A 114,175-nucleotide genomic window follows, 5' to 3' on the forward strand; every position below is an offset into this window, starting at 1 on the left:
AGTGCTGCTTGTTAACTCCGTTCGACTTGCATGTGTTAGGCACGCCGCCAGCGTTCGTTCTGAGCCAGGATCAAACTCTCATTTGATACTGGTTTCTCTTAAACTCATTTTTCAACGTGACCTGCTCTATAGTTTTCAAAGAACAATGCGCCCGGAATACCTGTTTTTGATTTAAAGGTACTCTGGACACCTGCAGAAGCCATGTCAATATAACATGGCTTAACTGACGAACCCTGATTATAAATATTTCGAATCAACTTTGCAAGCAAAATATCGCCATTCTCAAAAAAATAATAAAAGACATTGAAAAATAAGAAAAATAGCCATAAGGCAATCATGATGATCGCCTTGTTTTGACTATAATTTTTGACTATAATTCATGAACAAAGAAGTTCTGCTGCCATTCATCCTCAACCGTTGTCCAGTTCCCGTGACCCGGCAATAATTTTGTTTTCGGCGGCAGGGAAAGCACCTTTTTAAAAGATATTTTCAATGCCTCAATGCTGCCGCCGTAGAAGTCAGTCCGTCCTATCGAGCCGGCAAATACCGTATCGCCGGTAAACACTATCCCGTCTGTCTCAAGACATATTCCGCCGGGGCTATGACCCGGGGTATGCATTACCTGAAGCTTGACTTCCCCTGCCACTATTTCCTCTCCATCCCGCAAAAAGAGGTCAGGATGGGGAGGCTGGACAACATGAAATCCCCAGATAGCTCCCTGGGATTCAACTCTCGAATAGATCTCAAGGTCATCTACATGCAGCATGACTTTTGCCCCGGTCTTTTCCCTCAGGACGGCTATGCCGCCTGTGTGATCAAAATGGGCATGCGTACAGATAATATATGAGACGTTCAGGTTCCTGCTCTTGATGAATTTCAGTATCTTGTCAGGCTCATCGCCTGCATCGATAACAAGAGCATCGAGGCTCTTCTCATCATAAACAACATAGCAATTGACCTGAAGCGGTCCGACAACAATGGTCTCTATTTTCATGGTCACCCCCTGCCCAATTTTTTCATGATCACTCCACGAACATAATGCATCTCGTCGTTTTTCATGATTGCCGTCGCAGCAACGTAGATAATTGCACAGAGGATCATCGTCCCTGAGAGATAAACGGCCTTTGCCGCGGTAGAGCCGCTTTTTGTCCAGAGTTCTCCGCGCAGCAAAAACCAGCCCGCTATTCCCATAATAAACGAAGAGAGGAGAACCTGGGAAAAGGACTTTGCAATCTTTCCCGCGTCAATATAATGGAGTTTCTTTTTCAGGAAATAGATCAGGATAAGAAAATTGATCCCCGAAGCAAGCGAATTCGCAAGGGCCAGACCGGAATGCCTTAGCGGTCCCATGAGAACAAGGCTGAGCAGAAGATTTGACGCAACACCGACAGCCGCGATCTTTACCGGGGTTTTCGTATCCTGCATGGAGTAAAAGGTTGCGGTTATGACCCTGACGCCGACAATAGACCAGATACCGATAGAATAGAAGAATAATGCCTCTGCGGTTCCCCGGGTCGCAGCGTAATCGAATTGCCCCCTCTGAAAGAGAAGATTAACGATCGGTTCCCTGAGCGCAATAAGTCCTGCCATGGAGGGCACTGCGATAAAAAAGAGCAGTCGAAGTGCAAAGGAAAAATCCTCGCGAAGCCGTTCGAAATCGCCCTTTACCGCATGTTCTGACAAGGCAGGAAGAACTGCCATGCCCATGGCAACACCGAATATGCCGACAGGAAACTGTATAAGCCGCATGGAATAGTAGAGATAGGTAATACTTCCTTCCTGCAGATAAGACGCAAGGATATTGCTCACGATAATATTTATCTGGTTTACAGCAAGGGCCATTGTTGCCGGCAGGATAAGGATTGCCATCTTTTTCAGTCCCGGATGGCGAAAGCCTGGATCAAGGCCGAGCGAATAGCCGTTTCTAAAAAAAGCGGGCAGCTGAAAAGCGAACTGCACAAACCCTCCTAAAGCGATCCCGACAGCAACAACGAGGATCGGCTGTTTTGCCATGGGAGCAAAGGCGATCACCACAGCGATCGTCGTGATATTCAGCATTGCAGGAGCAAGCGCAGGGACAAAAAAGACCTTCTTCGTATTGAGTGCTCCCATGACCAGTGATGCAAGGCTGATGAACAGAAGAAAGGGAAACATGATCCTCGTGAGAAGAACGGTCATTGAGAACTTTTCCGGAGAGCTGAGAAATCCCGGAGCAATCGCCGCCACAATGGCCGGAGAAAAAACAATGCCGGCAACACAGATGAGGCCAACCACAATAATAAGAAAGGTGAATGTTATGCGCACAAGGCGGGAAGCCTCTTCGTCTCCCAGCTTCTGTCTCTGCTCAGTCAGGACCGGTATGAAGGCAGAGGACATGGAACCTTCAGCAAAAAGCTCCCTCAAAAGGTTCGGTATCCTGAACGCTGCAAAGAAGGTGTCAGAAAGGCCGGTAGCGCCAAAATAGACAGCAAGGATCATGTCCTTTACATAGCCCAGGACCCGACTGATAAACGTCGCAACAGACATGAGGCCTGCTGCCCTTGCTATTTTTCCCCTGCCGTCCATATCAGGGCTCATTATAGCAAATGAGCCCATCTTTCAGTCCTGATATATTGCTAAAACGGGCCAAATCCCTTTAAAATTTGAGATGTCTATTTTAAATAAGATCGTAACTCGGAAAAAAGACCGGCTTTCTCATGCAAAGGCAAAAACCTCAATTACCCAGCTCAAGTCTGCCATTAAAGATATTCCTTTGACCTTTGACTTTGAACAGGCACTGACAAGGCAGGAAGGACAGATACGCCTTATTGCTGAAATCAAGAAAGCGTCTCCGTCAAAGGGGCTTATACGTCAGGACTTTAACCATAAGACTATTGCAGCTGTCTATCGAGAGAACAACGTGAATGCAATATCCGTTCTTACGGAAGAGGACTTTTTTCAGGGCCGGCTCGAGTTTCTTGCAGACGTTAAGGCTGCTTCCCTGCTTCCTGTTCTCAGAAAAGACTTTATCTTCGACGAATACCAGATCTATGAGGCAAGAGCAAACCAGGCAGATGCGATCCTTCTCATCGCAGCGATCCTTGAGGAAAAACAGGCAGAGGAATATCTTCATATCACCAAAGAACTGGGCATGGCCGTTCTCTTTGAGGTTCACGATCACAAGGAGCTTGAAATGGCGCTCAGGATCAATGCCCCTGTTATCGGCATCAACAACCGCAATCTTAAGACACTCCAGATAGACATGAATACCACCCTTGAGCTGCAGAAGGAGATCCCCTCCGACAAAATTATCGTAAGCGAAAGCGGCATAAGAACACGGGATGATGTTCTGAGGCTCGAACAGGCAGGTATTGACGCGATGCTGATAGGGACATCCCTCATGGAGGCAGCCGACATCGGCAGGAAGATAGAAGAACTGAGAGGCACGTAAGAAGAAGAGCCCTTGTGCTAAAATAGGCGCTACCAAGGCGTTATTACAAGCTTTAATAAACGGAGGTAACATATGCAGGAGACAAAAGTAGTGCTCCCGGACAGGGAGATCCCAAGGCAGTGGTACAATATTATGGCCGATATGCCGAATCTTCCGAAGCCGCCGTTACACCCCGGCACCAGGCAGCCGGTGGGGCCTCAGGATCTTAGTGCGATCTTCCCCATGTCTCTTATCGAACAGGAAGTGTCAACCCAGCGGTGGATCGACATCCCCGAGGAAGTCCTGAACCTCTATGCCCTTTGGAGACCTTCTCCCCTTTACAGGGCGCACAGGCTTGAGGCAGCACTTGGCACCCCTGCAAAGATCTACTACAAATATGAGGGTGTGAGTCCGGCAGGCAGCCACAAACCTAATACCGCCATCCCTCAGGCATATTACAACAAACAGGCAGGTATCAGAAGGATCGCCACAGAAACAGGTGCTGGCCAGTGGGGCTCATCCATGGCGCTTGCAGGCACCATGTTCGGGCTTGACGTGACGGTCTATATGGTCAAGGTGAGCTATAACCAGAAGCCCTACAGAAGAATTGCTATGGAGACCTGGGGAGCAACCGTGCATCCCAGCCCGTCAACATTAACCAATTCCGGCAGAAAGATACTTGAGATAGACCCAAACAGCGAGGGAAGCCTCGGCATTGCCATATCAGAGGCAGTTGAAGATGCGGCAACGCACGATGACACGAACTATGCGCTCGGCTCAGTGCTTAACCATGTTGTGCTGCACCAGACCGTGATCGGGCTTGAGGCAAAAAAACAGTTCGAGATGGTTGGCGACTATCCTGACGTGATTATCGGCTGCTGCGGCGGAGGAAGCAACCTCGGCGGCGTTGCATTTCCTTTTCTCCAGGACAAGATAGGCGGCAAACAGCTGCGCGTCATCGCTGTCGAGCCTTCATCCTGCCCAACGCTCACCAAGGGAGAGTTCAGGTATGATTTTGGCGACACTGCCGGTCTGACACCGCTCATGATGATGTATACCCTCGGCCATGACTTCATGCCTCCGGGAATTCATGCAGGCGGCCTGAGATACCATGCAGACTCTCCTCTTGTCTGCCAGCTTTACCACGACAAGCTGATCGAAGCAGTTGCCTACGGTCAGACAGCATGCTTTGAGGCTGCGATCAAATTTTCAAAAGCAGAGGGCATCATCCCTGCACCCGAGAGCTCTCATGCGATTAAAGGGGCAATTGATGAGGCACTGAAGGCAAAGGAAGAGGGAAAACAGAAGACGATCTTCTTCAATCTGAGCGGGCATGGATACCTCGACCTTACCGCTTATCAGGATTATCTGGCAGGAAAACTGCAGGACTATGAATATCCTGAGGCAATGATCAAGGAAGCGCTCAAAAAGCTGCCGATTATCTAAACAGGGCAAAGGGCAAGGCGGATGGCAGAAGGTGCAGGACCTGAGGCCATCTGCCCTGAGCCTTCAGCCGAATGAGGTTGCTATGGTAAAGGTCAAGATCTGCGGGATAACAAATATCGAAGATGCGGAGGCTGCGATCGATTTTGGTGCAGATGCTTTGGGTTTTGTCTTCTTTAAGGGAAGTCCCCGCTGCGTTACTGTGGGGCAGGCAAAATCGATCATCTGCAGGCTCCCTGCATTCGTCACCACCGTGGGAGTGTTTGTTGATGAAACCCCGGAAGTAATTCAGTCAACAATTATGGATGCAGGCATAGACGTTATTCAGCTCCATGGGGAAGAGAAACCTGAGGCCTGCCAATTCTCCCGGAGAAGCATTAAGGCGATCAGGGTTAAATCGATCGACAGCCTTGAGCCCCTGAAAACATTCAAAAGCCTTGTCTCGTCCTTCCTCCTCGATGCGTATGCCGCAGATGCCCTCGGCGGCACAGGTCAGAAATTTAATTGGGACATTGCGGTGGAGGCAAAACAGTTCGGCAGGATCATCCTTGCCGGAGGACTGACACCGGACAATATCCGTGATGCCATTGCCCATGTAAGACCCTACGGAGTTGATGTGAGCAGCGGAGTTGAGCGGGAAAAGGGCAAAAAAGATCATCAGAAGATGAAGCTCTTTATCGAACGGGCTAAAGAAGCGCTGGCTGCTGGCTGATAGCGATAGGAAAAATGCAGCGGTCCGGCTATTTATGCCTGAACGGCTTTAGCCTTAAGCCCTTTACGCTTAGCCGACCCCTTGTCTTCTGAACTGACTTTGATCACGGTTTTGACATTGCCACGCGGATTAAAATCACCGACAACCTCAAGAAATCTCGGCTTCAGCTTTTTTTCGAGTTCGCCAAAGACCTTATTGGTGATCTCCTCGTGGGATATGTGCATATTTCTGAAAGAGTTGAGATAAAGTTTCAGAGATTTTAGTTCTACAATTTTCCTGTCCGGCACGTAGGTTACGGTGATCATGGCAAAGTCAGGATATCCTGACCTCGGGCAGAGGCAGGTGAATTCCGGATAATTGATAGTGATCTCGTAATCGCGTTCCGGGTTCGGATTGTCCCAGATCTCAAGCTTCGCCTTTTGTATTGATATTTCTCCGTATTTCATAGTGAAATCTATCATGTGCAGTAAGGAATTGTAAAGTGCTCTCTTGACAAAGATAAATCGGTTTTTGTAAGTTACTACAGTATCTCTGCAAGCAAAAAAACAACCCCGCGTGATAGGCATAACCTTCCGCGAATAAAAAACCTGACGTTAAAACCCGGATGAGGAGTAATTTATGGGAAACATCTCAATTTCTGAACTCAAGGACAAAACCATTGATGAGCTTACTACTGTTGCCAAGGAACTGAAGGTCGAAGGCGCTTCAGGCCTCAGAAAACAGGACCTGATCTTCGCTATTCTCCAGGCACAGACAGAAAAGACCGGCAATGTCTTTTCCGCCGGAGTCCTTGAAATACTCCCTGACGGATTCGGATTCCTCAGATCACCTGACTACAGCTACCTTCCAGGACCTGATGATATCTATGTTTCTCCTTCCCAGATCCGCAGATTCAACCTCAGGACCGGAGACCTGATCTCAGGGCAGATAAGGCCACCGAAGGAGTCTGAGAGATATTTTGCTCTTCTCAAAGTTGAGGCGATCAACCACGAATCTCCTGAGGAAAATGTAAATCGCCCTCTTTTTGACAACCTCATCCCCTACTATCCGACCGAAAGAATACGCCTTGAATATGATTCTACGGACTACTCAACGCGTGTAATGGACCTGGTTACGCCTATCGGCATGGGCCAGAGAGGCATGATCGTCGCTGCTCCCAGGACAGGCAAGACCGTTCTGCTTCAGTCCATTGCAAAGGCTATCAAGAAGAACCACAGGGATATTCATCTCATCATCCTGCTTATTGATGAGCGGCCAGAAGAAGTGACCGACTGGAAGCGGCAGGTCTCTACCGCAGAGATTATCAGCTCGACCTTTGACGAGCCGCCCCAGAGACATGTCCAGGTTTCGGAGATGGTCATTGAGCGGGCAAAACGCCTTGTCGAAAGCAAGAGAAATGTCGTGATCCTTCTTGACAGTATTACCAGACTTGCGAGGGCTTACAATGCAATCATGCCGACAAGCGGCAAAGTCCTTTCAGGCGGACTTGATTCTAATGCGCTCCAGAGGCCGAAACGGTTTTTCGGCGCTGCAAGAAATATCGAGACCGGCGGCAGCCTCACGATCCTTGCAACCGCGCTTATTGATACCGGCAGCAGAATGGATGATGTCATCTTTGAAGAGTTTAAGGGAACAGGCAACATGGAGCTGCATCTTGACCGGAAACTCGTTGAAAAGAGAATCTTCCCGACCATTGACATCAATGCCTCCGGAACAAGAAAAGAAGAACTGCTGGTAGAAAAAGATCTGCTAAACAGGATCTGGATCGTCAGAAAGGTGCTGAACTCCCTCAGCACGGTAGAGAGCATGGAGTTTCTCTTAGGCAAGCTGTCCGGCACAAAGGCCAATAAAGACTTCTTCGATATGATGAATAAATAACTGCCATGAAAAGCCGGAAGAGCGCTTAGGTGCTCCTTCCGGCATTTTCAATCACCCGCAGTGAAGGGAAGCAAAAGAACCAACATTACACGTACCGCTTGTATTTACATCTACTGCAAATGTCAATAAACAAGTCTGACCCCATAGCCTCAACGTGGACGTATTCGTGTCGGCGGATACCAGACAGTGTGTTGCTGCTGCGCAATCCGGTTTAAAGGTTATTCAGGCATAACCCACACTGGATCTGCTTAATAGGATCTGGATCGTCAGAAAGGTGCTGAACTCCTTCAGCACGGTGGAGAGCATGGAGTTTCTGCTTGGCAAGCTGTCTAAACTACTATTGCTGCTTCCAGTCGTCTCCAGGCATAATTCGATGCATGAACTCGTCGAACATAGGCACCGTGAATGCCGTATCCCCATGATGAGGACTCCAGACCATGCCTTTGGAGATTAACTGATTCCTAGTCGGACCGAGAGAGGTTACTCCACGCCCTAACTGTTCAGCAATGTCTCCTGAACGATGCGGACCAGGACCTAATTCGGCCATCGCGCGGAGATATCTTTTCTCGGAAGGGGTCAGACGATCAAACCTTACACGAAAGAAACTTTCATCGAGCGCTGCTATAGCAGCGATTGATGCATTTTTAACGTCTTCTTGTGTAATCGGCGATGCTACTGCCGAGTCCCACGAATGTTTCCCCCACTCCTGCACGAAATAAGGGTAACCGCGAGTCTCTTTCACTATGCGATCAAGTGCTTCAGGAGTTACTTCGACCCCCTGTTTTTCCGCCGGCTTGACGATGGCAAATTTTGTTGATTCTGGAGAAAGGGGGCCGATTTCAGGAAAGTCGAACAAACGCTCTGCATAGGATTTAGCCCGGCCCATTCGACCCCTCAACTGAGGCAGCCCGGCACCTACCAACACTACTGGAAGACTCCGCTGGGCGGTGCGGTGCAATGAGGTGATGAGTGCTGCGAGTTCGTCCTCTTTTACATACTGCAGCTCATCAGCAAAAATCGCCAAAGCTGTGCCTGCTTCTTTCGCGGCTGCACCGACCGTCTCCAGCAAAGCTTGCAGATCATGCTCCAGATCACCGTTGTCCGCCAAGCCAGGCTCAGGATCAAAGTCAAATCCCACCTCGATGTCTTCATACTTCACTTTCAGCGACTTGGCGAATCCGGCAAGCGCCCGGAGAGCTCTTTGAGCAAGGTTCTTCGCTTTCTCATTCCGTGAAAGCCTCAGCAAAGCTTGACGCAACTGGGGAGCCAGTATTGCGGGCAATGAACGGTTTTCAGGTGCTTCTACTCGCAATGTCTGGATACCAACTCCCTCTGCATCGTCCCTCATTCTATCCAGCAGTACCGTCTTGCCTACCCCACGAAGGCCTACCATCAGAATGCTTTTCGTAGGCAGACCTCGGCGCACGCGTTCAATGGCCACGCGTACCGTTTCCCGCAATTCATCTCGGCCTGCGAGTTCCGGGGGCGGCGTTCCAGCACCGGGGGCAAAAGGGTTCGTGATTGGATCCATAGATTAATTATACTGAATTTAGCGAATTTATCAAGAAAAGATAAACTGACTAATTTCATTCAAACTGTCCAACGGCCATTGGTAAGAATCATCATTTATAGGGGGATAAATGGGTTCCGAAGTCATTGCTTATTGTAAGTGTGGCTTGAAGGCCAATATTCTCATCGGTGGCGGCAGGGTTAATTTCTTGACAACCTGCTACTTCCCTTGTCTTTGCGTGCGTTGCAGCAATGTAGTCCAGGCAAACCTTCTCACAAAAACCTTGCGATGTCCAAAATGTCGAAGCACAAAACTGACGCCTTATGATAACACTGACCTCGCAGGGTCGCCGGGGCAGGATGAAGTAGCAGAATGGAACGTTGAAGACAAACTCGGCCGAACGCTTAAGCTGACTAATGGCACTTACAAATGCCCAAAGTGTGAGAAGTTTACACTACGGTTCAAAGACAGTGGCCTGCGATCGGATTAAATCGGTTAGCCCTGAGCCTCTTCTATCTCATAGTTCACATTCACCTGCAGATCTTTTCTGAGCGAGTGATATACAGAACAGTATTTTTCCTGTGAAAGTGAGATAGCCCTGTCGAGTTTCTTCGGCGTGATATGCTCACCTGCTATATGGAGCACCATATCGATCTTTGTGTAGTATTGCGGAGGAGTCGGGTTCCTTTCTCCGGCAATATCGATCCTGAATTTCGTGATCTTCGCCTTCATCTTTGTCACAAAAGAGACAACGTCAATCGCAAGGCAGCCTGCAACACTCAGAAGAAGGCTCTCGGTAGGAATACATCCCCACTGAGCCTCAGCATCAAAATCAAGCTCAAAGCCGCGGGGCGTCCGGCCGAGAAAGATGAGGTCCTTGTCCCATGTGAGTGATGCCGTGTTGACCGGTCTGATCTTGCTCTTATATCCATCCAGATTTTCTTCAAGTTCAATTTTTTCTTCTGAGCTCATCTATCGTCCTCCAATATCAAATTATAAACAGGGGAATTATAGCAAACCTGCGACAGGAGCATCAAAAGTTGAAGAAGAGGCGCGTCAAGGCAACCATTCAGTTATGAGGGGGCGTGGTCAAGAATCCCCTCCTTACCAAGGAGGGGTATGGGCCAAAAGTAGGTGCTTTAAGCAGAGGTTTTGGTAATATTATCTATACCCCACCATACCTCCCCTTGTAAAGGGGAGGATTTTTGTGCCCGAATCTGAAAGGCGTCTTCTCCATCTGTCTTTTCAGTTGCCCTGAAAAGGCTTATAGGTCTATACTGTAAGTCAAATCCTGCATTTTTTGCGCAAATTCCAGGGAGCTTCGTATGCCTTTTTTCGGTGAGGTTTTTTCGAGCGAGATTATCAAAAAGACAGTCCTTGACCCTAAGGGAGAGGACCTCGGACGGGTACGCGATCTTGTTGTCATAAAAGGCGATCCTCTTCCCAAGGTATCTGCGCTTATCATTGAGAGAAAAAAGAAGTCTTTTTATCTGCCCTGGCATGACCTTAATATCTTTAACAAAAAGATAATATCCTCAAGGGTCTATGCAGAAAGCCTGAAGTCATACGAAATGATGGCAGATGATCTCCTTATTCTCAGGGATATCCTTGACAAGCAGATCGTTGACGCCAACGGAGCCAAGGTGGTCCGGGTGAACGACATCAAGCTCGAAGGATATCACAACGAGGCAGTGCTCATTGCTGTTGATGTAGGCATGAGGGGTATCCTGAGAAGACTCGGCATGGAACGAGGCGGCGAAGACCTTGCAAGGCTCTTCAAAAAAAGTCTTCCTTTTAATCTTATCAGCTGGGACTACCTTCAACCTCTTGAGCCCAAGCTCACCGAGATATCACTTACCATACCGAGGCAGATGCTTTCAGACCTCCATCCTGCAGACATTGCCGACATCATCAGCAGCGTGTCTCAGAAAGACGGAGCAACCTTCTTTAATAACCTCGACATCGAGACCGCGGCAGAGGCCCTGTCCGAGCTGAAACCTGAGATGCAGGCTGACATCATCAGTGCCATGGACACGGAAAAGGCTGCTGACATCATTGAAGAGATGCCGCCTGACGAGGCAGCTGACGTGCTGAGCGATCTGACTACTGAGCGCGCCAAGGAGATCCTCGAACATATCGAAAAAGAGGAAGCTGAGGATATCCAGGAGCTTCTCGGCCATGAAGAGGATACAGCAGGCGGCCTCATGACGACTGACTTTATTGCCTTTCCGCCGGATATGACCGTGCAGGAGGCATCTGAGAGGTTCAAGACTGAAGCGCGAGAGGCGGAAAACGCCTATTATCTCTACATCGTCGACAAGGAAGAAAAACTCCGCGGCGTTGCCTCCCTGCGACAGATGCTTCTTGCAGAGAATGACTGTTATCTTGCAGACATCATGGAAACAAATCTGAAGACCGTTGCTCCTGGCGAGGACGAAATGGTTGTTGCCGGGATCATCTCAAAATATAATCTCCTCGCACTCCCGGTTGTTGATGAGAATGGGTACATGCACGGCATCATTACGGTCGACGATATCATAGACCTGCTGCTGCCTCCTGAGGCAAAAAAGAAACGGAGAAGAGTGTGAAGCTCTGGAAGAACATACTCTTTTTCCTCAGCGTCATGGGGCCGGGCATCATCACCGCAAATATCGACAATGATGCCAGCGGCATAACGACCTATTCTGTGGCCGGCGCACGCTTTGGCTATGGCCTGCTCTGGACCCTGCTTCCGACAACGATCGCACTTGTGGTCATTCAGGAGACGATCGCCCGCATGGGCGTTATCACAGGGAAAGGGCTCTCTGATCTTATCCGAGAGAATTTTGGCGTCAAGACGGCCTTTTTCATGATGCTGGGCCTTTTTGTGGCGAATTTCGGCAATACCATTGCAAATCTTGCGGGATGGGCTGCGAGCATGGAGATCCTCGGGTTCAGCAAGTTTGTGATGGTGCCGGTTGGAGCAATATCGATATGGATCCTTGTTACCAAAGGAAGCTACCGGTTTGTTGAAAAGATCCTCCTGTTCGCATGCCTTCTCTATTTCGGCTATGTCATTTCAGGCTTTATGGCAAAACCTGACTGGGGGCCTGTCATGAAAAGCGCGATCATTCCGCAGATGAGGTGGAATGCGGAATATGTCGTGCTCAGCATAGCGATCATCGGGACCACGATCACTCCCTGGATGCAGTTCTACCTGCAGTCATCGATCGCAGAAAAAGGCATCAAGAAAGAGCAGTATAAGGCATCACGACTCGACGTAATTATAGGCTGTTTTATAACCGATATCGTCAGTTTTTTCATCATCGTTACCTGCGGAGCGCTGCTCTTCCCGCAAGGCATCCGCATTAACGAGGCATCGGAAGCGGCTCTGGCACTGAAGCCCCTTGCCGGGGAGTACGCATATCTCGTTTTCTCTGTCTGTCTTGCCAATGCCTCTTTACTTGGTGCCATCATCGTGCCCCTTGCAACTGCATATTATGTTTGCGAAGCAATGGGATGGGAGACCGGCATCAATAAGACATTTAAGGAGGCTCCGCAGTTCATGTGGATCTACACCATGACCATAGCACTTGCATCGCTGGTCATCCTGATACCCGGGGCACCTCTTGTCTTCCTGATGGTCCTGTCAGCCGTTATCAACGGACTTCTGCTTCCCTTTGTCCTTGTTTTCGCTCTGCTTCTGGTGAATAACAGGAAGCTTATGGGCGAATATACGAATTCCCGCACGTATAATTACATCTCATGGGCAACGGTCGTAACGATCATCATTCTGACATCATTCCTTGTGGTGACAACCTTTATACCGCTTAATGGGTAGCAAAATCAGCAGACGCATTTCGGCAGGCAGAAACACCGTAAAAACTCTGCTTGGTTTATAATACGTACTCGTGGAGATACAATGGTAAAGACCATAGAATGGAAAGATAATAAGGTCATTATGCTCGATCAGAGCAGGCTGCCGATCGACGTGGCCTATATTGAATGCAGAGACTATCTGAAAGTGGCAGAGGGCATCAAAAAACTCTGGATACGCGGCGCTCCTGCTATCGGCATTGCAACGGCCATGGGTATTGCGCTCGGTGCCCAGGAGATTGCAGCACAGGATTATAAGGGCTTTCTGAACGGGCTGCAACCTGTGTTTAACACGCTCATAGCAACCCGGCCGACCGCGGTCAATATTCAGTGGGCAGTCGAGAGGATCAAGGCATTTCTGGCCGTCAGGAAAGAGGAGTCGGTACCAAGGCTGAAGGAACTGCTTATTGAAGAAGCCCGGAGGATCCTTGCGGAAGATATCGAAATCAATATGGCAATAGGCAGATGGGGAGCTCAGTTCATCCATGACGGCGACACGATCCTGACCCACTGCAATGCAGGCTCCCTTGCAACCGGTGGGTACGGCACTGCCACTGCACCGATGCTCATCGCAAAGGAGCAGGGCAAGAAATTTCAGGTTATTGCAGACGAAACCCGGCCGGTGCTTCAGGGCGCGCGGCTTACGTCATGGGAGCTCATGCAGGCAGAAATTCCGGTGACGCTGATAACAGACAACACGGCCGGCGCGTTAATGCAGAAAGGCGAAATTAACCTTGCGATCGTAGGCACGGACAGGACGGTCCTGAACGGAGACGTGGCAAATAAGATAGGCACATACACGGTTGCCGTGCTCTGCAAAGAACATAACATACCTTTCTATGTTGCAGCCCCGATGAGCAGTATTGATTTTTCGATACCCACGGGTAACCTCATCCCCATTGAAGAGCGGGCAGCTGAAGAGGTGACGCATATTTTCAACACCTGCAGAATAGCGCCTGAAGGCGTAAGGGTGAGAAACCTTGCGTTTGATGTTACTCCTGCGAAGTATGTGACTGCGATCATAACCGAAAAAGGTGCCTTTAAACCTGAGAACCTGAAAGAACTGTCAAGGGCTGATGCTGACCTTGAAAAGATCAGGATCAGGGACTGAAGCCAAAGGATATCTGCCTTGACACCAAAGGATACTCTGCCCTATCATCAGAAAATGAATCTTCAGGAAGTTTTTGATGCCTACGAGGAAAGGCTTCGCCTTGTGGAACAGCAGATAAAAGAACTTTTCAAAGACAAGGTCCCCTTTATCCCTCTGATCGGCGATTACATCATTTCGAGCGGCGGCAAGCGGCTGCGGCCCCTTTTCCATCTCATCAGCGCTGATCTCGCAGGCTATGATGGCTTTGCCTGCATTGAGATCGCAAGCATCATTGAATCTATCCATACCGCATCTCTTCTTCATGACGACGTGGTTGATACAGCAGAGGTGAGGCGGGGTAAGCCATCTGCAAATGCTCTCTGGGGCAACCAGATTGTGGTACTGGTCGGCGACTTTCTCTATTCCAATGCGCTGCGTGCTGCAGTCATGCAGAAGAACCAGAAGATCATGGAGGCGCTGTCCGGAGCTACCACACGGATGACCGAGGGAGAGCTGCTCCAGCTGAACAGGGTAGGAGACCCTGAGATAACCGAGGCAGAGTACCTCGACATCATCTCCGCCAAGACAGGGGCGCTCATTTCTGCCGCATGCAGGGTCGGCGCTATTCTCGGCGGTCTGTCTGAGGAGAAAGAGCAGGCACTCGCAGCCTTTGGTATGAAGATCGGCATGGCATTCCAGATGGCAGATGATATCCTTGACTATATGGCAGAAGAGAAGGACCTGGGCAAAAAACTCTGCAAAGATCTCGAGGAAGGCAAGATAACACTCCCCCTGCTTCTGCTTCTTTCCGCCGCAGAAGAGAAGGACAAGGTTGAAGTAAAAACGATCATCAAGGACTTTTCTGCTGCAGGCCTTGAAAAGATAACTACCCTGCTGAAACAATACCGGTCCATTGAAGCATCCCTGAGCAAGGCCCAGTCGCTTGTTGATGAGGCTCGAATAGAGCTTTCTCTTTTCCCTGACGGCAGGGCAAAAGATGCTCTTCTTGCCATTGCCGACTATTCTCTGCACCGGGAGAAATGATGCACGCGATCGTAGAGCTTGCCAAACAGACCATAGAGGAATATATAAAGAGCGGAAAGACGATTGCGGTTCCAAGGGAGCTCCCTCCTGAGCTGAGTGGAAAGGCAGGTGTTTTCGTAAGCCTGAAAAAAATGGGAAATCTCAGGGGCTGTATAGGCACATTTGAGCCGACAACAGAGACTGTTGCTCAGGAGGTTGTCAGGAACGCCATTGCAGCGGCAACGCAGGACCCCCGATTCCATGCCGTGGAAGAGGACGAGCTGCCTGAGCTGGAATATTCCGTAGACGTCCTTTCGCCTCCGGAGAGGATACAGGGCAAAGAGGATCTTGACCCGAGGAAATACGGCATCATTATTGTTCAGGGGATGAGACGGGGACTCCTCCTTCCCGATCTTGAGGGCGTTGATACGGTTGAGGAGCAGCTGAGGATAACAAAGATGAAGGCAGGGATCTGGACAGACGAGGATCTCGATATCTTTCGGTTCACTGTTACGCGTTATCGGTGAATCTGCAGGCAGCCGTGCAGGAAGAAACCAGGGGATTCAGATCACCGGCCGGCATTGCCGTCATCCGCTATCTTGTGGTTGCTGCCTTGCTTGCAGCTCTCTGCTTTGAGGGATACTATATCTTTTTATTAAGGACAACAATAAAGAAACAGACCGAGGAGCTCAGGAACATTTCGGTGCAGCTTCAACTTCTCAAGAGCGAACGTGAAACGCTGAGCGAAGAGATATCCTCGGCAAGGAAACATGCAGGAGAAAAAGACAATGGAAATACCGGCCAGAGGTAATATCAGGGACACGAGCCTTGCCCGGCTGCTGGTGCAGCTGAACAGGAACAGGGTGATTGGCACCCTATCCCTCACCACACCATCCTTTACCAAAAAAATATACCTCAGCGAAGGTGATGTCATTTTTGCCTCATCAACCTATGAGGATGACCGGCTGGGCGAGATGCTCCTGAAGGCCGGAAAGATCACGGTTGAGCAATACGACAAGTCAGTCGAAGTACTGAAGGCAACAAAAGACAAGCGGCAGGGCGCAATTCTGGTAGAGCTGGGATATCTGACGCCAAAGGACCTCTTCTGGGGGGTCAAATACCAGGTGAGAGAGATCATTCACAGCATGTTCGTTGTCGAGGAAGGTGATTACGATTTCCGCGAGGGAGAACTTTCGACCCAGGAGGTCATCACCTTGCGGATGAGCGTCGGCAACCTGATCTATGCAGGCGTGAACAGGATCGTGAACTGGACAAGGATCCGGAAAGAAATGCCTCACACGGACTCTGTGCTGAAGCTGAGCGAAGATCCCCTCAGCCTTTTTCAGGACATTGAACTGACGCAACAGGACAAGAAGATCCTTTCGCTGGTTGACGGGAAGAGAACCATAAAAGAGATCATCGACAGCTCCTGGATGGGTTCTTTTGAGGCCTTGAAGGTGCTCTATGTGCTCTGGTCGATCGGCATGGTCGAAGATCAGGTTTCAAAGGAAGACGAAACCGTCGGGAAAGAGAAAGAAGCAAATACTGAAGATGCGGTCTCGCTGAGTGACATCCTCACACCGCTTTCTGAAGAGGACGAGATACTGCTCAAGAAAGTCGACGAGATCTATTCGCATATCAGCAGTATTACCATGATAGAACTCCTTGAGGTAGATGCAAAATCTGACAGCGAAACGATCAAACGAAATTATTACCGTCTTGCAAAGGAGTTCCATCCTGACCGGTATTTCAGCTCAACGGACCCGTCCGTCAAGATCAAGCTTACGACGATATTTGATGCCCTCACCAAGGCATACAATACCCTCAAGGATGACCGTAAACGCGACGAATATTTATCATCGCTGCTTGGATCCAAACAGAAAGAGGGGACGCTTGATGCCGACGTGCGTGCTGCTGAACAGTTCAGGGAAGGCGTAGCTGATTTCAAGAAAGGCGATTTCTGGGGTGCGATCGACAAGTTCAAATGGGCCACAAAGCTGGCATCAAAGAACGCCAATTACTGGAGCTACCTCTCCCTTGCCTATTCAAAGGTCCCGGGACGCGTGAAGGAGGCTGAGGAGGCGCTGCTCACCGCCATGAAGCTTGACCCTTACAATGCAGAGCTTCACTCCCATCTTGGACTTGTCTATATGAAGGCAGGGCTCAAAAAGAGGGCATATGCCGCATTTGAGAAGGCGCTGAAGATAGACCCGAAGAATGAAAAGGCAAAAAAAGGATTGGAAAGCACAAAGGTTTGAGCCGGGGTCGTGTTACCGGCAAGTATCACGCAGTATTGGGGAACCAGATCTTTTCCTTTTCGTAAAACGAAAAATATCAGAGCAAGATAAGGTTATGTCCGCCTGAAGATACCGCTCTTGCCGCCGGTCTTTTCGATCAGCATGATGTCAGAGATGACCATTTCTCTATCAACTGCCTTGCACATGTCATAGATCGTCAGAGCTGCTGCGGATACTGCAATCAGGGCCTCCATCTCAACACCGGTCTGTCCGGTTATCTTTACACGCGCCTCTATGACAATCCCGCTCTTCTTCCGGTCCAGGGAAAAGTCGACAGACACGGAAGTAATGTTCAGGGGATGGCAGAGGGGGATCAGCTCAGAAGTCTTCTTTGCAGCCATGGTGCCTGCAACCCTCGCCACGCCGAGCACATCGCCTTTTGCAATGCTGTTGTCCTGAATGAGCTTCAGCGTTGTCTTTTTCATGCTCACAAAACCGCGGGCAACCGCCGCTCTCTGCGTCAGGGGCTTCTCTGATACATCGACCATTCTCGCTTTGCCGCTCCTGTCAATATGGGTAAGCCTTTTCATCCGCCTATCCTTGACATTGGCCGCTTGACAGCGTGCGGACCGGGAAGAGATGGCTTGAGCGCAGAAGATGAAGCATTCAGGTTATGCTCCTTCGGTTTCACCTCGATAGAAAGTTTCAGCAGCCGTTCTATCTCCAGGTCAGAGGCTCCGCTTCTGAGTGCTGAGCGGAGATCGATCTCTGTCTCCGAGAAGAGACATGGCCGGAGTTTTCCGTCAGATGTCAGCCTGAGCCGGTTACAGTCTTTGCAGAAATGGTGCGTCAGCGCGCTGATAAACCCGATCACGCCCTTTGCACCTTCAAGGCGGTAATACTTGGAGGGCCCGTTTTTTCGAACGCGCACAGGGGAGAGAGGCCCCAGTGTTTCTATGACCTTCCTTATCTCATCTGTTGTCATATACTTTTGAGGACTCCAAAAACCCACTGATCCTGTGGGCATGCATTCGATAAAACGCACATGATGATCAGATTCGATGGTAATTCTGGCAAAGTCGAGGATCTCGTCCTCGTTCATACCGCGAACAGGGACCATGTTTATCTTTACCGGCAGCAGCCCGGCCTGTTCTGCTGCATGCAGACCTTTCAGCACAACAGTAAGGTCTCCGCCGCGGGTTATCTCCCTGAACCGATCAGGCCTGAGAGAATCGATGCTGATATTCACCCTGTCAAGTCCTGCATTCGCAAGGCTTGCTGCATGCTCTGCCAGCAGCAGCCCGTTTGTCGTGAGGCTGAGCTCCTCGATGCCGGCAATCTTCCTGAGCGATGAGACAAGAAAGGTCAGATTTTTCCTGACGAGCGGTTCCCCGCCGGTCAGCCGGATCTTTCTGACGCCCAGCCCGGCTGCAATCTTTGCCACCCTGATGATCTCCTCATAGCTGAGAATAGCCGTATGCGCTGCAGAAGCAACACCGTCAGAGGGCATGCAGTAGATGCACCGCAGGTTGCATTTGTCCGTGATCGATATCCTCAGGTAGTCAATGACCCGGGAAAAGCTGTCTGTCAGCGAGTTCATCTCTTTTTGGACGGCTTCTTGTCCAGTTCTGCAAGTTTCTTCCTGGCAGCCTCAGCGTCCTTTGTATTAGGATATTTTTCGACAAGCTTATTCAGGATGATCTTGCCTGTCTTGGCATCGCCTATCTCTGCAAAGGCATATCCCTGCTTGAGCAGGCCGCTGCTGACCTTGTCGCTGTCCGGATATTTCTTCAGCAGGGTCTCATAAGCAAGGATCGCGCTTTCAAAGTCTTTCTCCCCGTAGTATGATTCAGCGATCCAGAACTGCGCATTGTCCGTGAGATCGGTCTTCGGATATTCCCTGATAAAGGCCTCGAACCTCTCCCTTGACTCCTTGTACTTCTTGTCCCTGAAGAGTTGGTAGGCTGCATCATAGGCCTTTGCCTTCGTGTCTGCAGCGGGTTCGACCGGTGTCTCGACCTCTGTCTTTGCCGTGTTGTTCGGTTTCAGTGATGCATCGGCTGCATCGTTTGCAGGTTCCTTTGGCCTTCCCTGGTTTTCAAGGGCAGACAGCCTGTCCTTCACCATCTTTATCTGCGTCTCCAGTCCGGCTATCTGCGCCTTAAGAAGGTCCCGTTCTGAGCTGATCTCCTTCAGGGATTTCTCCGTAAAATACCTGTTCTCGTCAAATCTGCCTCTTAGCTCCTGAAGGCCGCTTGAGGTCACATGTATCTTGGAAAAAAGGTCTGCCTGGCTTTCCTTCACCGGAGTGAAAGAATCCTCCCTGACAACACCGGAAGTCTTTTCCTTCAGAGAGTCTATCTCCTTTCGCGCCTCCAGGCTGCTTCGCTGCAGTTCATGAAGATCGCTTCTCACCCGGTCCATGTCATTGCCGGAAACACAGGCTGACAGAAAGAGAACAAGAAACAAAGAACATGCCTTCTTCACAATTACTTGCCCACCTTTATAAGAACCGTGAAATGAGCCCTTCTGTTCTTTGCCCAGCAGCTTTCGGTCTGTTCTTTGCAGGCAGGCTTCTCTTCGCCATAGCTGATCACATCGATCCTTCCTGATGCAACGCCGAGACTGACAAGATAATCCTTTACTGCCTTGGCCCTGCGGTCACCAAGTGCAAGGTTGTATTCATTTGTGCCTCGCTCGTCGCAATGGCCCTCAACAGATAATCGTGCAGTCGTGTTTTTTGTCATCCACGACGATACTGCCTGGAGCGTCTGTTTATATGACTCTTTCACCTCATACTTGTCATACTCAAAAAGAAGGTCTGAAAACAGGTTTTCTTTGCTCTCCATATACTGGGCACCCTTACCCATTGCATCAGAAGAATCAACATTTCCGTCAAGCCGTTTCTCGGTTATTTTTTCCTGGTCTTTCTGCTGCTTCATATCCTTCTGCTGCTGTCCCTGCTGTCCTGAGTCAGGCTGAGTGACCGCCCTCTTTTGGCAGGCGGCAAGTCCGAATGCGATAACGACAGATACGGCGATCACGACCATTAAACTTTTTGCTTTCATCTGCATCCTCCTTTGATTCTTGTTATTAGTTTGGTGACCATCCCGGGGCAGTGGAACGAAGCCCCCGGGGGCTGATCTTCTTCTGGGCCTCTCCATTTGCCCTCATGATATATATCCCTTTTGTGCCATCCCGGTCAGAAGAGAACGTTATATGCCTGCCCTCAGGAGAAAAAGATGGATCCTCGTTGTTGCCGCTTTCTGTCAGCTGCATAAGCGTTGACCCATCAGGTTTCACAATACAGATCTGGTTCTTCCCCCGCCTGCAGGAAAATACGATCCGGTCGCCCGATGGCGACCAGGCGGGAGATGTATTATAGGAACCCTCAAAGGTGATCCTCCTGATATCACTCCCGTCAGCACGCATCAGATAGATCTGCGGGCTTCCGCCGCGGTCAGATACAAAAGCGATCTGGCTGCCGTCAGGGGAAACCACCGGTGAGACCTCGATGCCCTGCGTAAACGTGAGCTTCTTTACTGACTCGTCTTTAAGAGACAGCAGATAGATGTCAGGGGTTCCGTCTTTTGTTGAAGAGAGGGTTATTGCATCACCTTTTGGTGAAAAACCGCCTGCCATATTGGTGCCTTTTGACGCGAATATCTTTTTTTCGGTCATTTTCCCGAAGTCTAACAGATAGATACCCCATTGTCTACCGCGCTCGGAGGAATAGACAATTTTTGCGCCATCAGCTGACCAGTGCGGTGCAAGGACCAACGATCCCTTTAGTCCAAGCTTTCTTACCCGGTGGCCGTCCCAGTCCATGACATAAATGCCTTTTTCTCCGTCGTCTTCCGCAACAAAAGCGATCTTTGTTCTGAACATGCCGGTCTGACCGGTGAAGGCCTTATAGATATCATTCGAAATATTATGCGCAAGCTGTCGGATAAGATCCTTGTCTGAACGATACTGCTTATTTAGGATCATATTACCTTCAAATACGTCATAGACCGACAGATCAACCGCGACGCCCTGTTCCGTTGTGATCGTTCCCTTCACAACAGCCTCTATGCCAAGAGGCCTCCAGTTCTGCTGACTGAATTCCTGTGAGGCCTGCTCTATGTACGAGGCTTTATCAATGCAGACAAAAAGACCGGTAAACGTGAGGTCGTCCCTGATAATATCAGAGAGCTCCCTGCCCTGAGCACCTTGCAGATCGTAGATAGCTATGGGGAGTTTTTTGGCAGAAGGCGAAGTAATGTCGATATAAACCCTGGCTTCAGCGACCGTGAATAGTGAAGCGTGAAGCGTGAGGAGCAAAGCAGCATACAGAATCGTCCCGCTCCATGCCATCCGGCCCGTGCCCCATGCCCAATGCCCTATCACGGATAGAACCTCATACCGATCTCCATCTCCTGTGGCGGCGGCGTGACAGGAGAGGCTTTTATAATCGCCTGCTGAACTGATCGATCAAACAGAGGATTCCCGGATTTTTGTTCGATTTCAAGCACCTGGATGGTCCCGTCTTTCTGAATTCTTACGTTTATGGTCATCAGCAAATCCTTATCTGCCCAATCAGGATAAAACCATCCAGCCTTAATTTCAGCGACGATTTTGTCCATATAGGTTGCCGTTCCCTGTGATGATCCGGAACCCCGCCCCGAGCTTTTCGGGGAACTCTTGCTTTGACTGCCGCTGACAGATGAGACCTTTCTGTGCAGATCGACTATGTCGTGCATCTTCTTTTTCGCCTTAAGTGCAGATAACTGCTCCTCAAGCCGCTTCAAATCGGCCTTTGAATCCCTGACTGCTTTTTCCGGCTGCCTGATGTGCTCTATTCCTGTGCCCTGCTCACGCTTCCCGGGTATTTCTTCTGTAGCCCCTCCCCGGGAAGAACTGGTTGGGCCAACAAGACTTACTTCATACGGAGAAGGCATGACAACGTTTCGGGAATACCTGAGGATAAGCGCTGCTATAAGGAAAAAAGTGAGGTGCAGAGCAGCAGAGAGAACCGTTGTTGCCTGAAGACTCGGCCCCCTCATTTCAGATCAAGCTTTGGTTCTGTTATCATTCCCAGTTTTTCGATTCCTGCCTCCTTGATCTCACCCATCACCTCAACCACCAGACCATAGGGCACATCCTTATCTGCCTTGAGAAAAACATTCGGATTCAGCTTACTAACAGCTATGAGCTTCTGCTTCATCTCTGCCATCGAAACCGGCGTATCATTCATATAGACTGTCCGATCCCGCTTTATGACAAGAGATATCCTTTCGTCAGGGGGAAGTTCCTTTCCTTTTGCCTTGGGCAGATTCACGTCAACCCCTTGCTGCATAAGCGGAGCAGTCACCATAAAGATGACAAGCAGCACCAGCATGACGTCAACAAAAGGCGTCACATTGATCTCTGAAAGTACGGTTCTATTCCTGTTTGTCTTCATTCAGCGGCTTTTGAGAAAAGTTCAAGGAGATCCTCAGAAAAATCTTCCATCTCCAGGATCATTTTTCTGGACATACTGAGATAGTAGTTATACGCAATAACTGCAGGGATAGCTGCTGCCAGGCCGACCGCAGTTGCGATAAGCGCTTCGGCAATGCCCGGGGCAACAACCGCGAGAGAGGCTGAGCCTGCAGAACCGATACCATGGAATGCATTCATGATTCCCCAGACCGTTCCGAACAGACCGATAAAAGGGGCTGTTGAGCCTGTTGTTGCAAGAAAGTTAAGGTATTTTTCGAGCTTCACCGATTCAAGGGTCTCGTATCTCCTGAGCAGACGCTTTATCTCATTCTTGTCTTTTTTCGCTTCGTCGGTATAAACCGCCTTGAAAACGTTTGCGATCGGGCTGAGCGTAAGGCTCCTCGTTGACTGAAATAGTGATTTGGGATCACGGTTCGAGCGGTATATTCGCTGGAACTGGGCTGACTCCTTGTTGGCTGAAGAGAAATACCTCTGCTTAAAGAAGATGATGGCCCAGGAGATCACAGAAAATGACATGAGGATCAGCAGAACAGCTTTAACAATATATCCTGCATTAAGAATAAGCTGTATGACGGAATTATTCATGGATACCCCTTACAGTTTTAAAGAATTTAATGAATTCACTGTCAAAAGTCAAATTAAGAAATTTTAACTTTTTTTCTGAAATTAAACCATAAATTAAAAGAGTTTTTTCTGTTATAATAATTTCCCCGAAGAGGTAGTCAACGTGGTTGCTCGCTTCAGCGAGTCCGCCGGGGCGGAAAGACGACGGTCTGGTTTAAATCGGAGAGGTGGCCGAGCGGTTGAAGGCGACGGTCTTGAAAATCGTTGTAGGGGCGACTCTACCGTGAGTTCGAATCTCACCCTCTCCGCCATTTACCTCTTTCATCATGTCCACCTCATGCAGCCCTGCTCTGCAGCCCTCCATTTTGTTTGTTGTGAGAGTCATTAATTAGCGGTATAATCTGAGCAGGAATTAAAGGGAGGGTATCATGCCCGGAGAACCAGAAGAAGATGTCCTGAAATTCATAGCAAAAAATGGCGAGAAGATCACACTCAGACTCGCTGGGTGTCAGGATGCCGAAGAGATCATCAGCGTGATCAAGACAAATGCTCCGGACAGGAGTTATGTGCTGATGGAGCACTATGGCACAAAGTCGGATTCAGTCAAAAAATATATCTGCAGCATGGACTTTGAGAAAAACCTGCTGATCGTTGCGATCACAGACCATGCTGTGGTTGGAGCACTTTCAGGCATTCAGATGGATGGCGGTAAAAGCCCGCAGACAGCGCATATTCTGAATATAGGCCTTCATCTTGTGCCTGCATATCGCGGACTCGGGATCGGCTCTCAGATGCTGGACTATGCTATTGACTGGGCAAGAGAGCGCAGGTTCAAGAAGTTGGAGGCGAACATCTTCACCACCAATAAAAAGTCCCTTCATCTTTTCGAACGGGCAGGGTTTATTGAAGAGGGCATGCGGCATAAAAGAATTCGTATAGGCAAACAATATATTGATGAAGTGCTTATCGGAAAGATCTTGTAGCATAGAAACCCGAAAATCCCAATTCTCATCCCGAATTCCTTATTCTTTCTGTTGCCGGTCTTCAGGCGCAAGCATATCGGAGAGTTTCGCAAACTCCTCGAGACTCAATGTCTCGGGCCTTCGTTGAGGATCGATCCCGGTTTTTATCAATATTTTTTTTATGTCCTGGAAGGCTTTCAGGGAATTCGAAAGTGTCTTCCGCCTCTGCGAAAATGCGGTCTTGACAACCCTTGTGAAAAGCGCCTCGTCCTGCACAGACACTGCCGGCTCCTTCCGCAGCTTCATGTGGATCACCGCTGAATCAACTTTTGGCGCCGGCCTGAAGGCTTCTTTGGGGATGATGAACTTTAGCTCAGGCTCAGCGCGAAACTGCACCATGATCGAGAGAACGCCGTAATCCTTTGTGCCCGGCCCTGCCACGATCCTCTCAGCCACCTCCTTCTGTATGGTAAGGGTCATGGACTCCACTGATCTGCGGGCATCGATAAGTCTGAAGATAATTGGTGTAGTGATATAGTAGGGTATGTTCGCCACAACCTTGAACCGGTCAAGACGTTCAAAGGGAAATTTAAGCGCATCACCGAAAACAAGATCGATGTTATTCAGGTCCTTCAGTTCTTCGGTAAGTCTATTGTACAGATACTGGTCAAGCTCGATGGCAATGACTTTTTTTACTCTTTCGGCCAGGAGTCTTGTAAGCCTTCCCGGCCCGGGACCTATCTCGAGCACGGTGTCGCTTGCAGAAAGATCGGCAGGCCGGATTATGTTAAGAAGTATCGACGGGTCAAAAAGAAAATTCTGGCCAAGATGTTTCTTGGCCATCAGAGCTTCAATCTCGCAGCGAGCTTGATCGCCTCGATCATGCTCGAAGGTTTGGCAATGCCCTTCCATGCGATGTCATAGGCAGTGCCGTGATCAGGTGAGGTCCTGATGATCGGCAAGCCGATCGTCACATTTACGCCTGTATCAAAGCAGACCATCTTTAGGGGGATAAGGCCCTGGTCGTGATACATGCTGACAATGATGTCAACGTCACCCTTATATGCCTTGTGGAATATGGTATCCGGCGGGTAGGGTCCGGTGACCGGAAGGCCATCTTTTTTTGCATCTTCGATCGCCGGAGAGATCGCTTCAATTTCCTCTGTACCGAAAATGCCTGCCTCGCCTGCGTGCGGGTTCAGGCCGGCAACAGCAATCCTCGGACTGCTTATCCCCATCATGTCGCATGCTTTTTTCGCCAGCCTTATGGTTTTCAGGACCGCCGCTCTTGTAATGAGTTGGGGCACGTTTCTGATTGACGTATGTATGGTTACCAGAATAACCCGCAGCGGACCACCGGCAAGCATCATGGCATAGTCTGTCGTATGGGTAAGTTCTGCAAGCATCTCTGTATGACCATGCCATTTCTGACCTGCCATTTTCAGGGCCTCTTTTGATATAGGTGCTGTCACGATAGCATCAGCCTGCCCGTCCCTTGCAAGCTCAACAGCCTTTTTGATGTAACTGGCACAGGCCCTGCCGCCCTCTGCTGAAGGTCTGCCTTGTTGAAAGCCTTTCAGTGCACCGGTGTCTATGATTCTCACGGTCCCCGGAGAGGGAAACGCATCAGAAGGAGAACGAACAGGAACAAGATTAAGGCGGGCACTGCAGACCTTCAATGCCTCCTGCATAACAGTTTGATCGCCGATCACGATCGGGTGGCAGGCGGTCTGCACTTCAGGGTTCTGAAGTGCATTGACAATGACCTCAGGCCCTATGCCTGCAGGGTCTCCCATAGTTATTGCAACTGTTTTCGTCATAGCAGCTAATCCTCTCCATGGCCAGGGAAGACAAGGGTCTCCCTGCCATATGTTAATCGCCGATTATTTTGACCAGCACGCGTTTTTTTCTTCTGCCGTCGAATTCTCCATAGAAGACCTGCTCCCACGGTCCGAAGTCGAGTTTGCTGTTTGTGATCGCAACAACAACCTCCCTGCCCATGATCTGGCGCTTCAGATGGCCGTCTGCGTTGTCCTCTCCTGAATTGTGACGGTATTGCGAAACAGGCTCATGCGGCGCAAGCTTTTCAAGCCATGTGTCAAAGTCATGATGAAGCCCAGACTCATCATCATTAATGAATACTGATGCCGTAATATGCATGGCATTTACCAGCACAAGCCCTTCTCTGATGCCGCTTTCCTTCAGGCATTCCTCAACTTTAGTTGTGATATTGATAAAGGCCCTGCGCGTCGGAACATCAAACAAAAGTTCTTTTCTGAAGCTCTTCATGCGTTACATCATAGCAACTCCTCAGGCTTACTACAAGACAGACCTACGGATTGCTCGCATCCGATTTGTTTAAGGATAAAGTGAAGTTATCTTTATAACATCTTAAACTTAAAGAATAATATTGACTTTTTTGACAGCCAATGCTTTAATCTCCCTATGCAGTCCCCCTTCAGTCGTTTAAGAGAAGAGAGGAGACCTTCAGTTCTGGTCGTGGATGACGTCCAGCCAAACCTGGAACTGATGGAGGCTGTTTTCGAAAAGGCAGGCCTGCAGGTGCACTCTGCCTTGAATGCCGATGCAGCTCTGGCCGTGTACATAAAGGAGCGTATCGACATAGCGGTGCTCGATGTGATGATGCCCGGCATGAACGGTTTTGAGCTCTGCAGAAGGCTCAAGCATTTTTCAGAAAAAGAATTCCTTCCTGTTGTCCTTATAACAGCGCTCCATGACAAAAAAAACAGGATCACCGGCATAGAGGCAGGGGCTGACGACTTTATCACCAAACCCTTTGACACGCAGGAACTGCTCGCCAAGATCCGCTCGCTCCTTAAGTTAAAGGAGCTTCATGAACAGCTTGACCATTCAGAAAATGTCATCTTCAGCCTTGTCCTCACCCTGGAGGCAAGGGACCATTACACCAAAGGCCACTCAACCCGGGTCGGCGACCTTGCCTCTGAATTTGGCGCTTTTCTCGGTTTTCCATCCAGAGACCAGGGGGTCCTCAAAAAAGCCGGGGTCCTCCATGACATCGGCAAGATGGCGCTGAGCGAGACGATCCTCAAGAAACCTTCCGGGCTGACGAGCGAAGAGGCCGAAGAGATCAGGAGGCATCCGACACTCGGCGAGGATATCTGCAAACCTCTCAAATCCCTTCGCGAAATATTGCCCGGCATCAGGCACCATCATGAACGCTGGGACGGCGCAGGATTTCCTGATAATCTTCATGGCCGGACAATTCCGCTCATGGCAAGGATGCTTTCGATCCTCGATGCCTTTGATGCCATGGTCTCGATCCGGCCCTATCGCGGCAAAAGGTCCACGGATGACGTTATTTCAATCATGGAAAAAGAGCGGCTCTCGGGCCAGTGGGATCCTGAACTTACAGGCATATTCATTCGCATGATGCGCATCATGGAAAAAGGTGATTACACCTATGCTTAGGATCGCGATCGCAGGCGGCGGCATAGGCGGAAGCGCGCTCATATCTCTCCTGCGGGCTGACGCAAACACTAATCTGGTCGGCGTTTTCGAGAAAAAGCTTGAGTCGCCGGGCATTGTGCTCGCCAGAAAATGGAGCATCCCGGTCTTTTCGCGGCTTGAGGATCTTGTGAAGGCCGATCCCGAGCTCGTGATAAATGTTATGGGAGATGCGGACAGCAGCAACCAGATAAGAGAGGCCTTTGACCAGAAGATCGAGGTGGTGGAGGGCGTCGGAGCCCGTTTTCTCTGGGAGATCATCGAAAAACAGAAACGGGCAAAGATAGAAACGATCAAGACGACAGCAGATCAGAAAATTCTTCATAACCTTGCGCTGAAGCTCGGCTCAGCAGACTCGCTCAAGGGATTCTTCGATCTGGTCCTTGCCAAGGCCCTTGATATTGCTGATGCGCCCATTGGCTGCATGGCTGTGCTGAGAAGTCGTCAGATGAAGATAATGGCATCAAAGGGACTGAGCAGGAAATTCCTTGAGAGTGCTTCCTGGAACGCCATGCCTGAGCGTGTCATGGAGGGGCTCTTTCACAAAAAGGATTTCTGCGAGATCCCTGATATGTCAAAGACTCCTGACCTGAGCAATCCTGCGCTTGCCGCCGAAAAGATTAAGTCCGTCCTGGTCTGTCCCATCATCCTGAGAGGTGAAATAGCAGGGGCTGTCTATATTTTTGATTTTAAACCGCGCCTGTACTCTGAACGGCAAAAAAACTCCCTCGCGCTGGTCACGGCCATTGTCAGTCTCACCATAGACCGTTTTGCGCTGATGAAGGGTGTTGAAGAATACAAGATGAAGTTTGCAGGCCTTGCCGGAGCATCCCATGACGCGGTGTTCATCGCGGATTCCAACAACCTCATCATCTCCTGCAATGACACGGCAGCGGCTATGCTCGGATACACCAAAGACGAGCTGGCCGGAAAGACCATGCTGTCGCTCATCAGGAATGGCAACTCAGATGCTGCATTGAGCAAGGCGGCCGGCAAGCGGCTCAACCTTAAGGCGCAGGAAATAACGATCATTGATGCTCATGGCAACGATCTTGAGGTCAGGCTGAATGCCGCTGTACTGAAGGACAAGATGCAGCATGCCTTTGGGACGATCTATGTGATCAGGAGTCTGAGAGAAGAACTGGAGCTGAAGACCGCAATTGAAAAAAAGAGCTTTGAGTTTGAAGAGCTCAGCCAGAACCTTGAGAAGAAGGTCCTTGAAAGGACCGAGGAACTCGAAAAGACCAACCGCGAACTTGAAAGGCTGAACCAGATCAAGGGCAGATTTATCGCTAACACCGGTCATGAGCTCAGAACGCCGCTCAACTCGATCCTCGGCTTTTCTGATGTACTCCTCGAAAAAACGTTCGGTCAGCTGAATGAAAACCAGGAGCGGTATGTCAAGAATATCCATGCAGCGGGCAAACACCTGCTCGAACTGATCAATAATGTCCTGGATATAGCAAAGATCGATGCCGGCAAACACGAGATCATATACGAGTCATTCCGCGTCAGGGACTTTATCGAGGAAGTGATCTCGATCATGAAACCCCTTGCAGAGAAAAAGTTCATCGTGATATCTGAGATGATAAATAATGACGTGGATCTCATAACTGCAGACAGAGTGAAGATAAAACAGATCCTGTATAATCTCCTGTCGAATGCGATCAAGTTCACTCCGGAAGGCGGCAAGGTCGGCGTAAGAGTTGCCTATGACGATGGTCCGGTTGATCCTGCAGCGCTGACATTGACCGACAGCAATGTGCTGAAGTTCTCTGTCTGGGATACCGGCGTCGGCATAGGACCGGGAGACAAGGAGCGCATCTTCGACGAATTCGAACAGGCAGACACCACGCTCTCAAGAGAATATGGCGGTGCCGGCCTTGGGCTGGCGCTTTCAAAAAAACTTGTTGAACTCCACGGAGGCACGATCTGCGTCGAAAGCAGTCTGGGCAAAGGAAGCACGTTTATCTTTACCGTGCCGGTCACCTCTGTTGTTGAGCCTGCAGTGCCCGAGGAACCAGAGGCCATAGGGCTCACCTTTCCCTGGGCAAAGGATGAGGCTCCCCTGCTGCTTGTGGTGGAAGACGATACTGCCACGGCAGAGCTCCTGACGCTCCATCTCTCGCAGGCAGGATATAAGGTTGCCCATGCGTACAACGGTGAGGAGGCCATAGAAAAGGCCAGGAGCATGGCCCCGTTCGCCATTACCCTTGATGTCATGCTGCCGAAAAAGGACGGCTGGGAAGTGCTGCAGACGCTCAAGAGCGACCCGCAGACAGCAGATATACCGGTTATTATCCATTCCGTCGTCGATAACAAGGAGCTTGCCTTTGCACTCGGCGCAACTGACTATCTTATGAAGCCTCTTGATAAAGAGGCCTTACTCTCAAAGCTTGATGAAATTAATATGGCCCTGGGCAAGGTCGTTCTTCCCTCGTCGATCCTGATCATTGAAGAAGAAGAAAGCGTCACGAATTATTTCAGGGAGATCTTCGAGCCTCAGGGCTATCTCATCTATACAGCAACAGAAGGCAGGAGGGGGATCGATCTGGCTATTACGCTCAGGCCGAGCATTATTTTCATGGACTTCAGTCTCTCAGACATGCTCAGCTTTGATGCTATTCAGGAACTGAAGGAGAACCCGTATACCAATAATACGCCGATCTTTATTCTGACAGAGCGCGACATCTCGGTTGAAGACAGAATGACGCTGATGGGCAAGATCGAGCGCATTGTGCGGAAGCATTCCTTTGACACGAAAGAGATGATCGATCATATCAAGGAGCTCGAGATCCTCTATCCCAAGCGGGCAGGTTTGATCGATGAGCTTACCGGAGTATTCAGCCACCGCTATTTCCAGATCCGCCTTGCCCAGGAAGTTGAGGGGGCGACACGGTACAAACTTCCGCTGAACCTTGTGCTCCTCGATATCGATTACTTCGGCAACTATGTTGAAAAGAGCGGAGAGTTTCAGGGCAATATCGTTTTAAAGAAGGTCTCTGAACTCCTGCGAAGAAATATCCGCGGTTCAGATGTCGTGGTGCGTTATGGCGGCGACTCCTTTGCGGTAATCCTTCCCAATACCGTAATATCGGCAGGCCTGTCGCTCAGCAACAGGTTCAATGCTATCATTAAGAACTATCCCTTTGCCCATGAGGAAGAACAGCCTAAGGGTAAGGTCACGGCAAGCGTCGGCATCGTCTTTCTGGACGGCCAGTCAACTGAAGAACTGATCCTCTGTGCGGAAAAGGCGCTTGCCCATGCGATCAAGAAAGGCGGGGACAGGGTAGAGGTCTATTCCCGTGAGCAGCATGAAACCGAGCAGGTCAGATCTTAACGATTATTGCGATATACTCCAGACCCCGATAGGGACGCTTTATCTTGTCTTAAGATCTTCTGCTTTGATCGGCATATCCTTCGAAAAACCTCTCGCAGTCACACCAAAACAGACAAAAGATTCAGCTGCTGCAAAAAAAGAACTGTCAGAATATTTTGAACAGGGAAGATGCAGCTTCAGCTTCAGAACAGCCTTTACTGAAGGCACTGAGTTCGAGAAAGAGGTGTGGGAGTCTTTGAAGGAAATTCCCTATGGCGAGACACGCACATACAAATGGATCGCGGACAGGATCGGGAAACCCCACGCATCACGGGCTGTGGGCAATGCCCTCGGTAAAAACCCCATACCTATTGCCTTTCCCTGCCACAGGATCATAGAGTCTAACGGCTCGATCGGCGGATACACCCCGGGAATTGATATTAAGCGGCGGCTCCTTGAGATCGAGTATTACCATAGACTCTCAAAGACCTGAGAGAGGGAGTTGGCTGCGGAAAAGGGAGTTGAAATAGCAGAAATATCCCTATATTGGTGTTATCCTGCTTGCTTGAGCTTTGCCTTAACCATGGGTCTCACTATAGCCTTGCTCTTTTTTTCATTTTCCCGCAGGCTTTGAAGCATGCTCTGCAGATTATAGTTTGATTTCTTTGCCAGTTCTGCACCGGCTTTGCGAACCTCTTCAACTATTGGATCTTTCCACATAATATTATTCTCCATTTACGCTCTTTACAAAATCACTCCTGAGTATTACCGGATCGTTCGTTATAAGGGGCAGGTCAAGATGCCGGGCAGTTCCGGCAATAAGTCTGTCATGGAGTTCTGGAATATCAGTTATTTCAAAAGCAGATTTTATAATATCAAGGGTCAACGGTTCTTCAATATAATTTAGAGAACCTGAAATTATGCCTTCGATGTCCATCACGGACACTGGTATTCTCTTCTTCTCGTAAAGGTAGGCGATCTCAAAGATCACCACTGACGGGATTATGATAATGTTTTCTCCGGCATCGGCCTTCCTGAGAATTTCATCGACAGCCGTGCTGATTACCTTCACCCCGTTCATAAACTTAATCAGGGCCTGAGTGTCGATCACATACTTCTTCATTTGCTATTTGCCGGCCTCATCCAGAATATGTTTCTGGGACTGTTTGCTGAGTTTTTTCAGCTCTCCCTCAATGCCGGCATAATCAATTTTATGCCCTTTGAAAAGACCGCCGATCTTTGCTATTTTCTTCTTTTTTTCAGGGAAAATAACAAGGACTTCGGCAGAGCCCTTGATTCCAGGCTTCTCGATCAGTTCAACCATCCCGTTATGGTAAATACCCTTAACCGCATTCATAGCTTAAACCTCCTTGAAAGCGTCTGTTTTATTTTATCCTTTTTATGCTGCGTTTGCTACTGCTCCCCACCACAATCGCAATCTCTTCCGGTGAGAGGACGTAGAGGGCATAGCCTTGATTATTTATCTGTTTTTCGAGGCCAGCAAAAACTCGAACTCCATTAATCGTCATAATTTATTCCCAACTTTTTCTTTGCCTGCCTTTAGAATCACCTTCCCCCAACCGTCCGGCACAAGCCCTTCCTGTCTCATCCATTGCAAAGCTCTTTCCAAGACGGCACGCTCATATCGTTTTTTATTTTCATCCCATTTATAGAAGTCTTCAATCAATAAGTTATCATTTATTTCCTGCTGCTGGATAATTCTATTGTTCCATACGGCATAGAGAGTTGAAGCTATTTCAGGCTTTTCGTAGGTTGAGTTTTTGAAATAGTTAATGATTTTATCCACTCTTTTCAATTCATCTTCGGAAAAGAGATTATATGTCGCCATTGATTTTAAATGACTTTGCCCTGGTTTAAAAAAATATCGCGAACCATCCTTTTTTCTAATAAACCATTTGCTCTTTTCGACTTGCTCAAAATAAGGATAGGTAAAACTATTGTCGTATGGGCCAGCCACCTTCTGGATATATTTTTGATTCAGATTGCGTTTGATAGCTATATGGTCAGCTAAATGCAACAACTTCTCAAATTTGGTGTCGCCAAAGTACGGGTCATTCAAGGATTGATTGATAATGTAAGTAGCAAGCACTTTTCGTTTCAGGAATGCTTTGTCTTCTGCTTTCTGCAAGACAGGCAACTGAATAATTTTTGCTTTCGGCTGTAACGCCTCCCTCAACGCCGATTGCAGCAGCATATTTGTCTGCTCTTTGCTCTGACGGATGCTTTGTTCCAGATCATCGCACAAATGCATGAGTTGCTCCAGCTTGGCGACGATACGGTGTTGTTCTGGAAGGGGAGGGAGTGGAATAGCATATTTCGATAAGGATTTTCCTGTAAGGTGTTGAATCCCTGCCCCAGTAAAATAATCAATCAATCTTTTGGTATTTGCATCTGACAAAATGCAGTAGAACAAATACTTGCTACTTAATACTTTCCCATTAACTCTTACTCTGTGAAGCGCTTTCTGGAATTTGATTGGCGTTTCATTCTCCCAAATTGCTGCTCTACCCGGCTCGCCTCCCTCACAAATCACTAAATCTTCTTTAATTATTGAAAATCTATCCTCTTCGCTTTCTGTAAATCTCATTTCCTTTAAATCGGAGAGATCAAAACCACCCCATCTAACGTTTGTATTTCTCAAATACGGCTGTAATGACCCTTTGTTTTTTATTTGGTCTAACATTTTGCCCAAGCACATTTCTGCTATAGTTCCCAACCTGCACCACACCCAGCTTTCTGGAACTTCAAAAGAGATTTCATCTTTTTTGATCGGAGGCAGTCCTTTTTGCTTCCAATTTTTCTTGTCACCCTGAGCCTGTCGAAGGGCAGTTTTAATCTTCTTGAGCAGTTCACTTGCTGGTTCGTCTTTTGGGTCTTGCTCTACCAGCTTGCCCTGCATAGCCTCACGTAAAAAGGCTTGGCGGAGTTGTTTTACCAAATCAAGCTGGTGAGTGAGTTCGGCGGTGAGAGTAGTTCCTTTCTTATCAGTTATTTCATACAGGTTTTCAATTCTAATTTGATGGCCCACATCTGGCAGCGGAATTTCCCAGTTCAAAACATCTATTGGCCTAATCGCTGCATAGTTAGTAGAACCAGTTGCTTTAATCTGCTCCTGAAGAATTAACAACTTTGAAACTACCTCTAAGTATCTCGGTCTTATTTTATCTTCATCTAGTTCAAATAAATAATAATGACTGCTAACAATTGCTCCCTCTAATTCTTCAGGCACAAATCCATATCCACCAACTTTTGCATCCATTTCAGCTACAAGGAAATCGCCTGATTTACATATCTGTTGTTTCTTAGTTCTAATGGTTTTGCCTTTGATCATTTCACGGAGAACAACACCTCGTCTATGCAGTTGAACTCGGCAAAGCTTATACTCTGCATTATCATTTATTGTGATGAAACCTTTACGATGAGATAAAACTTCCCCCAACCGTACTTTCTTCCAGCTCATCGCACAGCCTGTTTCAACTGGTCCAACAAAGCATTACTCTTGTCAAAACTCTCATGCAGCATCCCCATCAGCTCCGAGCTGCTGTATTCGTGGGCCTCTTCCTGCTTGTTCGGATTTTTAATATCCAGATCATAACCACGCTCAACAATGGTCTCAATATTTACCTTCCAACAAACATCACTTTCAGTTCTTTTCTTCCACCACTTTTTAATCGGGTTTAATTCTTCCAGCCGTATCGGCCTGGTCTTGCTGTATGCCTTCTGTCCTTCGGGCAAGCGGTGTTCGTAATACCAGATGTCTTTAGTAGGTTTGCCTTTTTCAAAAAATAACAGATTGGTTGCTACTGTTGCATAGGGCTGAAAAACGGAATTCGGCAGGCGGATGATGGTATGGAGATTGCATTCTTCAAGCAGTCGTTGCCTTACTCTTTGTTTTACGCCTTCGCCTGTTAGCGAGCCGTCGGGCAACACGATGCCTGCGCGGCCTCCGTGCTTGAGCAGGTGTATCATCAAAATCAAAAACAGGTCGGCGCTTTCTTTTGTTCTGTAGTTCTGCGGAAAATTGTTCTCGTTGCTGTTGGCCACAATCCCGCCAAAAGGCGGATTGGCTTCAATAATATCAACCCTCCTGTGTTTTTCGGTATAATTGCTCAATGGTTGGTCTAAGGCATCTCTGAAAGTAATATTCGGCACTTCAATATCATGCAAAATCAAATTGGTGATTGCCAGCAGATAAGGCAAGGGTTTGTACTCCCACCCTGCCACATTTTCAGCAATGCTGCGCCTGTCTTCTATGTTGTTGGCCTGCTTTTTCTGGTGCTCAATTACTGCGGTAATAAACCCGCCTGTACCCGTTGAAGGGTCAAGCATTTTTTCGCCTAATTGCGGATTTATTATTTCAGTAATAAATTGAGTTATAGCCCTTGGCGTATAAAATTCTCCGCTTTTGCCCGCGCTCTGCAATTCCTTCAGAATGCCTTCATAAATTTCGCCAAAGGCGTGGCGGTCTTTGGCAACGTTAAAGTCAAGCTCATTGAGTTTGTTCAGCACCTTGCGGATATTGCCGCCGCTCTTCATGTAGTTATGGTTGCCTTCAAACACTTCGCGCACAATCAACGCCCGGCGGTTGCCGGTATTTACACTAATATTGCGGAGGGCCGGAAACAGCTTTCGGTCAACAAACTCCAGCAGCTCATCCCCTGTATCTCCTTCATCATTGGCAGCCCATGACTCCCAACGGTACTGTGCCGGAATGGGTGACTTATATTTGTCGTCCAGAAGAGACATTTCTTTGTCTTTGTCGCTAAATATTTTCAGAAAAAGCATCCAGCCCAATTGTTCAACGCGCTGCGCGTCACCATTCAGACCAATGTCCTGCCACATGATCTTGCGTATGCTTTCTATAATGCCTGAAACATTGCTCATGCCCTATGCCGCCTTATAAAGTTCATTCTCCAATTCCTTTACAGCCTCCAGATATTTATCCCTGCCGCCAAACTCATGGATGATCTCTGTCGGCGAACCGAACTCTGTTAAGGGTTTTACCTTCAGGACCTCCAGGCTTTCTATGTTTTCAACCCCTTCATCTGCATATTTGTCCAGCAACGCCTCCAATACTTTTCTGGCATGTTCTCCATATTTTGTGAAGTAGTTGCGCTTCTTCACATTATTTGCCCGTTCTTTTCTCGTCAGGGGCGGCTGGTCAAAAGCCACATGGCAGATCAAATCAAAGAGGTCAACCTGTCTGTCAACGGCATCCTGTAAGGCTTCCACCAAAACACCCTGTTCTTGCAATCCTTTGATGATAGCTTCCTTGCGGTCGGTCGCATTCCATTTGTTCAGGAAGTCGTCAAGCGAGACAAACTGACCTTTGATTATCTCTCCGGTGTGATCTTTCAAACTCGCGGTAATGGGCCGCCCTTGCCGGTCAAAATACAACTCACGGGAAACAAGCACAGACACATCCACGCCGTTTACATATACCTTTTCCCTCGGCTGAGGCGTTGTATACGGCTCTGACGGTGTCCTGACTGCCGGAGGCTCAATAGTAATTTCTTCGCCTGTTACATAATCAATAATCGGGGTCGTGTCATTTTCCTCTTCGTCAATGAGGCTACCTAAATCAGTATCTTCTCTTACAGGCTTGATGCGTATGGGATCGCCGTCAAAATCTCTGTCGGCAAATAAATCGGTGGCATTTCGGAAATCGATAATGGTGAAATAGAGTTTTCCGTATTCCTCATTTATCCTTGTTCCCCTGCCAATGATCTGTTTGAACTTGGTCATTGACGCAATGTTGCTGTCCAACACGATCACTTTACAGGTCTGCGCGTCAATGCCTGTAGTCATTAACTCAGAGGTAGTTGCAATGACAGGATATTTTTCTTCGGGATTTGTGAAGTTGTCCAGTTCCCTCTTGCCCTCTTCGTTATCCCCTGTAATCTGCATCACATATTTATGATTGTCCGAGACCAAATCAGCATTGCATTGAGACAACGCCGTCCGCATCCGTTCGGCATGGTCAATATCCTGGCAAAAGATGATTGATTTTGCAAAGCGGTCATATCCCTTTAAGAACTCGGTTACCTTTTTTGCAACGAGGGCGGTTCGCTCTTCAATTACAAGATTGCGATCAAAATCCTTTCGGTTGTAAATGCGGTCTTCTACCGGGTTGCCATAAATATCGGTTTTGCCTTGTTCTGGTCTCCAACCTTCGACATCAACATTTAGGGCAACTCTTACAACGCGATAAGGGGCCAAGAAACCATCATCAATGCCTTGTTTAAGTGAATAGGTATAGATAGGTTCACCGAAATACTCAATATTGCTGGTTTCTTCGGTCTCTTTTGGTGTGGCTGTCAAACCGATTTGTGTGGCGTTGTTAAAATATTGCAGTATTTCGCGCCATGCGCTATCTTCCTTGGCGCTGCCCCGGTGGCACTCATCCACTACAATCAAATCAAAGAACTCACGGGAAAACTGTTTGTAAATATTCTTGTCTTCTTCAGAACCTGACAAGCCCTGGTACAAGGCCAAATAAATTTCATAGCTCTTGTCCACCTGGCGTTGTTTTACAACCGTCATCTTGTCTTTGAAATGTTTAAAGTCATTTCTTCTTGTCTGATCGAGCAAGGCATTGCGGTCAGCCAAAAACAAAATACGTTTTTTTACACCTGCCTTCCAAAGCCTGTAAACGATTTGAAACGCGGCATATGTCTTGCCCGTACCCGTTGCCATTACCAACAGGATTCTGTTTTGTCCGTTGGCGATAGCTTCAACAGTCCTGTTCACGGCTATTTGCTGGTAATAGCGAGGTTTGCGACCGGTCCCGTCAAAATAATAATCCTGGGCTGCAACTTTTTCCCCATGAGGCGTTGTGATGCCCTTGTACTTTTTATACCTCTCCCAGAGCTGTTCGGGTGATGGAAAGTCATCCAAAGTCAATTCAGTTTCAATGTTGCTATCTGTTGCCGTTCTGTCGTGAAAGAGAAAGCCGTCACCGTTACTGCTGAATACACAGGGGATGTCGAGGATTTGTGCATAGTCAAGGGCCTGCTGAATGCCCGCCCTTACAGAATGATTATTGTCTTTTGCTTCAATAACGGCAATAGGGATATTGGGCTTGTAATATAAGATATAGTCCGCTCTTTTTTGTGTACCTCTTGCTGTGAGCTTGCCGCGAACATATATTTTACCGTCTGTGAAGGAAACTTCTTCCAGAAGTTGAGTCTGTTTATCCCACCCCGCTTTCTCTAAAGCAGGCGTAATACACTTTGTACATATATCGCGTTCGGATAAACTCTTTTTATCAATCATCTGTCTCTCGAATTACCTTGAAACCGGTTGCAATCGAAAGCTCTGTATATTTTTCTGAGGTAAGAAGATCGGAAAGATAGGTTCTTAACTGGAACTGAGGGAGAGAGTTATCAAGCATTTTAGGACTATCCACCAGTATAAAACCCCTCTCCTTTCCAGTTTTCTAAGTGATTATAATTACGTGATATTTTATATGAAAGCGCTGATTATTGCACCCATGGTTTTTTGTATTCTCTATGCGCGATTGAGATCATCGGGATGTCCGAACCGGCCTCTGATCCAAATGATTGTTTCTCTCCTGCAAATAGCTTAGAATAAACAGCTATGACTGAAGCTCAGGAGCTTATCCAGGAACTTACCCGGGAACCCAAGATCGCCTATTTTTCGATGGAAATAGGCGTGCATAACGATATTCCCACCTATAGCGGTGGACTTGGCGTTCTTGCAGGCGATACGATCCGTTCAGGCGCTGACCTCAAGCTGCCGATGGTTGCAGTCACGCTGATGAGCAGAAAAGGCTATTTTACTCAGGAGATCGACAATACAGGCAGGCAGATCGAGCACCCGGCAGTATGGGACCCTGCTGACCACATGAAGCTCCTTCCTTACAGGGTCACGGTCCAGATCGAAGGAAAAGATGTCCAGGTCCAGGCCTGGCTTTATACGGTCAAGAGCCTGACAGGCGGCAGCATCCCCGTCTTTTTTCTTGATACAGATCTGTCTGCCAATGCACCGGAAAACAGGGAGATCACTGCACACCTTTACGGCGGCGACAAAGCATACCGACTGAAGCAGGAGATCGTTCTGGGCCTGGGCGGCGTGCGAATGCTTCATGAGATGGAATTTGATATCAAGAAATATCATATGAATGAAGGCCACGCGAGTTTTCTTATTCTGGAGCTTCTGAACAGATTTAAAAAACCGATCGAAGATGTCTGGGACGAAAAGCTTGTCTGGGACAGGCGGACCGTAAAGAATCTCTGTGTCTTCACGACCCATACGCCTGTTGAAGCAGGCCATGATAAATTCCCCTATGATCTGGTGCTGAAGACGATGGGAGAGATCGTACCTCTTTCATTGCTCCAGGATCTGGCAGGCAAGGACGGCCTTAATATGACCCTGCTTGCCCTGAACCTCAGCCGTTACATCAACGGGGTGGCAAAAAAGCATGGCGAAGTTTCCAAAAGCATGTTCCCCGGATATGAGATCCATGCGATCACAAACGGTGTGCACTCTTTTACCTGGACCTGCGACAGCTTCAAAAAGATCTATGACGAATATTTGCCGGGATGGGCTAATGAGCCTGAGCTTTTTGTGCGGATCGGCCGTATACCGGACGAGAAATTGTGGAGTGCCCATGCTGAAGCGAAACAGCATCTTATCTCCTACGTCAGGGAGCAGACGGGAGTTGAGCTCTCTCCTGATGTCCTGACCCTTGGCTTTGCGCGGAGGGCAACTGCGTATAAAAGGGCAGACCTTCTTTTCAGGGACCTTGAACGATTTGAAAAGATAGGATCAGGCAAGCTCCAGATCGTCTATGCAGGCAAGGCACATCCTCATGATGCTCCCGGCAAACAGCTGATCCAGAACATCTTTGACTACAAGGAAAAACTGAAAGACCGGATAAAGATCGTGTACCTGCAGAACTATAACATGGAGACCGCCCTGAAGATAGTCTCGGGCGTTGACGTATGGCTGAATACACCCCTGAGACCTCTTGAAGCCTCCGGAACAAGCGGCATGAAGGCGACCCATAATGGCGTAATGAACTTCAGCGTGCTTGACGGATGGTGGATTGAGGGACACATTGAGGGCTTTACCGGATGGTCAATAGGTCCTGCTCCGCAGGAACTGACTCCGGGCGCTGATGCAGATGCGCGTGACGCTGAGGACCTCTATCACAAGCTTGAGCATGTGCTCATACCTCTCTATCATAACGAACGCCATACCTGGATCCGTATGATGCAGAATGCGATCGGCAAGAACGCTTATTACTTTAACTCTCACCGCATGATGAGACGATACGTGACCGAGGCATACATCAGATAACCGCTCGTTTTACCTTTTCCGGCTGCAGGTCGGACAGTTCTCCTGCCCAGACACAAAACTTCCGCATGTACTGCACTGAACAAGCTCGATCGGCGTCTGCCAGCCGCAGTGGCCGCATCTGTCTTCACGTTTACTGAGAGGCTGTGAACAGTTAGGGCATCGCCTTCCTGCGGCTTCGGCCTTTAAAGACGGCAGGATCAAAATAACAATGGTGAACAGAGGCAGGATAAAGCAGAGCAGAAACCAGAATAAAACGCTCCTTCCTTTTTTTGCCGCGATAAAGCCCCCAACAATGCCGGCGATCAGTTGAAGAATATAGAGTCTTGCCATAGTAGTCTTATCTCACTGCGGAAGTTATATCTTCCGATGCTTAGGGGAAGAGGTTGCCGGCCCTGAGCACCTTCAGGTCCCAGGCAATATCTGCCGTGCTCTTTTGATTTCTGAAAGAAAGGGAGAGAGTATCCCGGTCAGGCATCAGCACAGTCCTTGGAAAGGCACAGTAGAACATTATTGATACAGGCTCTTCTTTTCTATAGAAGGTTTTAATACCCTTAACCTGTATATGCGTCAGCGGCTTTACCGTATCTGCTCCTGCTGTCAGGGCGATAGCGGGATAGGGGTCATCGGCAATTTCGTCATCAAGTCCTTCCCGCGGAGAGCTGATGCTGACCTTAAAGTAAAGATTATTCTGAAAATCAAAAAGTGCTTTATCTCCGGGAGCGTCTGATTTAAGAACAAGAGATTCGGTCAACAGTGTAGCCTGGAACTTGAGATCATCAGAAGCAGAAACCTTGGTGAGCAGGGAGAGCATATCGTTATAGGCCAGTTCTTTCCTTACCTCTTCCCTTGCCGCAGGCTTCAGCACAGGCAGACTGATAAGTCCGGCATTATACGCATAAAAAGAAAATCCGATACCCCCAAGCAGGATAAGAGCAAGAAGAGCATAAGAAAGCGAGCTCCTGCTTGCAGGCGATATTTTCTCGACGCGTGCAGGAAGAGTTTCCTCTCTTTTCTCAAAAACAGGCGTTGGGGCTTCACGGTCAGCGCTCTGAGAGGCCTGGAGCTTTGATCTGAGCTCAGCATTCTCACGCATGCCCTGCTCAAGCTTCAGCCGCAGGTCAGCCACTGCACTGCCATAGACCGCAAGATCAGCCTTAAGGACTCTGATCTCTTCCTCTTTTGTCCGGCTGAGCAAACTGATCTCGCCCTGCAGGCGGGCAATGGTCTTTGAGATATCATCATGTTCAGCGCTGAGGCGGCTGTTATCATGTCTGCTTTTATTAAGCTCATTCTCAAGGCTGCTGATCAGGGACCGGGCTTGATCCATCTTTTCCTGCTGACCCGCAACATTCCCGGCAAAATCTTTCTTTTCTGAAACCAGCAGGTTGATAGCCTGCTCTTTTTCAGCAAGATTTCTGTTCAGCAGGATGATTTCCTGTTTCAGATGCTCAAAGGCTTCTTTGTACTCGAGGGCAGTTTTCTGCAGCTCCGCCTTCTCAGTGTTCGCAAGACTTGTGATCTCCCGTTTTTCTGCTATCTTTTTCCCAAGCTCTGTCTGCGATGCCATCAGGACCGCTGCATTTTCCTGCAACGCGCTGATCTCTGCCCTGGCGTCTGACAGGGACTGCTCTTTCCGGCTGAGCTGAGATGCCAGACGGTCCTGCTCAAGGACAAGCTCATTGATCTTTTCTGCGGCCTGCGCAAGGTCTTCCTCAAGGCCGGACTTTTCTTTGCGGGATACGTCAAGCAGACAGATATTCTCTGCGAGTTCTTTTTCCTGCTCCAGCCCCCTTGCTGTCAGTCTGTTCATCTCTTCATCCAGACGCATTCTTTCTTTCCTGAGCGAATCAGTCTGGTACAAGAACTCATTATTCTCATGCTCGCGCTCAGATGTCATGGCGGTGAGCAGCTCATTTTTTTCAAGGAGCTGCTGGTTCAGAAGGGCGATCTTCTCCCGCAACGCAGCCAGATCAGAGACATGTTCTGCCGTGGCACTTTCAAGCCTTGTCTGATATCCTGCGATCTCATTCCGGAGGTCTTCGACATCCCGGTCTTTTCCAGGGGTCTGATGCTCTTCAGAGGACATGCCGGCAAGGAGTTCATTTTTTTCGAGGAGCTGCCGGTTCAGGACAGAGATCTGGTCCTCCAGTGCAGCATATCTGTCCGTCTGCTCCGACTCGGACAGTTCGATCTTTTCCTCATATTCCCGCAGTCGTTTCCGGATCTCTGCTATGGTCCTGTCTTTTTCTGCTCCCTGCGCCTCTGCAGAAGCCAAAAGCGCCAACTGTTCATTCTTGCCCAGGAGCTCCCTGCTCAGGCTGACGATCTGTTCCTGGAGATCAGCAATGGCATCTTCATGCTCCGCTGCCGCCTGCTGAGAGCCGGACCGAAGCCCGGAGATATCCTCCATAAGGTTATGGATCTGCTGATCGTTCCCGGCGACCGCGTTACGGAGAGCAACAGTATCATCCTCAAGTTTTTTGTTCGCTGCCATGGCATCCAGGAGCCTGGCCTCCAGATCGTTTTTCTCCTGCCGCTCCTTATCAAGCGCCTGGGCTTGACTGACTGCAGCAACCCTGAGGTCTTCGCCCTCTCTTTTCAGCAGGTCACGTTCATACACAAGGTTCTTGAGCGTAAGCTCATGGGCGCCATGCAATGCCTCAATTTCGTCCTTCTGCTTCTTGTAGTCCTGGGAGATATCGATCAGGAGCTCGTCCTTCCCGATCATCTCCTCGTTAAGCGCGGAGATCTTGACATTGAGATCAAACAGCTCTTTCGAGAAGAGGGAATTCTCTTCCATTTTCATGTCAATGGACATCGAGAGGGAATTTATCTTTTCAAGAAGTGCGGGGATCTTTTCATGGAGTTCGCTGTCTTTATGGCTGAGCTCACCGCTGAGGCGAACGACCTTGGCATTAAGCTCATCGATAACATGAATTCTGCTCTCAATGGCAGAGGTCAGCTCATCAATATCAGTCTTAAGCTCTGCGATCTCCCTGCTGTAATCATCAACCTTTTGCTGGAGATTTTCCTCAACATGTGTCTTATCCGCCTTCAGGTGATCGAGCTCGACCCGGCCATTGTACAGTTCAGCTCTTGCCTCATCCCGGTCCAGCTCGATCTCTGCGATCTGCGATCTGGCCAGTGACAGCTCGGTTTCGAGCCTTTCAATTCTGCCGGCCGCTGTCTTCAGGCTTTCTTTCGTCTCCTCAAGGTCAAGTTCGCCGATTGCAATGCTCTTCTCAAGGTCTTCAACCGTCTTAAGCAGAGATGCGAGGGATGCCTTGTGGCTTTCTCCTTCCCGGTCCAAGCCTGTCTGTGTGACCTGCTGGTCCCCGGTGCCTCCGGTCTCCGGTATCTTTCTCAGCCGTTCCTCAAGTTCTCTTTTTTCTCTCTTCAGAGACTTGACAGCCTGCCCGTCAACGCGAGAGATATTCTGCTGATCACGCTCCAGATTTCTGAAGATCGAGTCCTTTTCAGCGATCAGCTTCTTATTGTCTGCCATAAGATTTTCGATCTTTTTCTTCAGCTCCGAGATCTCCATGTTCCGGAGAATGTCAAAATCAAGAAGCTTTTCTTTCATGCTCTTATGGCTTGCGGAGAACTTCCGGAGCGAGAGGGTGAGTTTTTCTTTTTCCTCCTCAAGCCCCTTGATTATGTCGCTCTGCGACATAATGACAGACTCAAGGTTATTTTTTTCTTTTGCAACAGTAAGGAACTTTTCGGTTATCGCTTCGGATTTATTATCAGCGGGTATTGGACATGCGGAAGGTTCACCCGCTGTGTGCGAAGCCGGGGGGATATTCTTCTCATCCGGTATTTTGTTGCCCTGCGTCTGAGAGGAGTCGGTCATACTCTTGGTGCCAGCCCCTCAATATCCTGCGTTCTTGCCGAGATCAGCATAATAGAAGGTACTAAATTTGAGGACTCCTGTCAATAAATTAATGAAAACAAGGGGTTCCCTTTGTCGCAGTCACCGGTTCGACCGGTAAAGCCCGATTACCAGGCAAGAGAGAGGAGACACTGAAGATCTGACTGAAGGATATTGAACTTGCAGCTAAGCAGCATACACTGCCGTGAGCGGTAGCAGTGTCCTTCTTTTATAACGACATGCACACATATGCCGGTTTTGTCCCGATGCGGGCAGAGGATATGCAGTTTGCCCGTTGCTTCAGAATAGTGACTGTCTTTGAGGTGATATCTCATTGCCGTATTATACCGCTCTGAGGCTGAAGGGGGTATTGTATGCCGGAAATAAAACGTCCGCCCGCAAAAAAAAGCCCCGGAGGAATGATCATCCGGGGCTTCTCTGTATACCCTAAAATCCGACTACTTGTTGACTGCGTCCTTGAAAGCCTTGCCAGCGCTGAACTTGGGGAGCTTCTTCGCAGCGATCTTGATGGCCTTGCCGGTCTGAGGATTTCTTCCGGTCCTTGCTTTCCTCTTTGACTGTGAGAAAGTGCCGAATCCAACAAGGGAAACCTTGTCGCCCTTCTTGACCGACTTGATGATTGCCTCGATAGCTCCATCAAGTGCCTTGCCTGCGCAAGCCTTGGTGCAGTCTGATGCCTCTGCCATCTTTTCGATAAGTTCTGCCTTTGTCATACCCTAATCCTCCTATTGGAATTATTAACTGAATCTCTGCCGTTAATCATATTTAAAGAGGGTTCACCCTGTCAATGGAATTTGCGTGTTAGGAAAAAATTGTGAAAGAATGAAGTGGTGCCCCCTGCATGATTCGAACATGCGGCCCCAGGTTTAGGAAACCTGTGCTCTATCCGACTGAGCTAAGGGGGCATATGCATAGCAACACTGCAAAATTGCAGCAATAGGAAAATATCTTATATCTGTTTATGGGTATGTGTCAACCGAATCAACCTTCTGCATCGCTGCCTGTGCTGGCTTTACAATGCCTCGAGCCTGATTGCATAATACTGTATCAGCAAGGAGGTCTTATCATGCAAAAAAGATATTCCTGGTTCCTGCCGCTCATTATTGTCGCTGCCCTTTTCCTGAATCAGGGGTGTGCTTCAACGCCCAATCAAGCGCTTCTTAACCACGACCGGGCAACACTCGGTCCGATAAAGATGATCCGCTATGAAACCCCTGGCATTCTCAAGTCGTCAGGCACCGAAACCGGCGTCATGGCCCTGGCGACCCTTGCGGTGCCCGGCGGATCTGCCCTTTTTGTGGTAGGCGATGCTTATAGTAAAGCACGCGGTGCAGATACCCAGTATCTGATCCCTGATTTCGGTTCAATGGTCATGGACAGGTTTCTTGAATGCGTTAATGAGAAGGCGCCGGGTTGGCCCGAACTCTCGGCAGTCAGGGAACCGCTGAAGGAGGAACTTAACGAAAACATAAAGACAGCGATCATCGAACTCGATGTCAAGCGTCTTGCCTATGGGAGCATCGACCTTACACGCGGCGGCATCATACTGGACCGCGGAATGGACAAAGGAGTCATTGCTGACGGATTTATGGCAAAGACCGTGGTCACCATGAAGGACCCGCAGGGCGATGTCCTTTGGCAGAAGAGCTATGTCTATTTATCAAAAGACCATGACCGGGGCATGTCACTCGATGAACTCGAAGCGAATAACTGCGATCTCCTGAAGGAGGAAATGATATTTGCTGCAGAGATGACCGTCCAGGACTTTGTCAATCACCTGAACGGGAGCGCGAATTAGAACGCGATCGTTATTTTGATGTTAGCGCCTTGTCAGCCTTACGGCCTCCGATGACTGCAATGAGGAAGCTGCGTTTTATTTCTGTGAGGCCGCATTCTGAGGCGCCACAATGACCATCTTCACCCACGGTATTTCAGCCTTGATCCTGTCACCTATGGCCCTGACCAGGTCCATGCGGGTCATATGTCAACGCCAGCAGTAGCCCGTAGGCCGTATCCGCACATCATGATCTTTAATGTCCACAAATTCGATATCGCCGCCGAGAGCCGTATAGTTAGGTTTCAGCTCTTCTATGATCTGCTTGATTTTCTGAATATCTTTCTCTATATTTTCCATGAGTCTCCTTTTTAAAAATAAGCAAATAATTGTAACAGATTGGAGCTACTTTGGACATGCTTGAAAGTATAAAGGCCCGGCGCAGCGTCAGGAAGTTCACATCAGATCAGGTTCCTGATGACCTGATAGCAAAGATCCTTGAGGCCGGGCGATGGGCGCCATCAGGTCTGAACAATCAGGCCTGGCGCTTTGCTGTTGTAACGGATAAAGCAACCATTAAAAAGATCTCCGGACTGACCCGCTACGCGAAGATAGTGCTTGCCGCGCAGGCGCTGATACCGGTATTCCTTGATACTGCCAGGAGCTATCACCGGGAGAAGGACATTCAGTCGATCGGCGCCTGCCTGCAGAACATGCTCCTTGAAGTTCACGCTCTCGGACTCGGTGCTGTCTGGCTCGGCGAGATCATTAAGAGCAGCGAACCGATAAAACAGCTCCTCGGCCTGCCTGAGGAATTGGAACTTATGGCTGTGATCGCTATGGGATATCCTGATGAAACGCCGCGTTCAACAAAAAGAAAAGAACTGAAAGAGCTGATCGTGTACCGCGATTAGCCGGAGCTGCTCAGGTTGTTTAGACCGAGAAGTTATGATCAGCCTTTCATGGAAACTGCTGATGAAGGCTGGAAATTCTTCCCCTGGACCGTATCCCTGGCCATGAGGTTCTTTTCAATGTCGCTCAGGATCTGGTGCCTGTTCTTCCCCCATACAGGCGCGATGAGGATGTCGTCAGGCGCGGTCGCAAAAAGCCGCTGGAACACGATATGCGGTGCGGTCCTCTCCATAAAATCAACCACAAAATCGAGATATTCCTGGTATCCGAAAACCGGGAACGGATGGTCTTTATACATTTCTGCCAACGGCGTGTCCTTAACGATCTGCAGTTGATGCACCTTCAGGAACTCGATCGGCAGCAATGACATCTCTTCAGCCATGGCAAGCGTTTCCTGGCGGGTCTCGGTCGGGAATCCTGCTATAAGATGAGCTCCGATATGGATGCCCCTGTCTTTAGTCATCTCTACGGCCCGAAGGAACGCCATATAATCGTGGCCCCGCTGAATGAAATCGAGGCTCTTGTCATGCATTGACTGAAGCCCGTATTCGATCAGAACAAAGTATTGCGAGGCAAGAGATTCGAGCATCCTGATCTTCTCCGGATCAACAGCATCCGGCCGTGTGCCGATCGCAAGACCTATCACGTCAGGCTCAGAGAGGGCTTCTCTATAGAACCTTTCCAGTTCTTCAACAGGGGCGTATGTATTGGTATAGGCCTGAAAATAAACAAGGAACTTTGCTGCCTGGAAACGTTTTTTTGTATGACTGATGCCGTTTCTTACCTGCTCGGCGATGGCCAATGAGGGCTTGCAGGAGCTTGGTCTGAAACTGTCGTTGTTGCAATAAATGCAGCCCGAGAAGCCGAGCGTCCCGTCCCTGTTTGGACAGGTGAATCCGGCATCCACATTGACCTTGTAGACTGTCGTGCCAAAGGTCCTGCGCATATGGGCACCGAATGAATTATATCTCTGCATGGTCAATTATCATCCTTATAGAAAGCCCTTGTCAAACGACCGGATGGAAAGCCAGATCGCCCTCTTGCCGGCAGACGCCGCCCGGAAATGCATGAGAGACTGTCTTTGGTCAGTGCCGTGCGAGGCCTGTTTTTCGCGCCGCCTCAGCAACGGCATGGGCAACAGATGATGCCACTTTGCGGTCGAAGATGCTCGGAATGATATAGTCATCATGCAGTTCATCCGTAGAAATTACCTGGGCAATCGCCTGTGCGGCAGCGAACTTGACCGCCTCGTTCACCCCTTTTGCCCTGACGTCAAGAAGACCTCTGAATATGCCGGGAAAACCGAGCACATTATTGATCTGGTTCGGATAGTCTGACCTTCCCGTAGCAAGGATCTTCGCAAGGGGAAGGGCGTCCTCGGGAGATACCTCCGGCTCAGGATTTGCCAGGGCAAACACAATGGGATCCTTTGCCATCTTCCTGATATCATCCGCTGCGATCACATTCGGACCGGACAGACCGATGAAGACATTGGCTCCTGTGAGGGCTTCGACAATGCTGCCCTTTATTTTCCTTGGATTGGTCTTCTTTGCAAGAAGCCTCTTGTATGGGTTCATATACTTTTTTCTGCCCTGATAGACTGCACCGGTTCTGTCACAGACAATAATGTCCTTAATGCCGAACGCTGTTAGCATGTTTGCGTTTGCGATCCCGGCAGCACCTGCGCCGGCAATAACAACACGGAACTTCCTGATATCCTTTTTGAGCAGCCTGCCGACATTGATGAGCGCTGCAAGAACAACAACTGCCGTGCCGTGCTGATCGTCATGGAAAACCGGGATGTCCAGCATCTCCTGGAGCCGACGCTCTATTTCGAAGCAGCGCGGTCCTGAAATATCTTCCAGATTAATACCCCCAAACGGAACCGCTATGTTTTTCACCGTGGCTATGATCTCTTCAGTATCCTTGGTGTTCAAGGCAATAGGAAATGCGTCAATCCCGCCGAATTCCTTGAAGAGCATCGCCTTGCCTTCCATGACCGGCATTGCAGCCTCAGGCCCGATATCGCCGAGACCGAGCACGGCCGTGCCATCGGTGACAACAGCGACCGAATTGCCTTTGATCGTATATTTATACGTATGTTCCTTATGCTCAAAAATATCCATACAGACGCGGGCAACGCCCGGCGTATAGACCTTTGAGAGATCTGCCCGGTCTTTGACCGCGATCTTGTTGTGGATCTCTATCTTGCCGCCCTCATGTGCCGAGAAGGTTCTGTCCATCACCCTCAGCACCCTGATACCCCTCATCTCCTTTATGGCACGGGCAATCGCAATTTCGTGCTCTGCGTCGCGGGCATTGACCGTAACATCCCTGATGATCTTGCCCTTTTCGACACGAACGATATCAACGGACCCAAGGTCTCCTCCTGCCAGGCTGAGCACGGTTGCAAGCTGGGCAAACATGCCGATACGATTGTCGATCTCAAGACGCAGGGTGATACTGTAGCTTGGACTTGGCTGGTGAGACATGGTTTCCTCCAAAGACGTAAGATGTGTTTTATTATCCCACAGTTCGTCGTATAATACAGCAAGACTTTTATTGGCTCAATAGCGACTGTGTCAGAATAGTTCCTATATATCGCGCAGGGATAGGGGTTATGATACTGTTTCAAAACAGGGTAGGCAGAAAGATCGTGATGTCCCTTACCGGGCTTGCCATGGTTATTTTTGTCATTATCCATCTCCTTGGCAATGCCTCCCTGTTCAGCGGCCCGGATGGGATCAATGCGTACGGGAAGCTTTTGCACAGCCTCGGCGCTTTTCTCTGGCTTATCCGCCTGATCATGCTTACAGCCCTCTGCCTGCATATTCTTTTCGGTATCCATCTCACTCTTGAGAACCGTGCAGCAAAACCTCAGCGGTACGCTGTCCGCAAAGATCTCAGCTCGACCTTTGCAGGCAGGAATATGATCTGGACAGGCCTGCTCATTGCCAGCTATCTTTTATATCATCTTCTGCATTTTACTTTGGAGGTGATCTATCCAGGACTGGCGGCCTATCAAAATCCTGACGCTGCAGGCAGGCCTGATATCTTTATGATGGTGGTACTCAGTTTCAGGAATATATCTGTGGCAGGGCTCTATGTCCTTGCCATGGGAGCACTCGCACTGCACCTCAGTCACGGCATACAGAGTATGTTCCAGACCCTTGGCCTGAACAATGAAAGAACCCTTCCTGCAGTTATAAAGATAGGCACGATCGCGGCTGTGGTCCTTTTTCTCGGTTACATATCTATCCCGGTAAGTATAGTTGCCGGCCTGGTAGGAAGGTAAAACCATGATTCTTGACGGCAAATGCCCGACAGGTCCTCTGGCTGAAAAGTGGGACAAGCGCAGACAGGATCTGAAGCTTGTTAATCCGGCCAACAAGCGCAAGTATAAGATCCTTGTCGTAGGCACCGGCCTTGCGGGAGCCTCTGCAGCAGCAACCCTGGGAGAGCTCGGATACCAGGTTGAGGCATTCTGCTTTCAGGACAGCCCGCGCAGGGGCCACAGCATCGCGGCCCAGGGCGGCATCAACGCAGCAAAGAACTATCCCAGTGACGGAGACAGCATATTCCGCCTCTTCTATGACACGATAAAAGGCGGCGACTTCAGGTCACGAGAGGCAAATGTGTACCGCCTTGCAACACTCAGCAATAATATTATTGACCAATGTGTTGCACAGGGTGTTCCGCTTGCCCGCGATTATGCGGGGTATCTCGATAACCGTTCTTTTGGCGGAGCACAGGTCTCAAGGACATTCTACGCGCGGGGCCAGACAGGTCAGCAGCTCTTATTGGGCGCCTATGCTGCACTGTCGAGACAGGTAAAGGCAGGCACGGTCCGGCTTTTTCCCAGGACGGAGATGTTAGACCTCGTGCTGATCAACAACGAGGCAAAGGGAATTACGATCAGGGACCTCGTAACAGGAAAGATCTCCAGCCATGCTGCAGATGCGGTATGTCTCTGTACCGGCGGGTATGCAAATGTTTTTTATCTTTCGACCAATGCCATGGGTTCAAACGTAACCGCTGCATATCGCGCGTACAAAAAAGGGGCCTTATTTGCGAATCCCTGTTTTACCCAGATACACCCGACCTGCATACCGGTGACCGGTGACCATCAGTCGAAACTGACCTTGATGTCCGAGTCCCTCAGGAACGACGGAAGGGTGTGGGTGCCGAAGACAGGAGCAGATGCAAGGCATCTGAAAGATATACCGGAAGAGGAAAGGGACTATTTCCTCGAAAGAAAATATCCGGGCTTCGGAAACCTCGCACCCAGGGATATCGCGTCACGTGCAGCAAAAGAGGTCTGCGATGAAGGCCGCGGAGTGGGCCCGGGCGGCAGAGGAGTGTACCTCGATTTCAGCAATGCCATAGGCCGTCTCGGCAGGGAGAAGATCGCGGAACGGTACGGCAACCTTTTCGAGATGTATGAAAAGATCACCGCTGAGAACGCCTATGAGCAGCCCATGAGGATCTATCCTGCTCCGCACTATACGATGGGCGGGCTCTGGGTTGACTACAATCTCCAGAGCACCATACCTGGACTGTTTGTGCTTGGCGAGGCCAACTTCTCAGACCACGGCGCAAACCGCCTTGGTGCGAGCGCTCTCATGCAGGGACTTGCAGACGGGTATTTCATCATCCCCTCCACAATAGCCGACTACCTTGCCAGAACTGTTCCCGGCCAGGCCTCTGCCGAACAGCCTGAGTTTCAAAAATCGCAGGAGCAGGTCGAGACAATGGCGCAAAAACTGCTTTCGATCAAGGGTAAAAAAACAGCAAACGATTTCCATCGTGATCTTGGCAGGATCATGTGGGAAAATGTCGGCATGGCAAGGAGCAGAGAAAGTCTCAACCGTGCATTGAAGCTCATACCGGAACTCAGGGCAGAGTTTTGGGAGAATGTGAGGATCCCAGGCAGCAGGTCAGAACTGAATCAGGAACTTGAGAAGGCAGGTCGTGTTGCAGACTTCCTCGATTTCGCAGAACTTATGGCACTTGATGCGCTTCATCGCGAAGAATCCTGCGGCGGACACTTCAGAATCGAGCATCAGATGCCGGACGGCGAGGCCAGGCGGGACGACGATCATTTCTCTTACGCAGCAGCATGGGAGTTCAAGGGGCCTGACAGCAACCCCGAACTCCACAAAGAGCCTCTTGTCTTTGAGAATATACAGCTTGCAACGAGGAGCTATAAATAATGGACCTGACCCTTTTCGTCTGGAGACAGAAGGGCCCTGCGGACAAGGGAAGACTTGAAGAGCTCCCGGCTGCAGGCATCAGCCCTGACATGTCGTTCCTTGAGATGCTTGATTTGGTGAACGAGGAACTGATCAGAAAGGGCAAAGAGCCCATAGCCTTTGACCATGACTGCAGGGAAGGTATCTGCGGCATGTGTTCCCAGGTGATAAACGGCATCCCCCACGGCCCGCAGAAAAAAACTACGGTCTGTCAACTGCATATGCGCAACTTTAGAGATGGCGATACTATTTATATTGAACCCTGGAAGGCAAGGGCCTTCCCGGTGATCAAAGACCTGATTGTTGACAGAAGCAGCCTTGACCGCATTATCCAGTCTGGCGGGTACGTGTCAGTGCATACAGGTGGCGTTCCGGACGCAAATACTGTGCTGATATCCAAAGAGGAGGCTGATACTGCGATGGATGCGGCCGAATGCATAGGATGCGGCGCATGCGTGGCAGCCTGTCCTAATGGTTCAGCCATGCTCTTTACAGGAGCAAAGGTGTCGCATCTGGCAGCGCTTCCTCAGGGAAGGATAGAGGCTGCACGGCGCGTCTGCATGATGACCGCTGCAATGCTCAAGGAGGGTTTCGGCAACTGCAGCAACCACTATGAATGCGAGGCTGTATGCCCGAAAGGCATCAAGGCAAAGTTCATCGCAACATTGAACCGGGAATATATAAAGGCCATACCCGGGGAGCTGATCAAAGTCAGGGGAAAGAGCGGCAGTGATTAGGACCGGCAGCTTACTGCACTATTTACCTCTTGCATTTCTAAAGAACATTCTATAAGATTTAATTATAAGCTTATAATTTAAAGCCTATGCTAATGAGCAATAATACAAACCGTCGTAAGGAGGAACCATGAAACGTCTGAGCCTTATCATTCTTATGTCCTTTGTGCTGAGCCTTATTGCCTCATCGCTTTTCGCAGCAGATACCTTTGACCTTGTTATCCCGCTGCCTCTGACAGGCAAGCAGGCAAAGTTCGGCGAGATGATGAAAAGATCCTATGAGATCGCAGCAGAAGAGATCAATGCCAAGGGCGGCATCAAGAAAAAGAAAATTAACCTCTCGTTTGAAGATTCCGGCGCTAAGCCCGAGACGGCCCGCGCCATTGTCGAGAAGCTGATCGACACCAAGAAACAGCCGATCATTGTGGGAGAATACACCTCAGCGTGTGCAAAGGCGGTTGCTGCCGTTGCCGAGGAGCGGAAGACCCCCTATCTCGTGGTTGCCAGCGCTGACGATGACATCACCCAGAAGCATTACAAGTACGTATTCCGCCAGAACCCGGTCAATGCCCATTACAGCGACGCTGTTATCGACTTCATCAAGAATGTGGTTAAACCCAAAACCATTGCTATCCTTTTTGAAAGCTCTGCTTTCGGCACATCAGGAGCTGACGCTATGGTGAAAGATGCCGAGAAGGCAGGCATTAAGGTGGTACTGAAAGAGAAGTACGAGGCAGGCTCTGTGGACTTCAAGCCTCTTCTTTCGAAGGTCAAGGCAGCCCAGCCCGACGTTCTTTATATGGTCTCGTATGTTATGGATGCCTCACTCCTGATGAAGCAGATCAAGGAGCTGAGGATCGATGCCAAGCTCTTTGCCGGAGGGGCAGCAGGATTTGCTATCCCTGAGTTCATTGATAATGCAAAGGACGCGGCAGAATATGTGATCACTGCAACGCTCTGGACAACGCAGCTTAAATACCCGGGCTCAAAAGAATATGCAGAGAAATACAAAAAGAAATACGGCGACTATCCTTCTTATCATGGAGCATCAGCCTATTCAGCCCTTTTCGTGACCAAAGAAGCGCTCGAAAAGGCAAAGGACTGGACTCCTGAGGGAATACGTGCTAGCCTTAAGGCAACGAATATGACAACAGCCTTCGGCCCTGTAAAATTCGAAGACAAGGAAGGCTATCAGAACCAGAATTTCTCTGATACCTATGTGCTGCAGGTCATTAAAGGAGAGCATGAGACCATCTGGCCTGAAAAACATGCAAGCAAAAAATATGTATACCCCATGCCGACCTGGAGAGAGAGAAGGTAATTCATTAATATGAGTAAAACCGGTTAATACCACATGACATCTGCAGGGCTTGAAGTTCTGCTGCAGACGCTGATATCAGGCCTCCTCCTTGGAGGCCTGTATGCCCTTATCGGCATCGGCATGACCCTGATCATGGGCGTCATGAAGATCATCAACCTCGCCCATGGCGAACTGATGATGGTCGGCATGTATATCGCCTATGTGCTCTTTTCCTCGTTTCATATCGACCCCTATCTGTCAATACTGATCGCTGCTCCGGTTCTTTTTTTCCTCGGCATATTTATTCAGAAGTACCTCATAAATCCGGTGCTGAAGGTTGAAGCTATCATACCCGAAAACCAGGTCATCCTTACCGTAGGCATCGGCATGGTGCTTGCCAACATCGCCACGATCATTTTCTCGTCAGATTACAAGACCACTCCGGTCGAATATGCGACAAAGGCCTGGTACCTTTCGGACATCTGGAAGACATCGCCGATCGAGCTTTCGCTCTCGATGGCGTGGTCAGTCTCATTCTGCGTTGCCCTGCTCATCACAGCCTGCCTCTGGTTCTTTTTGGCAAAGACAGACATGGGAAAATCCATCCGGGCAACAGCACAGGACAAGGAAGCAGCCCAGCTTATGGGGGTAAACGTTGAAAGGATGAGGGTCTTCACCTTTGGTCTCGGCTCTGCGCTTGTCGGTTCTGCCGGCTGCCTCTTCATCCCTATCTACTATCTCTACCCTGACCTGGGAGGTCAGTTTACCCTGATCGCTTTTGTCATCACGATCCTCGGCGGCCTCGGATCTACAGTCGGGGCAATTGTCGGTGGTCTTATCCTCGGCGTATTCGAATCCTTGACCTCTACCTATGTGGGCATGGGATGGGCGCCTGTGGGCAGATTTGTGATCTTTGTCGCGGCCCTTATCTTTGTGCCGGGAGGCATCATGTCGCTCTTCAAAAAGAAGAGGCTCGGAAAATGAAAAAGGCGCTTCCTCTGATCGTTGCCGGGCTCCTCGCAATCCTTCCTCTGCTCGGGTTGAGCTCATACTGGATGCATATCCTGATCCTCGTGATCATGTGGTCAGTCATCGGCATGGCATGGAACCTCCTTGGCGGGTACTGCGGTCAGGTATCATTCGGTCATGCTGCCTTCTTTGGCGTGGGTGCATACACAGCCGGAATCCTCTATAACAAGCTTGGCATATCCGGGTGGTGGGGACTGCCGATCAGCATCTTCGTTGTCACGATCTTCGCCCTTGTCATCGGGTACATATGTTTAAGGCTGAAAGGCCCTTTCTTTGCGCTCGGCACGCTGGCCATGGGTGTTATCCTGAGGGTCATGGCAGAGAATCTTACGACTATTACCGAAGGCGATCTTGGCATCATGATCAGAGAAAGAACCTGGATCGAGAAGACCTGGTATTTCTATGTCATTCTTGTCATTGCATTGCTGAGTTTCTTCCTCGTGAAAAAGGTCATCGAATCCAAACTTGGCTATTACTTTGTGGCGATCCGGGAAGACCAGGATGCTGCTGAATCCCTCGGCATTAACACAACGCTTTATAAGACAATTGCGCTCAGCCTGAGTGCTGTGATCACCGGGCTTGCAGGCGCCTTTTATACAAACTATATGGGATACATTGATCCCAAGATCGTTTTTGCGCTGCATGACATCTCGATCGTAACGATCATGGTGGTTATGGTCGGAGGAGTGGCAACATACTGGGGACCCTTTGTCGGTGCGATCATCATGGTCTTTCTTGCCGAGATCATCCGGACCATTCCCAAGCTCGGTGCTGCGCATCATACCTTCTTCGGCATCCTCTTAATTGTGATTATTATTTTCCTGCCTAACGGCGTGGTCGGGGACTGGCCCAAGCTGAAGAGGTTCCTCAGGATCGGGAGGGCCGGCTGATGGCAATGCTTGAGGTCAAAGGCGTTTCGCGTTTCTTCGGCGGACTTGCAGCCCTGACCGATATCTCATTCGGCGTTGAAAAGGGGGAAATCCTTGGCCTGATCGGACCGAATGGCGCAGGAAAGACCACCATGTTCAATGTGGTGAACGGTTTCTATGCGCCCTCCAGGGGCGAAGTCTTCTTTAACCAGAAGAAGATATCCGGCCTCAAACCTCACCAGATCTGCAAGATGGGCATTGCCAGGACCTTTCAGGTAGTAAGACCCCTTCAGAGGATGAGTGTGCTCGACAATGTGATAGCTTCAGCCTTTCTGCGCGTGAAGAACAGGTCCCAGGCCGAGGAAATAGCCCTGGAAACGATCAAATTTACCGGACTATACGATGACCGGGAAGTTATATCAAAGGGACTTCCGCTCGGCAAGAGAAAGAAGCTCGAGATAGCCCGGGCACTTGCCACCCAGCCCGAGATGCTTCTGCTTGATGAATCCTTTGCAGGACTGAACCCTGCAGAACTTGACGATTCCATCGGGATCATACGCAGGATAAAGGAAAGAGGCATAACCATCATGATCATAGAGCATCACATGAAGGTCATCATGGCTATTTCCGACAGGATCGTTGTATTAAGCTATGGACAGAAATTGGCAGAGGGAACGCCGCATGAGATAGGGAACAACCCCCTTGTGGTTGAGGCGTATCTTGGAGAAACAGAGAGTGCTTGAGATAAGGAACATAGACGTCTTCTATGGAGATGTCCAGGTGATCTGGGATGTTGCCTTTGAGGTGAAAAAAGGTGAGATCGTCGCCCTCATCGGTGCAAACGGAGCAGGCAAGTCAACAACCCTGAAGACGATCTCCGGGATAGTGAGGCCCCGAAAGGGTGAGGTGGTCTTTGACGGAGCCCTGATCCATAAAATCGAACCCTACAAACTGATAGAGCAGGGATTGGCCCTCTGTCCTGAGGCAAGAAGACTGTTCGTGGAGATGACCGTGGAAGAGAACCTGGACATGGGTTCATTGAAGGGCGAGGCGAAGAAACAGAGACTGAAGACCAAGGAGATGGTATTTGAGCTCTTTCCGAGGCTCGGTGAGCGGAGAAGGCAGCTTAGCGGGACATTGAGTGGCGGTGAACAGCAGATGGTTGCTATAGGAAGAGGCCTGATGTCTTTGCCGAAATTGCTGATGTTTGACGAACCATCGCTCGGGCTCGCCCCTATTCTTGTCAGAGAGGTCTTTAATGTCATCAAGCGGATACGGGAAGCCGGGACCACGGTCCTTATTGTTGAGCAGAACACAAAGCAGACCCTTTCGATCGCTGACCGGGCGTATGTGCTCGAGACCGGCAGGATTACGCTTCAGGGTACAGGCCAGGCACTGCTTAATGATGAGCATGTGAAAAAAGCATATCTGGGAGTGTAAAAGACCGTGATGCATAATACGTGATGGGTAACAGATAGAAGTCTTTTTATACACTTCTCATTACACCTTACTCATTACGCGTCACTTATTTAGGAGGTATTTATTATGTTCGTTTCTGACTGGATGACAAGAAAAGTGATCACCATAGCTCCTGACAGCAGCGTTTCCGAAGCAGTCAAGCTCATGAAGGAGAAGAAGATAAAGCATATCCCTGTGGTAAAGGACGAGAGGCTCAAGGGCATCATATCGGACAGGGACATCAGGGAGTTCAGTCCGTCCAAGGCAACATCACTCGATGTGTATGAACTGCATTACCTCCTTGCAACTACCAAAGTAAAAGAGCTGATGAAGACAAAGGTCGTCACGATTACTCCGGATTCCCCGGTTGAAGAGGCTGCCATGCTTATGTATGACAACAGCATCGGTTCTCTTCCTGTCATCGAAAACAGCAGGGTTGCCGGCATCATATCCGATAGGGACATATTCCGGGTGCTGGTGGATATTACCGGCGTTAGGCACGGTGGCCATAGAATAGCGGTGATGGTTGATGACAGACCCGGTTCTGTGCGAGAGGTGGCAGACATCATCAGAAAATACGGCTTTAGCCTGCAGAGCATTCTTACTTCCTACGAAAAAGCAGCAAAGGGTTATCGGAACGTCGTTATCCGGTGCAGCGGAGAAGGCAAGTTCGGGGCGCTGAAATCAGAGCTCATGGGAACATTCAAGGGAGTGAAGATAGACAAGGGGTAGCCCCTCTGCGTCAGGAAGAACCTTCTGCCAGTTCCCTCAGGCGGGAAAGGTATCTTTTGCCTGAAGACGCCCCCATGATATTTCTTATTCTCAGCGACAATCTGCCGGCAATCCCCATACCGCTTTTCTCAATAAGAACGGTTTGCTTCAGCAGAGTTCCCTTGCTGTCAGGAAACACCTCATAGATCTCCTGAATAAAGCCTTTTTTGGGGAGGTTGCCGCCTGAAAAGTGAAGCGCAATACGCGCAGAATCCTCATACTCCAGGATTTCTGCGAGAAAATTGCTTTCCTTCGCTGCCAGCTTATACCGAATCCGATATTGCGAATTTGCCTGCGGTCTTCCGGGGGTTATCGGCACGACAGCCGTTATCCTGGGGTTCCAAATCTTCATGAGCATGGGATCGGTAATAAAGCCCCAGATCTTTTCCGGCGGCGCAGACATGCGTATTTTGTTCTTGATGATCATGGGGTATCTTTCCTGTCCTTACTTAAATTAGTGCTGAGAAATTATAGCAAATCTTTCGGGGTCGGGCTGCATAGTGTTTTTTCATGCGGGATGTACATCTGAATTCCTAAGACCGGTGGGCAGAGAAGAAGGGAACAGTAATCATCTGCAAAAAGCAGCCGACATCAGAGATCGCTATGCCTAAGCAGCTTCGAGATGCCTCTCGAGATGGTGCATGATGAAGCTCTCGCCATTGAATGTCCAGATATAGTCCTCAGTGAAGGATTCGCACCCGGCATTTCTGCACTGATAGGTGTTCTGGACAGACATTACAGCACCATCAGATGTGTCCATGCTCTCAACCATTGTGCTTCCCACCGGCGTGAGCCGGCAACTACAGATCGGACAGATCATCTTTCTTCCCCCCTTAAAGTCAGAAAGAATTTACTGCTTACTTCCATTATAGTATGTATAGCGGCACGGTCAAGGAATATCTTTTGGCCGCGCATAAATCTGCATTACTCTGTCAAAGAGTTAGTGCATGAATATGTCACGAGGGCGATATCGTTATAAAGAAAATTCAGGGCTGCTGTGCTTTTTAAAAGTCCTGCGCATGTGTATCGCACACCATGACCATTCTCTGCTAAAATTACTATTCAATGAACTCGGCAGATAAAGAGATATGATGGATGTGCTAACAATTATAAATTACTATTTCGCTCCGGGCTCAGCTGCCTCTGATATCCTTATTGAGCACAGCAGTTTGGTCATGGAAAAGGCCATTGCTGTTGCTGAACACGTGAGCCACCTATCGCCTGATATCACGTTTATCAAAGAGGCAGCCATGCTTCATGACATAGGCATCGTTTTTGTCCATGCACCTGAGCTTGGTTGTCATGGGGACAGGCCATACATCTGTCACGGTTATCTTGGACGGGAGCTTCTTGAAAAAGAAGGTTTTCCCCGGCACGCACTTGTTTGTGAGAGGCATATTGGCACCGGCCTCGGCATCACGGACATTGAGGCGCTGAATCTTCCTCTCCCCATGCGGGACATGAGGCCGCAGACCATTGAAGAAAAGATCGTCTGCTATGCGGACAAGTTCTATTCAAAAAGGATCGGCCGGCTGCGGCAGGAAAAATCAGAAGATGAGGTGAGAGAGGAATTAGAGAAGTTCGGGCCTGAAAAACTCGGGGCTTTCGAAGAACTGCATCGGCTTTTCAATAATAGATCTTCTCAAGAAAAAGGCCGGCTGCAGGAGCAGTAGGGCCGGCCATTGTTCTGTCCCGTGCATTGAGTATAGCGTTCACATCTCTCGCTTCGAGCTTACCCTTGCCGACCTCTGCAAGGGTGCCGACAATGTTTCTGACCATATGCCTCAGAAAAGCATTAGCCTCCACGGATACCCTGATCCAGTCGCCCTTCATCGAAGCAGACATGAACTCCATGGATTGAAGGGCTGCGATCTCAAGAGAATAAATATGCCTCACTGTTGTCTTTGCGCTGCATCCTGAACCCCTGAGAGATGAAAAATCGTGTTCCCCTGTCAAGAGTGAAGCGGCTTCTCTCATTGCGTCGAGATCAAGGGTTGTCTTTATCTGCCATTGGTAGTTATAAAGAAAGGCCGACCTGTCCCTGCCGATGTTTATAAGATAGATATATCTTTTTTTCACTGCATTAAAGCGCGGATTGAACAGACCATCAGTTTCTTCTATGCTGACAACCCTGATATCTTCCGGAAGCTTTGCATTCAATGCCCTTTTCAGGACATCGATGGTCAGGTCTGAATCTGTGCTGAAGACAGCAACCTGTCCCAGGGCATGAACGCCTGCGTCTGTCCTGCTCGCACCGGAAAGTCGAATTTGATGGCCTGTAACACTGACGATCGTTTTGCAAAGAACATCCTGTATGGTATTCCCTGACTTTTGAGACTGCCATCCTTGGTAATTCGTGCCGTCGTATTCAAGCAGCAGCTTAATATGTCTCATAATGTTGTGCGCGGTCGGTCAGAACGGTCCGGCTGATATGCTGGCGGCAACGAGGCAGTCTTCCTTCTCTTTATTTGGTATGCCCGGGGGTGATATTGCTGACGAAAAGATCGACCAGTTTTGGGTCGAACTGGGTGCCTGCCTTCTGTTTCAGCTCCTGAAGCGCATCCTCGTAGGTCAAGGGCACCTTATACGACAGGGGGCTTGTCATCGCATCAAAAGCTTCGGCTATTGCTATGATGCGGGCTTCAAGCGGGATGTTCTCTCCCTTGCGCTTTGTCGGAGGATACCCATTCCCGTCATATTGCTCGTGATGATAAAGTATGAAGGGAGCAATCTCTGTATAAAATGTGATAGGTCTGATCATCTCATACCCGATCACCGGATGCTGCATGTAAACATCTTTCTTGTATGCCTCGTCAGGGTCGATCTTGAGAAAGCCGACATCATGCAGCAGACTTGCAAAATACAGACGTTTCTTCTCTTCCATTGACATGCCAAGCGCCTTCGCAAGAACATTGCTGTACCGGGCGACTCTGAGAGCATGCCCCTTCTTCTCAGGCTGCTGGAAATCAATTGTTTCAAGGAGCAGGTCAGTGAGGTGTATTTCATAATTCTTCTGATCTTCGACAAATTTTGTCTTGAGGATCGAAATGGCCGCCTGCTCCGCAAGATAACTGAGGATCTCTTCATCTCTCTGACGGTAGTGATGGCCGCCCTCTTTATTGAGAACTGCAAGCACGCCAATAACCCCGGAGCTTGTCTTGAGCGGAACGCAAAGGATTGATTTCGTCTCAAAGCCTGTCAGAGCGTCAAACTGAGGATTAAACAGTTCGCTCTTTTTTACGTCAGAAATGGAGAGGGACTTCCCTTCAAGGGCTACTGACCCCGTAATGCCCTTGCCAAGCTCCACGGCAGTGCCGAGCAGCTCGGCGGCCTTTTCACCCCTTACGATCTTGAAGACAAGCTTCTTTTTTTCATCCAGCAGAAGCAGGGAGCCGGCTGCTGAATCCGTTATGGAAAGAGCATAGTCCATGATCTTTTCGAGAAGGATATCGCCATAGATCTCCTCCCTCAGATCCCTGGTAATACCCAACATTCTCTCAAGCCTGTTGCTGTAGTCCTGGATGATCCTGATCGTTTCCTTTGACAGCTGCATTGAAAGATAGAGGCCCACCACAGAAAGAAAAAAAATGAAGGTAACAACGAGAGAGACCGATACGTCCGGAATATAATTCATGAAGGGGATGATCGGAGAGAAGACATAACGAAAAAATATCACAAGAAATGAGAGAACAACAACGCTCATGATCACATTAACCGTGAAAATACGTTTGCGAATCTGAACTATTATCGCGTTTGAGTGATCTTCATGCCTCGTTGACATACCATAACTCTAACCAAGAACATTTCCGATGTCAATCAGGTCCCTCAGAAGAGGGTGCGGGTACCAGGAAAGAAACTTTATATCCGGTGCGATTACACTGACTTGAGCGCAGTTCTCAGATCATCGATGATATCGGCCGGGTCTTCAAGTCCGGTTGAAACTCTGATCAGCGCAGGATCCATGCCTGCCTTTCGGCATGCAGCGTCTGAACGATCGCCGTGAAACATGAGGGAACTGTTTAATACTAAAGTTTCTGTATCGCCAAGGCTTACGCCAATTTTACATAATCTGACATTATTCAGAAACCGTTGACAGGCACTTCTGCTTTCAAGGGTGAATGACAACATCCCGCCATACGCAGCCATCTGCTTTTTTGCGATCTCATGGCCTGGATGTTCTTTCAACCCTGGATATATGACACGTGTTATTTTCTTATGCCCTGAAAGAAAGCCTGTGATCTTCTCTGCTGACCTGCAGTGGTAGTCCATACGGACATGAAGCGTCTTTAAGCCCCTGATAAAGAGCCACGCGTTGAAGGGGGATATGCATCCGCCCATGCAGAGCAGCATGGTCGCCCTGAGCCGGCCGATGAACTTCGTTGAGCCTGCCACAATGCCGCCAATGGCGTCGCCATGGCCGCCAATATATTTTGTCGCCGAATGGACAACGCAGTCTATGCCGTCGGACAGGGGATGCTGAAGATAAGGCGTGGCAAACGTGTTGTCAATAACGCTGAAAAGCCTGTATTTTTTTGCCAGGGAAGCGATGGCCCTCATGTCAATAATGCTCAGCTCAGGATTTGACGGTGTTTCAAAGAAAATAAGTTTTGTCTTTCGGTTGACCAGCGATGCTATTTGTTTCTGCACGTTGTCATAGGGATCGAAGAACCGGACCATGCAGCCGCTCTTTTTCAGGATCTGTTCAAAAAAGCCCTTTGAGCCGCCATAAATGCGGCTGCTCGATATCATCTCATCTCCAGGAGCAAGGACCTCCAGAAAAACGGCAGCCAGGGCAGCCATGCCGGATGCAAAGGCAACTGCATCCTCAGCTCTTTCAAGCGCTGCAAGCTTCTTCTCAAAGACCTCTACAGTGGGATTGCCTATTCTGGTATAGACAAATCCCTTTTGAGCTCCCTGATTGACCCTGCCAGCCTCTTCAATGGTATCAAAGTAAAAGGTGCTGGTCTGAAAGATAGGCGTGCTCGAAGGATGGTGGGGAAACTGCCCCTCACCCTTGTGGACTGCGTCTGTTCCAAATCCTGTAATATTCTTTTTCATGGTTTTCGGGGGATCAAGGCGGGAAGCAGCTGTTCAGCCTGGTCAGGTAACGTCACTATTCTTCCTGATAGACCGTAATAGCGATCTCCGGGCACATGTTCGCACAGATCGCGCAGCCCGTGCATTTCGCAGTATCTATTGGGCTTGCAATAAAATACCCCACCTTGTTAAACTGCTTTGTCATCGCAATGACCTTCAAGGGACAAGCCTCAATGCAGTTGCCGCAGCCTTTGCATAATTCCCGGTCAATGACAATGCTGCCTTTCACCTCGTTCTCTCCAGAAGCTCTTCAGCGTGCCTGCGGGATATCTCGGTAACTGTTCCGCTCAGCATTCGCGCGATCTCGTCCTGCCGTTCTGTTCCTGAAAGCTCATGCACGGAAACGGAAACGCCGTTGGCCTTCTGCCTCTTCTCTATCTTCAGGTGATGGTCAGCCAGACTCGCGATCTGAGGCAGATGAGTAATACAGATGAGCTGGTGCTTCCCGGATATCCTGAGGAGCTTCCTGGCAACACTGTCAGCGGTCCTGCCGCCAATACCTGCATCCACTTCGTCAAAGATCAGGACAGGAACGTGGTCAACATCAGCCAGAATGCTCTTCAGGCTCAGCATGATCCTTGAGAGCTCACCGCCTGAAGCTATCTTTGCAAGCGGTTTGAGCGGTTCTCCGCTATTTGCGGAAAAGAGAAAATCGATCCGGTCGATCCCGTTGAAATTGATCCTGCATTTGCCCTCCTGATCAGTTTCCTGGCTTACCTCGATCCTGAATTGCGTGTTCGAGAAGGCCAGCTCTCTGAGGGTCTTTTCAATCAGGTCTTCTATCTTCTTCGCGGTTTTTTCCCGCTTTTCTGAAAGGGCACGGGCAACGGTCAGGAGGGCCTCAACATTTTTCTTGAGCTCTTCCTCAACCGCCAAAAGTCGCTCATCAAAGGCTCCAAGCGACTCCAGCTCCTCAGAAGCAGTTCTCTTATAATCCAGAATTGCCTCTATGCTCTCTCCATATTTTTTCTGCAGCCTCTTTATCTTTTCGAGCCGATCCTGTACCTCATCTATGCGCTCAGGATCAAGATCGTATTTATCCTTGAATACCCTCAGCGCAATTGCGGCATCTTCAAGAAGCGGCATTGCAGATTCTACCAGGCTCAGCGTATCAGCGATACTGGGATCAACAGCCTGCATATCCCGCAGTTTGCCGAGAACCTTGGCAAGGTTGTCAGTGCATGCACCGTCCTCCTCGTAAAGGAGCGCATATGCGGTTTCGGTCAGTTCCTTCAGACGGCTTAGATTAGAGAGGATCTTCCGCTCTTCTTCAAGCGTCTGCTTTTCCTCCGGCATCAACCCTGCTGATTCTATTTCATTGATCTGAAAGCTGAGAAGGTCTATTCTGTGAGCCCGCTCCTTGATCTTCTCGGCGAGTGCATTGAACTCTTCCCTGAGTGACTGCACAACAGCATAGAGCTCCCTCACCTGCTCTATCTCATGCGTATGGCCCCCATAGGAGTCAAGGATAAGCCGCTGCTTATCAGCCGTAAGGAGACTTTGATGTTCATGCTGACTGTGAATATCAACAAGGGATTTGCCCATCTCTGTCAGGGTCTGGAGCGTGACCATGGAATCGTTAATGTACGCCCTGCTTTTTCCTGAACTTGAGACGATCCTCCTGAGCACAATGCCCTCTGAAACGTCTATGCCGATCTCCGGCAATTCACTGGTATCTTCCAGTTCGAAGTATGCCTGAACCGTTGCTTCCTTTTCCCCTGCCTTGATCAGATCATTCTGGGCCCGATCACCCAGGGCAAGACCGAGAGCGTCAACGATGATCGATTTGCCTGCCCCTGTTTCTCCTGTCAGGACATTGAGCCCTTTTTCGAATCTGACCGTAAGATCATCGATGATCGCAAGGTTCCGGATGTTCAGTTCTTTCAGCATGGATACCTAAATATAGCACAAACAATGGAGATTATGGTCATAAGCATGTCTGCCTTCAGGCCTCCGCCAGATGCGGTTATTGCATGAAAAAATACTGGACAATTGCTATGGCGAAGACTATTGCGCCGGCAGGGATCGTCTTTCTGTATATCCCGGAAAGGTCTGCCCTAAAATATTCTCTTGTCAGTATCAGACATAGATGTACAGGAGAAAGGAGCACGCCGACAAAGCCCGAAACAAAGGCAAGAGACACCAGAGATAGCGGGGCCTGAGAACCGATACTGACAAGCAGGGGGAAGGTACTCCCCACAAACCCGACCGTATGGCCGGTCAGAAGTCCGGCAAGAAATGGAAGCAGGCAGAATACAGGCACCAAAGGAATACCATGCTCAATAAAAAACCTGCCCAGATCTTTCACTGCGCCTGAAGCGTCCATGGTTTCTTTGAAGAAAATAATGCCGGCAATCATAATGATCACGTCCCACGAAAAGCCGTATCTCACCGCAGCAAAGATCTGACGGCCGCTGTACCGACAGAGGATGAAGATAGGGATAAGCACAAGGAGCAAGGCATAATGAAGTTCAATGCCAACAACAATGACCAGGATCATCACAACTAAAATCGGCAGGAAATTCAGCCACGCTCTCCTGTTAAGGCGCGACACAGGCTCGTCTCTGTTCTGCAGGGGATGTCCGATACCTCTCATGCCATAAATAAATCCTGTCGCTACCAGAGCTGCCGCACAGACAGCATTTGTTATGGCCAGCCTGTTAAGCGGGATATGAGAAACAGCTGAGGCAAAAACGATCCCGGGGTACAGCGGGAGAATGCATTCCCAGGGATGCCTGAACCAGTAGTTAATAAAGGCCTTTTCCTCTTGGCTCATCTCCGTATCCCTGGTTGCCACCTCAACCATGGGAGCAGAGAAATAAGCGCCGCCAAGGGAAGGGAGCGTTCCTATCAGTAATGGCATCGATATGATGACAGCCTTCCTGGACCTGAAGGAACTTGTTATCGTATCCATCATGGCATTGAGAATATTTTGTTCCCTGAGAACCAGCTCAAATATCCTGATGAGCGATAAGGAGAGGAGAAGTTTGATGGCAATACTGCTGGCAACAACATTTCCGGCAATAACAAGGATATCTGACAGACTCATGCGATAGAGCAGGAACAAGGCCACTGAGGCAATGAACATTACATAGCCTATTCCGATCTTCCTCCTGAGCAGGCCGAGCATGAGGAAAAAAATAAGGGATATTTTTATAAGATCCGGCATTGTTAATTGTATCACAATCAGGGAATATGACGGGAGCGGGTCATTATGTAGCTTTGCGCGATATAGAGCCATACTTATGAGCTATTATCTCTGAATTTATCGATTATTCTTTCGTATTCTCAGAAAATTGTTATGCATAAGAATACGTGCTATCGCTGAAAAATAGCGGGCCACCCCTCCTTTTTATGCAATCGCAACACACGGCTCCCTAAAGAAATTGTTCCACGTGGAACAATCCTCGGACATTGACCATCACCCATAATGTTCCACGTGGAACAAAAAATGCCTTAAATTGTCGCCCCTCACTATGCTATAATGCATGCCCATGAACAAAGTGATATCCATTGTAAATCAAAAGGGCGGGGTAGGAAAAACAACTACAGCAGTTAATCTTGCTGCCTCTCTTGCACTGTCAGGAGAAAAGATACTCCTGATAGACCTTGACCCTCAGGGCAACTCAACCTCAGGGCTTGGCATAGTCAGGGATGAGGTCGAAAAAACCCTGTACAGCGTTATTGCGGGTGACTGCTCGCTTGCTGAGGCAGTAGTGCATACGCAGATAGAACAGCTTTTTCTGGTCCCTTCCAGCGCAGATCTGCTCGGAGCAGAAATTGAGCTCATCGAAAAAGATGGGCGAGAGGGTATTCTGGCCAAGACACTCGAAGACCTGAAGGATAGTTACCGGTACATATTCATAGATTGCCCCCCGTCTCTTGGCCTGCTGACCCTGAACGCTCTTGTTGCTTCTGACTCAGTTCTGGTTCCTGTTCAGTGCGAGTATTACGCTCTTGAGGGGTTGAGCATGCTGACAAAGACGATCCGGCGCATTCAGGCATCATTCAACCCTCGCCTTGACATCAAGGGCATTGTGCTGACCATGTTTGACACCAGGAACAATCTCGCTCATCAGGTAGTTGAAGAGGTGAGGAAGCATTTTGGGGATAAGGTATATCAGACGATGATCCCAAGAAATATTGCATTGGGCGAGGCTCCAAGTCATGGGAAGCCGGCAATGCTCTATGATATGAAGTCCAGGGGGGCTCAGAGCTATCTTGCCCTGGCAAAGGAGATATTACGTGAAGACAGCACTGGGTAGAGGGCTCGACGCCCTCATCCCTGATAAGGGAGAAAATATTACTCATATTGATCTAGATCGAATACTGCCGGGCAAGCAGCAGCCGAGAAAAGTATTCAATGAGAGCGCCTTGAATGAGCTTTCCGCATCTATAAAAGAAAAAGGGGTTCTGCAGCCGATCCTTGTTTCGAGGACTGGTGACGGCTCCTTTTATCTGATTGCCGGGGAAAGAAGATGGCGGGCTGCTACACTTGCCGGACTGAAAAAAATTCCGGCTATCATAAAGAATGTTGACTCACGAGACTCCCTCGAAATGGCATTGATCGAGAATATTCAGAGGGAGGAACTCAATCCGATCGAAACAGCTGAAGGCTTCAACCGCCTGCTGCTTGAGTTCAGCCTGACCCAGGAAGACCTTGCAGATAAGGTCGGCAAGGAAAGAGCAACGGTCGCAAACTACCTGAGGCTTCTCAAGCTGCCTTCAGAAATAAAGGATATGCTGTACGCAGGAAAGCTGAGCATGGGACATGCCAGGGCATTGCTGGCACTCGATGGCAGGATAAATCAGGTAGAAGCAGCCAGAAAGATCATAAAAAATGGGCTCAGCGTAAGAGAGGCAGAATTAATATCCAAAAAAACCAAGAAATCTGCTAAAATACCTCGCGATAATGACCCCCAGATCGCTTCTCTTGAGGAAAAGCTCTTGAGACACTTGGGAACAAAAGTTCATATTGCTCAGAAAAACAGAAAGAAGGGGAAAATAGAGATAGAATACTATTCTCTTGAGGAGCTTAACAGACTCCTTGACATATTAATGCAATGAACAACATTCTTATCACAGGTCTTCCCGGAGCGGGCAAAACAACGCTTATCAAGCGACTTTGTATTATTTTTAAGGAATTTAATCCTGTTGGCTTCGTGACCGATGAGGTTATGGACGAAGGAAGTGTTGCCGGCTTTGAAGTCAATAATCTCTATGGTGATAATAAGATCTTTGCCCATACAAAACTGAAGAGCAAGGTCAGTGTCGGTAAATATAAGGTTGATATCAAGGGATTTGAGACCTTTCTCGATCAGACCTTTTCCAGGGAAAAAAAGACCGGCCTCTATTTTATCGATGAGATCGGCAGAGCAGCATCAGAATCAAAAAAATTCGGCAAGATCATCCTGTCACTCCTTGACGCAAAAAAACCGGTTATTGCTTCTATTACAGACAAAGGGACCGGCCTCATCAGTGACATCAGGAAAAGGGAAGATGTCAGAATCTTCGAAGTCACTGAGCAGAACCGTGAGATTCGCCTGAAAGAACTTACCATGGTTATCAGGGACCTTCTGCTGGAATAAGCAGATATTCTGCAGCGTCTATGCCTCCTCTTGTCAGAACAGGAATTGACCTTATAGAAAAAAGATGGCCTGCAAAATTCAGGTATGCGAATATCGGTCTGCTTTTACATCCTGCTTCCATAACCAGTAACTTCTCGCATTCTGCTGATATCTGTTTCAGATCAAAGAAACTCAAGGTCTCAGCATTGTTCGGCCCTCAGCATGGCATTCGCGGCGAAACGCAGGACAATATGATCGAATGGGACAGTTTCAGGGACAGGAAAACCGGAATTCCTATTTATAGCCTGTACGGCAAAACGCGAAAACCATCGCCTGAGATGTTAAAGAATATAGACATTATGGTGATCGATCTTCAGGACGTAGGGGCCCGTTACTACACATTCATATGGACCATGGCGCTGGTTATGGAAGCCTGCAGGGAGCAGAATAAGGCTGTCGTCATTCTGGACAGGCCCAATCCGATAAACGGAAAAGCTATCGAAGGCCCTGTCCTTAATCCAGAATATTCATCATTTGTGGGTCTGCAAAGTCTTCCCGTCCGCCATGGCATGACCATCGGCGAATTAGGCCTTTATTTCAAGGATGCCTTTTATCCTGATCTATGCCTTGACATCCTCCCCATGCAGGGATGGGAAAGAGATATGTGGTTCGATAACACAGGTCTGCCATGGGTTCTCCCTTCGCCCAATATGCCGACATTGGAAACAGCAGCTGTGTACCCCGGAATGTGTCTGCTTGAAGGAACAAACATAAGCGAGGGAAGGGGAACTACCCGGCCATTCGAGATATTCGGCGCACCCTTTATTGACCCTGAAGCGCTGACAGCAGAACTTAAGGCTTTACACCTGCCAGGGGTTATTTTCAGGCCTATGCATTTTCTTCCGACCTTTCAGAAACATGCCGGGAAGCTTTGCGGCGGAGCCCAGATCCATCTGACAGACAGGGGAAAGTTCAGACCTTTCAAGACAGCTGCCGCAATTCTTAAGACTGTCCATGATCTTTACCCAGGAAAGTTCAGATGGAACAAGCCTCCCTATGAATACGAAAAAACCCTCCTGCCGATCGATATACTTGCAGGCACAGACCGCCTGAGAAAGGATATTGAAAACAGAACGTCCATTGATCAGATGGAGAAATGGTGGAATGATGACCTTCATGAGTTTAACAGTAATATCCGAAAGAACTATCTGATCTATTAGTGACTAAACTCAATGCGTTCATATTGGCGGCGGGGTATGGGGAGCGCCTCAAGCCGATCACAGACCACATTCCCAAGCCTCTCCTGCCGATCTGCGGCAAACCCATCATCGAAACGGTTCTTGACCGGATATCCTGCCTTTCACCAGACATCATTGCCATCAACACCTATCATAAATCAGAGCAGTTCGAGAACTGGCGATCCAATCACTCAACTTATTGTAATATAATCATTTTTAGAGAGACATCCCTGCTTGGCACAGGCGGGGCATTGAAGAATGCCGAGTCAATAGTAAAGAATTCGGTCTTTATTGCGCATAATGCAGACATCCTTACTGATATAGATCTTGAGACCCTGGTCAGAAGACATCTCGACTCAAAAAATATTGCGACGCTGGCGGTCCACAATCACGATAAATTCAACAATGTCTGGATCGACCATAGGGGCTTTCTCGGTTCTGTCGGAAGGGTGACAAAAGAACAAAACTCAGGATTATGTAAAATTGCATTCATGGGAATAGCGGTCTATGCCCCTGAGTTCCTCGATCACCTTCCCAAAGGGAATTCAAGTGTGGTTGATGCCTGGCTGAGATCAGTTGCTGCAGGGCATTCGATAGGAACAGTGGACTTTTCAGGCGCTGCCTGGACAGATATCGGAACGCCCGATGCATACGCAGCCGCAGTATTCGATGCCTTAAAAAAAGATGGTGAAACGATCTATCTGCACGGGTCCTTTGACTGCAGCAAGACTGAATTCTGCGGCATTGTAGCAATAGAAGAAGACGTTATCATTCAGGCACCTTCCTGCATCAGCAACTGCATTCTCTTGCCAGGAGCAAAGATAGCCACTGATACATCGATTGAGAACGTCATTATAGGCCCGGGATTCTCCATAGCCGTCAGCTCAAAACAAAGCAGAGAAACAATTCCCCTTACCCGATCAGTCAAAGACTGGTTTGGCCATAGCGAAGATTCTGCCAGTGTAGTCAGCACAGGTTCAGGGGGATCGGACAGGACCTATCACAGGATCAGCCACAACAACAGAACTGCAATACTGATGAACTGCAGAGAAAATGATCCGGATTACATCCGCCATATCACTTACACACAATTCTTCAGGACATGCTCACTCCCGGTTCCGGATATGTTCGCTGCTGATGAAGACCATAAGCAGGCTCTTTTTGAAGATCTCGGCGACCTGTCCCTGTACTCATGGCTTAAATGCAGAAGATCCCCTGATGAGATCGAAACCATGTACAAGAAGGTCCTCGATATCATTGTTCAGCTGCAGACCGTAGCAGCTGAACGCATTGACGAATGTCCGATGCTGAAGGAACGAATCTTTGATTATGAGCATCTCAGATGGGAAACAGGGTATTTCATGGAGCGATTTATTAATGGCATAAGAAAGATTAATAAGAAAGACCCGGACCTCATAGCCGAATTTGACAGACTTGCAAGAGAAGTTGATGCCTTTCCAAAAACCGTTCTTCACCGAGACTTTCAATCACAGAACATAATGGTCACAAAGGGCGGCATACCGCGCCTGATCGACTATCAGGGAGCACGTCTCGGCCCTGCAGCATATGATATAGCCTCCATGCTCTGGGACCCCTATTACCGGCTTGAAGACAGGCTGAGAGACAGGCTGATCGAATATTACATCGCGCGCATGGAGCAAGCCCAGACCTCCTTCCGTGAACATGATTTTAACAGATCGCTTCTTTTCTGCAGACTCCAGCGTCACATGCAGGCATTAGGTGCATACGGTTTTCTTTCCACCGAAAAAAACAAGCTCTATTTTCTCAAATATATTCCTCAGACAGTTGATTACCTGCAACAGGAAACCGCTCTGGCAAAAGACATCTTTCCTGCTCTCCATGCCCTGGCAGTGTCTCTATCATGAGAAGAACAACAGTCAATTTCGACGATATACAGAAGGCCCAGGAGGACACCGAGCGGGAGGCTTTTGACTATTTTTTGGACAGGAAGACAGGGGAAGTGATCATTCTTTCGCAGGATATCGTTAATAGGGCCTGGGAAATTCTATCAAGAACCTACGATGACATTGCTGACTTCGAAGATGTTGAACCTGACGAGATCCCTGATATCCCTGAATGGATGGAAGACGAGATAGAGCTTGCTCTGGATATTTTCATGAATGAGCACGATCACTATATAAGGATCCCGGAGCGGAACCCTGCGAAGACGTACGCTGCCATGACAGAATTCGCTATAACAGTCCGGGACCAGAACCTCAAAACCACTCTCTGCAGCGCGCTGGATGGCCCCGGCTCATTCAGAAAGTTCAAAGATGCTCTTGCAGCATTTCCAAAGCAAAAGAAGCTCTGGCATGGCTTTAATGCAAAGGCTTCCAGAAAAGAGATAGAGAACTGGCTCGGCATCTGCGGCATTGACTAACCCGCCTGCAAATGCCGCTTCTCCATTACCTGACTTTCAATCCTTACTCCTTATGCCTTACTATAGAACATACCATACTATTTCCGAATAACAATGAATTCCCTAAATGAAATAACTATATATAAAAGATTCGTAATAAGCATCAGCCTGATCGTTGTTCTGTCCTTTGTTGCTATCTTTACCGCTGCGACCCTGACAAACAGAACGCTTATCTATGAGCAGGCAGGCGCCGAAGCACGCGCACTCTTCACCAGTATTGTGATGGCCAGAAAATGGAACTCTCATTATGGCGGGGTCTATGTAGAGAAAACTCCCGGCATGCAATCAAATCCCTATCTTGTCAATCCTGACCTTACGACCACAGACGGTCGCGTATTCACCAAGAAAAATCCTGCCCTGATGACTCGCGAGATATCTGAGTTGGCGGACAAAGAAGGACTGTTCAGTTTCCATATCACAAGCCTCAAACCTCTCAATCCTGAAAATAGAGCCGATGCCTTTGAGCAGGAGGCACTGAAGGGCTTTTCGCAGGGAATAACAGAATATTTCCGTGATGAACAGAAACCGGGAAAAACCCTGTTCAGGTATATGGCCCCTCTCTATGTAGAATCGTCCTGTCTTGAATGCCACGCTCAGGAGGGGTATAAAGTCGGGGAAGTAAGGGGAGGCATCAGCGTTACCTTTGACATCTCTACCCTCCATCGCCTCAGAAAACTGAATACGCTGATTACCCTTTCTCTTGGCGCGGCAAGCACAGCTCTTCTGCTCGCTCTCGTCTTTGTCTTCACAAACAGACTGATGAAACAGATCGCACAAGCCCGTCAAAAGATAGAGACCATGGCAATCATTGATGAACTGACCAGCCTCTTTAATCGAAGGCATGTTCTCACCAGATTTAAGGAAGAGCTGGAAAGGGCTCAACGACTGAAAAAAGACATCGCCTGCATGATGATAGACATTGATCACTTTAAAGAAGTAAACGATACGTACGGCCATATGATAGGAGACAAGATATTGAAAGAGGCTGCTGCACTGATCATGGACTCGATACGGACCTATGATATCGCAGGCCGCTACGGCGGCGAGGAATTCCTTGTGGTACTTCCGGATACGGCCGCTGAACATGCTCTATCGCTTGCCGAAAGGCTCAGAATAAATGTTGAAGAAAACCTGTGCCTCCGCGCAGGCATAGTGGTCAAGAAACCGATAACGGTCAGCCTCGGTATTGCATCCCTGCGCTCAACAGACAAGACCGTTGACGATCTGCTGATGCGTTCCGATGACAGCCTTTACAAGGCAAAAAGGGAAGGCAGGAACAGAGTTGCCTGCATTATCATCGACGATTAAGGCGACTCGGGCGAAAACAGCCCTGTGCTGAGATACCGCTCTCCCCTGTCCGGGATGATCACAACGATCTTCTTTCCTCTGCCGAGCTTCCGTGCCACCCTGAGCGCGCCCCATATTGCAGCGCCAGAGGATATGCCGGGAAGGATCCCCTCTTTTATGGCCAGAGCCCTGGCGGTCCCGGCAGCGTCGCTGTCAGCAACTGCGATCACTTCATCATAGATCTTTGTATTCAGAACCCCGGGCACAAAACCTGCCCCTATGCCGGCAATCTTGTGCGGTCCGGCACTCCCGCCTGACAGCACAGGAGATGCAGCCGGCTCGACAGCAGCGATCCAGACATCCTGCTTCTTCTCTCTGAAAACCATGCCGACGCCTGTGATCGTACCTCCTGTCCCAACCCCTGCAACAAATCCGTCCGGAACGCAGCCCAGATCGTTCAGGATCTCGACTGCAGTTGTCTTCATATGAACATCAGGATTGGCGCAATTCTCAAATTGCTGCGGCATGAAATAAGACCGGTTTTCAACGCTTATCTCTGTTGCCCTGTCTACCGCCCCTTTCATGCCCTTTTTCCCCTCAGTAAGAACAAGCTCTGCTCCGTAAGCCTGGAGAAGCTGCCTCCGCTCCATGGACATTGTTTCCGGCATCGTCAGAATAAGCTTGTACCCTTTGACCGCAGCAACCATGGCAAGCCCTATGCCTGTATTCCCGCTCGTAGGTTCAATAATGGTCCCGCCCGGCTTAAGCTTTCCCTCACGCTCAGCCGTCTCGACCATGGCAAGCGCAATCCTGTCCTTGACAGATCCCCCTGGATTGAATCCTTCAAGCTTGGCCCATATCTCAGCATCATCAGGCCCTGTCATTCTGCTAATCTTCACCAAGGGTGTATTACCGATCATCGAAAGAACTTCACTATGCAGCTTCATGTTTCCTCCCTGCTCCATACGGTCTATTTATTATTGCCGATCAGCGCCAAGCCTGATTATATCACAGGAAATAACCCCTATTCTCAGAATGACAACAATAAGGTAGAATCAACTATGGCAAAACGGATCATAAAATCCTCCGGCATGAATGAGGACTTTGAGATCAGCAAACTGATCAACTCCCTTATACGTTCAGGCGCTCCTTCTGAAGTCGCCTTTGAGATAGCCAAAGAAATAGAAAAAGAGCTCCCGCCGAAAGCACGTACCGAAGAGATCTTCAGACAGGCGAGAAAGCTGCTGCGAAAACACAATGTTGCATCAGGCATGCGGTACTCAATAAAGAAAGCGATATTCGCTCTCGGTCCCTCAGGATATCCCTTTGAGCGGTATTTTGGAAAGATCATGGCACACCACGGGTACACGGTTGAAACTAACCGGATCGTCAAGGGGTACTGTGTAGATCATGAGGTCGACGTTATTGCCCGCACCAACAATGCCTATTCTGTCATTGAATGCAAATACCACAGTGACGCGGGCAAGGCTACGGACGTCAAGATAGCACTCTACGTTCATGCCCGTTTTATGGATATCAAAAAAGCTGCGGATATGCGCTCAGAAAAGCGCATGGCATTTCATAACGGCTGGCTTGTTACCAACACCCGCTGTACGATAGATGCCATACGCTATGCCGAATGTGTTGGTCTTAAGATCGTAAGCTGGAGGTATCCTGAGAAAAACAGTCTTGAACGAATGATCGAGGACAAGAGGCTCTACCCGGTCACGATCCTGCATTCTGTCCGAAAAAACATGCTCGACACCCTTTTCAGGGCAGATATTATACTTGCGCAGGATATCGCGGACATGCCTGAGGAGGTCTTTGCAAATAAGAGCGGACTGGATCAGCAGACCGCAACGGTCCTAAAGCGCGAAGCCGATGAGATCTGCCCATGCACGAATGCAGATAACGTCGTAACATTGGGAACACGAGGGCAATATGAGAAGGGTTTGTAATAACTTTCGGAGGCAAGGCGTGCCTACAGGCACGTCGCAGTGACGAATTTTGAAGCGCAACGAAGCGTACGGTCTTTTTACGAAGCCTTCAACTCTTGATAAGATTTTGCCCTGCATGCATAATGTCATATCATACTTTTTGAAAGGGGTACAATAATGAAACTTTTTCTCACCGCATTAAGTCTTCTTCTCCTTGCTGGCTTTGCCTCCGCAGAATCTCAGGAACTGAAAACCGATAAGGACAAGCTCAGCTACAGCATGGGAGTTGCCACAGGCATACAGATGAAACGGCAGTCTGTCGATGTTGATGTTGATATGTTCGCAAAAGGCCTCAGAGATTTTGTGTCGGGGAGCAAGCTCCAGATGACAGAACAGCAGGTTCAGGAGACCCTGATGAAGTTCCAGCAGGAAATGACTGCCAGGCAGGCAGAAAAGAATAAACTGCTTGCGGAAAACAACAAAAAAGAGGGAGAAGCCTTCCTCGCTGAAAACAGGAAAAAAGATGGGGTGAAAACCCTGCCAAGCGGTCTTCAGTACAAAGTCATCACAGAAGGATCAGGCAAAATGCCAAAGGAAAGTGATACCATTACAGCCCATTATCGCGGAACCCTGATCGACGGCACTGAGTTCGACAGCTCCCTCAAACGCGGGCAGCCCGTAACGTTTCCGGTAAAGGGTGTTATCAAGGGATGGACAGAGGCATTACAGCTCATGAAAGTAGGCTCAAAATGGCAGCTCTTTATTCCTTCTGAACTTGCCTATGGGGAACGCGCCGCAGGACAGCAAATCGGCCCGAATGCTGCCCTGATATTCGACGTTGAGCTAATTTCGATCAGCGATCCTGCTGAAAAGAAAGAGACCAAGTAACAAAAAGACAACCCCGGGGAGCGGATACAGACAGGGGGACTGGCAGATAAAGCCAGTCCCCCTGTTTTCATTCATAATGTCTCCACTAATCAGCAGTTGTCCCGCCTGGAAGACCGGCCTACGTTATCTTCTCCCCGATCACCAGCACCGTCTCAGGGAGGTCTTTTACCTGAATATTCTTGTACCCGGTCTCTTTCAGCCATTTCTTTATTTCAGCAGGGCTGTAACAGCGTCCCGACTCAGTGCCGACCAGCATATTCACAGAAAAAAGTGCGCTCTGCGGAGGCCGGGTCAGTTCATCGTTGATCAGAAACTCCTGGACAACAACGCGCCCCCGTGGATTCAGGGCAGCATGACATTTGCGCAATAGGCTGAGATTCTCCTGAGCAGAAAAGGCATGAAAGATCTGGCTCAGCAGGACCAGATCATACCCGGAACCAATAGCATCTGCATGGAAATTACCCGCAATGAACCTGATACCCTTTGCCCCTTCTCTCCGCACGACCTTTCTGGCAATGCGTATCGTCTCAGGGAGATCGAATATGGTTGCCTTGACACCTCTCTTTGTCATGGCAATTGCGTTCGTGCCCGGCCCGCCGCCAAGATCCAGCATACTCTTAACACCCCTGACTCCTGCAGCCCTGATAAGACCCTCTGCCCTCAGGACCGTCAGGTTATGCATGCCCAGTATGAACGACTCATGATCAAAACCGCGGCGCGCAGGACGCCCGGTACTGACAACCTCATCAAGGGCCGAGAAGTTCTGCCACATCGTAGAGGCATGGCGCACAATATCCCCCTGATACAGGCGGCTCCCCCTGACAAGAAAGCTGTTTGCTGCCGGGCTATTGCGGTAAATACCCTTCAGGCTCTTGCGTATAAGCCCGAGCCCGGTGAGCGCATCGAGGAGTATCTTTGTAGCACGGAGGTCGGTTCCAAGTCTCCCTGCCACAGCAGCTCCTGACAGCGGCCTCCTGAGTTGCTCAAACAGCCCGATATTATTCGCGGTCAGAACAACACGCGCTGAAGTAAATCCCAGATACAACTTTCTCAGAGCAGCAAGATCGTCAGTTATCATTGATCAATTATATCACGGCAGACGAATAAGGGATTGCAAAGACTTCGAATGGAGAGTTAGGTGAGAAGTAAGAGAAGACCGTCAAATAATGTTCGCTATCCGATCTTCTCCTTCCCCATATATGACCGCAGCACCTCAGGTATGATCACAGAACCGTCTTTCTGCTGATAATTTTCGAGTATGGCAACAAGCGTCCTTCCGATCGCAAGGCCTGAACCATTCAGGGTATGCACGAACTCGGTGCCCTTTTTCCCTTCGCGCTTGAAGCGGATACCTGCCCTGCGTGCCTGAAAATCAACAAAGTTAGAACACGACGATATTTCCCTGTACCTGTTCTGACCGGGAAGCCAAACTTCAATATCATAGGTCTTTGCAGAGGAAAAGCCGAGGTCACCTGAACATAAGGCTACAACCCTGTACGGAAGCCCCAGGGCCTGAAGGATCTCCTCTGCATTGTTTGTCAGCTTTTCAAGTTCGCCAAAGGAATCTTCCGGCTTCGCGAACTTGACCAGCTCAACCTTGTTGAACTGATGCTGCCGTATTAGACCTCTCGTATCCTTGCCATGGGAGCCGGCCTCTCTTCTAAAGCAGGGTGTATATGCCGTGTAGTAGATCGGCAGGTCTGCCTCCTGAAGAATCTCGTCGCGATGGATATTGGTCACCGGCACCTCTGCAGTCGGAATGAGGTAAAATTCAGGGTCAGATATCCTGAAAAGCTCAGCCTCGAACTTCGGAAGCTGGCCGGTCCCGGTCATGCTTTCCCGGTTCACCAAAATAGGAGGAAAGATCTCCCTATATCCCTTGCCGGTATGAGTATCGAGCATGAAGTTCATCAGAGAGCGCTCAAGCCTGGCGCCAGCTCCCTTCATGACCGAAAAGCGGGCCCCTGATATCTTCGCTCCTCTTTCAAAATCAATGATATCCAGAGGCTCCGCAATATCCCAGTGGTTCAATGGCTCGAAATCAAACTGGCGTACTGCACCCCATTTTCTGATCTCGACATTCTCGTTCTCATCCTTGCCAAGGGGAACTGATTCGTCAGGGATATTGGGTATGGTAAGAAGCAGTGCCCTTGTTTCCGCCTCAAGGTCTTTTAGCCGCTCATCCAGATCTTTCAGGCGATCTGAAACACCCTTCATCTCTTCAAGTTGAGCTGCTGCATCTTCCTTCCGGCGCTTAAGCTTTCCTATTTCCTCAGAGACGACATTCCGTCTGTTTCTGAGGTCCTCTGTCTCCTTGAGCACCGCCATCCTCTTTTCGTCTATGGCAAGAAATGCAGCGAGCGGGAATTCATAGCCTCTTTTTTTCAGGCCATCCCCGACAGATTCAACGTTCTCCCTTACAAAGCGTGCATCAAGCATGAGAAATGCGCTCCAACAGCTTACTTAACTACGCCGTCAGAAAATACGATGCTGTCAAACTTCCTTTTGAGTGTTTTGCTCTCAAAATTTTTCATCTCCATGCCCGGACGAAAGGTCATGGTCTTCCCTTTTGTAACTTTCATCTCAGGGACAGCCACCCAGGTCTTCTTTCCTCCCTGCTCAAGCTGAACATAGGTATACCCCGCACTGTCCATGGTATCGACAACCTTGCCGGTCAATCCTGCAGGCTCTTCCGAGGCCTTCTTCTCTGTTTTTGCCTTCTTTGCAGCAGGCTTGGGATCAGCAGCTCCTGACAACCCTGCCACCGAAAATAAAAACGATACAACACAAACTGCTGTTAAAATCTTCTTCATGATTTCTCCTTATCCAAGACGGTGATAGAAGGGAGCTACGCAGAGACTGGCCGCACAAGCCTGAGTATTTCTGTCAAGACAAGCCCTTCCCGACATTACGAAATATTATACCATAGATATGGGACAGCAGTTTGCCATGGCAAGTTGCCTTTACCATGTCCGAAAATGTCCGACAAAGATGGTATAGTATCAAAATCATGAGCATCTTTTCTGTTTCGTCCGCAAAGGAAAAAACCCTCAGGGAAAGTATGGAAGCTCTTCATATCCGTGAAGAGGATATCGAGGAGTCGTTTATCCGCTCCAGCGGGAAAGGCGGCCAGCATGTAAACAAGACCTCCACCTGTGTGTATCTTAAGCACCTGCCGACAGGCATAGAGGTCAAATGCCAGGAAGCGCGGTCCCAGGCACTGAACCGCTATCGCGCCCGTCTCCTGCTCATACAGAAAATTGATGAACTGATCAGAGGGAAGGAAAGCGCTGAACAACAGCGCATAGAGAAGATCCGGAGACAGAAGAGAAAACGGTCTAAACGGTCCAAGGAAAAGATGCTGGCCGATAAAAAGATCGTCTCGAAAAAGAAAGAGTTCCGCTCTCCGGTGAGAAACAATGAAGCATGATCTTCTCAATATATACCGAAAACTCTTTGCAGCCTTCGGTCACCAGCACTGGTGGCCGGGAGACTCTCCTTTCGAGGTCGCCGTAGGGGCAATTCTAACCCAGAATACCAATTGGTCCAATGTAGAAAAAGCAATTGCAAATCTGAAGAGAGAAAAAGCGCTTTCTGCAGAAAAGCTCCATCGTATGCCTGCTTTGCATCTTGCCGGTCTTATTCGGCCCGCAGGATATTTCAATGTCAAGGCAAAGCGCCTGAAAAACTTTATAGATCTTCTGCATGAGGAATATCAGGGAAGCATGACAGGGATGGCGGCAGAAACACTTCCGGCTATAAGAAAAAAACTCCTGTCCGTCAACGGCATTGGACCTGAAACCGCTGATTCAATTATTCTCTATGCCCTTGAAAAGCCGGTTTTTGTGATCGATGCCTATACAAAAAGAATCCTTTCCCGCCATGCTATAATACACAATGCTGAATCCTATGAAACCTGTCAGGAGTTGTTTCATACAAAGCTCCGGAACGATGTATCCCTGTTCAATGAATACCATGCACTTATTGTCAGGCTTGCCAAGGATTTCTGCAGACCTGATCCCCGCTGTTCAGGCTGTCCGCTCGAAAGGATATAACAGTGGTTAGGATAGTGACTCAGCTGCTGGTAGGCCTTATGCTTCTGTTTGCCGTGCTTACACTCTTTCCTAAGGCCTATATCGAATTCAAGGCCGGGAAACAGGGAAAGGGAATACTGTCACTATTGCTCGGTTTCGCTGCTGCCTTCTTCTCCCTGATGGCCTTTTATCATGCCTATCTGATTGTCAGTCAGTAACGATTCGTCGGCCTCGGCCTCAAACTTCATCGTCTGATCCGTTCCTGAAGCAAGGGCAATTTTATCATGCAATAGCGCGCTTTGAGGCAGAGCCCCACCTTCAATGACTGTTTCAAAACGGCTGAGAATATTCCTTATTCCATCGTCAAACTCTTTTCGATTCATCTTCAGCTCTGCGATCTCTTCATTGATCTGAAGCGCTCTGTCATGAGCTTCCTTGAGCAGGTCCCGCACACTCTCCCCTGCCTTCTCTATCAGATTATCGGCCTCTCTTCGTGCAAGGATCTTGTATTCCTCTGACATCTGATGGGCATCCTGAACCGTTCTGCTCAAGAGATTCCGCATCTCCCAAAATCGTTGTACCTCAGCATCGGCCTTATGGATCTGCTCCTTAAGCGCCGCATTCTCCCTCAGCAGATCTTCGAGCTCTTCCCGGATCTGCTCAAGAAAACTTGAGACCTCTTCAGGATGAAATCCCCTGAATTGCATCGGGAAGCGCCTTGTTTCTATGTCTATCGGCGTTATTCTCATCGTGCCCTATTATAATACAAATCCCGCGGCTTGACCGCCCTCATTGCAGAGCACTCTTATCAACGATCACCAGATGTCTGATGCTCTGCTCAAAGGGCAGGACCAGATCCTCTATCGTTAGGGCAGATCTTTCAAGACCCCTGAGCTCATCTTCCAGCTTCGGTCCTTTGCTCAGAATAAGAACGCCCCTCTGATCCAGGAGCCTCTCCGCCTTTTTTATAAACTCACCCACGCTGAAGAGCGCTCTTGTGACCGCTGCGTCAACAAGCAGATCGCGAACGTCCTCAACCCTCATGTTCATTATTTTCGTATTTCTCAACATGAGCACCCGCTGCATATGTTCAAGGAAGAGAGCTTTTTTTTGCACAGGCTCGATAAGAACCATCTCTATATCAGACCTCATGATCCTGATCGGCAGACCGGGAAACCCTGCGCCGCTGCCTATATCCGCAATGCTCTTTACCGAGGGAGGAAGAATTTTCAGAAAGAGGAGTGAGTCAAGAAAATGCTTTACGACAATATCAACATCTGTCTTCAGGGCTGTGAGGTTATAGGCCCGATTCCATTTCTTGAGTTCTGACAGGTAGATGAGAAATTGGGTTATCTGCTTTTCGGTAAAGGGAATATCGAGAATCTTAAGCCCATCTCTCAAGAGAACGTCAGCGGCTTCTTTAGACATGATTACTCTCTGAAATCTGACCGACCGGCCCAGACCAGTTTCACTTCCCGCTTGTCATCGAACAACAAAAAGCGATACTTGTCAGGCAAAGGCTTGTCTGTCTCAATAAGCTTCAGTATCTCCCATTTTACGTTGTTAGTGAGTTCCATAATATTGCCAGAATTCTATCATAACGGCGCTTCCTTTCCCCCTCACCCCTACCCTCTCCCTCATGGCGAGGGTAAAACATGGGAGCCAGAAAATCCTGCTTCAATTTAGTCAATTTCTTCTTCGATTCCCTCTACCTCTGGGAAAGGGTTAGGGTGAGGGTCATTCTTCTGTCTTTTCAAGAACCTGCTTAATAGCCTCCAGAACTCCATCCATATTGCCCATAACTTCATTGTTCCAAAATCGCACAACCTCATATCCGTTCGTTCGAAGAAAATCATCGCGATATTGATCGTAATCTTTCCTCTCCGCATGCTGGCCACCGTCAACCTCGACAATCAGCTTAGAGCCTTCACATAGAAAGTCTGCTACATACGGCCCAACCGGCACCTGCCTGCGAAACTTCAAACCTTGCTGCCCTCTGTTTCTTAGTTTCTGCCAAAGGATTTTTTCAGCGTCGGTCTGATTCCTTCGCAGCAGGCGTGCCTTTTGAGTATTATTCACCCCTCACCTTACTCCACAAGAATTGGTAGAACTTGCAGCCAACCGTTCTCCCCTCACCCCTACCCTCTCCCTCATGGAGAGGGTGCAGAGAATCCAAATCAACTTCAATGCCGCTCCTTCTTTCCCTCTTTTTTTAGTCCCCTCGCCCTTTGGGAGAGGGTTAGGGTAAGGGGCGCTAAAACTGGCAATGAAACTGCTTTTATCTATAGTTGAAGGCGTTACGGTAAATTTCAGACCTTCTCAACAACCTTTGCTATGCTGGATATCTTTTCATCGGCAGTCTTCATGAGTGTAACACCCTGGGTATTTCTGCCGTGGATCGAAATATTCTCTGCCGCTGTTCTTATGAGCTTGCCTGCCCCGGTAACCATAACTACCTCGTCTTCGTCCCTCACCTGAAGAAGGCCTACTACCTTTCCGCCTTTCTCCGTAAGTTTGATGGATATGACCCCTTTGCCTCCCCTTGCCTGAAGCGGATAGTCTTCTATCTTTGTTCTTTTCCCAAAACCATTCTCCGCAACAGTCAAAATGGCGGTCTTCTCTTCCGCAACTTCAGCGGCTACCACCTCATCGCCTTTCATCAGGCGTATGCCGCGGACTCCTCTTGCCGTGCGTCCTGTCTCCCTGACGTCTTCTTCATTAAATTTTATGGACAGGCCGTTGCGTGTCCCGATTATCAGATCGTTGTTTCCACTGGTCTTTCTGACATCGATCAGTTCGTCACCCTCATCGAGGGATATCGCGATAATGCCTTTCGCTCTTGGATTGCTGTATGCCGTCAGCAAGGTCTTTTTGACCGTGCCGCTCTTGGTGAACATCACGAGGTACCCGTCCTTGAAATCACGGACAGGCAATGCCGTCGAGACCCGCTCTCCTTCAGACAGCTGCAGAAGATTTATCATCGCCTTGCCCTTTGCTGTCCTGCCTGCTTCGGGCAATTGATAGGTCTTGAGCCAGTACAGTCTCCCAAAGTTCGTAAAGAAGAGCATATAGTCATGCGTGGAACCGATAAACAGCTGTTCTACAAAGTCCTCTTCCTTTGTCTCCATACTCATCCCGCCTGTGCCGCCGCGGCGCTGGCTCCGGTACGCGCTCAGGGGATTCCGCTTGATATACCCGGTATGAGAGAGCGTAATGACCATTTCCTCCTCAGAGATGAGATCTTCTATGGATATCTCTCCGGTATCCTCGGTTATCTCGGTCCTTCTCTCGTCAGTATATTTCTCCCTGATCTCAAGGAACTCATCTCTGATGATCTTTGATACCAGCTTCTCGCTTTCTAAAATTGCCTTGAGTTTCGCAATCTCTTTCAATATCTCCTTATACTCATTCACGATCTTATCGCGTTCAAGACCGGTAAGTCTCTGCAGTCTCATCTCCAAAATGGCCTGGGCCTGGAGCTCCGAAAGCTGATATCCTTCCATCAGGCCGTTCTTTGCCTCTTCCGGATTCTTTGATGCTCTGATAAGCGCAATGATCTGATCCAGATGATCAAGGGCTATCTTGAGCCCTTCCAGAATATGGGCCCGCTCCTGAGCCTTTCTGAGCTCGAATCGGGTCCTTCTCATGATCACGTCGCGCCGGTGCTGGATAAAATGGCCGAGCATGGCCTTAAGGCTGAGCACACGGGGCTGGCCACTTACTATGGCTAACATGATGATGCCAAAGGTCGTCTGCATCTGGGTATGCTTATAGAGGTTATTCAGCACCACCTCTGCCATGGCGCTCCTCTTCAGCACAATAACAACCCTGATGCCGTCCCGGTCAGATTCGTCCCTTATGTCCGAGATGTCTTCGATCTGTTTTTCTCTCACCAGCTGGGCCATCTTCTCAATCAGCCTGGCCTTGTTCACCTGGTAGGGCATCTCGGTAATGATGATGCTCTCTATACCGCCGTGCTCTTTCTCTATTTTTGCCTTCGCCCTGATCCTGACCAGCCCCCTGCCGGTTGCGTACGCATCCCTGATGCCGGCAGTCCCATAAATAAACCCGCCGGTCGGAAAATCAGGTCCTTTGATGGATGTCATGAGCTGTTCGACCGTAGTATCGGGATCATCAAGCAACATCACCAGACCGTCAATAACCTCGCCGAGGTTATGTGGCGGTATGTTCGTTGCCATACCAACCGCAATACCGGCAGCACCGTTAATGATAAGGTTCGGGATCTTGGACGGAAGCACTTTCGGCTCGACGGTTGTCTCATCAAAGTTGGCTATAAAATCGACCGTCTCCTTGTCAATATCAGCAAGCAGTTCTTCGGCGATCTTTGCCATTCTTGCCTCTGTATACCGGTAAGCTGCAGCCCGGTCCCCGTCTATGGACCCGAAATTGCCCTGACCGTCAACAAGCATGTAACGAAGGTTAAAGTCCTGTGCAAGCCTCACCATGGCGTCATAAACAGCAGTATCGCCGTGAGGATGGTATTTCTTGAGCACCTCGCCCACGACACCGGCGCTCTTGGAATATTTTTTGTTCGGGAGCAGTCCCTCCCTGAACATGGCGTACAGGATCCTTCTCTGCACAGGCTTCAGCCCGTCCCTCACCTCAGGCAGTGCCCTGCCTATGATCACGCTCATCGCATAATCGAGATAACTGATCTTCATCTCTTCTTCGATATTTATTGGCAGCTTTGACATATATGGTTAACCCTTTCTCCTTTGCCGGCAGGCACCTGCGTTCGGCAGCATGCTATTGGCTATCATCAAAATCTAATTTTTTCTTCTCAAGAGACGGCTTCAACTTTATCAACATAAAAACCCTGTTCTCTTTCAGCCAGTAATCTATGTCCAGGACATCGTCTGTTCCAAACGTGATCGGAAGGTACAGCGGCCTGAGCTCATAACCGATAAGTTCTCCCTTTTCATCTCTGATGCTTCGGAGCTTTTCCTGGTGAAATTCCGCATGTGAACGGATAAACTCGCTTGCCTCCCTGAGAGCCCTGTCAGCCGTTAAGCCCTTTCTTGCTCTGAAGGTAAATTCAGGGGCATAGGGTTCAAGGGTGTATCTGTCCCCCTCTCTGTCCAGGAACGCAGCAGTCTCAAGGTCATCACTGTAATTATTGCCATAGAGTATAAGGGTATAGGTGCCCTGTACCTCACTGTTCACGGCAGCATCCGTCTTGAGTGTCTGCCCCGGCGCACACGACTGCAGAACAAATGCAGCGAAAACTGCGATTGTGCTGAAGACGAGGCTGCCGAAACGGTTACACATCTATATTTCTCGCCTCAAGCGCATGCTTGACGATAAAGTCCTTTCGCGGCTCAACCTGATCGCCCATCAGGATCGTAAAGATCTCGTCAGCGTTAACGCTGTCTTCAATACTGACCTGAAGCAGAGTTCTTTTTTCCGGATCCATGGTCGTTTCCCATAACTGCTGCGGATTCATCTCGCCCAGTCCCTTGTACCGCTGGATACTCAATCCCTTTCGGGCAGCTTCAAAAACATGCTGATATAATTCTGTTGTAGATCCTATATCCCGCTTTCCCTCTTTCGTTGTCACAATAAAAGGAGCATTCCCCAAGTCCCTGATCGTGCCATGAAGGGCCTCAAGCTCCCGGTATTCAGGAGAAAGGAGAAGCTTCTCTTCAAGAGCCACCTTATAATTCTGTCGTGTTATCAGCACACCAAAGCCCCCATGCTCTTCATCGGGGTACAGTTCACCGATCGCAATATCCGGGACTTCAGCCTTCATCCTCTTGAGCAGCTCCTTAAGCAGGGTCTTGTCCTTAAGAACAGCCTTGTTCGTTTCTTCTTTAAGGAGAAAGCGGAGCACCCGCGTTTCCTTCCGCCTCCGTTCGAACCACTCTATCAAACGCTCGTAGCTGGCAAGCTTCTTCAGAAACGATACCAGTGCCTTGCCCTTCACTTCCTGGCCCTTGAGGACAAGAGCAAGATCTTCTGAAGCAAGCTCCAGAAGCATACCCTGCATCTCCTGTTCATTCTGGATATATTTCTCTGTCCTTCCCTTCTTCACCTTAAAAAGCGGCGGCTGCGCAATATAGAGATATCCTTTTTCAATTACCTCAGGCATCTGGCGATAAAAAAAGGTGAGCAGGAGTGTCCGTATATGTGCGCCGTCAACATCCGCATCGGTCATCAGCACGACCTTGTGGTAACGGATCTTGTTTATGTCGAAATCTCCGGCTCCGATGCTGGTGCCAAGAGCAGTAATAAGGATACGTATCTCTTCTGAGGCCAACATTTTGTCAAAACGGGCCTTTTCGACATTCAGTATCTTGCCCCGAAGCGGCAGGATCGCTTGCGCTCTTCTGTCCCTGCCCTGTTTTGCTGAACCGCCTGCCGAATCTCCCTCAACAATGAAGATTTCGCTTAATGCAGGATCTTTTTCAGAGCAGTCAGCAAGCTTGCCCGGAAGACCGGTATCTTCCAGCGCTCCCTTTCTTCGCGTCAACTCGCGGGCCTTTCTGGCCGCCTCACGAGCGCGGGCTGCCTGTACAGCTTTTTCGATGATCTTCTTCGCTATGGAAGGATTCTCCTCAAAATAGGTTGAAAGCGCATCATTGACAATCGACTCAACAATGCCCTTTGCTTCACTGTTGCCAAGCTTCATCTTGGTCTGCCCTTCGAACTGCGGATTCGGCAGCTTCACGCTTATCACCGCAGTCAGGCCTTCGCGGATATCATCCCCAGATACGCTGTCCTTGCCATTTTTTAGAATGCCGGAATTGCTGGCATAGCTGTTGGCCGTTCTGGTCAGGGCCGATTTAAAACCGATCAGGTGTGTTCCACCCTCTCGCGTATTGATATTATTGGCAAAGGTAAAGATCGTTTCAGAATAGCTGTCATTATATTGAAGCGCAACCTCGGCGAATATGCCGTCTTTTTCGCCTGATATATAGACCGGCTTTGGATGCAGCGAGGTCTTGTTCTTGTTCAGATGCTCAACAAAAGAGACTATGCCGCCCTCATAAAAAAATTCCTGATTCTTGTCAGACCGTTCATCAAGGATCGTTATCTTGAGCCCCCGGTTCAAAAATGCAAGCTCTCTCAGCCTCTGCGAAAGCACATCGTAACTGAAATCAACGCTCTCCGTGAATATCTCGGGGTCAGGTTTAAACGTTACTTTTGTGCCCCGTGATTTCGTCTTTCCTACGACGGTCAGCGGGCCGGTCGGCTTCCCCTGTTCGAACCGCATCTGAAAGACCTGGCCGTTCTGCTTGATCTCGACCTCAAGCCATTCTGAAAGCGCATTCACAACCGATATGCCTACACCATGAAGTCCGCCTGATATCTTATAGGCTGATGACTCGAACTTGCCCCCTGCATGCAGCTCTGTCAAAACCACTTCAGCGGCAGTGCGGCCTTCGGTATCGCCCGGATGCGCCCCGGTAGGGATTCCTCTGCCGTTATCCGTAACAGTACAGCTGCTGTCGTGGTGGAGGATAACGTCAATATTGCTGCAATACCCTGCAAGGGATTCATCCACGCTGTTGTCAACGGCTTCATACACCAGATGGTGCAGGCCGTCCGGTCCTGTTGATCCAATATACATGGCAGGCCTCTTTCTTACTGCGCTGAGGCCTTTAAGTATTTTTATGTCATCTGCTGTGTATGTTGCTTCACTGCCTGTCTGTTTATCTTCCATGTTCCCTCTCTATCCTTATTTTCCCGAATTCTCTCTGTACGTTATATCCTCATCGGCATGATAACACACCGGTAATCGGCATCCTGCTCGTCCCGTATCAGCACAGGACTAAGCGCACCCTGAAATTCCATGATCACGCGGTCCGATGACATCACCTCTATGATATCCAGCAGATACCGGGCATTAAGGCCCAGGGCTGTCTTTTCTCCTGTATAATCGACCGCGATCTCGTCAGTTGCCTCCCCCATGTCCGGGTTTGACGTTGTTACGGTCAGCTTATTATCGCCAAGGTCCATCTTCACGGCATTGGTCTTGTCCTTTGCCATAAGGGAAACCCTGCGAAGCGCCTTTGCAAAAGCCCCACGCTCGATGACTATCCGCTTTTCATTCGCAGCCGGTATCACCTGTTCATAGTTGGGGTATGTGCCTTCGATCAGGCGCGTAAGGAACTGGATATCACCAATGCTGAAGAGCACATGGTTCTTGCTGAGCACCATCCTGACAGAGTCTTCCCTTTTTTCGAGAATTTTTCTGAGCTCTGCTGCAGCCTTCTTCGGCACGATCAACTTCTTCTCTTCAGAGAGCTTCCCCTGTGCCCCAGAGGGTACCTCGAACTGTTTGGACATAGCTGCCAGCCGGTGACCGTCTGTGCCGACCATCGAAAGCCTGCCGTCAGTCGTTATATGGAAAAGAAGGCCGTTGAGGGTGTACCGGGTGTCACTGTCACCTGCGGCAAAAACCGTCTTCTCAATGAGACCTGCCATGGTCTTTGCTTCCAGGGATATCTCTTCCATGTCCTCCATGCCGGGCCAGGCAGGAAATTCCCTGGATGAAAGGCAGGCAAGCCGAAAGTTGCTCGCACCGGTCTTTATCCTCAGCCACTGCTCATCAATGGATTCAAGGGAAAGATCGCCGTCCACTTCTCTGACGATTTCAAACATCTTCCGCGCAGGAATGCAGATCTTCCCTTCTTTCTCTACCTTCAAGGCAAGGGGTTCCCGAAGAGCGGTCTCAAGGTCGGTAGCGGTAATGAAAGAACCGTTCTTGCCGGCCTCCAGAAGGAAATGGCTCAGGATCGGCATGGTATTTCTCTTTTCAACTATGTTCTGTATGTTCGACAGCTTCTCCTGCAGTTCATCTTTGGAAACTATTAGCTTCATGACCCCTCCTTAGTGTTTTATCTTCTGAAGAAGATTTTCTATCATCCTGTTAAAGGTCTCGTCCTTTGACCTGCGTTCCTCCACCTGCTTGCAGGCATAGATGACCGTTGCATGGTCTTTGCCGCCGCAGGCCTTGCCGATATCGCTCAGGGAAGATTCCGTAACCTGTTTTGCGACGTACATGACCGTATGCCGGGCAAGAACCAGATCCTTGGTCCGCCTCTTGAGCTTGATCTCGGAAGGTTTCAGATTATAGAACTCGCAGACCGCCTTGATGACAGCATCCACGGTAACGGGCCGGTGTTCATCGTGGATAATGTCCTTGAGGACCTTTTTTGTTGTCTCTACGGTTATCTCCTCGCCGGTGAGTGCGGACTGCGCTGCGATGCGCATGAGACTGCCTTCAAGTTCCCGAATATTCGATTTGATCCTGCTTGCAAGGAGATGCACGACATCCTCAGGAAGTTTTCGAATGTTCATCATCTCCGCTTTCTTGTGGATAATGGCGATCTTTGTCTCAATATCAGGCGGCTGAATATCGACAATAAGGCCCATCGTAAACCGCGACCGCAGACGGTCGGTAATATCGTTTATCTCTCTTGGCGAACGGTCGCAGGAAATAATGATCTGCTTCTGTTTCTCATACAATGAATTAAAGGTATGGAACAGCTCATCCTGTGTCTTTTCTCCCCTGATGAACTGAACATCGTCGATCAGCAACAGATCGAGATTGCGATATTTGTCTTTTAACTCGGCCATCTTGTCGTACCGCAGCGCTGTTACTATCTCCGTGATCAACTGATCGGTCGGGACATAGAGGATGGAGAAGTCATGCTTTTTCTCAAGCACCATATTGCCGACTGCATTCATAAGATGGGTCTTGCCCAGACCAGCGCCTCCGTATATATATAGAGGGTTATATATCTTCCCCGGCGCCTCGGCAACGGCTATTGCTGCGGCATGGGCAAGCTGATTGCTGACGCCCGGCACGAAATTCTCAAACGTATAGCGGGGATTGAGGTAAATCCCCCTGTTGGCAAGTTTCTGTCTTTTGTTTTCTATCCGGTCACTGCTTTTCTTCAGCGAAAGGTCCTGCGGGTCCTCGATCTTGTATTTCAGTGTTACAGGATGGCCCACGACAGCTTCAAGGGATTCCTTTATAAGGTTCGGATAGGCATCTTCTATCCATTCCTTGAAAAATCTGTTCGGTATCTCAAGAGTGACTGCCTGCTCTTTTAATGATACTGTTTTGATCGGCTTGAACCATAAGTCAAAGGCACCGCCATCAACCTTCTGCTCGATCTTGGAGAGACTCTTATTCCATATTTCTTCTATAGTCATGCCGCGCCTTTGCTAACAAGTTATTCACATTTGTTAATAACTAACCGTGTGGGAGGTCACATATTATATCTGAAAAACGAATACCAAACAACATTCCTGTTACATATCGGTGAGTACCTCGTAAGATAGTTTCCTATGTCAGGTCCGTCAATAAGACCTCAGTGTTCCCGACCAACTTGCTGAATCTTTTTATTTATATATTTCAATACGTTAAGACGTTATTAACATCCTGACAGCTCCTATTACTACTACTGCTTTCTTGTACATTATAATAAATAGAAAAAACACCACAGAAAGCTTTTATCTTTCAGATACACCCCTGGAAAGAGATAATTTCAAAAATTCCTTCAGAAACCGGTCTATAGAACCGTCAATAACAGAATTAATATCCCCGCTTTCGATTCCTGTTCTGTGATCTTTAACCATTTGATACGGCTGCATAACATAAGAGCGTATCTGGCTTCCCCAGGCAATATCTTTTTTATCCCCGATAATATCTTCCATCTTCTTTTCTTTGGCCTTCAGCTGCAATTCGTATAGCCTGGCCTTGATGATCTTCAAGGCAACAGCCTTATTGGCATGCTGGGAACGTTCGTTCTGACATGCGACAATGATTCCGGTCGGCATATGGGTCAAACGGACAGCTGAAGATGTCTTATTAACATGCTGACCTCCGGCACCTGACGCCCGGTATACATCCATCTTAATATCTTCATCTCTCAGATCAACCTTAACGTCATCCTCGATCTCAGGGCTCACAATAACGGAAGCGAACGAAGTATGTCTTCTCTTATTGGCATCAAAGGGTGAAATCCTCACCAGTCTATGGACACCTGCTTCTGAACGAAGATAGCCGTATGCATAATCGCCGTTGATCGTCAGCGTGGCATTTTTAATTCCAGCCTCATCGCCTGGCTGAAGATCAACTACCTGAGCGTTATAACCGCGGCGCTCAGCCCAGCGGAGATACATCCTCATGAGCATTTGAGCCCAATCCTGGCTCTCTACACCTCCTGCACCCGGATGGATGGTGAGAATTGCGTTATTTTTATCTAATTCACCGGAAAGCAGGTTCTGAAGTTCAAGGTTCTCTATCTCTTCCCTGAGACCGTCTATCTCATGCTTAAGTTCCTTCAGAAAAAGTTCACCGCCCTCCTCATCGAGGATGCCGATAGATTCTTCTGCATAAAGAAGTTTCTGGGTGAGCTGCTCAAATGGCGTTACCGTGTTTTCGAGTCTTGCCTTTTCCTTGAGAAGTTTCTTTGACTTCTCGGGTGATGACCAGACATGTTCTAATGCGAGATCCTCGGTTATTCGTTCGAGTTCTTCTTTTTTCCTGCTGATATCAAAGATAACCTCTTAAGGTATCGATCTTGGTCCTGATAAGAGAGAGAGCTTCTTTAAGTTCAGCCTGTATAAGCACAATTACCTCCTTGGCACAATAGTGCCCAATAAAATAATAGAAATAACAATACAGAAGAAAGAGAAGAGATCACCGAAACGCGTATAAAACGTCATAGTGGAATCAGTTTTCAGCGTATGAGTCAGAACGCGCCGGTCAAAAAGTCCGGACTGCACAAGGATCTTGCCGTTACTGTCAATAAATCCTGATATGCCGGTATTTGCTGCACGTACGATCGGCTTTCTGTTCTCAACTGCCCGAAAAACAGCCATACTAAAATGCTGATAGGGACCGGCAGTCTTTCCGAACCAGGCATCATTGGTTATTGTCACCATAAAATCGCCGCCGCCCGTGTAGAATTTTCTTACCAGGCCGGGGAAAATGATCTCATAGCAGACAAGGGTGCTGAATCTCCCCATCTCAGTATCTGCCTGCAGATACTGGCTGCCGGGGATGTAGTCACCAATACCGGCAACCAGCTTATCTAGAAAGAAAAACACTTTTCTCAAAGGAACATATTCGCCGAACGGAACGAGATGTATCTTATCATAGACATAGGATTTTTCCCCTTCATTTTCCAGAAGAACCGCGCTGTTGGTCAAGTCAGAAGATCCGGCAGAATGCTTCTTTACCATAACAGCGCCAAAGAGAAGGGACGTTCTGCTCTGCTTCTGGAACTGGCTCAGCCGCTCGGTATTGACCATATCCGAGCCGAACAAAAAGGGCACCGCGGTCTCGGGCCAGATGATCAGGGCAGGGTGTTCCTTTAAAGCTTCCCCGGAAAGTTTGGTATAAATATCGATAACTTCATTTTGAAATGCAGGCTCCCATTTTTTATCCTGTTCGATATTTCCCTGGATAACACTTATTGGCAGATCCTTGCCGGCCCTGTTTTGATGAAGCCGCCAGAAGCCGTATCCAAATGAAGTAATGATCACCATAAGGAGAAGGGCAGATCCGGCCATGAAGTAGGAAAGCGGGAACAGGGGCATTTCCTTCAACCGTTTTTGTATCAGCAGGAGATCGGCAATAAAACCATTAACCGCAAGCACCAAAAAAGATATACCGTAGATCCCGGTGACGTCAGAGATCTGAATAAGGGAAAGAAAGCGATACTGACTATATCCGACGCTCGCCCAGGGAAACCCGGTCAGGGCATAGGAGCGGATATATTCAATGCAGACCCACAACACAGGAGCGATAAAGAGCGCCGGCAGCCTGCTCTTTTTGTACACCTGCGAGAAGAGCATCGAAAAGAGAGCAGGGAAAAGGCTTAGGTATGCAGAGAAAAAAAGAACGATGATAATGCTCGACAAAAACGATATGCCGCCAAAATGGTTTATTGAATGATAGACCCAGTAAAGCGTTCCGAAGAAATAGACCATGCCAAAGACAAAGCCTGATACAAAAGACTCTTTCCAGTCCTTCTTCCAGAGAGAGAAAAGAAGGGGAACAAAACTGATCCATGCCAGAAAAGAGAGATCAAAGCGCGGAAAGGAGATTACCAGCATGATGCCTGATAGCAGCGGCAGCAGAAAAGGGTAAATTTTTTTTAGAAAAGTTTTTTCCATATATTGACAATCAAAAAACGTAATAGGTATAGTTATTGTCCGGGGGCAGTTAGCTCAGTTGGTAGAGCACGGGTCTGAAAAACCCGGTGTCCGCAGTTCAATTCTGCGACTGCCCACCATGATTTTATTTGTCTTCCTGCAGAGAGTCAAGCCAAAAAGCCTTCCGCAGGTAACCATTCAGTTATGAGTGGACAGTTTCAAGATCCCCTCCTTACCAAGGAGGGGCATGGGGAGGTTTTGGTTCATATTCCAATACCCCTCCCGACCTCCCCTTGGAAAGGGGAGGAGGATTACCCCTTACAACTGAATTCTATAATGAACTTCATGGAAAAGCATAAGCCCCATACGGTTCCCAAATATGTGATCTATGCCTTCTTTATTCTCGGTCTTGTTTCCGCGATTGCCTTCAGGGGAATCATCATCTTCCAGCACCTTGAGCCCACGTGGGTCAGGCCTGTCTGGTACATCGGCACCATAGGCTATTTCTTTTTTTTCCTGTACCGGTACATGATAACGAAGAAGAGGAAACATGCTATCGAGCAGTATCAGCTTATCGAAAAACTGAAGGCAAATGCCTGCCTTGAGGAGCAGGACCGGGAGGCAGTGCTCTATCTCCTCTCTTCCATCAAGTTCTCTCTTGAGGACATCAACTACGCGCTTATCTTTATCCTCTCAGTCCTTGCGATCGTGGCAGACATGGTCCTGACCATGATGAAGTCAGGATAGTGTTCTTTGCGGAGTTCCTTTTGTTATCAACGCCCCGACAGCATATTGTAATAGTGAGGCCTCTTACGTTAAGAGACATTCAAATCCGAAAGTATTTGACATGGCTTCGCCTTTTGTATATATTGGTAATATACATTTATGAATGATTGGGCTGACATATTATCTCGCGCTGAAGGCTTTGAATGGGATGAGGGGAATATCAAGAAAAACTGGGAGAAGCATCAAGTTTCCCATATCGAGTGCGAGGAGATTTTTTTTAACTCTCCAATCATAGTAAGGAAGGATGATCCGCACTCAACACGGGAAGATCGATACTTCGTCTTAGGCAAAACAGACACTGATAGATTGCTTTTCCTTGTTTTTACTATGAGGAGTAATAAGATAAGAATAATCTCAGCTCGTAACATGAACCGGAAAGAGAGAAGAATATATGAACAGGCTCAAGAAGATACCCAAGTTTAAAAGCGAAGCAGAGGAGTCTGCGTTCTGGGCAATGCATGATTCCACTGAGTACGTTGACTACTCGACGGCAAAACGGGTTGTTTTCCCCAATTTAAGACCGACCACCAGGACTATTTCGATTCGTCTGCCCGAATCACTTATTGAACATCTTAAGTTGCTTGCGAACAAGCGGGATGTTCCCTATCAGTCGCTCTTGAAAATTTTCCTGTCTGAGAAAGTCGAAGAAGAGCTGCACGGGGCAGTTAAGTAAGTAGTTGCCCAGAACCGGGAGGTGGTGCTTTATCTCCTCTCTTCCATCAAGTTTTCCCTTGAGGACATCAACTACGCGCTGATCTTTATCCTCTCGGTTCTTGCGATTGCGGCAGATATTGTGCTGACGATGATGAAGTAATATGCTGAGATTATTAATGAATATGAAACTCATAATTTTGATATTCGCTGGATTAATCACTGGAATTATTGATCCCATGGTTATTTTTGCGTTTCAAACAAGTTATCTGCCACTTGGCCAGGGTGAGTTGAAAACGCGAGTTAATCTTATTTCAGTAAAAAATGACGATGATACGTGGCTCGAAGAGACAATTCGCATTCCATCTGCTGGAGTTAACGGGGTTGTTATTCATCCTCAAGATTCGGAGAATGACGCTACTATTATAATTGAGGGTAAGGATCAAAAGGGTGATCCCTGGACCTTTTTTACGGAATACGCAGGGCAGGGCTTTTCTGTATGGCGAGCGGATCTTGATAATGATGGTCGTGAAGATATAGTACTGTTGGGGTACACTGGTGGTGTTGGCCTTGCACCAACGATGCATATGACTGTATTGCTTTTCGACAAACAGGGCCGGCCGGTTCCGTGGTCAATTGAGGGGTACTTTGGGAAGGATGAACATGGAATAGAGGACCTGTTAGATTTGAATCGAGATAAACGAGCTGAAATAGTTCGGATGGCCTACGATGAGGGGTATTGGATAACTTCATTATATGAGGCTCGATCGGGGTACTGGCATCAGATTCATAGTAAACATGGTAAGTCATCTTTCCCTCTATATACACGTTTTACAAATCGCGCAAACAGGAAAGCTACCAAACCTGAGCAGAAGCGTGCTCCGCTTGAAGATAAACTTGGTTCTTCAGGGATTTCGAAGAGCGTGCAGCTAAATATTACTTCCCTTCAAAGATGGATCGAAAATTATGAAGATGCAATATTTTTGCTCTCTGATGGACGGACTTGTAGGCTTGCTTATTGGTATTCCACTGCTGCTGTCGTAATTGATCGACCACACCGTCGAGATTCGGCCTTATTAGAGGCTTCCAAAGAAGCCAGAAAATTAGTTGAAGAAATAATTCAGCGTAAGCTGCCTGTAAAGATCACTGGTTGGAGGCGATTAAATTATATTAACAACCGCAAAGATGCATGTGTGCCTGAACTTATTTGGGCAGTGGATCATAATTGAGCCGTGCAATGTTAGGCAACCGCAGTTTCACGTTGAGATACGATCTGGGACCTGCACGATAGCATAAAAAAACAAACAAAAAAGGCCCGCACACAGGCGGGCCTTTTTACTCCCATGGAGGGGCATGGGAGGGTTGGAGTTTACTTTACCTTTGACATCTCTGTGCCGCAGGTGCACTTGCCGGGATTCTGGCTGATCGTGTCGCACTTGCAGGTTGGGCCGCAGGCGCATGCATACTGGCCGGTTGTCTTGAATGACCGCTCTTTTTCCCAGCCTGCTGCCTTCAATGAGGCCTTGCCTTCCTCGACCTTTGTCACCTGAGCCTTGACCATATCCTTGCCGCAGGTGCATTTGCCGGCATTGTTCGACATGGTGTCGCACTTGCAGGCCTCTCCGCAGTTACAGGCATAGACCTCAGCTCCTGCCTTGAGCTCCATTGTTGACTTCAAACCTGCGTATGCGACTGCAAAGAGCCCTAATGCAAGCACTGCGCTGAATACGATCATAACGGTTCTTTTCATATGCTTTCTCCTTTTTTTGTTAATTGACGGTTATCCGTATATCCGGACAACTCATCAGGTTATATTTTCTGTATCTCTCCAGGCAGGGCAGACAGAGCCCATCATTTTCTGTCCAGCCGGAAAAATCATACTTCACCTGCTCTACTGCGAATTTATCGGTCATGTTATGCAGGTGATGTACAAGGTAAAAAACCTCTTTTCTGCATACCGGACAACGATTTTTTTGCATACACAACCCCCTTTCGAGGCTGTTTATGAAACAGCCTCTTACTGACAGCTCTTGCAGGTTTTGACGCCCAGCAACGCATAGGGAGGGCAGAAACCGGTCAACCCTGTTATCAGGGGAATTATGCCGAGATAAGCCCACGCGGTCTGCGGCCCTATGAATGCCAGGGAAAGAATGCCCAGACCTGCTGCGGTCCTGAAGATCCTTTCTATGCTGCCAACATTTTTTTTCATCTATCTTCACCTCCTCTTTTGTTTGGTCTGATAGTATGTTAAGACAATATCGTCAGCAAGTATGTGACTAAGTCACAGAGTAACTATTCAGTAAATAGGGGAAGAATCATAACCCCTCCTTCCCTCCCCTTATCTTAAGTGGAGGAATATGACCCCCCTCTTGAGGTAAGAGGGAGATGGGGGAGTTATTAACTCCAGTCGACTGAAGCCGTAAGTCACAAAATGTCAGTCTCCGACGGTTGTCTGTTAATGGGCTAAACAGGTAGAATAAAAAAACTTTGTTACAGAGTTTTTTAACTTATTGATGAAACCGAACTATCCACGAATAATCGTTGCAGGCATGAAGGGCGGGGCTGGCAAGACAACAGTCAGCCTGGGCATTATCGCTGCATGGGAAAAGCAGGGCCTGTCAATCGTTCCCTTTAAAAAGGGGCCTGATTATATCGATGCCGGCTGGCTGTCGTCAGCTGCAGAATATGCCTGTTTCAACCTTGACCCGTTTCTGATAACAAAGGAAAAGATCCTCTCGTCCTTTGTCAGTCATTACGGTGATGCTGATTGCGCTGTTATCGAGGGGAACAGGGGCCTGTATGACGGCATGGACGCAGCAGGGACGTACAGCACTGCAGAGCTTGCAAAGACCCTGCAGGCGCCGGTGATCCTGGTGCTCGACTGCACCAAGGTGACACGGACAGCAGCAGCAATGCTCCTTGGCATGCTGAAGTTCGATCCAAAGGTGAAGATCAGCGGCGTGGTTCTGAACCAGATCGCAGGCAAACGGCATGAGAAGGTGATCAGGGAAGCGATCGCCAAATACTGTAAGGTGCCGGTTGTGGGTGCGATACCGAAACTGCGGGGCGAGCAGCTCTCTGAGCGGCATATGGGCCTTACGCCGTTCCAGGAGCATCCAGAGGTCAAAAAGGCCATTGCCGCCTGCGCTGATATTGCGGAGAAATACCTTGATCTTGATGCGATACGGAAAATAGCGAATAAAGCAGGGGTTAGGGATTGGGGATTAGGGATCGGAAATACTCATCACTCATCACCCATTACCCATCACGGCTTGCGTATCGGCATTATCCGTGACTCTGCTTTCCAGTTCTACTACCCTGAGAATTTTGAGGAGCTTCAGAAGCGCGGGGCAGAGCTTGTCGAGATCAGTGCGCTCAGGGCAAAGAAACTGCCTGATGTAGATGCGCTTTATATTGGCGGAGGTTTTCCTGAAACGCATGCTATTGCTCTTGCGAAGAATAAGAACTTCAGGAATGCGCTGAAGGCGGCGGTTGAACAGGGGCTGCCGGTCTATGCCGAATGCGGCGGCCTGATGTATCTTGGCGAAGCACTGGTGCTGGATCGTAAGACCTATCCCATGGCAGGGATCTTCCCTCTCAGGTTCAGTCTCGAAAAAAAGCCCCAGGCACATGGTTACACCATAGTAAGGGTGGCGAAGGCCAATCCTTTTTATAAGAGAGGGACCCTGATCAGGGGACACGAGTTCCATTACTCCCGCGTGATCAGCCCTGTGAAGCAAAGTAACCTGCAGTTTGCATTCAGCATGGAGCGCGGTGAGGGTATTCTGGATGGCAAGGACGGCATCTGTTATAAGAATGTACTGGCAACCTATACACACCTGCATGCTCTGGGCTGTCCTGAATGGGCAGAGGGAATGATACAACAGGCAGTTGCATACCAAAAAGGCAGGAAATAGATGCAGAAATCAGAGATCAGGGAATGCCTGGGGCAGTATCAGCTCCAGCCGATAATAGAAGCAGCGCAGAAGAACCGAAGTGTGATCAGAATGCTCATATCCCTTGTTTATGACAAGGAGAACCTCGAGAGCTGGCGGGCCATAGAAGCGATCGGGCTTGTTGCGGGCGAGATCGCAAAGACGAACGTTGACGTTGTCAGAAACCTGAGCCAGAGATTCCTCTGGATGATGCGGGATGAGTCAGGGAACGGTCCTGGAAGCGCGCCCGAGCTCTTAGGAGAGATCGTAAGAAGCACGCCTGATGCCTTTGCTGACATCGGACAGGTTGTTACATCTTTTCATGATGAGAAGATGCTCAGGAGCGGCGTTATGCGTGCGATCTGGAGGATTGCTGACAGACGGCCCGGCCTGTTGACCATAACGCAGGAACTTATGGACCAGAAGCTCTATCTTGAGGACGATGACCCCCAGGTGAGGGCCTATGCCCTGATGACAGCAGCGGCACTGGGGCTGAAAGAGTTTCAGCCGCTTGTAGAGGGGCGTTTGGGCGATATGAGCCCTGTAACTATATATAATAAAGGAGAGTTTATGAATACAACGCTGTCCGAGATCGCAAAAAATGCTGCTGCCGGACTCCAGGGCAGGGAGAACTGATAATAATGAATGCAGGCAGAAGAGACAGTAATCCTATTCTGGGCTGCCCATTCTGTGAGCGGCCGCTTAAAGAGCTTGAGGAGATCACAACCAGGTTCGGGAATGTGATCAGCGGGGGGAGATGCGAATGCGGCTCAGCCTATGTTTATGACGGCTCAGGCCATAATATAGGCGATGCCTATGTTGATGCCCTGACCCTTCTCTGCAACGGGGATCTGGACAAGGCATGGGCCATGACACCCGAAGAAGACTATGAGGTGAAAGAGTTTAACTATGATTCAAGGAAGAATCGGTTCAGCTCGGAATCGCTCGGCAGGGGCAAACGTTCTCCGGTCTATCTCTTCGTAAAACTGAAAAAATGAGATTCAGGCCTCATATCTTTGCAAAACTCCCTCCCCCTATGCTTATATATTGAGTTTCGAATTCAGGCAACCCTGTTTGCCAAAAAATAAAGAAGAGTCATCTTCTGATAAGATTTTTTTATTTGACCGGGGGGCAGGTTCTGTATTACTGTTTATAGCTCATAACAGAGCTTTTTTATGCAAGCATTCATGATGTTGGGAGCGATCCCTTCGAATGTATTTTGAACCTAAGTGAAAGGGGGAAGAAAGCATGGCAACAATGGATTTTCAGGGTAAGTCAATCGAGGTAGATGATGATGGATATCTTCTGAACCTTGATGATTGGACAAAGGAGCTTGCAGATGTTCTTGCAAGCCAGGACGGAGTTACTCTCTCTCCTGCGCACTGGGAAGTTATCAATTTCCTGCGCGATTACTACAAACAGTATCAGATAGCCCCGATGATCAAGATCCTCGTTAAGGAGATCGGCAAGGCTATGGGTCCTGAAAAAGGCAACACCAAGTATCTGTATGAGCTCTATCCGGGCGGTCCTGCAAAGCAGGCATGTAAGTATGCAGGGCTTCCGAAGCCTACAGGCTGCGTATAGCCCTTTGGCTGCAGAGGCGGCTGACAATAACAGTACCCCATTGAGCATTCTTTGGGGTATTGTTTTTTGTGCTGCTGCAGCGAAAGCATCTTTCCATAACAACACGAGTTCTCTATCTGCCGGTATGAGGGGAGAATTTTTCATCAGATGAGACTGAAGCATATCCTTTCAGAAAAAAAAGACGTTATTCTTGCCTCGTGGTTCGACCGCATTCTCGACACCTATCCTGCCGAGACTGCCAGGTTCCTTAAGAACCAGAAGGACAGATTTGCCAATCCGGTAGGTCAGACCATCCATGAGGGGATAGAGGGTATTTTTCAGGAGCTTGTCCAGGGCGGCGAGGTCGAAAAGGTCTCAGGGTTCCTTGATGCCATGATCAGAGTAAGGGCGATCCAGGAATTTACTGCGGCCCAGGCAGTGGCATTCATCTTCTTTCTCAAGAGCATTATCAGGGAGGGGATCAAAGATATCCCCCTTACGTCAGAACTTGCCGAAGAACTCGCAGCCCTCGAATCACAGATCGATTCCCTTGTCCTTATCGCCTTTGATATCTTCATGCAGTGCCGCGAAAAGCTCTACGACATCAAGGCGAACGAGATGAGGAACATGACCTACCGGCTCCTCCAGCAGGCGAATCTGGTCACCGAGGTCGAGGGGGCGAAGCAGGAAACCATGTTCATTTCAATACCAAAGAAAGAGGTAAACACATGAAAGTTGTATTGCCCTTCATTGCAGTTGTGGGACTCGCGCTGCTTGCATTGGTCGGGGTGACAGTGGCACATCAGGTGGAATTCTTCTTCGGGGTCATAGTTCCCTATGCAGCGGTTGCGGTCTTCATTTTCGGGTTCATGTACCGCGTTCTGCAGTGGGCGAAGTCACCGGTGCCATTCTGTATTCCGACTACCTGCGGGCAGCAAAAGACGCTTCCGTGGATCAAACATGACAAACTTGAGAACCCTGTGACGACCCTGCAGGTTGTCGGCAGGATGCTTCTTGAAGTGCTTGTCTTCCGTTCTCTCTTCAGGAACCTGAAGACAGAGATGAAGGATGGCAAGATCGTTTACGGTTCCGAGAAATTGCTCTGGCTCGCAGGCCTGGCATTTCACTGGACATTCTTTTTTATTTTTGCAAGGCACTTCCGCTTCTTTTTTCAGGATGTGCCGACGCTCCTCAGAATGATGGAAGGAGTGGACAGCTTTTTCCAGGTTGGAGCCCCGCTCTTCTATATGACTGATGCCGTGATCCTCGGTGCAGTGACGTTCCTCATCTTCCGGAGGGTCTATCTGCCGCAGATCAGGTACATTTCCCTTGCATCTGATTTTTTCCCGCTCTTCCTTATTCTCGGCATTGCGCTGTCAGGCATTCTTATGAGATATATCTTTAAAGTGCATATTGTCGCCGTGAAGCAGTTTGCCATGGGCCTGGTCAGCCTGAGTCCGGTCATACCTCAGGGGATAGGAGCCATATTCTATGTACATCTCTTTCTGATCTGTACGCTTCTGATCTATTTCCCGTTCAGCAAGCTGATGCATATGGGAGGGGTATTCCTGAGCCCGACAAGGAATATGGCGAATGACAGCAGAATGGTCCGGCATATCAACCCCTGGAACTATCCCGTCCATGTCCATACGTATGAAGAATATGAAGACGACTTCAGGGAGAAGATGAAGAAGGCCGGGCTGCCGGTCGAAAAGGAGTAGTCATGGCAAAACTTCCAACACCAGAAGAACTCTTAAAGATTCATTACAACCCTCCCCAGGATGAAAACTGGATGGATAAGCCGGCAGAGCTGAAGCAGGGCAATATCTGCTGGGGAGCAAAAGGAAAGAACCTCAAGATCGTTGAATTCCCCAATGCGCGTGACTGGTCTCCTGTTGAGGAGGACTGGAAGCTGCCGCAGGACTGGGAAGGAACGGTCCTTGAGGCAATGGCTGACAGACTTTCCAAATACCGTTCGTTCAAGATATTCATGGACATATGCGTCAGGTGCGGGGCCTGCGCAGACAAGTGTCATTTTTTTATCGGCGGCGGCGATCCCAAGAATATGCCTGTTCTGAGAGCCGAGCTGATGCGGTCTGTGTACAGAAAGTATTTTACGAACTCGGGCAAGTACCTCGGCAAACTGGCTGGCGCCCGTGAGCTTGACCTTGGTGTTCTGAAGGAGTGGTGGTACTACTTCTATCAGTGCACAGAGTGCAGGCGCTGCTCGGTCTTCTGCCCGTACGGCATAGACACGGCCGAGATCACGATGATGGCAAGGGAATTCACCAATCTCCTCGGCCTGAACACGGACTGGATATCCGGACCGGTCGCAAATTGCTACATGAAGGGCAACCACCTCGGCCTTGAGCCGCATGCCATCATGAACAGCGTTGAAGGCATGGTCGACGACATCGAGACCATCACCGGCATCAGGATCAATCCTTCGTTCAACAGAAAGGGCGCAGAGATCCTTTTTGTGACCCCGTCGGGTGATCTCTTCGCAGACCCCGGCACATTCACTGCCATGGGATATATGATGCTCTTCCACGAATTAGGGCTTGATTACACCTGGTCAACCTATGCATCCGAAGGCGGCAATTTCGGTTTGTTCACTTCGAACGAAATGGCCAAGAGGCTGAACTCGAAGATCTACGCCGAGGCCAAAAGGCTTGGCGTGAAATATATCATCGGCGGAGAATGCGGCCATATGTGGAGGGTCCTGAACCAGTACATGGATACCTGGAACGGGCCGGCTGACTTTATGGAAGTGCCGAAGTCCCCTATCACCGGGACGGTCTTTGATAACGCTGCCTCGACCAAGATGATCCATGTCACCGAGTTTACGGCTGACCTTATCAAGAACGGCAAACTGAAACTTGATCCGACCCGAAACGACGATCTTGTTGTAACGTACCATGACTCCTGCAATACGGCCAGGGGTATGGGTCTTCTTGAGGAGCCGCGCTATATCATTAACAACGTATGCAACAAGTTCCATGAGATGCCTGATAATACGATCAGGGAGCGGACATTCTGCTGCGGCAGCGGAACCGGCCTGAATGCCAGCGAGAATATGGAGCTGAGGATGCGCGGCGGCCTGCCAAGGGCGAATGCCGTGAAGCATGTTACCGAAAAATATGGTGTGAATACGCTTGCAAATATCTGCGCCATTGACCGGGCAACGCTCTCTGCTTCCATGGACTACTGGGTCCCGGGAACACGGGTTGCCGGTGTGCATGAGCTTGTGGCGAATGCCATGATCATGACAGGAGAGAAGGAGAGGGAGACGAACCTGCGCGGCGAACCGCTCCCCGGGAAGGGAGGTAACGAATAATGTACAATTCCGGAAAGATCATAGCAGGGCTTGCAGTCTTCTTTATCCTGGCTGCATTACCGTTCCTGCTGAACCTCGGAAAGGCAAACGCGAAGATCGAACCGAGCATTAACACGCCGGAGATAAACGCCATGCCGGTGAAGCAGTGCGTAGAGAGCAAGGAGTTCATGAGGGCAGAGCATATGCAGCTTCTGAACGACTGGCGGGACGAGGTCGTCCGCAACGGCAACCGGATCTATACCAGCAGGTCTAACGGTAAACAGTATGCCATCAGTCTCCAGAATACCTGCATGAAATGTCACTCGAACAAAAAAGAGTTCTGCGACAAGTGTCATAACTACATGGCCGTGAAACCCTATTGCTGGAGCTGCCATATCGCACCGAAGGAGGAAAAGTCATGAGCATAAACAGGAGACAGTTCCTGAAATTAGCAAGTGTTTCCACGATCCTTGGTGTCGGCAGTGCTGCGGCAATTACGAGCATCAGCAGGAGCGGTCTTGAGGCGTCACAGTCCTCACCTGACCCGAAGGGTCTCAAGGCAAAGCGTTGGGGATTTGTGGTCGATGTCAGCAAGCTCAAAACAGAAGAGGATTATCAGAAGTGTATTGACGCCTGCCATAACATCCACAATGTTCCGACACTCAAAAATCCGAAGCATGAGATCAAATGGATATGGAAGGATGACTATGAGCATACCTTCCCCAATATGGCAGAGGACAAGATCATGAACAAGGAACTGCAGGAGAAGAATTTTCTGCTCTTCTGCAACCATTGCGCTAACCCTGCCTGCGTCCGGGTCTGTCCGACCCAGGCGACCTTCAAGCGCAAGTCTGACGGCATCGTTATGCAGGATATGCATCGCTGCATCGGCTGCAGGTTCTGCATGGCAGCCTGCCCGTTCGGCGCCAGAAGCTTCAATTATGTTGACCCGAGGAAGGACAATGCCATCAAGGTCGAGAACAAGGAATTCCCGACCCGCATGATCGGTGTTGTCGAAAAATGCACTGCCTGCTATGAACGGCTTGCAGTCGGCAAGCAGCCTGCCTGCGCCGAGGCGTCTGACGGCGCGATCGTGTTCGGTGATCTTGAAGATCCGAAGTCTGAGGTCAGAAGGCTGATCGCGGAGAAATACACGATCCGGCGCAAGCCTGAGCTCGGAACACAGCCGGGCATTTACTATGTGATTGGAGGTGGCGAGCATGTTTGAAAGGGCCCTTAGCGGCAGCAACAGATACTGGGCATGGATATTCTTCCTTCTTGCAGTGATAGGCGTCGGCTTTTTAGCGTACATGAAACAGCTCAACGAAGGTCTTGGCATTACCGGACTGAGCAGGGATGTTTCCTGGGGTTTCTATATTGCCCAGTTTACGTTCCTTGTCGGCGTGGCAGCATCAGCGGTCATGCTTGTTATACCTTACTATCTGCATAATTTCAAAAAGTTCGGCAAGATCGTGATCCTTGGTGAGTTCCTTGCCGTTTCTGCGGTAACCATGTGCATGCTCTTCATCCTGGTCGACATGGGTCAGCCGATGAGGGTCCTGAACGTTGTTCTGCATCCAACGCTGAACTCGGTCATGTTCTGGGATGCGCTCGTGCTGAACGGGTACCTCTTCCTGAACATTATCATCGGCTGGACAACACTGGCTGCTGACCAGAAACAGGTGGCTCCGCCCCAGTGGGTCAAGCCGCTGATCTATCTTTCGATCCCCTGGGCAGTCAGTATTCATACGGTAACGGCGTTTCTCTATGCAGGTCTTCCCGGCAGGCACCTCTGGCTTACCGCTATCATGGCAGCCAGGTTCCTTGCCTCAGCTTTTGCAGGCGGACCTGCAATCCTTGTGCTTCTTGCCCTTCTGGTGAGGAAGTTCAGCAAGTTTGATCCTGGACAGGAGGCCATCCAGGCACTGGCCAAGATCGTTACGTATGCAATGTGTGCGAATGTCTTTTTCTTCCTGCTTGAGGTGTTTACGGCCTTCTATAGCGGTATCCCGGGCCATGCGCATCCGCTTGTTTATCTCTTTGCCGGACTTGACGGCCATACCAAGCTTGTGCCCTGGATGTGGACCGCTGCAGTGCTTGCCTTTGCCAGCATAGCACTTCTCGTAAACCCGTCCACCCGCCAGAACGAAGGGACATTGAAGCTCGCGCTTGTGGGGGTTATTATCGCTGCATGGATAGACAAGGGCATGGGTCTTGTTATCGGCGGCTTTGTGCCGAACCCTTTCGAGCGGGTGACGGAATATGCGCCGACCATGCCTGAGCTTGCGATCACCTTTGGCGTTTATGCTGTTGGATTATTGGTCCTGACGCTGCTCTATAAGGTTGCGATAGGGGTCAGGGAAGAAAATGGTGCGGTTGAGCACTGATGTCACGGTAATCTTGTAGATGCCGTTGTATACAAATAACACGTTATTAATTTAAAAAAGGAGGAAATACCTATGTATCTTTTAGCGGTGAATGCTGATACCTGCACCGGTTGTGAAGAATGCTCAAATAACTGCCCTGTCAGCGTGTTTGACATGGTAGACGGCAAGGCTTCTGCAACGCGGGCTGATGATTGCGAAGGCTGTCAGACCTGCACGAGCGTCTGTCCGTCAGGCGCAGTGACACTTACCGAGATGTAAGAGCCTTTTTCGCTGCCGCAGCATCCGGCGACCCGGGATGTGTCGGGAAGCGAACGTTGGCAGCAGGAGAGCGGGCTATTATCTTGACCCAATTTGCTGCTAACTGGTATAAAACAGAACTTTTCACAACCCTATTAAGGAGGTTCCTAATGAAATTAGCTGTACTCATGAGCGACTACAGGACAGGATCCGACATCATAGACAGGCTCAGTGCTGAAAAGCTCGGCATCATCCTTGTCGGCAATGGTGTTTATCATGCTGCAGCAAAAGAAGACGGCAAGGCATGTGCCATCCTTGACAAGAAGGCTGAATTCTTTGCCTTGACCGAGGACTTCGAGAGCAGAGGTTTTACTGCGGACAAGCTCGACAGCCGCGTAAAGGCTGTCAACTACAGCGATGTGGTTGATCTTATCTTTAACGATTACGAAAAAGTAATCTGGTTATAGGAGGGTACTATGGGTAAATTGACAATCGGCACATTTTCATCACTGGTAGGCTCAATGTCACTTGATTTTGCCGTAAAGCTTGCAGAAGCTGCCGTGAAAAAAGGACATAACGTTGATTTCTGGATGTCCGGTAATGCTACCATGCTTGCGAAAAAAGGACAGAAGGCCTTTAAAGATTATTCTTTTCTCTCAAAGACCCTTCAGGAAATGTTAGCAACCGGTAATTTCAATATCACGGCATGCGAAGCCTGCGCAGAGGCAAGGGGCTACCATAAGGAAGACTGCCCTGAGGGGTTCCAGCGGAAGAGTATGGACTGGTATCTTGCGAGCACCTTTGAAGCAGATAGAGTCCTGCATATAGGAGGAGACTAATATGGCGACCAGGAAACTTGCATTTGTTGTCCGTTCACTTCCCTATAAAACAGAGGCATCACGGCTTGCTCTGACCCATGCGATCTCAAGTCAGACCGTCGAGATCTACCTTAATGACGGAGACCTTGTCGAGGCCTCTATTTCCTATGTCGGTGACGGCGTATTCAACGTTATGAAGAACCAGCAGGCCGGCAAGCATTATGGCATCACAACGAACGAGGGACATGCGAAGAATACCCTTCTTCTTGATCTGAAGGTCCTTATCTGCAAGGAAGATCTTGACAAGTTCGGCCTTACCGAGGAGAACCTGGTCATGGATGCCGATGATCTCGGTGGTGATATGAAAGCGAACATTGTATCCTATAGTGAAATACAGAAGGAGATGGAGACGGCTGATCATCTCCTCTTCTGCTAAATTAAGGAGGAAGAAAAATGGCAGATTTAAAAGCACAGACACCGACACAGGTTTTGGATGTATTGGGCCGCGTATGCCCTTATCCCCTTGTTCTTACCAAGAAGGCACTTGAAAAGCTTCCCAACGGCGGCATTCTCAAGATCCTTTGCGATGCCCCTGCATCAGCCGAGGATTCGCTCCCGAGATTTGCAGAGAGCAAGGGAATGGCTTTTGAAGTTGTGAAGACCGGTGAAAGCTGGGATATCTATATCCAGAAGCCCTAAGCGCCGATTGATTATGCAAAAAAGCCCCCGCAAACCGGGGGCTTTTTTATTGGCAGCTGGAATCAATCATCCTGCTCTTCTTTGATTACCATATAGAGGAGCGCATCAATACGGTCAATTATCTTCTTAAACAGTCCTCCGTAGCTCTTTGATGAAGAAAAGAGCTCTTCCCGGATCTTACGTATTTCAGGGTCATCGCACCGCTCATAAGTGATATACCCGCTCTGCATTGCAAGCCTTTCGAGGACCAGCAATCTCTTTGCCTTTTCCGAAAAATAAACAAGCTGCCTGTTGATAGCTTTCAAGTTATTTTCCATATTTCCGTTCTTTGCAGCCGGACGACTTCCAAGCCTTGCAGCAATTTCCCTGACCATGATAGAAAGCGTGCAATATTCGAGTCCCCTGACGCCCCTTCGCCACTGAAGAAGCATGGGGTTTCGCCAGAACCAGAGGAAATTTCTGATGCCGAGATCGATTATGTCTGATACTGCAGATTCAAGAATACTGATCTCAGATGCAGCTGGTAACGGGAAAGGCGTCTCTGACGACTCCTTATGCCCCATGGTCCTTGACCGACAGCCCTGATGACCTTTGAGATATTCCCATAGATTTTTCAGTATCTGAGAGCCATTATTATCATCCAATGTGTCGAAATGCACAAGTGAGAGTAGCACCCTTCCGCGGCCATAACTCCCCTCTACAACAGCAGGGTCATTAAGGAGTTTTTTGGGGTCGAGGTTGATTTGATAAAGCTTCTCAAGATCTGCCCAGCCACCACTGCTTTCTACATCGCCAATATTCAGGTCAGAGCTGAATGCATCCGGCATTGGTTCCCCATATGAGGCGATTACGCTTACGGAATTGTCCTCAACAGTGAACTGAGGAGGCCACCAGGCATGAAATACAGGCGTCTCAAGGTCAATACCGTGAAAAGCAGGGTGGTCAGATGTTTTAAGAGCAATCCTTCCGCTAAAGCTCGGGATTCTATTCCTTGTGGGCTTTCGTCTGATCTTTAAAAGACCGATACCATCAAGTGTCGCAAGACCTGCTCCACCGCAGAAGCCGAGATAACTCCCTCCCTCATGAACAAATCTCTTTACCTCACCAACCCCGATTTCACCCAATGCCTTCATCTTGTTTGATGACCATCCGCCAGGGACAAAGAGCAGAGAATACTTATTAAGCTGGCCCTGTTGAATTTCATCAGCCCGAATAAGGTCGAAAGCAAGTCCAGCGCTCTGCAGAGCCTTCAGTGCCATAACTCCCCAGAGAAATGATTCGTCCCATAATAGTGCTGCTGCACTTTTCCCGGACACGTTGCTACGCATTATCCCGGAACTGGCGTTTTTTCTCATATCCACGCGGCGTGATCATCAGATGGTTCCATGTCAGGGTTTTGGAGTTTCCTATGATTATCGTAGTCTGCATATCTATGTCATGCTCAAGCATATGCTCAAGATCAGTAACAACGACAGACTCATTCTCTCTCATCGCGGCCTTTACAATGCCGACCGGCGTATCAGGGCGCCGATGCTGCATAATGATCTGACGCGCCCTGCTGATATGCTCAGCCCGCCCCTTGCTCTTTGGGTTGTACAGTGCAATAACAAAATCTGCTGCTGCCGCAGCATCAAGCCTTTTTTCTATAGTTTCCCAGGGAGTCAGTCTGTCAGAGAGGCTGACAGAGGCAAAGTCATGCATCAGCGGAGCGCCCAGGCGTGATGCACAGGCATTAAGCGCGGATATACCGGGAATAACCTCAACTTCCAGCTTTTGAATTCCGGCTTCAGAATTTCGGTTCATCAGCAGTTCGAGCACAAGGCCGGCCATGGCATAAATTCCGGGATCACCCCCGCTGATAACGGCAACTGTTTTTCCTTCGGTGGCCAGATCTATGGCCTTTCTGCAGCGATCTATCTCCTGCGTCATGCCGGTAGAGACGATCTCTTTATCGGCTGTCAGGGCCTGAATGAGTTCGAGATACGTTCCGTATCCCACGATCGCATCAGAATCCATAATCGCCTTCTGCGCATAAGGAGTTATGTGATCTATTCTGCCGGGGCCTGTTCCAACAATAAATATTTTTCCGTATTCCATTTTCTGCCTTCCTTCTGATTTCCTGGCAACCGCTACGGTAACATTACCGATCTTCTGCTTAGGCACGAGCAGTTGTCCGCTTCCTGCTGCAAGGAGGGCCGAAGGCTCTGCAACAGCCTGTGCTCCTGTAGCCTTTCTTGCTGCATGCGATGGAGTAACACCTTTAACGGTATTCAGCTCGTCCGCACTGAAAGCATGAAGATCAAGCCCGCATTTCTCTGTAAATAAGACCAATCCGGGTTCCCTCATCTTAATATCTATCGTTGATATACAACGAACAGAAAGAAAGCTCAGGTTATGATCAGCAAGCGTCTTTTTGACGGCAGCGTCGATCTCCTGCGCTGAGGTGCCGCTGTTGCAGCCAATACCGAGCACCAGATTCCTGGGCCTCAGATACAAAGCCTGCTTTTTCCCGCCTGCTGTTATTGCTTTAGATGAAATTATCATGTCAGCAGTCCCTGCATCTTCCGTCCAGATAAATGCCTCCGGCAGCTCGACTTCCACCTCTGCAAGGACAGAGATACTTCCCCTGTTCAGCAGCCTTGTCCCGGTCTTTGAAAGCAGGTCCCAGTTTTCTATCACAAGACCGTTTGCCTTGGCCCAGAGATCGATTGAGGGAAGCTTATTCAGATCAGAGGCAGTCGTTATAACCGCCTTCCCTCCGAGATAACCGGCGATTTCTTCTGCCTTCTGATTCGCACCGCCAAGATGGCCGGACAACAGACTGATGACATACTGCCCCTTTTCATCCATAACAATGACAGCAGGGTCAGTCTTCTTATCCCTCATATAAGGCGCAATTGTCCTGATCACAATGCCTGATGCCATAATAAATATAAGGGTATTGTCCTTCTTCCACAGTTGAGATGAAAACGTAGAAGTATATTTTCTGATGTCTGCTCCCAAGTAATGACCGGCGAGTCTTTCTGCCAGCCCCCGGCCTCTGTTTGTTACATAAAATATCGCAACCTCACCTGTTTCAGTCTGGTTATTACTTCCTGAACTCATGCCTGAAATCCTTATGGTAGAGCTTCGACTCTTTTCCCATTGCCTGCTCAGAGGCCTTCAAAGATTTTCCGACGTATATCAGCGCCGTTTTTTTGATCTTTGCCTCTTCCACAAGATCTGCAATGTTCTTCAGAGTCCCCCTGACAATCTTCTGTTCCGGCCAGGAGGCCTTCTCAATAACCACAACAGGGGTATTTTTTTGGTACCCCTGCATTAATTCAGCAACAACATTTTTAATCATTCCTACGCTCAGGAAAATGACAAGGGTTGCCTGATGTTTCGCAAGTCCTGAAAGCCGCTCTTTTTTTGGCACAGGCGTCCTGCCCTCAAGTCTCGTAAATATAACGGTCTGGCTGATCTCAGGTATTGTGAGTTCCTGCCCCATGGCTGCTGCACCTGCCAGGGCAGATGATACTCCGGGCACCACTTCATAGCTGATGCCCAGTTCCTGCAGGCGCTCTATCTGCTCGGTTATGGCGCTATAAAAAGAGGTGTCGCCGGTATGCAGCCTCACAACACGTTTTCTTTGTTTAATCGCCCTTCTGATAACGCCGACTATTTCATCAAGATCCATCGACGCAGAATCAAAAACCTTCGCCTTCAAACCCTTCAAAAGAGCAGGATTTACCAGGCTTCCGGCATAGATCACCACATCTGCCTTCTTAAGGAGTTTCTGCCCCTTAACCGTAAGAAGCTCGGGATCGCCAGGACCTGCCCCGACAAAATAAACCTGTTGCTGTTTAAGAGATGGGGAGAGATTCTGTTTTCCATTATTGTTTTTCATTTCTTCACTATCACCATAGAAAAATAGTTGAGGTCATTATCTGTTACGTCTTTCAGGCTGCGGAATATCTTTTCGTCTTCCATTCCTGCCCGCACTATATAGACAGCCTTGTCTGTCAGCTGCATTTCACTGAGCTTCTGCCTGATCTGCTCGAAAACCTTATTCACCTTCATCAGCACAACCGTGTCAAACTTCTGAAGTGTGTCATTGAGGTTTGCTAAATAATTTGCGGGAAGCACCGCGATCCGTTCATCCGCAATCCCGAGATAGACACCAGCCCTGGCAGCAGATGCCATAATGGACGAGACACCGGGAATGATCTCTACGGTGATGTCAGGATTCAGCGCGAGCAGTCTTTCATGCAGATAGTAAAAAGTGCTGTAAACAGTAGGGTCCCCGATCGTGATAAAGACAACATCAATGCCGCTATCGAGCCTGACGAGAACATTCTCGACAGTTTTCTGCCACTGGGCATCAAGATCACCCTGTTCTGCAGAGCCTCTTGTTTTCCTCATCGGGAAGTAAGCTTCAATAACCTCCTTGCCGGAGAGGTCCAGCAGACTGCTGATTATTGACAATGCAAGGCTGCTTCCCTCCTCACGTCCCTTCGGCACAAAAATACAGGTTGCAGCCTTCAGTATCCTCAGCCCCTTTAAGGTCAGAAGTTCAGGATCTCCAGGGCCTACACCTATCACAGTCAGTTTTCCGGGCATTTACTTTTTTTCTCCTTTGATTATAAAGACAGGATTCAGCGCGCTCATATGCTGTTTGCTGCCGACTTTTTTAGACCGGGATACGGAGACCTCTGAAACTTCTGTTTCCAATCCATTATCTGCAAGGGCTTTCATCGCTTCGTTCAGAGTCTCAAGTGTCGCAGCATTGATCACGATTATACCTTTTGACATGGCGTTGTTTATCAGGCCCACGAGTTTGGCCATATGTCCGCTGCTGCCGCCGATAAAGACACTGTCAGGACTGGGCAGATCTTTTAAAGCATCAGGAGCTTCACCTGATATTATTCCGACATTGGATAATCCGAAGTGTGCAACATTCTCCCTGATATTTCCGATCTGCTCTTCATTCTTCTCTATTGAATAGACCTTTAATTCAGGATAGAGCCTGGCAATCTCGATCGAGACCGATCCCGATCCTGCCCCTATGTCCCAGAATACGCCTTTTTGCGGAAGCCTCAACTTGTGGATCGATACTGCCCTGACCTCATCTTTTGTTATAAGACCCCTTGAGTGGACAATATCACTCTCCCTCAGACCGAAGATCGGGTCGGATGTTTCCGTCTGCCCGCGATCTTTTCTGACTATCACAACATTTGGATCGCTGAAAGACATTTCTGCTATCTCTGCCGGTCTGCCGCTACGGACCTTTTCATCATCATATCCCAATCTTTCACAGACATACAGGGTAAGTTCCGGATCAGAATCAAGATACCGGGCAATCACTGACGGATTGTTTTCCCTGTCGGTAAGTATAGCGATCTTTTTATGCTTCTTAAGCAGCATCGGCAGGTCTTTCAGTTCGTAAGGCAGTCTTCTTCTTTTTTCAGGATCAGGGCCTCCGTGCAGGCTCATCAGAAACGCATCATCCCATGGCTCTCCGATCCCGGCAAAGGCAAGCTGAATGCTCGAAAGATCAGGGAGTATCTCAACATGGGCATGACCAAATTCCTCCAGCACCTTCCTTCCGATGCCGAAGAAGAGCGGATCGCCTGATGCGAGGAGGACGAGAGGCTGTGACGAGAGATGCGTGATGAGAGATGCGTGAAGAAATGAAATAGTTTCATCAACCTTATTGATCACCCTTATTTTGTCTTTGACCGCATCGAATTCCGCATATCTCTGAAAAACTTCATAGAGCCTTTTTGATGCAAGAATCACCTCTGAATTTAAAATCAGCTCCTTTGCTTTTGCATTCAGGGGCCGGTAACCCAAGCCGATGACATATAC

General features: G+C 49.0%; 118 protein-coding genes, 3 tRNA genes and 1 other annotated feature (1 of these 122 cut by a window edge). Of the genes, 60 read left to right on the forward strand and 61 right to left on the reverse strand.

Going from position 1 to position 114,175, the window contains the following annotated elements:
• Positions 1–2: 2 nt before the first annotated feature.
• Positions 3–87 (reverse strand) — a sequence feature (possible 16S ribosomal RNA but 16S or 23S rRNA prediction is too short).
• A gap of 17 nt (positions 88–104) precedes the next feature.
• Genes HZB62_07935 through murJ form a run of 3 tightly spaced genes read right to left on the reverse strand, consistent with a single transcriptional unit; the run spans position 105 to position 2,595 of the window.
• The gene (locus tag HZB62_07935; protein MBI5075075.1) at positions 105–338 is read right to left on the reverse strand and encodes a hypothetical protein; all 234 of its coding nucleotides are present in this window, start codon (positions 336–338) and stop codon (positions 105–107) included.
• 32 nt (positions 339–370) lie between these two features.
• Complete coding sequence (locus HZB62_07940) at positions 371–994, reverse strand: MBL fold metallo-hydrolase (GenBank protein MBI5075076.1); 624 nt, start codon at positions 992–994, stop codon at positions 371–373.
• A 2-nt stretch (positions 995–996) separates the two neighbouring features.
• Complete coding sequence (gene murJ / locus HZB62_07945) at positions 997–2,595, reverse strand: murein biosynthesis integral membrane protein MurJ (GenBank protein MBI5075077.1); 1,599 nt, start codon at positions 2,593–2,595, stop codon at positions 997–999.
• A gap of 52 nt (positions 2,596–2,647) precedes the next feature.
• Here murJ and trpC point away from each other — a divergent pair, with 52 nt between their 5' ends.
• The 3 genes from trpC (at position 2,648) to HZB62_07960 (ending at position 5,564) form a co-directional block, all read left to right on the forward strand.
• Positions 2,648–3,430, forward strand: a complete 783-nt coding sequence (trpC, locus tag HZB62_07950; protein ID MBI5075078.1) for an indole-3-glycerol phosphate synthase TrpC — start codon at positions 2,648–2,650, stop codon at positions 3,428–3,430.
• Positions 3,431–3,502: 72 nt separating this feature from the next.
• Positions 3,503–4,855 carry a TrpB-like pyridoxal phosphate-dependent enzyme gene (locus HZB62_07955; protein MBI5075079.1) on the forward strand — a complete coding sequence of 451 codons (1,353 nt, stop codon included), beginning with the start codon at positions 3,503–3,505 and terminating at the stop codon, positions 4,853–4,855.
• 82 nt (positions 4,856–4,937) lie between these two features.
• A complete protein-coding gene (locus tag HZB62_07960) occupies positions 4,938–5,564 on the forward strand; it encodes a phosphoribosylanthranilate isomerase (protein ID MBI5075080.1) in 627 nt (208 codons plus the stop codon).
• Between the two features lie 32 nt (positions 5,565–5,596).
• Here HZB62_07960 and queF read toward each other — a convergent pair whose 3' ends face one another.
• A complete protein-coding gene (gene queF / locus HZB62_07965; GenBank protein MBI5075081.1) occupies positions 5,597–6,010 on the reverse strand; it encodes an NADPH-dependent 7-cyano-7-deazaguanine reductase QueF in 414 nt (137 codons plus the stop codon).
• Between the two features lie 181 nt (positions 6,011–6,191).
• On the opposite strand from queF, the gene rho reads away from it, so the two are divergent.
• The gene (gene rho, locus HZB62_07970) at positions 6,192–7,442 is read left to right on the forward strand and encodes a transcription termination factor Rho (protein MBI5075082.1); all 1,251 of its coding nucleotides are present in this window, start codon (positions 6,192–6,194) and stop codon (positions 7,440–7,442) included.
• A gap of 337 nt (positions 7,443–7,779) precedes the next feature.
• On the opposite strand, the gene HZB62_07975 is transcribed toward rho, so the two are convergent.
• Positions 7,780–8,973 (reverse strand): ATP-binding protein, encoded by a 1,194-nt coding sequence (locus HZB62_07975; protein ID MBI5075083.1) that lies wholly within the window; start codon positions 8,971–8,973, stop codon positions 7,780–7,782.
• A gap of 474 nt (positions 8,974–9,447) precedes the next feature.
• A complete protein-coding gene (locus HZB62_07980; protein ID MBI5075084.1) occupies positions 9,448–9,924 on the reverse strand; it encodes an OsmC family protein in 477 nt (158 codons plus the stop codon).
• 353 nt (positions 9,925–10,277) lie between these two features.
• Here HZB62_07980 and HZB62_07985 point away from each other — a divergent pair, with 353 nt between their 5' ends.
• The 7 genes from HZB62_07985 (at position 10,278) to HZB62_08015 (ending at position 17,178) form a co-directional block, all read left to right on the forward strand.
• Positions 10,278–11,540: a CBS domain-containing protein gene (locus tag HZB62_07985; protein ID MBI5075085.1), complete on the forward strand. Its 1,263-nt coding sequence runs from the start codon at positions 10,278–10,280 to the stop codon at positions 11,538–11,540.
• 35 nt (positions 11,541–11,575) lie between these two features.
• Positions 11,576–12,772, forward strand: a complete 1,197-nt coding sequence (locus tag HZB62_07990; protein MBI5075086.1) for an Nramp family divalent metal transporter — start codon at positions 11,576–11,578, stop codon at positions 12,770–12,772.
• A gap of 81 nt (positions 12,773–12,853) precedes the next feature.
• Complete coding sequence (gene mtnA, locus HZB62_07995) at positions 12,854–13,918, forward strand: S-methyl-5-thioribose-1-phosphate isomerase (GenBank protein ID MBI5075087.1); 1,065 nt, start codon at positions 12,854–12,856, stop codon at positions 13,916–13,918.
• An 18-nt stretch (positions 13,919–13,936) separates the two neighbouring features.
• Positions 13,937–14,941: a polyprenyl synthetase family protein gene (locus tag HZB62_08000; GenBank protein ID MBI5075088.1), complete on the forward strand. Its 1,005-nt coding sequence runs from the start codon at positions 13,937–13,939 to the stop codon at positions 14,939–14,941.
• Entirely contained in the window at positions 14,941–15,447 is a 507-nt protein-coding gene (gene amrA / locus HZB62_08005) for an AmmeMemoRadiSam system protein A (GenBank protein ID MBI5075089.1), read from the forward strand. The genes HZB62_08000 and amrA overlap by 1 nt, the downstream gene beginning before the upstream one ends.
• Before the next feature lie 14 nt (positions 15,448–15,461).
• Positions 15,462–15,731: a hypothetical protein gene (locus HZB62_08010; protein MBI5075090.1), complete on the forward strand. Its 270-nt coding sequence runs from the start codon at positions 15,462–15,464 to the stop codon at positions 15,729–15,731.
• Entirely contained in the window at positions 15,709–17,178 is a 1,470-nt protein-coding gene (locus HZB62_08015; protein ID MBI5075091.1) for a DnaJ domain-containing protein, read from the forward strand. Before HZB62_08010 ends, HZB62_08015 begins: the two co-directional genes overlap by 23 nt.
• Before the next feature lie 92 nt (positions 17,179–17,270).
• On the opposite strand, the gene moaC is transcribed toward HZB62_08015, so the two are convergent.
• The 8 genes from moaC to tolQ form a co-directional block, all read right to left on the reverse strand.
• Positions 17,271–17,747, reverse strand: coding sequence for a cyclic pyranopterin monophosphate synthase MoaC (moaC, locus tag HZB62_08020; protein ID MBI5075092.1), 477 nt, complete (start codon positions 17,745–17,747; stop codon positions 17,271–17,273).
• Positions 17,744–18,748 (reverse strand): GTP 3',8-cyclase MoaA, encoded by a 1,005-nt coding sequence (gene moaA / locus HZB62_08025; GenBank protein ID MBI5075093.1) that lies wholly within the window; start codon positions 18,746–18,748, stop codon positions 17,744–17,746. Before moaA ends, moaC begins: the two co-directional genes overlap by 4 nt.
• Before the next feature lie 5 nt (positions 18,749–18,753).
• Positions 18,754–19,626 (reverse strand): tol-pal system protein YbgF, encoded by an 873-nt coding sequence (ybgF, locus tag HZB62_08030; protein MBI5075094.1) that lies wholly within the window; start codon positions 19,624–19,626, stop codon positions 18,754–18,756.
• A 20-nt stretch (positions 19,627–19,646) separates the two neighbouring features.
• Complete coding sequence (gene pal / locus HZB62_08035; GenBank protein MBI5075095.1) at positions 19,647–20,099, reverse strand: peptidoglycan-associated lipoprotein Pal; 453 nt, start codon at positions 20,097–20,099, stop codon at positions 19,647–19,649.
• Between the two features lie 151 nt (positions 20,100–20,250).
• Positions 20,251–21,546: a Tol-Pal system beta propeller repeat protein TolB gene (tolB, locus tag HZB62_08040; protein ID MBI5075096.1), complete on the reverse strand. Its 1,296-nt coding sequence runs from the start codon at positions 21,544–21,546 to the stop codon at positions 20,251–20,253.
• Complete coding sequence (locus tag HZB62_08045; GenBank protein MBI5075097.1) at positions 21,543–22,202, reverse strand: TonB C-terminal domain-containing protein; 660 nt, start codon at positions 22,200–22,202, stop codon at positions 21,543–21,545. Before HZB62_08045 ends, tolB begins: the two co-directional genes overlap by 4 nt.
• On the reverse strand, positions 22,199–22,600 hold the full coding sequence (locus HZB62_08050; protein MBI5075098.1) for an ExbD/TolR family protein: 402 nt from the start codon (positions 22,598–22,600) through the stop codon (positions 22,199–22,201). Before HZB62_08050 ends, HZB62_08045 begins: the two co-directional genes overlap by 4 nt.
• Positions 22,597–23,226 (reverse strand): protein TolQ, encoded by a 630-nt coding sequence (gene tolQ, locus HZB62_08055; GenBank protein ID MBI5075099.1) that lies wholly within the window; start codon positions 23,224–23,226, stop codon positions 22,597–22,599. Before tolQ ends, HZB62_08050 begins: the two co-directional genes overlap by 4 nt.
• Before the next feature lie 200 nt (positions 23,227–23,426).
• Here tolQ and HZB62_08060 point away from each other — a divergent pair.
• A tRNA-Ser gene (locus tag HZB62_08060) sits at positions 23,427–23,516 on the forward strand.
• 117 nt (positions 23,517–23,633) lie between these two features.
• Positions 23,634–24,188 carry a GNAT family N-acetyltransferase gene (locus HZB62_08065; protein MBI5075100.1) on the forward strand — a complete coding sequence of 185 codons (555 nt, stop codon included), beginning with the start codon at positions 23,634–23,636 and terminating at the stop codon, positions 24,186–24,188.
• A 39-nt stretch (positions 24,189–24,227) separates the two neighbouring features.
• On the opposite strand, the gene rsmA is transcribed toward HZB62_08065, so the two are convergent.
• The 3 genes from rsmA to HZB62_08080 are packed head-to-tail and all read right to left on the reverse strand — an operon-like array spanning position 24,228 to position 26,456.
• Positions 24,228–25,079: a ribosomal RNA small subunit methyltransferase A gene (gene rsmA, locus HZB62_08070; protein MBI5075101.1), complete on the reverse strand. Its 852-nt coding sequence runs from the start codon at positions 25,077–25,079 to the stop codon at positions 24,228–24,230.
• On the reverse strand, positions 25,010–25,987 hold the full coding sequence (gene pdxA, locus HZB62_08075) for a 4-hydroxythreonine-4-phosphate dehydrogenase PdxA (GenBank protein ID MBI5075102.1): 978 nt from the start codon (positions 25,985–25,987) through the stop codon (positions 25,010–25,012). Before pdxA ends, rsmA begins: the two co-directional genes overlap by 70 nt.
• Positions 25,988–26,039: 52 nt before the next feature.
• Positions 26,040–26,456, reverse strand: coding sequence for a YjbQ family protein (locus tag HZB62_08080; GenBank protein ID MBI5075103.1), 417 nt, complete (start codon positions 26,454–26,456; stop codon positions 26,040–26,042).
• A gap of 210 nt (positions 26,457–26,666) precedes the next feature.
• On the opposite strand from HZB62_08080, the gene HZB62_08085 reads away from it, so the two are divergent.
• Genes HZB62_08085 through HZB62_08095 form a run of 3 tightly spaced genes read left to right on the forward strand, consistent with a single transcriptional unit; the run spans position 26,667 to position 31,465 of the window.
• A complete protein-coding gene (locus tag HZB62_08085; protein ID MBI5075104.1) occupies positions 26,667–27,617 on the forward strand; it encodes a response regulator in 951 nt (316 codons plus the stop codon).
• A complete protein-coding gene (locus HZB62_08090; protein MBI5075105.1) occupies positions 27,610–30,993 on the forward strand; it encodes a diguanylate cyclase in 3,384 nt (1,127 codons plus the stop codon). Before HZB62_08085 ends, HZB62_08090 begins: the two co-directional genes overlap by 8 nt.
• On the forward strand, positions 30,959–31,465 hold the full coding sequence (locus tag HZB62_08095) for a methylated-DNA--[protein]-cysteine S-methyltransferase (GenBank protein ID MBI5075106.1): 507 nt from the start codon (positions 30,959–30,961) through the stop codon (positions 31,463–31,465). Before HZB62_08090 ends, HZB62_08095 begins: the two co-directional genes overlap by 35 nt.
• Positions 31,466–31,524: 59 nt before the next feature.
• Here the strand turns inward: HZB62_08095 and HZB62_08100 are convergent, their stop codons facing one another.
• The 6 genes from HZB62_08100 to HZB62_08125 all read right to left on the reverse strand — a co-directional run bounded on the left by HZB62_08100 (position 31,525) and on the right by HZB62_08125 (position 38,268).
• On the reverse strand, positions 31,525–31,707 hold the full coding sequence (locus HZB62_08100; protein ID MBI5075107.1) for a hypothetical protein: 183 nt from the start codon (positions 31,705–31,707) through the stop codon (positions 31,525–31,527).
• Positions 31,697–32,095, reverse strand: coding sequence for a PIN domain-containing protein (locus HZB62_08105; GenBank protein ID MBI5075108.1), 399 nt, complete (start codon positions 32,093–32,095; stop codon positions 31,697–31,699). Before HZB62_08105 ends, HZB62_08100 begins: the two co-directional genes overlap by 11 nt.
• A gap of 3 nt (positions 32,096–32,098) precedes the next feature.
• Entirely contained in the window at positions 32,099–32,329 is a 231-nt protein-coding gene (locus HZB62_08110) for a hypothetical protein (GenBank protein ID MBI5075109.1), read from the reverse strand.
• Positions 32,330–32,497: 168 nt separating this feature from the next.
• Positions 32,498–34,453, reverse strand: a complete 1,956-nt coding sequence (locus tag HZB62_08115; GenBank protein ID MBI5075110.1) for a restriction endonuclease subunit S — start codon at positions 34,451–34,453, stop codon at positions 32,498–32,500.
• The gene (locus HZB62_08120) at positions 34,450–35,877 is read right to left on the reverse strand and encodes an N-6 DNA methylase (protein ID MBI5075111.1); all 1,428 of its coding nucleotides are present in this window, start codon (positions 35,875–35,877) and stop codon (positions 34,450–34,452) included. The genes HZB62_08115 and HZB62_08120 overlap by 4 nt, the downstream gene beginning before the upstream one ends.
• A gap of 3 nt (positions 35,878–35,880) precedes the next feature.
• Complete coding sequence (locus HZB62_08125; protein ID MBI5075112.1) at positions 35,881–38,268, reverse strand: DEAD/DEAH box helicase family protein; 2,388 nt, start codon at positions 38,266–38,268, stop codon at positions 35,881–35,883.
• A 324-nt stretch (positions 38,269–38,592) separates the two neighbouring features.
• On the opposite strand from HZB62_08125, the gene glgP reads away from it, so the two are divergent.
• Positions 38,593–40,317, forward strand: coding sequence for an alpha-glucan family phosphorylase (gene glgP, locus HZB62_08130; protein MBI5075113.1), 1,725 nt, complete (start codon positions 38,593–38,595; stop codon positions 40,315–40,317).
• Positions 40,318–40,326: 9 nt separating this feature from the next.
• Here glgP and HZB62_08135 read toward each other — a convergent pair whose 3' ends face one another.
• From HZB62_08135 to HZB62_08150, 4 genes are all read right to left on the reverse strand, one after another.
• Complete coding sequence (locus tag HZB62_08135; protein ID MBI5075114.1) at positions 40,327–40,647, reverse strand: hypothetical protein; 321 nt, start codon at positions 40,645–40,647, stop codon at positions 40,327–40,329.
• A 40-nt stretch (positions 40,648–40,687) separates the two neighbouring features.
• Positions 40,688–44,170, reverse strand: coding sequence for a hypothetical protein (locus tag HZB62_08140; protein MBI5075115.1), 3,483 nt, complete (start codon positions 44,168–44,170; stop codon positions 40,688–40,690).
• A 476-nt stretch (positions 44,171–44,646) separates the two neighbouring features.
• Positions 44,647–44,922 (reverse strand): HU family DNA-binding protein, encoded by a 276-nt coding sequence (locus tag HZB62_08145; GenBank protein ID MBI5075116.1) that lies wholly within the window; start codon positions 44,920–44,922, stop codon positions 44,647–44,649.
• A gap of 115 nt (positions 44,923–45,037) precedes the next feature.
• Positions 45,038–45,114 (reverse strand) — tRNA-Arg (locus HZB62_08150).
• A gap of 161 nt (positions 45,115–45,275) precedes the next feature.
• Between HZB62_08150 and HZB62_08155 the strand changes: the two genes are divergently transcribed.
• Entirely contained in the window at positions 45,276–46,007 is a 732-nt protein-coding gene (locus tag HZB62_08155) for a hypothetical protein (protein ID MBI5075117.1), read from the forward strand.
• Between the two features lie 186 nt (positions 46,008–46,193).
• On the opposite strand, the gene HZB62_08160 is transcribed toward HZB62_08155, so the two are convergent.
• Positions 46,194–46,343 (reverse strand): NifU family protein, encoded by a 150-nt coding sequence (locus HZB62_08160; GenBank protein ID MBI5075118.1) that lies wholly within the window; start codon positions 46,341–46,343, stop codon positions 46,194–46,196.
• Positions 46,344–46,393: 50 nt separating this feature from the next.
• Here HZB62_08160 and HZB62_08165 point away from each other — a divergent pair, with 50 nt between their 5' ends.
• Entirely contained in the window at positions 46,394–46,897 is a 504-nt protein-coding gene (locus HZB62_08165) for a nitroreductase (GenBank protein ID MBI5075119.1), read from the forward strand.
• Positions 46,898–46,935: 38 nt separating this feature from the next.
• Here HZB62_08165 and HZB62_08170 read toward each other — a convergent pair whose 3' ends face one another.
• Entirely contained in the window at positions 46,936–47,871 is a 936-nt protein-coding gene (locus HZB62_08170) for a TIGR01212 family radical SAM protein (protein ID MBI5075120.1), read from the reverse strand.
• A gap of 109 nt (positions 47,872–47,980) precedes the next feature.
• Positions 47,981–49,387 (reverse strand): NAD-dependent malic enzyme, encoded by a 1,407-nt coding sequence (locus tag HZB62_08175; protein ID MBI5075121.1) that lies wholly within the window; start codon positions 49,385–49,387, stop codon positions 47,981–47,983.
• A 128-nt stretch (positions 49,388–49,515) separates the two neighbouring features.
• On the opposite strand from HZB62_08175, the gene HZB62_08180 reads away from it, so the two are divergent.
• The 9 genes from HZB62_08180 to HZB62_08220 all read left to right on the forward strand — a co-directional run bounded on the left by HZB62_08180 (position 49,516) and on the right by HZB62_08220 (position 58,269).
• Complete coding sequence (locus HZB62_08180; GenBank protein ID MBI5075122.1) at positions 49,516–50,190, forward strand: succinate dehydrogenase cytochrome b subunit; 675 nt, start codon at positions 49,516–49,518, stop codon at positions 50,188–50,190.
• 4 nt (positions 50,191–50,194) lie between these two features.
• Positions 50,195–52,108: a fumarate reductase/succinate dehydrogenase flavoprotein subunit gene (locus HZB62_08185; GenBank protein MBI5075123.1), complete on the forward strand. Its 1,914-nt coding sequence runs from the start codon at positions 50,195–50,197 to the stop codon at positions 52,106–52,108.
• Positions 52,108–52,884 carry a succinate dehydrogenase/fumarate reductase iron-sulfur subunit gene (locus tag HZB62_08190; protein ID MBI5075124.1) on the forward strand — a complete coding sequence of 259 codons (777 nt, stop codon included), beginning with the start codon at positions 52,108–52,110 and terminating at the stop codon, positions 52,882–52,884. Before HZB62_08185 ends, HZB62_08190 begins: the two co-directional genes overlap by 1 nt.
• 127 nt (positions 52,885–53,011) lie before the next feature.
• Positions 53,012–54,202 carry an ABC transporter substrate-binding protein gene (locus tag HZB62_08195; protein MBI5075125.1) on the forward strand — a complete coding sequence of 397 codons (1,191 nt, stop codon included), beginning with the start codon at positions 53,012–53,014 and terminating at the stop codon, positions 54,200–54,202.
• Between the two features lie 33 nt (positions 54,203–54,235).
• Positions 54,236–55,165 carry a branched-chain amino acid ABC transporter permease gene (locus tag HZB62_08200; protein MBI5075126.1) on the forward strand — a complete coding sequence of 310 codons (930 nt, stop codon included), beginning with the start codon at positions 54,236–54,238 and terminating at the stop codon, positions 55,163–55,165.
• The gene (locus tag HZB62_08205) at positions 55,162–56,100 is read left to right on the forward strand and encodes a branched-chain amino acid ABC transporter permease (protein ID MBI5075127.1); all 939 of its coding nucleotides are present in this window, start codon (positions 55,162–55,164) and stop codon (positions 56,098–56,100) included. The genes HZB62_08200 and HZB62_08205 overlap by 4 nt, the downstream gene beginning before the upstream one ends.
• Positions 56,100–56,822: an ABC transporter ATP-binding protein gene (locus tag HZB62_08210; protein MBI5075128.1), complete on the forward strand. Its 723-nt coding sequence runs from the start codon at positions 56,100–56,102 to the stop codon at positions 56,820–56,822. The genes HZB62_08205 and HZB62_08210 overlap by 1 nt, the downstream gene beginning before the upstream one ends.
• A complete protein-coding gene (locus tag HZB62_08215; GenBank protein MBI5075129.1) occupies positions 56,815–57,519 on the forward strand; it encodes an ABC transporter ATP-binding protein in 705 nt (234 codons plus the stop codon). The genes HZB62_08210 and HZB62_08215 overlap by 8 nt, the downstream gene beginning before the upstream one ends.
• 105 nt (positions 57,520–57,624) lie before the next feature.
• Positions 57,625–58,269, forward strand: coding sequence for a CBS domain-containing protein (locus HZB62_08220; GenBank protein ID MBI5075130.1), 645 nt, complete (start codon positions 57,625–57,627; stop codon positions 58,267–58,269).
• Between the two features lie 10 nt (positions 58,270–58,279).
• On the opposite strand, the gene HZB62_08225 is transcribed toward HZB62_08220, so the two are convergent.
• Together HZB62_08225 and HZB62_08230 are read right to left on the reverse strand one after the other, a co-directional pair.
• On the reverse strand, positions 58,280–58,735 hold the full coding sequence (locus HZB62_08225) for an SRPBCC family protein (protein ID MBI5075131.1): 456 nt from the start codon (positions 58,733–58,735) through the stop codon (positions 58,280–58,282).
• 180 nt (positions 58,736–58,915) lie between these two features.
• On the reverse strand, positions 58,916–59,128 hold the full coding sequence (locus HZB62_08230; GenBank protein ID MBI5075132.1) for a hypothetical protein: 213 nt from the start codon (positions 59,126–59,128) through the stop codon (positions 58,916–58,918).
• A 271-nt stretch (positions 59,129–59,399) separates the two neighbouring features.
• Between HZB62_08230 and HZB62_08235 the strand changes: the two genes are divergently transcribed.
• Positions 59,400–59,981 carry an HD domain-containing protein gene (locus HZB62_08235; GenBank protein MBI5075133.1) on the forward strand — a complete coding sequence of 194 codons (582 nt, stop codon included), beginning with the start codon at positions 59,400–59,402 and terminating at the stop codon, positions 59,979–59,981.
• On the opposite strand, the gene truA is transcribed toward HZB62_08235, so the two are convergent.
• The 6 genes from truA to HZB62_08265 form a co-directional block, all read right to left on the reverse strand.
• Entirely contained in the window at positions 59,935–60,702 is a 768-nt protein-coding gene (gene truA, locus HZB62_08240; protein MBI5075134.1) for a tRNA pseudouridine(38-40) synthase TruA, read from the reverse strand. The two genes, HZB62_08235 and truA, sit on opposite strands and share 47 nt — an antisense overlap.
• Before the next feature lie 70 nt (positions 60,703–60,772).
• Positions 60,773–62,011, reverse strand: coding sequence for a GAF domain-containing protein (locus HZB62_08245; protein MBI5075135.1), 1,239 nt, complete (start codon positions 62,009–62,011; stop codon positions 60,773–60,775).
• A gap of 170 nt (positions 62,012–62,181) precedes the next feature.
• Positions 62,182–63,366, reverse strand: coding sequence for a PLP-dependent transferase (locus tag HZB62_08250; protein ID MBI5075136.1), 1,185 nt, complete (start codon positions 63,364–63,366; stop codon positions 62,182–62,184).
• Between the two features lie 55 nt (positions 63,367–63,421).
• Positions 63,422–63,634 carry a 4Fe-4S binding protein gene (locus HZB62_08255; GenBank protein MBI5075137.1) on the reverse strand — a complete coding sequence of 71 codons (213 nt, stop codon included), beginning with the start codon at positions 63,632–63,634 and terminating at the stop codon, positions 63,422–63,424.
• Positions 63,631–65,295: a DNA repair protein RecN gene (gene recN / locus HZB62_08260; protein MBI5075138.1), complete on the reverse strand. Its 1,665-nt coding sequence runs from the start codon at positions 65,293–65,295 to the stop codon at positions 63,631–63,633. Before recN ends, HZB62_08255 begins: the two co-directional genes overlap by 4 nt.
• 76 nt (positions 65,296–65,371) lie before the next feature.
• Complete coding sequence (locus HZB62_08265) at positions 65,372–66,574, reverse strand: DUF401 family protein (protein ID MBI5075139.1); 1,203 nt, start codon at positions 66,572–66,574, stop codon at positions 65,372–65,374.
• A 325-nt stretch (positions 66,575–66,899) separates the two neighbouring features.
• On the opposite strand from HZB62_08265, the gene HZB62_08270 reads away from it, so the two are divergent.
• The 7 genes from HZB62_08270 (at position 66,900) to HZB62_08300 (ending at position 73,958) form a co-directional block, all read left to right on the forward strand.
• Complete coding sequence (locus tag HZB62_08270) at positions 66,900–67,670, forward strand: ParA family protein (protein ID MBI5075140.1); 771 nt, start codon at positions 66,900–66,902, stop codon at positions 67,668–67,670.
• On the forward strand, positions 67,651–68,472 hold the full coding sequence (locus tag HZB62_08275) for a ParB/RepB/Spo0J family partition protein (protein MBI5075141.1): 822 nt from the start codon (positions 67,651–67,653) through the stop codon (positions 68,470–68,472). Before HZB62_08270 ends, HZB62_08275 begins: the two co-directional genes overlap by 20 nt.
• Positions 68,469–68,993 carry a hypothetical protein gene (locus HZB62_08280; GenBank protein MBI5075142.1) on the forward strand — a complete coding sequence of 175 codons (525 nt, stop codon included), beginning with the start codon at positions 68,469–68,471 and terminating at the stop codon, positions 68,991–68,993. Before HZB62_08275 ends, HZB62_08280 begins: the two co-directional genes overlap by 4 nt.
• Positions 68,994–69,013: 20 nt before the next feature.
• Complete coding sequence (locus HZB62_08285) at positions 69,014–70,192, forward strand: DUF1343 domain-containing protein (protein MBI5075143.1); 1,179 nt, start codon at positions 69,014–69,016, stop codon at positions 70,190–70,192.
• Positions 70,192–72,096, forward strand: a complete 1,905-nt coding sequence (locus tag HZB62_08290) for a phosphotransferase (GenBank protein ID MBI5075144.1) — start codon at positions 70,192–70,194, stop codon at positions 72,094–72,096. Before HZB62_08285 ends, HZB62_08290 begins: the two co-directional genes overlap by 1 nt.
• Positions 72,093–72,611: a hypothetical protein gene (locus HZB62_08295; protein ID MBI5075145.1), complete on the forward strand. Its 519-nt coding sequence runs from the start codon at positions 72,093–72,095 to the stop codon at positions 72,609–72,611. The genes HZB62_08290 and HZB62_08295 overlap by 4 nt, the downstream gene beginning before the upstream one ends.
• Positions 72,612–72,704: 93 nt before the next feature.
• Entirely contained in the window at positions 72,705–73,958 is a 1,254-nt protein-coding gene (locus HZB62_08300) for a diguanylate cyclase (protein ID MBI5075146.1), read from the forward strand.
• Here the strand turns inward: HZB62_08300 and cysK are convergent.
• Entirely contained in the window at positions 73,955–74,884 is a 930-nt protein-coding gene (gene cysK / locus HZB62_08305) for a cysteine synthase A (GenBank protein MBI5075147.1), read from the reverse strand. The genes HZB62_08300 and cysK overlap by 4 nt on opposite strands.
• Between cysK and HZB62_08310 the strand changes: the two genes are divergently transcribed.
• Both HZB62_08310 and HZB62_08315 read left to right on the forward strand, forming a co-directional pair.
• Positions 74,873–75,895, forward strand: a complete 1,023-nt coding sequence (locus HZB62_08310; protein MBI5075148.1) for a restriction endonuclease — start codon at positions 74,873–74,875, stop codon at positions 75,893–75,895. The genes cysK and HZB62_08310 overlap by 12 nt on opposite strands.
• Before the next feature lie 156 nt (positions 75,896–76,051).
• Positions 76,052–76,762 (forward strand): FKBP-type peptidyl-prolyl cis-trans isomerase, encoded by a 711-nt coding sequence (locus HZB62_08315; GenBank protein MBI5075149.1) that lies wholly within the window; start codon positions 76,052–76,054, stop codon positions 76,760–76,762.
• A 118-nt stretch (positions 76,763–76,880) separates the two neighbouring features.
• Here the strand turns inward: HZB62_08315 and HZB62_08320 are convergent, their stop codons facing one another.
• The 3 genes from HZB62_08320 to HZB62_08330 all read right to left on the reverse strand — a co-directional run bounded on the left by HZB62_08320 (position 76,881) and on the right by HZB62_08330 (position 79,575).
• Positions 76,881–77,840, reverse strand: a complete 960-nt coding sequence (locus HZB62_08320; protein MBI5075150.1) for a methyltransferase domain-containing protein — start codon at positions 77,838–77,840, stop codon at positions 76,881–76,883.
• A gap of 95 nt (positions 77,841–77,935) precedes the next feature.
• A complete protein-coding gene (gene serS / locus HZB62_08325; protein MBI5075151.1) occupies positions 77,936–79,201 on the reverse strand; it encodes a serine--tRNA ligase in 1,266 nt (421 codons plus the stop codon).
• 20 nt (positions 79,202–79,221) lie between these two features.
• On the reverse strand, positions 79,222–79,575 hold the full coding sequence (locus HZB62_08330; protein MBI5075152.1) for a hypothetical protein: 354 nt from the start codon (positions 79,573–79,575) through the stop codon (positions 79,222–79,224).
• A gap of 197 nt (positions 79,576–79,772) precedes the next feature.
• Between HZB62_08330 and HZB62_08335 the strand changes: the two genes are divergently transcribed.
• Positions 79,773–80,192, forward strand: a complete 420-nt coding sequence (locus HZB62_08335) for a peptide chain release factor-like protein (GenBank protein MBI5075153.1) — start codon at positions 79,773–79,775, stop codon at positions 80,190–80,192.
• Positions 80,182–80,817, forward strand: a complete 636-nt coding sequence (locus HZB62_08340) for an endonuclease III domain-containing protein (protein MBI5075154.1) — start codon at positions 80,182–80,184, stop codon at positions 80,815–80,817. Before HZB62_08335 ends, HZB62_08340 begins: the two co-directional genes overlap by 11 nt.
• Before the next feature lie 122 nt (positions 80,818–80,939).
• Here the strand turns inward: HZB62_08340 and HZB62_08345 are convergent, their stop codons facing one another.
• The 11 genes from HZB62_08345 to lnt all read right to left on the reverse strand — a co-directional run bounded on the left by HZB62_08345 (position 80,940) and on the right by lnt (position 93,894).
• Positions 80,940–81,545, reverse strand: coding sequence for a DivIVA domain-containing protein (locus HZB62_08345; protein ID MBI5075155.1), 606 nt, complete (start codon positions 81,543–81,545; stop codon positions 80,940–80,942).
• A 40-nt stretch (positions 81,546–81,585) separates the two neighbouring features.
• On the reverse strand, positions 81,586–82,224 hold the full coding sequence (rsmG, locus tag HZB62_08350; protein ID MBI5075156.1) for a 16S rRNA (guanine(527)-N(7))-methyltransferase RsmG: 639 nt from the start codon (positions 82,222–82,224) through the stop codon (positions 81,586–81,588).
• Positions 82,225–82,226: 2 nt separating this feature from the next.
• Entirely contained in the window at positions 82,227–82,373 is a 147-nt protein-coding gene (locus tag HZB62_08355; GenBank protein ID MBI5075157.1) for a hypothetical protein, read from the reverse strand.
• 160 nt (positions 82,374–82,533) lie between these two features.
• The gene (locus HZB62_08360) at positions 82,534–82,875 is read right to left on the reverse strand and encodes an endonuclease domain-containing protein (protein MBI5075158.1); all 342 of its coding nucleotides are present in this window, start codon (positions 82,873–82,875) and stop codon (positions 82,534–82,536) included.
• A 230-nt stretch (positions 82,876–83,105) separates the two neighbouring features.
• Positions 83,106–85,511 (reverse strand): DNA gyrase subunit A, encoded by a 2,406-nt coding sequence (gene gyrA, locus HZB62_08365; GenBank protein MBI5075159.1) that lies wholly within the window; start codon positions 85,509–85,511, stop codon positions 83,106–83,108.
• Between the two features lie 52 nt (positions 85,512–85,563).
• Complete coding sequence (locus tag HZB62_08370) at positions 85,564–86,085, reverse strand: hypothetical protein (GenBank protein ID MBI5075160.1); 522 nt, start codon at positions 86,083–86,085, stop codon at positions 85,564–85,566.
• Positions 86,078–88,480, reverse strand: coding sequence for a DNA topoisomerase (ATP-hydrolyzing) subunit B (gyrB, locus tag HZB62_08375; protein ID MBI5075161.1), 2,403 nt, complete (start codon positions 88,478–88,480; stop codon positions 86,078–86,080). The genes HZB62_08370 and gyrB overlap by 8 nt, the downstream gene beginning before the upstream one ends.
• A gap of 41 nt (positions 88,481–88,521) precedes the next feature.
• Positions 88,522–89,640 (reverse strand): DNA polymerase III subunit beta, encoded by a 1,119-nt coding sequence (dnaN, locus tag HZB62_08380; GenBank protein ID MBI5075162.1) that lies wholly within the window; start codon positions 89,638–89,640, stop codon positions 88,522–88,524.
• A 9-nt stretch (positions 89,641–89,649) separates the two neighbouring features.
• Positions 89,650–90,981: a chromosomal replication initiator protein DnaA gene (dnaA, locus tag HZB62_08385; GenBank protein ID MBI5075163.1), complete on the reverse strand. Its 1,332-nt coding sequence runs from the start codon at positions 90,979–90,981 to the stop codon at positions 89,650–89,652.
• Positions 90,982–91,281: 300 nt separating this feature from the next.
• Positions 91,282–92,325 carry a peptide chain release factor 2 gene (gene prfB, locus HZB62_08390; protein MBI5075164.1) on the reverse strand — a complete coding sequence of 348 codons (1,044 nt, stop codon included), beginning with the start codon at positions 92,323–92,325 and terminating at the stop codon, positions 91,282–91,284.
• 81 nt (positions 92,326–92,406) lie between these two features.
• Positions 92,407–93,894 carry an apolipoprotein N-acyltransferase gene (gene lnt / locus HZB62_08395; GenBank protein MBI5075165.1) on the reverse strand — a complete coding sequence of 496 codons (1,488 nt, stop codon included), beginning with the start codon at positions 93,892–93,894 and terminating at the stop codon, positions 92,407–92,409.
• A 103-nt stretch (positions 93,895–93,997) separates the two neighbouring features.
• Here lnt and HZB62_08400 point away from each other — a divergent pair.
• From HZB62_08400 to HZB62_08420, 5 genes are all read left to right on the forward strand, one after another.
• Positions 93,998–94,073, forward strand: a tRNA-Phe gene (locus tag HZB62_08400).
• 205 nt (positions 94,074–94,278) lie between these two features.
• Positions 94,279–94,680 carry a hypothetical protein gene (locus HZB62_08405; GenBank protein ID MBI5075166.1) on the forward strand — a complete coding sequence of 134 codons (402 nt, stop codon included), beginning with the start codon at positions 94,279–94,281 and terminating at the stop codon, positions 94,678–94,680.
• A gap of 138 nt (positions 94,681–94,818) precedes the next feature.
• Entirely contained in the window at positions 94,819–95,142 is a 324-nt protein-coding gene (locus tag HZB62_08410; GenBank protein MBI5075167.1) for a BrnT family toxin, read from the forward strand.
• Positions 95,111–95,392 carry a BrnA antitoxin family protein gene (locus tag HZB62_08415; GenBank protein ID MBI5075168.1) on the forward strand — a complete coding sequence of 94 codons (282 nt, stop codon included), beginning with the start codon at positions 95,111–95,113 and terminating at the stop codon, positions 95,390–95,392. The genes HZB62_08410 and HZB62_08415 overlap by 32 nt, the downstream gene beginning before the upstream one ends.
• Before the next feature lie 157 nt (positions 95,393–95,549).
• Positions 95,550–96,599 carry a hypothetical protein gene (locus HZB62_08420; GenBank protein MBI5075169.1) on the forward strand — a complete coding sequence of 350 codons (1,050 nt, stop codon included), beginning with the start codon at positions 95,550–95,552 and terminating at the stop codon, positions 96,597–96,599.
• A 140-nt stretch (positions 96,600–96,739) separates the two neighbouring features.
• On the opposite strand, the gene HZB62_08425 is transcribed toward HZB62_08420, so the two are convergent.
• Genes HZB62_08425 through HZB62_08435 form a run of 3 tightly spaced genes read right to left on the reverse strand, consistent with a single transcriptional unit; the run spans position 96,740 to position 97,579 of the window.
• Positions 96,740–97,120: a hypothetical protein gene (locus tag HZB62_08425; GenBank protein ID MBI5075170.1), complete on the reverse strand. Its 381-nt coding sequence runs from the start codon at positions 97,118–97,120 to the stop codon at positions 96,740–96,742.
• Between the two features lie 19 nt (positions 97,121–97,139).
• A complete protein-coding gene (locus HZB62_08430) occupies positions 97,140–97,349 on the reverse strand; it encodes a hypothetical protein (GenBank protein ID MBI5075171.1) in 210 nt (69 codons plus the stop codon).
• 38 nt (positions 97,350–97,387) lie between these two features.
• Positions 97,388–97,579 carry a DUF2892 domain-containing protein gene (locus HZB62_08435; GenBank protein MBI5075172.1) on the reverse strand — a complete coding sequence of 64 codons (192 nt, stop codon included), beginning with the start codon at positions 97,577–97,579 and terminating at the stop codon, positions 97,388–97,390.
• Positions 97,580–97,883: 304 nt separating this feature from the next.
• On the opposite strand from HZB62_08435, the gene HZB62_08440 reads away from it, so the two are divergent.
• The 15 genes from HZB62_08440 (at position 97,884) to HZB62_08510 (ending at position 108,325) form a co-directional block, all read left to right on the forward strand.
• Complete coding sequence (locus tag HZB62_08440) at positions 97,884–99,287, forward strand: cobyrinate a,c-diamide synthase (protein ID MBI5075173.1); 1,404 nt, start codon at positions 97,884–97,886, stop codon at positions 99,285–99,287.
• The gene (locus HZB62_08445; GenBank protein MBI5075174.1) at positions 99,288–99,941 is read left to right on the forward strand and encodes a hypothetical protein; all 654 of its coding nucleotides are present in this window, start codon (positions 99,288–99,290) and stop codon (positions 99,939–99,941) included.
• Between the two features lie 5 nt (positions 99,942–99,946).
• Positions 99,947–100,303 (forward strand): hypothetical protein, encoded by a 357-nt coding sequence (locus HZB62_08450; GenBank protein ID MBI5075175.1) that lies wholly within the window; start codon positions 99,947–99,949, stop codon positions 100,301–100,303.
• 250 nt (positions 100,304–100,553) lie between these two features.
• Positions 100,554–100,889 (forward strand): TusE/DsrC/DsvC family sulfur relay protein, encoded by a 336-nt coding sequence (locus HZB62_08455; protein MBI5075176.1) that lies wholly within the window; start codon positions 100,554–100,556, stop codon positions 100,887–100,889.
• A 147-nt stretch (positions 100,890–101,036) separates the two neighbouring features.
• Positions 101,037–101,600: an RsbRD N-terminal domain-containing protein gene (locus HZB62_08460; GenBank protein ID MBI5075177.1), complete on the forward strand. Its 564-nt coding sequence runs from the start codon at positions 101,037–101,039 to the stop codon at positions 101,598–101,600.
• Positions 101,597–102,589 (forward strand): sulfate reduction electron transfer complex DsrMKJOP subunit DsrM, encoded by a 993-nt coding sequence (gene dsrM, locus HZB62_08465; GenBank protein MBI5075178.1) that lies wholly within the window; start codon positions 101,597–101,599, stop codon positions 102,587–102,589. The genes HZB62_08460 and dsrM overlap by 4 nt, the downstream gene beginning before the upstream one ends.
• Before the next feature lie 2 nt (positions 102,590–102,591).
• On the forward strand, positions 102,592–104,205 hold the full coding sequence (locus tag HZB62_08470; protein ID MBI5075179.1) for a (Fe-S)-binding protein: 1,614 nt from the start codon (positions 102,592–102,594) through the stop codon (positions 104,203–104,205).
• Positions 104,205–104,606, forward strand: coding sequence for a sulfate reduction electron transfer complex DsrMKJOP subunit DsrJ (gene dsrJ / locus HZB62_08475; GenBank protein MBI5075180.1), 402 nt, complete (start codon positions 104,205–104,207; stop codon positions 104,604–104,606). Before HZB62_08470 ends, dsrJ begins: the two co-directional genes overlap by 1 nt.
• Positions 104,603–105,412 carry a 4Fe-4S dicluster domain-containing protein gene (locus HZB62_08480; protein ID MBI5075181.1) on the forward strand — a complete coding sequence of 270 codons (810 nt, stop codon included), beginning with the start codon at positions 104,603–104,605 and terminating at the stop codon, positions 105,410–105,412. The genes dsrJ and HZB62_08480 overlap by 4 nt, the downstream gene beginning before the upstream one ends.
• A complete protein-coding gene (gene nrfD, locus HZB62_08485) occupies positions 105,405–106,571 on the forward strand; it encodes a polysulfide reductase NrfD (GenBank protein MBI5075182.1) in 1,167 nt (388 codons plus the stop codon). Before HZB62_08480 ends, nrfD begins: the two co-directional genes overlap by 8 nt.
• Before the next feature lie 72 nt (positions 106,572–106,643).
• Positions 106,644–106,829, forward strand: a complete 186-nt coding sequence (locus HZB62_08490; GenBank protein MBI5075183.1) for a 4Fe-4S binding protein — start codon at positions 106,644–106,646, stop codon at positions 106,827–106,829.
• Positions 106,830–106,978: 149 nt separating this feature from the next.
• A complete protein-coding gene (locus HZB62_08495; protein ID MBI5075184.1) occupies positions 106,979–107,275 on the forward strand; it encodes a hypothetical protein in 297 nt (98 codons plus the stop codon).
• A gap of 9 nt (positions 107,276–107,284) precedes the next feature.
• The gene (locus HZB62_08500; protein ID MBI5075185.1) at positions 107,285–107,647 is read left to right on the forward strand and encodes a DsrE family protein; all 363 of its coding nucleotides are present in this window, start codon (positions 107,285–107,287) and stop codon (positions 107,645–107,647) included.
• A gap of 1 nt (position 107,648) precedes the next feature.
• Positions 107,649–108,062 carry a DsrE family protein gene (locus HZB62_08505; protein MBI5075186.1) on the forward strand — a complete coding sequence of 138 codons (414 nt, stop codon included), beginning with the start codon at positions 107,649–107,651 and terminating at the stop codon, positions 108,060–108,062.
• Between the two features lie 17 nt (positions 108,063–108,079).
• A complete protein-coding gene (locus HZB62_08510) occupies positions 108,080–108,325 on the forward strand; it encodes a sulfurtransferase TusA family protein (protein MBI5075187.1) in 246 nt (81 codons plus the stop codon).
• A 62-nt stretch (positions 108,326–108,387) separates the two neighbouring features.
• Here HZB62_08510 and HZB62_08515 read toward each other — a convergent pair whose 3' ends face one another.
• The 5 genes in view from HZB62_08515 to cbiE are tightly spaced (at most 4 nt apart) and all read right to left on the reverse strand, a layout consistent with a single transcriptional unit that may run on beyond the window.
• Entirely contained in the window at positions 108,388–109,641 is a 1,254-nt protein-coding gene (locus tag HZB62_08515) for a hypothetical protein (GenBank protein MBI5075188.1), read from the reverse strand.
• Positions 109,642–109,645: 4 nt separating this feature from the next.
• Positions 109,646–111,430, reverse strand: coding sequence for a precorrin-3B C(17)-methyltransferase (gene cobJ / locus HZB62_08520; protein ID MBI5075189.1), 1,785 nt, complete (start codon positions 111,428–111,430; stop codon positions 109,646–109,648).
• On the reverse strand, positions 111,414–112,214 hold the full coding sequence (gene cobM / locus HZB62_08525) for a precorrin-4 C(11)-methyltransferase (GenBank protein ID MBI5075190.1): 801 nt from the start codon (positions 112,212–112,214) through the stop codon (positions 111,414–111,416). The genes cobJ and cobM overlap by 17 nt, the downstream gene beginning before the upstream one ends.
• Positions 112,211–112,927, reverse strand: coding sequence for a precorrin-2 C(20)-methyltransferase (gene cobI / locus HZB62_08530; GenBank protein MBI5075191.1), 717 nt, complete (start codon positions 112,925–112,927; stop codon positions 112,211–112,213). Before cobI ends, cobM begins: the two co-directional genes overlap by 4 nt.
• On the reverse strand, positions 112,928–114,175 hold the 3' portion of the coding sequence (gene cbiE, locus HZB62_08535; GenBank protein MBI5075192.1) for a precorrin-6y C5,15-methyltransferase (decarboxylating) subunit CbiE. 9 nt of this gene lie beyond the right edge of the window; the window shows 1,248 of its 1,257 coding nt (coding positions 10–1,257); its start codon lies off the right edge, out of view; its stop codon occupies positions 112,928–112,930.

The organism is Nitrospirota bacterium, assembly GCA_016214855.1.
Classification (GTDB): domain Bacteria; phylum Nitrospirota; class Thermodesulfovibrionia; order Thermodesulfovibrionales; family UBA6898; genus UBA6898.

Coding starts and splice junctions, on each gene's coding strand:
- HZB62_07935 (MBI5075075.1), bottom strand. CDS start 338: ATGATTGCCTTATGGCTATTTTTCTTATTTTTCAATGTCTTTTATTAT.
- HZB62_07940 (MBI5075076.1), bottom strand. CDS start 994: ATGAAAATAGAGACCATTGTTGTCGGACCGCTTCAGGTCAATTGCTAT.
- murJ (MBI5075077.1), bottom strand. CDS start 2,595: ATGGGCTCATTTGCTATAATGAGCCCTGATATGGACGGCAGGGGAAAA.
- trpC (MBI5075078.1), top strand. CDS start 2,648: ATGTCTATTTTAAATAAGATCGTAACTCGGAAAAAAGACCGGCTTTCT.
- HZB62_07955 (MBI5075079.1), top strand. CDS start 3,503: ATGCAGGAGACAAAAGTAGTGCTCCCGGACAGGGAGATCCCAAGGCAG.
- HZB62_07960 (MBI5075080.1), top strand. CDS start 4,938: ATGGTAAAGGTCAAGATCTGCGGGATAACAAATATCGAAGATGCGGAG.
- queF (MBI5075081.1), bottom strand. CDS start 6,010: ATGAAATACGGAGAAATATCAATACAAAAGGCGAAGCTTGAGATCTGG.
- HZB62_07975 (MBI5075083.1), bottom strand. CDS start 8,973: ATGGATCCAATCACGAACCCTTTTGCCCCCGGTGCTGGAACGCCGCCC.
- HZB62_07980 (MBI5075084.1), bottom strand. CDS start 9,924: ATGAGCTCAGAAGAAAAAATTGAACTTGAAGAAAATCTGGATGGATAT.
- HZB62_07985 (MBI5075085.1), top strand. CDS start 10,278: ATGCCTTTTTTCGGTGAGGTTTTTTCGAGCGAGATTATCAAAAAGACA.
- HZB62_07990 (MBI5075086.1), top strand. CDS start 11,576: ATGGGGCCGGGCATCATCACCGCAAATATCGACAATGATGCCAGCGGC.
- mtnA (MBI5075087.1), top strand. CDS start 12,854: ATGGTAAAGACCATAGAATGGAAAGATAATAAGGTCATTATGCTCGAT.
- amrA (MBI5075089.1), top strand. CDS start 14,941: ATGCACGCGATCGTAGAGCTTGCCAAACAGACCATAGAGGAATATATA.
- HZB62_08015 (MBI5075091.1), top strand. CDS start 15,709: ATGGAAATACCGGCCAGAGGTAATATCAGGGACACGAGCCTTGCCCGG.
- moaC (MBI5075092.1), bottom strand. CDS start 17,747: ATGAAAAGGCTTACCCATATTGACAGGAGCGGCAAAGCGAGAATGGTC.
- pal (MBI5075095.1), bottom strand. CDS start 20,099: ATGAAGCAGCAGAAAGACCAGGAAAAAATAACCGAGAAACGGCTTGAC.
- HZB62_08045 (MBI5075097.1), bottom strand. CDS start 22,202: ATGAGGGGGCCGAGTCTTCAGGCAACAACGGTTCTCTCTGCTGCTCTG.
- HZB62_08050 (MBI5075098.1), bottom strand. CDS start 22,600: ATGAAGACAAACAGGAATAGAACCGTACTTTCAGAGATCAATGTGACG.
- tolQ (MBI5075099.1), bottom strand. CDS start 23,226: ATGAATAATTCCGTCATACAGCTTATTCTTAATGCAGGATATATTGTT.
- HZB62_08065 (MBI5075100.1), top strand. CDS start 23,634: ATGCCCGGAGAACCAGAAGAAGATGTCCTGAAATTCATAGCAAAAAAT.
- rsmA (MBI5075101.1), bottom strand. CDS start 25,079: ATGGAAGGGCATTGCCAAACCTTCGAGCATGATCGAGGCGATCAAGCT.
- pdxA (MBI5075102.1), bottom strand. CDS start 25,987: ATGACGAAAACAGTTGCAATAACTATGGGAGACCCTGCAGGCATAGGG.
- HZB62_08080 (MBI5075103.1), bottom strand. CDS start 26,456: ATGAAGAGCTTCAGAAAAGAACTTTTGTTTGATGTTCCGACGCGCAGG.
- HZB62_08090 (MBI5075105.1), top strand. CDS start 27,610: ATGCTTAGGATCGCGATCGCAGGCGGCGGCATAGGCGGAAGCGCGCTC.
- HZB62_08100 (MBI5075107.1), bottom strand. CDS start 31,707: ATGGAGAATAATATTATGTGGAAAGATCCAATAGTTGAAGAGGTTCGC.
- HZB62_08105 (MBI5075108.1), bottom strand. CDS start 32,095: ATGAAGAAGTATGTGATCGACACTCAGGCCCTGATTAAGTTTATGAAC.
- HZB62_08110 (MBI5075109.1), bottom strand. CDS start 32,329: ATGAATGCGGTTAAGGGTATTTACCATAACGGGATGGTTGAACTGATC.
- HZB62_08115 (MBI5075110.1), bottom strand. CDS start 34,453: ATGAGCTGGAAGAAAGTACGGTTGGGGGAAGTTTTATCTCATCGTAAA.
- HZB62_08120 (MBI5075111.1), bottom strand. CDS start 35,877: ATGAGCAATGTTTCAGGCATTATAGAAAGCATACGCAAGATCATGTGG.
- HZB62_08125 (MBI5075112.1), bottom strand. CDS start 38,268: ATGATTGATAAAAAGAGTTTATCCGAACGCGATATATGTACAAAGTGT.
- glgP (MBI5075113.1), top strand. CDS start 38,593: ATGACTGAAGCTCAGGAGCTTATCCAGGAACTTACCCGGGAACCCAAG.
- HZB62_08135 (MBI5075114.1), bottom strand. CDS start 40,647: ATGGCAAGACTCTATATTCTTCAACTGATCGCCGGCATTGTTGGGGGC.
- HZB62_08140 (MBI5075115.1), bottom strand. CDS start 44,170: ATGACCGACTCCTCTCAGACGCAGGGCAACAAAATACCGGATGAGAAG.
- HZB62_08145 (MBI5075116.1), bottom strand. CDS start 44,922: ATGACAAAGGCAGAACTTATCGAAAAGATGGCAGAGGCATCAGACTGC.
- HZB62_08155 (MBI5075117.1), top strand. CDS start 45,276: ATGCAAAAAAGATATTCCTGGTTCCTGCCGCTCATTATTGTCGCTGCC.
- HZB62_08160 (MBI5075118.1), bottom strand. CDS start 46,343: ATGGAAAATATAGAGAAAGATATTCAGAAAATCAAGCAGATCATAGAA.
- HZB62_08170 (MBI5075120.1), bottom strand. CDS start 47,871: ATGCAGAGATATAATTCATTCGGTGCCCATATGCGCAGGACCTTTGGC.
- HZB62_08175 (MBI5075121.1), bottom strand. CDS start 49,387: ATGTCTCACCAGCCAAGTCCAAGCTACAGTATCACCCTGCGTCTTGAG.
- HZB62_08180 (MBI5075122.1), top strand. CDS start 49,516: ATGATACTGTTTCAAAACAGGGTAGGCAGAAAGATCGTGATGTCCCTT.
- HZB62_08185 (MBI5075123.1), top strand. CDS start 50,195: ATGATTCTTGACGGCAAATGCCCGACAGGTCCTCTGGCTGAAAAGTGG.
- HZB62_08190 (MBI5075124.1), top strand. CDS start 52,108: ATGGACCTGACCCTTTTCGTCTGGAGACAGAAGGGCCCTGCGGACAAG.
- HZB62_08195 (MBI5075125.1), top strand. CDS start 53,012: ATGAAACGTCTGAGCCTTATCATTCTTATGTCCTTTGTGCTGAGCCTT.
- HZB62_08200 (MBI5075126.1), top strand. CDS start 54,236: ATGACATCTGCAGGGCTTGAAGTTCTGCTGCAGACGCTGATATCAGGC.
- HZB62_08205 (MBI5075127.1), top strand. CDS start 55,162: ATGAAAAAGGCGCTTCCTCTGATCGTTGCCGGGCTCCTCGCAATCCTT.
- HZB62_08210 (MBI5075128.1), top strand. CDS start 56,100: ATGGCAATGCTTGAGGTCAAAGGCGTTTCGCGTTTCTTCGGCGGACTT.
- HZB62_08220 (MBI5075130.1), top strand. CDS start 57,625: ATGTTCGTTTCTGACTGGATGACAAGAAAAGTGATCACCATAGCTCCT.
- HZB62_08225 (MBI5075131.1), bottom strand. CDS start 58,735: ATGATCATCAAGAACAAAATACGCATGTCTGCGCCGCCGGAAAAGATC.
- HZB62_08230 (MBI5075132.1), bottom strand. CDS start 59,128: ATGATCTGTCCGATCTGTAGTTGCCGGCTCACGCCGGTGGGAAGCACA.
- HZB62_08235 (MBI5075133.1), top strand. CDS start 59,400: ATGGATGTGCTAACAATTATAAATTACTATTTCGCTCCGGGCTCAGCT.
- truA (MBI5075134.1), bottom strand. CDS start 60,702: ATGAGACATATTAAGCTGCTGCTTGAATACGACGGCACGAATTACCAA.
- HZB62_08245 (MBI5075135.1), bottom strand. CDS start 62,011: ATGAGCGTTGTTGTTCTCTCATTTCTTGTGATATTTTTTCGTTATGTC.
- HZB62_08250 (MBI5075136.1), bottom strand. CDS start 63,366: ATGAAAAAGAATATTACAGGATTTGGAACAGACGCAGTCCACAAGGGT.
- recN (MBI5075138.1), bottom strand. CDS start 65,295: ATGCTGAAAGAACTGAACATCCGGAACCTTGCGATCATCGATGATCTT.
- HZB62_08265 (MBI5075139.1), bottom strand. CDS start 66,574: ATGCCGGATCTTATAAAAATATCCCTTATTTTTTTCCTCATGCTCGGC.
- HZB62_08270 (MBI5075140.1), top strand. CDS start 66,900: ATGAACAAAGTGATATCCATTGTAAATCAAAAGGGCGGGGTAGGAAAA.
- HZB62_08280 (MBI5075142.1), top strand. CDS start 68,469: ATGAACAACATTCTTATCACAGGTCTTCCCGGAGCGGGCAAAACAACG.
- HZB62_08285 (MBI5075143.1), top strand. CDS start 69,014: ATGCCTCCTCTTGTCAGAACAGGAATTGACCTTATAGAAAAAAGATGG.
- HZB62_08295 (MBI5075145.1), top strand. CDS start 72,093: ATGAGAAGAACAACAGTCAATTTCGACGATATACAGAAGGCCCAGGAG.
- HZB62_08300 (MBI5075146.1), top strand. CDS start 72,705: ATGAATTCCCTAAATGAAATAACTATATATAAAAGATTCGTAATAAGC.
- HZB62_08310 (MBI5075148.1), top strand. CDS start 74,873: ATGCAGCTTCATGTTTCCTCCCTGCTCCATACGGTCTATTTATTATTG.
- cysK (MBI5075147.1), bottom strand. CDS start 74,884: ATGAAGCTGCATAGTGAAGTTCTTTCGATGATCGGTAATACACCCTTG.
- HZB62_08315 (MBI5075149.1), top strand. CDS start 76,052: ATGAAACTTTTTCTCACCGCATTAAGTCTTCTTCTCCTTGCTGGCTTT.
- HZB62_08320 (MBI5075150.1), bottom strand. CDS start 77,840: ATGATAACTGACGATCTTGCTGCTCTGAGAAAGTTGTATCTGGGATTT.
- serS (MBI5075151.1), bottom strand. CDS start 79,201: ATGCTTGATGCACGCTTTGTAAGGGAGAACGTTGAATCTGTCGGGGAT.
- HZB62_08330 (MBI5075152.1), bottom strand. CDS start 79,575: ATGAAGAAGATTTTAACAGCAGTTTGTGTTGTATCGTTTTTATTTTCG.
- HZB62_08335 (MBI5075153.1), top strand. CDS start 79,773: ATGAGCATCTTTTCTGTTTCGTCCGCAAAGGAAAAAACCCTCAGGGAA.
- HZB62_08340 (MBI5075154.1), top strand. CDS start 80,182: ATGAAGCATGATCTTCTCAATATATACCGAAAACTCTTTGCAGCCTTC.
- HZB62_08345 (MBI5075155.1), bottom strand. CDS start 81,545: ATGAGAATAACGCCGATAGACATAGAAACAAGGCGCTTCCCGATGCAA.
- rsmG (MBI5075156.1), bottom strand. CDS start 82,224: ATGTCTAAAGAAGCCGCTGACGTTCTCTTGAGAGATGGGCTTAAGATT.
- HZB62_08355 (MBI5075157.1), bottom strand. CDS start 82,373: ATGGAACTCACTAACAACGTAAAATGGGAGATACTGAAGCTTATTGAG.
- gyrA (MBI5075159.1), bottom strand. CDS start 85,511: ATGTCAAAGCTGCCAATAAATATCGAAGAAGAGATGAAGATCAGTTAT.
- HZB62_08370 (MBI5075160.1), bottom strand. CDS start 86,085: ATGTGTAACCGTTTCGGCAGCCTCGTCTTCAGCACAATCGCAGTTTTC.
- gyrB (MBI5075161.1), bottom strand. CDS start 88,480: ATGGAAGATAAACAGACAGGCAGTGAAGCAACATACACAGCAGATGAC.
- dnaN (MBI5075162.1), bottom strand. CDS start 89,640: ATGAAGCTAATAGTTTCCAAAGATGAACTGCAGGAGAAGCTGTCGAAC.
- dnaA (MBI5075163.1), bottom strand. CDS start 90,981: ATGACTATAGAAGAAATATGGAATAAGAGTCTCTCCAAGATCGAGCAG.
- lnt (MBI5075165.1), bottom strand. CDS start 93,894: ATGCTGGTAATCTCCTTTCCGCGCTTTGATCTCTCTTTTCTGGCATGG.
- HZB62_08405 (MBI5075166.1), top strand. CDS start 94,279: ATGGAAAAGCATAAGCCCCATACGGTTCCCAAATATGTGATCTATGCC.
- HZB62_08410 (MBI5075167.1), top strand. CDS start 94,819: ATGAATGATTGGGCTGACATATTATCTCGCGCTGAAGGCTTTGAATGG.
- HZB62_08415 (MBI5075168.1), top strand. CDS start 95,111: ATGAACAGGCTCAAGAAGATACCCAAGTTTAAAAGCGAAGCAGAGGAG.
- HZB62_08420 (MBI5075169.1), top strand. CDS start 95,550: ATGAATATGAAACTCATAATTTTGATATTCGCTGGATTAATCACTGGA.
- HZB62_08425 (MBI5075170.1), bottom strand. CDS start 97,120: ATGAAAAGAACCGTTATGATCGTATTCAGCGCAGTGCTTGCATTAGGG.
- HZB62_08430 (MBI5075171.1), bottom strand. CDS start 97,349: ATGCAAAAAAATCGTTGTCCGGTATGCAGAAAAGAGGTTTTTTACCTT.
- HZB62_08435 (MBI5075172.1), bottom strand. CDS start 97,579: ATGAAAAAAAATGTTGGCAGCATAGAAAGGATCTTCAGGACCGCAGCA.
- HZB62_08440 (MBI5075173.1), top strand. CDS start 97,884: ATGAAACCGAACTATCCACGAATAATCGTTGCAGGCATGAAGGGCGGG.
- HZB62_08445 (MBI5075174.1), top strand. CDS start 99,288: ATGCAGAAATCAGAGATCAGGGAATGCCTGGGGCAGTATCAGCTCCAG.
- HZB62_08450 (MBI5075175.1), top strand. CDS start 99,947: ATGAATGCAGGCAGAAGAGACAGTAATCCTATTCTGGGCTGCCCATTC.
- HZB62_08455 (MBI5075176.1), top strand. CDS start 100,554: ATGGCAACAATGGATTTTCAGGGTAAGTCAATCGAGGTAGATGATGAT.
- HZB62_08460 (MBI5075177.1), top strand. CDS start 101,037: ATGAGACTGAAGCATATCCTTTCAGAAAAAAAAGACGTTATTCTTGCC.
- dsrM (MBI5075178.1), top strand. CDS start 101,597: ATGAAAGTTGTATTGCCCTTCATTGCAGTTGTGGGACTCGCGCTGCTT.
- HZB62_08470 (MBI5075179.1), top strand. CDS start 102,592: ATGGCAAAACTTCCAACACCAGAAGAACTCTTAAAGATTCATTACAAC.
- dsrJ (MBI5075180.1), top strand. CDS start 104,205: ATGTACAATTCCGGAAAGATCATAGCAGGGCTTGCAGTCTTCTTTATC.
- HZB62_08480 (MBI5075181.1), top strand. CDS start 104,603: ATGAGCATAAACAGGAGACAGTTCCTGAAATTAGCAAGTGTTTCCACG.
- nrfD (MBI5075182.1), top strand. CDS start 105,405: ATGTTTGAAAGGGCCCTTAGCGGCAGCAACAGATACTGGGCATGGATA.
- HZB62_08490 (MBI5075183.1), top strand. CDS start 106,644: ATGTATCTTTTAGCGGTGAATGCTGATACCTGCACCGGTTGTGAAGAA.
- HZB62_08495 (MBI5075184.1), top strand. CDS start 106,979: ATGAAATTAGCTGTACTCATGAGCGACTACAGGACAGGATCCGACATC.
- HZB62_08500 (MBI5075185.1), top strand. CDS start 107,285: ATGGGTAAATTGACAATCGGCACATTTTCATCACTGGTAGGCTCAATG.
- HZB62_08505 (MBI5075186.1), top strand. CDS start 107,649: ATGGCGACCAGGAAACTTGCATTTGTTGTCCGTTCACTTCCCTATAAA.
- HZB62_08510 (MBI5075187.1), top strand. CDS start 108,080: ATGGCAGATTTAAAAGCACAGACACCGACACAGGTTTTGGATGTATTG.
- cobJ (MBI5075189.1), bottom strand. CDS start 111,430: ATGAGTTCAGGAAGTAATAACCAGACTGAAACAGGTGAGGTTGCGATA.
- cobM (MBI5075190.1), bottom strand. CDS start 112,214: ATGAAAAACAATAATGGAAAACAGAATCTCTCCCCATCTCTTAAACAG.
- cobI (MBI5075191.1), bottom strand. CDS start 112,927: ATGCCCGGAAAACTGACTGTGATAGGTGTAGGCCCTGGAGATCCTGAA.